This is a genomic window from Candidatus Blochmannia americanus (nom. nud.) (assembly GCF_059934915.1).
On record NZ_CP011792.1, the window covers coordinates 461,372 to 576,714 of the forward strand.

84 protein-coding genes, 7 tRNA genes and 3 pseudogenes (2 of these 94 running past the window's edge) are annotated in these 115,343 nt (G+C 28.6%); 51 read left to right on the forward strand and 43 right to left on the reverse strand.

Annotated features, from left to right (window positions below; genetic code table 11):
* The 4 genes from serC to Bamer462_RS01990 all read right to left on the reverse strand — a co-directional run.
* Positions 1 to 808 carry the 5' portion of a 3-phosphoserine/phosphohydroxythreonine transaminase gene (serC, locus tag Bamer462_RS01975; RefSeq protein ID WP_500837456.1) on the reverse strand. 281 nt of this gene lie to the left of the window's left edge, so the window shows 808 of its 1,089 coding nt (coding positions 1–808); it begins with the start codon at positions 806 to 808; the stop codon falls past the left edge of the window.
* Between the two features lie 297 nt (positions 809 to 1,105).
* Positions 1,106 to 2,392: a serine--tRNA ligase gene (gene serS / locus Bamer462_RS01980; RefSeq protein WP_500837457.1), complete on the reverse strand. Its 1,287-nt coding sequence runs from the start codon at positions 2,390 to 2,392 to the stop codon at positions 1,106 to 1,108.
* 1,214 nt (positions 2,393 to 3,606) lie between these two features.
* Positions 3,607 to 4,251, reverse strand: coding sequence for an outer membrane lipoprotein periplasmic chaperone LolA (gene lolA / locus Bamer462_RS01985; RefSeq protein ID WP_500837458.1), 645 nt, complete (start codon positions 4,249 to 4,251; stop codon positions 3,607 to 3,609).
* A gap of 78 nt (positions 4,252 to 4,329) precedes the next feature.
* Complete coding sequence (locus Bamer462_RS01990; protein ID WP_500837459.1) at positions 4,330 to 6,558, reverse strand: DNA translocase FtsK; 2,229 nt, start codon at positions 6,556 to 6,558, stop codon at positions 4,330 to 4,332.
* Positions 6,559 to 7,218: 660 nt separating this feature from the next.
* Here Bamer462_RS01990 and trxB point away from each other — a divergent pair.
* Complete coding sequence (gene trxB, locus Bamer462_RS01995; RefSeq protein WP_500837460.1) at positions 7,219 to 8,169, forward strand: thioredoxin-disulfide reductase; 951 nt, start codon at positions 7,219 to 7,221, stop codon at positions 8,167 to 8,169.
* A 232-nt stretch (positions 8,170 to 8,401) separates the two neighbouring features.
* Complete coding sequence (infA, locus tag Bamer462_RS02000) at positions 8,402 to 8,620, forward strand: translation initiation factor IF-1 (protein WP_500837461.1); 219 nt, start codon at positions 8,402 to 8,404, stop codon at positions 8,618 to 8,620.
* A gap of 178 nt (positions 8,621 to 8,798) precedes the next feature.
* On the opposite strand, the gene Bamer462_RS02005 is transcribed toward infA, so the two are convergent.
* Complete coding sequence (locus tag Bamer462_RS02005; RefSeq protein ID WP_500837462.1) at positions 8,799 to 10,847, reverse strand: TonB-dependent copper receptor; 2,049 nt, start codon at positions 10,845 to 10,847, stop codon at positions 8,799 to 8,801.
* 741 nt (positions 10,848 to 11,588) lie between these two features.
* Here Bamer462_RS02005 and Bamer462_RS02010 point away from each other — a divergent pair.
* Positions 11,589 to 12,224 carry a winged helix-turn-helix domain-containing protein gene (locus Bamer462_RS02010; protein WP_500837463.1) on the forward strand — a complete coding sequence of 212 codons (636 nt, stop codon included), beginning with the start codon at positions 11,589 to 11,591 and terminating at the stop codon, positions 12,222 to 12,224.
* 922 nt (positions 12,225 to 13,146) lie between these two features.
* Here Bamer462_RS02010 and Bamer462_RS02015 read toward each other — a convergent pair.
* On the reverse strand, positions 13,147 to 13,791 hold the full coding sequence (locus Bamer462_RS02015) for a transglycosylase SLT domain-containing protein (protein ID WP_500837993.1): 645 nt from the start codon (positions 13,789 to 13,791) through the stop codon (positions 13,147 to 13,149).
* 340 nt (positions 13,792 to 14,131) lie between these two features.
* The gene (gene mntR / locus Bamer462_RS02020) at positions 14,132 to 14,596 is read right to left on the reverse strand and encodes a manganese-binding transcriptional regulator MntR (RefSeq protein ID WP_500837464.1); all 465 of its coding nucleotides are present in this window, start codon (positions 14,594 to 14,596) and stop codon (positions 14,132 to 14,134) included.
* A 636-nt stretch (positions 14,597 to 15,232) separates the two neighbouring features.
* Between mntR and mnmA the strand changes: the two genes are divergently transcribed.
* Both mnmA and purB read left to right on the forward strand, forming a co-directional pair.
* Complete coding sequence (gene mnmA / locus Bamer462_RS02025) at positions 15,233 to 16,345, forward strand: tRNA 2-thiouridine(34) synthase MnmA (RefSeq protein WP_500837465.1); 1,113 nt, start codon at positions 15,233 to 15,235, stop codon at positions 16,343 to 16,345.
* 444 nt (positions 16,346 to 16,789) lie between these two features.
* On the forward strand, positions 16,790 to 18,172 hold the full coding sequence (gene purB / locus Bamer462_RS02030; RefSeq protein WP_500837466.1) for an adenylosuccinate lyase: 1,383 nt from the start codon (positions 16,790 to 16,792) through the stop codon (positions 18,170 to 18,172).
* Between the two features lie 466 nt (positions 18,173 to 18,638).
* Here purB and lolE read toward each other — a convergent pair whose 3' ends face one another.
* The 16 genes from lolE to rluC all read right to left on the reverse strand — a co-directional run bounded on the left by lolE (position 18,639) and on the right by rluC (position 33,672).
* A complete protein-coding gene (gene lolE, locus Bamer462_RS02035; RefSeq protein WP_500837467.1) occupies positions 18,639 to 19,874 on the reverse strand; it encodes a lipoprotein-releasing ABC transporter permease subunit LolE in 1,236 nt (411 codons plus the stop codon).
* A gap of 28 nt (positions 19,875 to 19,902) precedes the next feature.
* The gene (gene lolD / locus Bamer462_RS02040; protein WP_500837468.1) at positions 19,903 to 20,586 is read right to left on the reverse strand and encodes a lipoprotein-releasing ABC transporter ATP-binding protein LolD; all 684 of its coding nucleotides are present in this window, start codon (positions 20,584 to 20,586) and stop codon (positions 19,903 to 19,905) included.
* The gene (lolC, locus tag Bamer462_RS02045) at positions 20,579 to 21,787 is read right to left on the reverse strand and encodes a lipoprotein-releasing ABC transporter permease subunit LolC (protein ID WP_500837469.1); all 1,209 of its coding nucleotides are present in this window, start codon (positions 21,785 to 21,787) and stop codon (positions 20,579 to 20,581) included. The genes lolD and lolC overlap by 8 nt, the downstream gene beginning before the upstream one ends.
* Before the next feature lie 245 nt (positions 21,788 to 22,032).
* Positions 22,033 to 22,551: an LpoB-related protein gene (locus tag Bamer462_RS02050; RefSeq protein ID WP_500837470.1), complete on the reverse strand. Its 519-nt coding sequence runs from the start codon at positions 22,549 to 22,551 to the stop codon at positions 22,033 to 22,035.
* 21 nt (positions 22,552 to 22,572) lie between these two features.
* Positions 22,573 to 22,920, reverse strand: coding sequence for an HIT domain-containing protein (locus Bamer462_RS02055; RefSeq protein WP_500837471.1), 348 nt, complete (start codon positions 22,918 to 22,920; stop codon positions 22,573 to 22,575).
* A 279-nt stretch (positions 22,921 to 23,199) separates the two neighbouring features.
* Positions 23,200 to 23,985, reverse strand: coding sequence for a YchF/TatD family DNA exonuclease (locus Bamer462_RS02060; RefSeq protein ID WP_500837472.1), 786 nt, complete (start codon positions 23,983 to 23,985; stop codon positions 23,200 to 23,202).
* A 4-nt stretch (positions 23,986 to 23,989) separates the two neighbouring features.
* A complete protein-coding gene (locus tag Bamer462_RS02065) occupies positions 23,990 to 25,006 on the reverse strand; it encodes a DNA polymerase III delta subunit-related protein (protein ID WP_500837473.1) in 1,017 nt (338 codons plus the stop codon).
* 12 nt (positions 25,007 to 25,018) lie between these two features.
* Positions 25,019 to 25,651, reverse strand: coding sequence for a dTMP kinase (gene tmk, locus Bamer462_RS02070; protein ID WP_500837474.1), 633 nt, complete (start codon positions 25,649 to 25,651; stop codon positions 25,019 to 25,021).
* A 393-nt stretch (positions 25,652 to 26,044) separates the two neighbouring features.
* Positions 26,045 to 26,869 carry an aminodeoxychorismate lyase gene (gene pabC, locus Bamer462_RS02075; protein ID WP_500837475.1) on the reverse strand — a complete coding sequence of 275 codons (825 nt, stop codon included), beginning with the start codon at positions 26,867 to 26,869 and terminating at the stop codon, positions 26,045 to 26,047.
* Positions 26,870 to 27,505: 636 nt separating this feature from the next.
* Positions 27,506 to 27,742 carry an acyl carrier protein gene (gene acpP / locus Bamer462_RS02080; protein WP_500837476.1) on the reverse strand — a complete coding sequence of 79 codons (237 nt, stop codon included), beginning with the start codon at positions 27,740 to 27,742 and terminating at the stop codon, positions 27,506 to 27,508.
* A 126-nt stretch (positions 27,743 to 27,868) separates the two neighbouring features.
* On the reverse strand, positions 27,869 to 28,603 hold the full coding sequence (gene fabG / locus Bamer462_RS02085; protein WP_500837477.1) for a 3-oxoacyl-ACP reductase FabG: 735 nt from the start codon (positions 28,601 to 28,603) through the stop codon (positions 27,869 to 27,871).
* A gap of 26 nt (positions 28,604 to 28,629) precedes the next feature.
* On the reverse strand, positions 28,630 to 29,568 hold the full coding sequence (gene fabD, locus Bamer462_RS02090) for an ACP S-malonyltransferase (protein WP_500837478.1): 939 nt from the start codon (positions 29,566 to 29,568) through the stop codon (positions 28,630 to 28,632).
* A gap of 27 nt (positions 29,569 to 29,595) precedes the next feature.
* Positions 29,596 to 30,549: a beta-ketoacyl-ACP synthase III gene (locus tag Bamer462_RS02095; protein WP_500837479.1), complete on the reverse strand. Its 954-nt coding sequence runs from the start codon at positions 30,547 to 30,549 to the stop codon at positions 29,596 to 29,598.
* Between the two features lie 6 nt (positions 30,550 to 30,555).
* On the reverse strand, positions 30,556 to 31,599 hold the full coding sequence (plsX, locus tag Bamer462_RS02100; protein ID WP_500837994.1) for a phosphate acyltransferase PlsX: 1,044 nt from the start codon (positions 31,597 to 31,599) through the stop codon (positions 30,556 to 30,558).
* 21 nt (positions 31,600 to 31,620) lie between these two features.
* Positions 31,621 to 31,791: a 50S ribosomal protein L32 gene (gene rpmF, locus Bamer462_RS02105; RefSeq protein WP_500837480.1), complete on the reverse strand. Its 171-nt coding sequence runs from the start codon at positions 31,789 to 31,791 to the stop codon at positions 31,621 to 31,623.
* A gap of 900 nt (positions 31,792 to 32,691) precedes the next feature.
* Positions 32,692 to 33,672: a 23S rRNA pseudouridine(955/2504/2580) synthase RluC gene (rluC, locus tag Bamer462_RS02110; protein WP_500837481.1), complete on the reverse strand. Its 981-nt coding sequence runs from the start codon at positions 33,670 to 33,672 to the stop codon at positions 32,692 to 32,694.
* 526 nt (positions 33,673 to 34,198) lie between these two features.
* On the opposite strand from rluC, the gene rne reads away from it, so the two are divergent.
* The 4 genes and pseudogenes from rne (at position 34,199) to Bamer462_RS02130 (ending at position 39,561) form a co-directional block, all read left to right on the forward strand.
* Complete coding sequence (rne, locus tag Bamer462_RS02115; RefSeq protein ID WP_500837482.1) at positions 34,199 to 36,334, forward strand: ribonuclease E; 2,136 nt, start codon at positions 34,199 to 34,201, stop codon at positions 36,332 to 36,334.
* Between the two features lie 109 nt (positions 36,335 to 36,443).
* Positions 36,444 to 36,575, forward strand: coding sequence for a hypothetical protein (locus Bamer462_RS02120; protein ID WP_500837483.1), 132 nt, complete (start codon positions 36,444 to 36,446; stop codon positions 36,573 to 36,575).
* 630 nt (positions 36,576 to 37,205) lie between these two features.
* Positions 37,206 to 38,129 carry an LpxL/LpxP family Kdo(2)-lipid IV(A) lauroyl/palmitoleoyl acyltransferase gene (gene lpxL / locus Bamer462_RS02125; protein ID WP_500837484.1) on the forward strand — a complete coding sequence of 308 codons (924 nt, stop codon included), beginning with the start codon at positions 37,206 to 37,208 and terminating at the stop codon, positions 38,127 to 38,129.
* A gap of 492 nt (positions 38,130 to 38,621) precedes the next feature.
* Positions 38,622 to 39,561 (forward strand): annotated as a pseudogene (locus tag Bamer462_RS02130) (L,D-transpeptidase family protein).
* Positions 39,562 to 39,711: 150 nt separating this feature from the next.
* On the opposite strand, the gene Bamer462_RS02135 reads toward Bamer462_RS02130, so the two are convergent.
* The 3 genes from Bamer462_RS02135 to pgsA form a co-directional block, all read right to left on the reverse strand.
* Positions 39,712 to 39,793, reverse strand: a tRNA-Leu gene (locus Bamer462_RS02135).
* An 18-nt stretch (positions 39,794 to 39,811) separates the two neighbouring features.
* Positions 39,812 to 39,882 (reverse strand) — tRNA-Cys (locus Bamer462_RS02140).
* A gap of 448 nt (positions 39,883 to 40,330) precedes the next feature.
* Positions 40,331 to 40,882 carry a CDP-diacylglycerol--glycerol-3-phosphate 3-phosphatidyltransferase gene (gene pgsA, locus Bamer462_RS02145; protein ID WP_500837485.1) on the reverse strand — a complete coding sequence of 184 codons (552 nt, stop codon included), beginning with the start codon at positions 40,880 to 40,882 and terminating at the stop codon, positions 40,331 to 40,333.
* Between the two features lie 440 nt (positions 40,883 to 41,322).
* On the opposite strand from pgsA, the gene Bamer462_RS02150 reads away from it, so the two are divergent.
* Positions 41,323 to 41,396: transfer RNA gene (locus tag Bamer462_RS02150), tRNA-Lys, on the forward strand.
* A gap of 337 nt (positions 41,397 to 41,733) precedes the next feature.
* Here the strand turns inward: Bamer462_RS02150 and Bamer462_RS02155 are convergent.
* Positions 41,734 to 41,817, reverse strand: a tRNA-Ser gene (locus Bamer462_RS02155).
* A 385-nt stretch (positions 41,818 to 42,202) separates the two neighbouring features.
* Between Bamer462_RS02155 and Bamer462_RS02160 the strand changes: the two genes are divergently transcribed.
* The 5 genes from Bamer462_RS02160 (at position 42,203) to Bamer462_RS02180 (ending at position 47,459) form a co-directional block, all read left to right on the forward strand.
* Positions 42,203 to 42,532 carry a TusE/DsrC/DsvC family sulfur relay protein gene (locus Bamer462_RS02160; protein WP_500837486.1) on the forward strand — a complete coding sequence of 110 codons (330 nt, stop codon included), beginning with the start codon at positions 42,203 to 42,205 and terminating at the stop codon, positions 42,530 to 42,532.
* Between the two features lie 206 nt (positions 42,533 to 42,738).
* Complete coding sequence (gene hspQ / locus Bamer462_RS02165; protein ID WP_500837487.1) at positions 42,739 to 43,056, forward strand: heat shock protein HspQ; 318 nt, start codon at positions 42,739 to 42,741, stop codon at positions 43,054 to 43,056.
* An 831-nt stretch (positions 43,057 to 43,887) separates the two neighbouring features.
* Complete coding sequence (gene fabA / locus Bamer462_RS02170; protein ID WP_500837488.1) at positions 43,888 to 44,406, forward strand: bifunctional 3-hydroxydecanoyl-ACP dehydratase/trans-2-decenoyl-ACP isomerase; 519 nt, start codon at positions 43,888 to 43,890, stop codon at positions 44,404 to 44,406.
* Between the two features lie 258 nt (positions 44,407 to 44,664).
* A complete protein-coding gene (gene asnS / locus Bamer462_RS02175; protein WP_500837489.1) occupies positions 44,665 to 46,083 on the forward strand; it encodes an asparagine--tRNA ligase in 1,419 nt (472 codons plus the stop codon).
* A gap of 170 nt (positions 46,084 to 46,253) precedes the next feature.
* A complete protein-coding gene (locus tag Bamer462_RS02180; protein ID WP_500837490.1) occupies positions 46,254 to 47,459 on the forward strand; it encodes an amino acid aminotransferase in 1,206 nt (401 codons plus the stop codon).
* 256 nt (positions 47,460 to 47,715) lie between these two features.
* On the opposite strand, the gene Bamer462_RS02185 is transcribed toward Bamer462_RS02180, so the two are convergent.
* Positions 47,716 to 48,357: an MBL fold metallo-hydrolase gene (locus Bamer462_RS02185; RefSeq protein ID WP_500837491.1), complete on the reverse strand. Its 642-nt coding sequence runs from the start codon at positions 48,355 to 48,357 to the stop codon at positions 47,716 to 47,718.
* Between the two features lie 299 nt (positions 48,358 to 48,656).
* Positions 48,657 to 49,442 carry an enoyl-ACP reductase FabI gene (locus Bamer462_RS02190; protein WP_500837492.1) on the reverse strand — a complete coding sequence of 262 codons (786 nt, stop codon included), beginning with the start codon at positions 49,440 to 49,442 and terminating at the stop codon, positions 48,657 to 48,659.
* A gap of 1,826 nt (positions 49,443 to 51,268) precedes the next feature.
* Here Bamer462_RS02190 and ribA point away from each other — a divergent pair.
* The 8 genes from ribA (at position 51,269) to Bamer462_RS02230 (ending at position 62,644) form a co-directional block, all read left to right on the forward strand.
* Positions 51,269 to 51,886, forward strand: coding sequence for a GTP cyclohydrolase II (gene ribA / locus Bamer462_RS02195; protein WP_500837493.1), 618 nt, complete (start codon positions 51,269 to 51,271; stop codon positions 51,884 to 51,886).
* A gap of 3,164 nt (positions 51,887 to 55,050) precedes the next feature.
* Positions 55,051 to 56,613, forward strand: a complete 1,563-nt coding sequence (locus Bamer462_RS02200) for an anthranilate synthase component 1 (protein WP_500837494.1) — start codon at positions 55,051 to 55,053, stop codon at positions 56,611 to 56,613.
* A gap of 2 nt (positions 56,614 to 56,615) precedes the next feature.
* Positions 56,616 to 57,215, forward strand: a complete 600-nt coding sequence (locus Bamer462_RS02205) for an aminodeoxychorismate/anthranilate synthase component II (RefSeq protein ID WP_500837495.1) — start codon at positions 56,616 to 56,618, stop codon at positions 57,213 to 57,215.
* Position 57,216: 1 nt separating this feature from the next.
* The gene (trpD, locus tag Bamer462_RS02210) at positions 57,217 to 58,218 is read left to right on the forward strand and encodes an anthranilate phosphoribosyltransferase (RefSeq protein ID WP_500837496.1); all 1,002 of its coding nucleotides are present in this window, start codon (positions 57,217 to 57,219) and stop codon (positions 58,216 to 58,218) included.
* A 5-nt stretch (positions 58,219 to 58,223) separates the two neighbouring features.
* Entirely contained in the window at positions 58,224 to 59,597 is a 1,374-nt protein-coding gene (gene trpCF / locus Bamer462_RS02215) for a bifunctional indole-3-glycerol-phosphate synthase TrpC/phosphoribosylanthranilate isomerase TrpF (protein WP_500837497.1), read from the forward strand.
* Between the two features lie 37 nt (positions 59,598 to 59,634).
* A complete protein-coding gene (gene trpB, locus Bamer462_RS02220) occupies positions 59,635 to 60,825 on the forward strand; it encodes a tryptophan synthase subunit beta (protein WP_500837498.1) in 1,191 nt (396 codons plus the stop codon).
* Between the two features lies 1 nt (position 60,826).
* Positions 60,827 to 61,669 carry a tryptophan synthase subunit alpha gene (gene trpA / locus Bamer462_RS02225; RefSeq protein WP_500837499.1) on the forward strand — a complete coding sequence of 281 codons (843 nt, stop codon included), beginning with the start codon at positions 60,827 to 60,829 and terminating at the stop codon, positions 61,667 to 61,669.
* Between the two features lie 816 nt (positions 61,670 to 62,485).
* Positions 62,486 to 62,644: a hypothetical protein gene (locus Bamer462_RS02230; RefSeq protein ID WP_500837500.1), complete on the forward strand. Its 159-nt coding sequence runs from the start codon at positions 62,486 to 62,488 to the stop codon at positions 62,642 to 62,644.
* Positions 62,645 to 63,036: 392 nt separating this feature from the next.
* Here the strand turns inward: Bamer462_RS02230 and Bamer462_RS02235 are convergent, their stop codons facing one another.
* Entirely contained in the window at positions 63,037 to 63,693 is a 657-nt protein-coding gene (locus Bamer462_RS02235; RefSeq protein WP_500837501.1) for a TonB family protein, read from the reverse strand.
* Positions 63,694 to 64,497: 804 nt separating this feature from the next.
* Between Bamer462_RS02235 and cls the strand changes: the two genes are divergently transcribed.
* Positions 64,498 to 65,970, forward strand: coding sequence for a cardiolipin synthase (gene cls / locus Bamer462_RS02240; RefSeq protein WP_500837502.1), 1,473 nt, complete (start codon positions 64,498 to 64,500; stop codon positions 65,968 to 65,970).
* A 460-nt stretch (positions 65,971 to 66,430) separates the two neighbouring features.
* Here the strand turns inward: cls and Bamer462_RS02245 are convergent, their stop codons facing one another.
* Positions 66,431 to 67,039 (reverse strand): thymidine kinase, encoded by a 609-nt coding sequence (locus Bamer462_RS02245; RefSeq protein ID WP_500837503.1) that lies wholly within the window; start codon positions 67,037 to 67,039, stop codon positions 66,431 to 66,433.
* A gap of 611 nt (positions 67,040 to 67,650) precedes the next feature.
* Here Bamer462_RS02245 and hns point away from each other — a divergent pair.
* The 8 genes from hns to minE all read left to right on the forward strand — a co-directional run bounded on the left by hns (position 67,651) and on the right by minE (position 77,734).
* Positions 67,651 to 68,061, forward strand: coding sequence for a histone-like nucleoid-structuring protein H-NS (gene hns / locus Bamer462_RS02250; RefSeq protein ID WP_500837504.1), 411 nt, complete (start codon positions 67,651 to 67,653; stop codon positions 68,059 to 68,061).
* Positions 68,062 to 69,934: 1,873 nt separating this feature from the next.
* Positions 69,935 to 70,741 carry an exodeoxyribonuclease III gene (gene xthA, locus Bamer462_RS02255; RefSeq protein WP_500837505.1) on the forward strand — a complete coding sequence of 269 codons (807 nt, stop codon included), beginning with the start codon at positions 69,935 to 69,937 and terminating at the stop codon, positions 70,739 to 70,741.
* A gap of 220 nt (positions 70,742 to 70,961) precedes the next feature.
* Positions 70,962 to 72,830: a signal peptide peptidase SppA gene (gene sppA, locus Bamer462_RS02260; RefSeq protein ID WP_500837506.1), complete on the forward strand. Its 1,869-nt coding sequence runs from the start codon at positions 70,962 to 70,964 to the stop codon at positions 72,828 to 72,830.
* A 394-nt stretch (positions 72,831 to 73,224) separates the two neighbouring features.
* A complete protein-coding gene (gene gap, locus Bamer462_RS02265; RefSeq protein WP_500837507.1) occupies positions 73,225 to 74,226 on the forward strand; it encodes a type I glyceraldehyde-3-phosphate dehydrogenase in 1,002 nt (333 codons plus the stop codon).
* Positions 74,227 to 74,705: 479 nt separating this feature from the next.
* Positions 74,706 to 75,233: a disulfide bond formation protein DsbB gene (gene dsbB / locus Bamer462_RS02270; RefSeq protein WP_500837508.1), complete on the forward strand. Its 528-nt coding sequence runs from the start codon at positions 74,706 to 74,708 to the stop codon at positions 75,231 to 75,233.
* Positions 75,234 to 75,939: 706 nt separating this feature from the next.
* On the forward strand, positions 75,940 to 76,620 hold the full coding sequence (gene minC, locus Bamer462_RS02275; protein WP_500837509.1) for a septum site-determining protein MinC: 681 nt from the start codon (positions 75,940 to 75,942) through the stop codon (positions 76,618 to 76,620).
* A gap of 30 nt (positions 76,621 to 76,650) precedes the next feature.
* Entirely contained in the window at positions 76,651 to 77,463 is an 813-nt protein-coding gene (minD, locus tag Bamer462_RS02280; RefSeq protein ID WP_500837510.1) for a septum site-determining protein MinD, read from the forward strand.
* 7 nt (positions 77,464 to 77,470) lie between these two features.
* Positions 77,471 to 77,734: a cell division topological specificity factor MinE gene (gene minE, locus Bamer462_RS02285; RefSeq protein WP_500837511.1), complete on the forward strand. Its 264-nt coding sequence runs from the start codon at positions 77,471 to 77,473 to the stop codon at positions 77,732 to 77,734.
* A gap of 360 nt (positions 77,735 to 78,094) precedes the next feature.
* Here the strand turns inward: minE and tsaB are convergent, their stop codons facing one another.
* Positions 78,095 to 78,826 carry a tRNA (adenosine(37)-N6)-threonylcarbamoyltransferase complex dimerization subunit type 1 TsaB gene (tsaB, locus tag Bamer462_RS02290; protein ID WP_500837512.1) on the reverse strand — a complete coding sequence of 244 codons (732 nt, stop codon included), beginning with the start codon at positions 78,824 to 78,826 and terminating at the stop codon, positions 78,095 to 78,097.
* 403 nt (positions 78,827 to 79,229) lie between these two features.
* Between tsaB and pabB the strand changes: the two genes are divergently transcribed.
* Positions 79,230 to 80,621, forward strand: coding sequence for an aminodeoxychorismate synthase component I (gene pabB / locus Bamer462_RS02295; protein ID WP_500837995.1), 1,392 nt, complete (start codon positions 79,230 to 79,232; stop codon positions 80,619 to 80,621).
* Positions 80,622 to 80,675: 54 nt separating this feature from the next.
* Here pabB and Bamer462_RS02300 read toward each other — a convergent pair whose 3' ends face one another.
* The gene (locus tag Bamer462_RS02300) at positions 80,676 to 82,235 is read right to left on the reverse strand and encodes a TerC family protein (RefSeq protein WP_500837513.1); all 1,560 of its coding nucleotides are present in this window, start codon (positions 82,233 to 82,235) and stop codon (positions 80,676 to 80,678) included.
* Between the two features lie 568 nt (positions 82,236 to 82,803).
* Here Bamer462_RS02300 and manX point away from each other — a divergent pair.
* The 3 genes from manX (at position 82,804) to Bamer462_RS02315 (ending at position 85,559) form a co-directional block, all read left to right on the forward strand.
* Positions 82,804 to 83,781 (forward strand): PTS mannose transporter subunit IIAB, encoded by a 978-nt coding sequence (manX, locus tag Bamer462_RS02305; protein ID WP_500837514.1) that lies wholly within the window; start codon positions 82,804 to 82,806, stop codon positions 83,779 to 83,781.
* Between the two features lie 89 nt (positions 83,782 to 83,870).
* A complete protein-coding gene (locus tag Bamer462_RS02310) occupies positions 83,871 to 84,680 on the forward strand; it encodes a PTS mannose/fructose/sorbose transporter subunit IIC (RefSeq protein ID WP_500837515.1) in 810 nt (269 codons plus the stop codon).
* Positions 84,681 to 84,692: 12 nt separating this feature from the next.
* A complete protein-coding gene (locus tag Bamer462_RS02315) occupies positions 84,693 to 85,559 on the forward strand; it encodes a PTS mannose transporter subunit IID (protein WP_500837516.1) in 867 nt (288 codons plus the stop codon).
* Between the two features lie 302 nt (positions 85,560 to 85,861).
* Here Bamer462_RS02315 and cspE read toward each other — a convergent pair whose 3' ends face one another.
* From cspE to zwf, 3 genes are all read right to left on the reverse strand, one after another.
* Complete coding sequence (gene cspE, locus Bamer462_RS02320; protein WP_011282991.1) at positions 85,862 to 86,071, reverse strand: transcription antiterminator/RNA stability regulator CspE; 210 nt, start codon at positions 86,069 to 86,071, stop codon at positions 85,862 to 85,864.
* 613 nt (positions 86,072 to 86,684) lie between these two features.
* Positions 86,685 to 87,620, reverse strand: a complete 936-nt coding sequence (htpX, locus tag Bamer462_RS02325) for a protease HtpX (RefSeq protein WP_500837517.1) — start codon at positions 87,618 to 87,620, stop codon at positions 86,685 to 86,687.
* Between the two features lie 236 nt (positions 87,621 to 87,856).
* Positions 87,857 to 89,341, reverse strand: coding sequence for a glucose-6-phosphate dehydrogenase (zwf, locus tag Bamer462_RS02330; protein ID WP_500837518.1), 1,485 nt, complete (start codon positions 89,339 to 89,341; stop codon positions 87,857 to 87,859).
* A gap of 659 nt (positions 89,342 to 90,000) precedes the next feature.
* Here zwf and pyk point away from each other — a divergent pair.
* Positions 90,001 to 91,452: a pyruvate kinase gene (gene pyk, locus Bamer462_RS02335; RefSeq protein ID WP_500837519.1), complete on the forward strand. Its 1,452-nt coding sequence runs from the start codon at positions 90,001 to 90,003 to the stop codon at positions 91,450 to 91,452.
* 187 nt (positions 91,453 to 91,639) lie between these two features.
* On the opposite strand, the gene mepM is transcribed toward pyk, so the two are convergent.
* The gene (mepM, locus tag Bamer462_RS02340; RefSeq protein ID WP_500837996.1) at positions 91,640 to 92,974 is read right to left on the reverse strand and encodes a murein DD-endopeptidase MepM; all 1,335 of its coding nucleotides are present in this window, start codon (positions 92,972 to 92,974) and stop codon (positions 91,640 to 91,642) included.
* Positions 92,975 to 93,287: 313 nt separating this feature from the next.
* Positions 93,288 to 95,012, reverse strand: coding sequence for an aspartate--tRNA ligase (gene aspS / locus Bamer462_RS02345; protein WP_500837520.1), 1,725 nt, complete (start codon positions 95,010 to 95,012; stop codon positions 93,288 to 93,290).
* A gap of 624 nt (positions 95,013 to 95,636) precedes the next feature.
* Between aspS and argS the strand changes: the two genes are divergently transcribed.
* On the forward strand, positions 95,637 to 97,382 hold the full coding sequence (gene argS / locus Bamer462_RS02350; protein ID WP_500837521.1) for an arginine--tRNA ligase: 1,746 nt from the start codon (positions 95,637 to 95,639) through the stop codon (positions 97,380 to 97,382).
* Between the two features lie 22 nt (positions 97,383 to 97,404).
* Here argS and murJ read toward each other — a convergent pair whose 3' ends face one another.
* Positions 97,405 to 98,952, reverse strand: a complete 1,548-nt coding sequence (gene murJ / locus Bamer462_RS02355; protein WP_500837522.1) for a murein biosynthesis integral membrane protein MurJ — start codon at positions 98,950 to 98,952, stop codon at positions 97,405 to 97,407.
* 626 nt (positions 98,953 to 99,578) lie between these two features.
* Between murJ and mdtH the strand changes: the two genes are divergently transcribed.
* Complete coding sequence (gene mdtH / locus Bamer462_RS02360; RefSeq protein ID WP_500837523.1) at positions 99,579 to 100,802, forward strand: multidrug efflux MFS transporter MdtH; 1,224 nt, start codon at positions 99,579 to 99,581, stop codon at positions 100,800 to 100,802.
* Between the two features lie 190 nt (positions 100,803 to 100,992).
* Positions 100,993 to 101,082: transfer RNA gene (locus Bamer462_RS02365), tRNA-Ser, on the forward strand.
* A 244-nt stretch (positions 101,083 to 101,326) separates the two neighbouring features.
* Here the strand turns inward: Bamer462_RS02365 and Bamer462_RS02370 are convergent.
* Positions 101,327 to 101,416 (reverse strand) — tRNA-Ser (locus Bamer462_RS02370).
* A gap of 295 nt (positions 101,417 to 101,711) precedes the next feature.
* Here Bamer462_RS02370 and Bamer462_RS02375 point away from each other — a divergent pair.
* A tRNA-Asn gene (locus tag Bamer462_RS02375) sits at positions 101,712 to 101,784 on the forward strand.
* An 83-nt stretch (positions 101,785 to 101,867) separates the two neighbouring features.
* Here the strand turns inward: Bamer462_RS02375 and gutQ are convergent.
* Together gutQ and tmaR are read right to left on the reverse strand one after the other, a co-directional pair.
* Complete coding sequence (gutQ, locus tag Bamer462_RS02380; RefSeq protein ID WP_500837524.1) at positions 101,868 to 102,845, reverse strand: arabinose-5-phosphate isomerase GutQ; 978 nt, start codon at positions 102,843 to 102,845, stop codon at positions 101,868 to 101,870.
* A gap of 565 nt (positions 102,846 to 103,410) precedes the next feature.
* The gene (gene tmaR, locus Bamer462_RS02385) at positions 103,411 to 103,734 is read right to left on the reverse strand and encodes a PTS system regulator TmaR (RefSeq protein WP_500837525.1); all 324 of its coding nucleotides are present in this window, start codon (positions 103,732 to 103,734) and stop codon (positions 103,411 to 103,413) included.
* 294 nt (positions 103,735 to 104,028) lie between these two features.
* Here tmaR and sbcB point away from each other — a divergent pair, with 294 nt between their 5' ends.
* From sbcB to hisIE, 9 genes and pseudogenes are all read left to right on the forward strand, one after another.
* Positions 104,029 to 105,531: an exodeoxyribonuclease I gene (gene sbcB, locus Bamer462_RS02390; protein ID WP_500837526.1), complete on the forward strand. Its 1,503-nt coding sequence runs from the start codon at positions 104,029 to 104,031 to the stop codon at positions 105,529 to 105,531.
* A 511-nt stretch (positions 105,532 to 106,042) separates the two neighbouring features.
* Positions 106,043 to 106,942, forward strand: coding sequence for an ATP phosphoribosyltransferase (gene hisG / locus Bamer462_RS02395; RefSeq protein ID WP_500837527.1), 900 nt, complete (start codon positions 106,043 to 106,045; stop codon positions 106,940 to 106,942).
* A 4-nt stretch (positions 106,943 to 106,946) separates the two neighbouring features.
* The gene (hisD, locus tag Bamer462_RS02400) at positions 106,947 to 108,278 is read left to right on the forward strand and encodes a histidinol dehydrogenase (RefSeq protein WP_500837528.1); all 1,332 of its coding nucleotides are present in this window, start codon (positions 106,947 to 106,949) and stop codon (positions 108,276 to 108,278) included.
* The gene (gene hisC, locus Bamer462_RS02405; protein WP_500837529.1) at positions 108,256 to 109,323 is read left to right on the forward strand and encodes a histidinol-phosphate transaminase; all 1,068 of its coding nucleotides are present in this window, start codon (positions 108,256 to 108,258) and stop codon (positions 109,321 to 109,323) included. Before hisD ends, hisC begins: the two co-directional genes overlap by 23 nt.
* Before the next feature lie 25 nt (positions 109,324 to 109,348).
* Positions 109,349 to 110,419, forward strand: coding sequence for a bifunctional histidinol-phosphatase/imidazoleglycerol-phosphate dehydratase HisB (gene hisB, locus Bamer462_RS02410; protein ID WP_500837997.1), 1,071 nt, complete (start codon positions 109,349 to 109,351; stop codon positions 110,417 to 110,419).
* Positions 110,416 to 111,005, forward strand: a pseudogene (gene hisH, locus Bamer462_RS02415) (imidazole glycerol phosphate synthase subunit HisH). Before hisB ends, hisH begins: the two are co-directional and overlap by 4 nt.
* A gap of 3 nt (positions 111,006 to 111,008) precedes the next feature.
* Entirely contained in the window at positions 111,009 to 111,749 is a 741-nt protein-coding gene (locus Bamer462_RS02420) for a HisA/HisF-related TIM barrel protein (protein ID WP_500837530.1), read from the forward strand.
* Positions 111,731 to 112,507, forward strand: coding sequence for an imidazole glycerol phosphate synthase subunit HisF (gene hisF, locus Bamer462_RS02425; RefSeq protein WP_500837531.1), 777 nt, complete (start codon positions 111,731 to 111,733; stop codon positions 112,505 to 112,507). The genes Bamer462_RS02420 and hisF overlap by 19 nt, the downstream gene beginning before the upstream one ends.
* A complete protein-coding gene (hisIE, locus tag Bamer462_RS02430; protein WP_500837532.1) occupies positions 112,501 to 113,151 on the forward strand; it encodes a bifunctional phosphoribosyl-AMP cyclohydrolase/phosphoribosyl-ATP diphosphatase HisIE in 651 nt (216 codons plus the stop codon). The genes hisF and hisIE overlap by 7 nt, the downstream gene beginning before the upstream one ends.
* 321 nt (positions 113,152 to 113,472) lie before the next feature.
* Here the strand turns inward: hisIE and gnd are convergent, their stop codons facing one another.
* Positions 113,473 to 114,885, reverse strand: coding sequence for an NADP-dependent phosphogluconate dehydrogenase (gene gnd / locus Bamer462_RS02435; RefSeq protein WP_500837533.1), 1,413 nt, complete (start codon positions 114,883 to 114,885; stop codon positions 113,473 to 113,475).
* Between the two features lie 182 nt (positions 114,886 to 115,067).
* Between gnd and metG the strand changes: the two are divergent.
* Positions 115,068 to 115,343, forward strand: a pseudogene (metG, locus tag Bamer462_RS02440) (methionine--tRNA ligase); its annotated part runs 1,359 nt beyond the window's last position; the annotation flags it as partial.

Sequence of the window (115,343 nt, forward strand, 5' to 3'; positions counted from 1 at the left end):
TATTACGTTTATTAATTTCTTTTAATCCTCCTTGTTTTTTTAACCATTTAAACATTAAACCAGCAACATACCAAGACATAGTAGCAGGAGTATTAAACATTGAGCAATTATCAGATAAAATTTTATAATTTAAAATAGAAGGAACTGCTCTACGAGGTTCTTGTAATAAATCTTTTCGAATAATTATTACAGTTAAACCAGATATACCAATATTTTTTTGAGCTGCGGCATAAATTATTCCAAAACGGCTTATATTGATCGGACGTGATAATAAAGTTGAAGAACAATCTGCTATTACTATTTTTTCAGAAAAGTTTGGGGTTTCATACACAGCTATTCCATCAATAGTTTCATTAGGACAATAATGAATATACGAACTACTTGTAGAAATATCCCATTGAGACATCGGCTGAATGCTGTATAGTCCGTTTTTTTTACTGATCACATTAATTACGCGTGGATCACAATATTTTTTTGCTTCTATTGCTGCATTATACGACCAATACCCAGTATTTACATAATCAACGCTGTCTGAAGATGTTTTTAGTAAATTCATAGGAACCGCAGAAAATTGAGCTCTGCCCCCTCCATGACAAAATAAAACTTCATAATTTTTTGGAATATCAAGAAGATCACGCATATCTTGTTTCGCATCTTGCATTAACTGCAAAAATTCTTTACTACGATGACTTATTTCTATTACAGAAATACCCATGTGATTCCAATTATATAATTCTTCTTGAAATTGCCTTAATACTTCTCTTGGCAACATCGCTGGACCCGCGCTGAAATTAAATATTTTATTCATATAATAAACGATCAAAAACACTTAAATTAATCAAAAGTCATATCCATTTGTAATTAACTATTACTAAAAAATAACAAGCAAACATATACAACACAAAAAGCTTGATTTAATCTCATATTAAACAACACATTTTATCTATATTTTCACTCAATGTAATATGAACACATGCGTTGCTATTGCTGTAATTAAATAACCTATTTACTCATAACAAATATATAAGGCAATGCATATTTTTTTGCTGTAATAAAAAATAATTAAAACATTCAATAAACTAATACTATGTTAAAAAACTAGTATTTAATTAATATGTGTTATTCCGTTCATATAAGGGTATAATACCGCAGGGATCGCTACACGCCCATCTTCTAATTGATAATTTTCAAGTACCGCTGCTAACGCACGACCCACTGCTACTCCAGAAGCATTTAAAGTATGCAATAATTTCGTTTTTTTATGCACTTTTCCTTTATAACGTGCTCTTATACGACGTGCCTGAAAATCTCCAACATTTGAACAAGAAGAAACCTCACAATAGGTGTTATACGCTGGAAGCCATACTTCTAAATCATATGTTTTACAAGAAGAAAATCCAATATTTCCTGCACATAATAATATTTTTCGATATGGTAATTTAAGTAATTGCAATACTTGTTCTGCATGACCAGTTATTTCTTCTAATGTTTGCATGGATTTATTTGGATGTACTATTTGAACCATTTCAACTTTATCAAATTGATGCATTCTAATCAATCCACGGGTGTGATGACCATACGATCCGGCTTCATAACGAAAACACGGGGTATGAGCAACCATTTTAATGGGCAATTCTTTTTCATCAAGAATTACATCACGAACCAAATTGATTAATGGCACTTCAGCAGTAGGTATTAATGTATAAGGATTAGTTTCAGTTTTTGAGTGCTGAATATGAAATAAATCTTCATAAAATTTTGGCAATTGACCAGAACCATACAAAGATTCTTTATTGACCAAATATGGTAAATAATATTCCTCATACCCATGATGTTTGATATGTAAGTCTATCATAAATTGCGATAAAGCACGATGCAAATGCGCTATTTGTCCTTTCATTACAATAAAACGTGATCCGGTTAATTTTGTTGCATTAGAAAAATTTAAACCATTAATTAATGCGCCTAATGCTACATGATCCCGCACCGGAAAATTATATTGATTCGGCTTACCCCAACGCATAATTTCTAAATTATCTTGATCTCTAAATCCATAAGGCACTTGATCATCTGGAATATTTGGTAAGGATAATTCATATTGTCTAATTCTGTCGTGTAATGCTTTATTTTCAGATTTAAGTGAAGTTAATTTTTTACCTAATATATATGCTTCTTGACATAAAGATTCTACGTTCTCTCCACGTGACTTAGCCATTCCTATGATTTTTGATTTAGATTTACGTTCATTCTGTAAAATTTCAGTTTTTTTTTGTAAAATTTTACGTAAACTCTCTTGTTGACGAAACTTATTAGTATTTAGTATAAACTTTCTGCGAGCAAGTTTTTTGGCGACCAAGTCAAGATTAGTTCGCAATAAATTGGGGTCAAGCATATCTAACCTATACTATATTATCTGTTTCATAATGTACTAATTTACTGATAATACATCTTAATAATTATAACAAATTGTAACAAATTATAATAATTTATATTATATTTATAATCTCTGATGTTACCATATTATTCATTCTACCAAATACAAAATCGCATTCTCTGTTATATATATATGCTATAGAATTCCTATCATTATGATATATGTATAATGATGATAACTCATGCTCTTTATAGTCAATAATTTGATTTCTTTTATACAGAAAAACATTAGATATATTTTTTAAACATAAGAACATGTATCATATATCTTATTCCTTATATAATTTTTTGTTAAATACGTATACAAATTAAATACAAAAAATAAAATATATTATTATTGCATTACGTCTATTTACTCCTATTATAGATCTAATTTAATTTTTTTAAAAAACATCGAAAAAAAATTATTTATATAAAAAAATAAATCAATACAATCAATTTATTCTATATTTATAAAAATTATCGTATGACAAAGTATTTAAATACAAAATATTTAAATAAAAATAAATTTTTCTTATATATACATCAATACATAAAATATATCTAGTAACCTATCTTCAACAAAGATTAATGTCATAAAATAAATTATGAAAACAGAATATTGATACGATACTAACGTTATAGTATTATTTTTTTGTTACCTTTGTAAAAAAATAATGCCTCATTCATATACAGAAATACCCATATATGAAAACCCATAATTATTTACAAAGAATCCAAATTATTTTTCTTCGTCTTCATTAAATAATCAATGTATTTTAACTAAAAAGAACTGTAATAAAAATCATATATTTTAAATATATAACACAATTATCATTTTTTATTGATATAATACAACATGTATTTCATAAATTTTTACTTTTTAAAAATCTTATATTTATATGATTACTAATCAAACAAGTCTTGATATATACAATATCAAATTCAAACATTTTCTAATATTTTCTTTATTATAGAAATAATATCTTAACTTGCTATTAATGAACAAATCAATAAATTTATTAAATATGATATTTATATGGGTGATGGGTGATGGGTGATGGGTGATGTATTCCAAACACCTATAACATATGAATAAAACTTATTTAACATATTTTATATAACTTTTATATTTCGTATAACACAAATATTTTCATGCTCGTTTAATAAAATACAAAAATCACCTAACAAATATCATTTTCGTTGCTCGTCTAATTGAATATCTTCGGAAAGAGTGAAATAAAACTTACTTATATCTATATCATTATTATTGTGATTCAATAAATAGTAATCTACTCGTTGCCCTTTTTCTTCAAAAATACTCAATCTTTCAATTATACCACAATTAGTTATTTTGATTTTACATGCTTTTAAATTAAAATTACTACTTATTGGTATTAAAGAAAAACAATCCCTTTGTTGAAATATATTATAATCATTCCATTTATACATGTTATTGTCACAAAAAAACGTAAACAAAATATTATCAGAAAAACTCTTCAACCAATATGCAGTAACTTGTTGAATAGAAGGAATATAAAACCAAAACGTTTTCCCATCAGATATTAAAAAATTTTCTTCAGGAAATATCATATGCCAATTAAACAGATTAGGACGTTTTACCCATAATTCTCCATGTCCCTCTGACAACAGATTACCATCATGATCAATAACTTTTTGAGTAAAATGTGCATAAAAATTATTTATTTTTTTAAGACGATTTTGTAACTCAACAATAGACATATCATCAGCTACTACTACGATAATCATCGTAATACTTAAAAAGCCAGCATATATTACCTTCTTGATTATTTTTAATGAATTATTGTTAATAATCATATATTTTATTCAAACACATAATGATATTATAATATTGCTGTATATATAATAACTCTATACGAACCATAGCAATGTTTATTATTCAGAAGGATTATAAACTAACTCTTTAGTTTTCCAGAAATTAACTACCGCACGTATTTCTTTATCTTCTATGAATGCTCCATGAACTCTAGTGTATATAGGAGAATTAGGACCTAAATATAACATATCACCCATACCTAATAAAGATTCTGCTCCAGATTGCCCAAGAATAGTACGAGAATCTATTTTACTTGATACAGTAAAAGCTATACGTGCTGGAATATTTGCTTTAATTACTCCAGTAATCACATCTACTGATGGTCTTTGAGTTGCTAATATTACATGAATCCCAGCAGCACGAGCCTTCTGTGTTAAACGAATAACTAATTCTTCCACTTGTTTTGTTGTAGTGATCATCAAATCTGAAAATTCATCTATAACAATTATAATATAAGGTAATTTTTTTGATGTATCAGAAAAAAATATAGTGCTATTTTTAGCACATTCATTGATAATAGTGTTTGTTGTATATTTATTAGAAGAATAAAGTTGTTCTATATGACTATTATAATTTTCTAGATTCCGAACACCAAGCATAGCCATGAGGTTATAACGACGCTCCATTTCATTTATACACCATTGTAATACTTCATGCACTTCTTTCATATCAGTAATAACTTGTTTTAAAAGATGAGGAATACCTGAATATATTGACAATTCTAAAATTTTAGGATCTATCATAATAAAACGCACTTCTTCCGGTGTAGCCTTATATAAAATGCTAATAATCATAGCATTAATGCCCATAGATTTACCTGATCCAGTAGTTCCAGCAACTAATAAATGTGGCATAGATCTAAGATCTGCAACTAACGGTTGGCCAGATATATCCTGGCCTAAAACTAATGCTAACGGGGTATCGATATTCCTAAATTTATCTGAACTAACTATATCTCCTAAATATACTGTACTGCGTTTTTTATTTGGAATTTCTAATCCAACATATGGCGTGCCAGGAATTACATCTACCACTTTAACAGAGGTTGTATATAAAACCCGAGCCAAATCACGTGATAAATTAGAAATAGTTGACGATTTTATGCCTGGTGATAAATTTAGTTCAAATCGAGTAATTACCGGACCAGGGACAATATTAACTACGTTTGCTATAATATGGTATTCTGATAGTTTCATTTCTAATAGTTTAGAAATTTGCTTTAGTTCTAAATAATCCGTTATGTTTTCCGAATCAGATCTAGTTAATAAATTTATATCTGGAAAAACAACAGATCGATTATCATAATTTTCAGTCTGATGTATCATAGGAATTTGTTTATATTTAAATAAAGATACACGTCTTTTTATGTTTTTTTTTACAAATATAGGCGTTTTCTGCTTATGATTGTAGTTATCAATAGACGCTGTATTTAAATTTTGTAACAGTGATACATTATGTTGTTGTTCTTTTTTTTCAAGACCACATATATTATAACAGTTACAAACTCTTTCATTATGTTTATTAGTTTTTATAAAATAATTTTTTTCATTAAAAAATTCACTATTCATACGTTTTTTTTGATAAAAATCATAATTTTCCTTGCTTATATATAGTTTAACACGAGATAATAGCTTCTTAATAACGTTAAAATCTTGTACAGAAAAAACTAATGGACACATATATCGTTCAACACATAATTTTTGATGATTAAATTGACGTCGCCATTTTTTATTATAAAAAAACAATCTGTTCAAATAGTATAAATAACTATATAATTGCCTCTTAATAATTTTTAAAATCACCAAAAAAAACCTGTTAAAAAATATCGCTATATCAATGATTACGATCAACAAAAATACAATTATACTGATATTATAAGTTGTATTTTCATAAGATGAAATAAAATCATACAATATGCTTCCTGCTATACCCCCAGAAGAAAAATAAAAAAAATCATTAATTGTTAAATGGGCTAATCCACAGCATGCGAATAATAATATTAATATACCTATTAATTTAAATAGAAAAATTAAAACAGTAACACGTATATTCTGCACATAAACCCGCCAAAGATAAAATAATATAAATAATGGAATGATATAAGCTGGAGCACCAAAAATAAAAAATAGAAAATCAGAAAGTTTCGCCCCTAATATACCTCCAATATTATGAATTGATCCATGCCATATAGTCTGTAACCATCCAGGATCTGCAGGATTAAAAGTAATTAATGTAACAAATAAATACAATACAGTTATACTTACACCAATTAATATAAAATTAATCACCAAAGATATCCTTTAATTAAGTATTTGATAAAAATTTTTTATTTGATATATATATATATCAAAAATATTTCTATTTAATTTAAATAATAATACTTTTAATTTGCATGAATAATTATGTAGTGATATAATTATAGTATACATTTAATAGTCATAATATATATGCTTTAATTTACATAAATTATAAATAAGCAATATATTTAAAGAATAATTCAACACCATGTATACATATTTAATACACATTAACATCCTAGTAAAAAAAACTAAAAGCACTTTTAATTTTTCTAAAAAACTTGTTGATACATATTATAAATACAGCTTACAACACGTCGCATTTCGTATCGACCAGGGTTCTTACAGTAATTTATTGCATAATAAAAATCTGTAGTGTTTATTATGATCTTTATACTCAACAACACAAAAAGTTAAATATCTGATCACACATTAATATCATTAAAAATATATTTCTATGTTATTTTAAAATTGATGTAGAAAGATAAGTTTATAGGTATAATAAAATATGAATAACATTTTTTTAATTATACATACTACATTTGTTTTTTTATTAATGTTAAATAACATTAATAAGTTTAGTTAATTCAACATGAGAAAACAATGCTTGCGTTTTACTTGGGCAGTATATAAAAAAAGGAGTAAGAGATCATGGCAATAAAAAAACATTGCAAATTACTTATATTAGGATCAGGCCCGGCCGGGTATACTGCGGCTATTTATGCTGCACGAGCCAATTTAAATCCTGTTCTAATCACCGGATTAGAAATAGGAGGTCAACTAAATACTACCACAGATATAGAAAATTGGCCTGGAGACCCAACAAATCTCACCGGTCCCGTGTTAATGAATCGAATGAATACACATGCCACTTATTTGCATACAGAGATTATTTCCGATTATATCTTTAAAGTAAATTTTAAACAACGCCCTTTTTATTTATATGGTAATACGTATGAATATACATGTGACGCCTTAATCATAAGCACAGGAGGATACGCTCGTAATCTTGGCATACCTTCTGAAGAAAAATACAGAGGAAAAGGAGTATCTTCATGCGCTACTTGTGATGGATTTTTTTTTAATAAACAAATTGTTGCTGTTGTTGGAGGAGGTAATACAGCAGTAGAAGAAAGTTTGTATTTATCTAATATTGCTTCTACAGTCCATCTTATTCATCGTCGTGATAAATTTAGTGCAGAAAAAATATTAATCAACAGGCTTATGCATAAAGTACAAAACGATAATATTATTTTACATACTAACTATATTGTTAAAGAAATATTAGGAAATGAAACAAATGTGACCGGTTTATGCATCAAAGACATAACACAACATACAGAACACATAATCACTATTCAAGGTATATTTATTGCCATTGGATACAATCCGAATACTTCTATATTTAATGATCAGCTCATGTTAAAGAATGGATATATTTGCGTATCCAGTATAAATGGCAATGCAACAGCAACCTCCATTCCGGGTATATTTGCAGCAGGAGATGTTATGGATCATAATTATCGTCAAGCAATTACCGCAGCTGGATCAGGTTGTATGGCTGCAATAGATGCCGAACGATATTTATCTGCTATGTATTAATACATGTGCACATGTATTAATACAACAAATAATAATTTGTAACAATAAGAGTATATGTCTTTGTTGTGTTTTATTTTAATAACTGTATTTTATAAAGAAAAAAATAAACATTTTTTTATAAATTTTGTTAGAATTAAAACGTTCAATTATCGTAAGCATACAATCAATACTTGATTAGCTTACATCTTACGATAAAATTCTAATCCATTATTATACTTTACTAGAGACCACGATGACAAAAGAAGACAATTTCGAAATGCACGGTGTAGTATTAGATACTTTACCTAATACTATGTTCCGTGTAAAGTTAGAAAACGGACACGTCGTTGTAGCCCATATTTCTGGAAAAATAAGAAAAAACTATATTAGAATATTAACAGGAGATAAAGTAACTGTTGAACTTACACCGTATGATTTAAGCAAAGGAAGAATTATTTTCCGTACTCGATAATAATCAAAATTTTAGATATATATATATATTATATATATCCTTTAAGAAACACTACCACATAAACCTATGCTTTTAAATTTAAAGTAACACTGATTGGTCATCTTATCTATATTTTCATCTAATTACATGATTATATATATAATATATAATGTCACCAATATTTTTATTTACTTTTTATTTACAATACTACCCCTACTTTAACCCACCAAGTACGCCCTGGTTCGTAAATTAATGTACCATCAGGATATCCAAGTCGTTTATGGACATATGAATTTAAGGATTCTCTATAACTATGATTGAAAATATTGTCTATACCAACACTAAATTTATAAAATTGAGATTTTGTCCATGCTAAATGCGTAGATAATATTCCAAATCCTGGGTTATAGTTCACATCTGTATGTAACAGCATACATCTAGGAGAAACAGAAGACAGTGGTGACGTCACCGGTATCATCGACAATGCATTATTGGTAGACTGAGCCAATACAAATCTCCACAAAGCAACTATACTATAGTATCCTTGTGTCCATTGACATGTAATTTTACCCTCTAATGGAGGAATTTTAGGTAAAATACAATTATCATCGATATTAAATCCCCAAGCCCATGCGACATTACTTTCAGTACGCCAATGGTCATTAAATTGGTAATTTAATCCTACTTCAGCTCCGCATATTTTAGCATGAATATTCTCTGTGTCACTAATGCCATCTTGTGTCATGCCATCATTATTATAATTACATAAAATAAAATCTTTAACATACCCAGCATAAGACGATATCCATCCGTTTATCTGTGAATACTGAAAATGCGCTCCTATATCTATTTGTACGGATTTTTCAGGTTTCAATTGAAAAATATCGTCTTCTATATTAATGTTTTTATTAGTTCCAGTATAAAATAATTCCCAATAATCAGGAAAACGAAAACTTGTGCCAACACCAACATAATACGACAAACCCGGATCAACATTATCTTCATAACGTATAAATCCGGCAGGATATGCTGTACTATGTATTTTATATTTAGAACATTTATTAAAATTAATTACACTGTATTCTAACCGTGTGCCTCCAATTAATCTTCTATTTGATAATATATCAACAATCAATTCGGTAAATATACCAGTATCTTGAGAACCAACATCTGTTTTCCAATTAGAATAGGATTGCGCGTGTTCTCTATGTTTATTGATTTGTATATCTGCACCACTATAACATTTGATATTATCCCATTGAGATACAGTAATACCGCGGACACCCCATATTAACCGATCAACATTGTTATTAACATTATCATTAAAACTACAACATTTTTTAATAGATGATTTTGCAATATAAGATATGATATTATCTACCATAATATGGTTTACATAATTATACCAAGCTTGTAATTCAATTTTTTCTAATGTTTTGCTGATATCTGTGGTTTCTATTTTCATTCCATAACTTTCTCTAGCAAAACATAACCCATCCATGAATCGCGCAGCATAATTTGCATTACCATTTCCCTGTCCCAAACTGATTTCTAAATATGTATCTGTATTAAGGTTGAATGATAAAATCGCATCAGCGTTCCATTTATACCATGCAGAATATACCTGGTGTTTATTGCCATCATAATAATCATCAGAACAGGAAATGTTTCCTATTAATCTAAGATAGCCATATTCATTCCCTGCAATGCTGTCTATATTTCTTTCTGTTTTATTATTTGAACCGATTGTTAGATTACTACGTAATTTAATTTTTGATCGATCAAAACGAGGATGATACCTTTCAAATTGTAATGTTCCTACAGATGTTACAGGACCCCATAATACTGTCTGAGGACCTTTAATAATATTTAAAATATCAAAATTACCCGGAGAAATATAAGCACTAACAGGATCCATATGAGAAAAACACGCACCAAGTATTTCACCGTTATCCATCAAAATACGTATCCGGGATCCAAACATTCCTCGAAACACTGGTTCGCTATTTACTCCTCCATTGCGAATAGCAGTAAACCCAGTAATATCTTTTAAATAATCAGAAATATCAGCTGCATACAATGACTGCAAAGATATTACCGGAGAATCAGTAAAAATCAATGGGGAATTTTTTTCGGAAATAACAGTTATCACGTCATTATGTGATGTGTTTTGAAATAATACAGATAATTTTTCTGTCTCACTAAATATAGATATCGAGGTATCGTTAGGTTTATTACTATCAGACACGTCATCTGAATTAGCTTGAGAGTTGTTAAAAATGCATACAATTAATACAAAACATGTTAAAAACAACAGTATCTGCACTAACACTCTAAAATTATTAAAAAATATACTATATGCCATATGTATGCTCGTGACTATTAAATTTTTTTCACAATACTTATATCACAACCACTATATATATACTAGAAACTGATTTATTTTTAGAAATAAATCAGATACATAGATAACACTAACAATATCAAGCGCAACTGCACATCATTAACCAATGAAATACACAGTTTTAAATGATTTATTTTTATCATGATGCTTAATATATATATATATATTAGACTAAAAATACTTATTCTAAAAATTAACAAATCGAAATACTTGTTGTCCTATGTTTCACTAAAGTTTAATTAAAACATCTGATTTAATTTAGTATCAAAATAAATTGACAATTGACATATCATCGGCATATTAATATATAATAATAATATTATTATTGTTATATTACTTCGAGCAATATGCAATACTAATATGCTAGATTTTTAGGGTGTGTTATTATACTATCTAAAAATAAATTGTAGAATTATCGCAGTCTAGAATAGTAGAATTAAAAAATTACAGTAATATAGTCTCCATAATAACAATATTTTTATAATATTTATATATTTTAATTAAAAAATTATATTATTTAGATCTTATATAGACAACTAGCACGAATGTTACTGTGTCCATGTATAGTTCATATAGAGTAACTCAATGAAATATGTCATTCAATCAACTATAATATTTGATACTACAGAATATATTCTGACATCACTAAGTGATTCTAATACATCAGTAAAATTATCTAATTCCGCTGGACGTGTATTAGAGGAGCTTATTAAACGACGTAATGTTGATATTTTTGCGCTAGTCACTCGAGAACATTTGTTTTCAATTGTCTGGAGGGCTTATGGTCTTGAGCCATCTAACGGCAACTTAAATCAACAAATTAGTTTAATACGAAAAACTTTTACTTCTTTTGGATTAGATGCGTCATCCATTATAACTATTCCTAAACGTGGATTAAAACTAAATGATCAATTGACTATAGAAAAAATAAACGAAGATAAACCATGTGTATCCTCTCTCTTGCACAAAACAACAGATCAAAACAATAACTTATCATCTCCTATCCTGCTAAATATAAAAGCTTACATAAAATATATGATTACTTTAACAATAATGGCTGTAATATTACTCAGTATCGGTTTTGTATACTTATATACTAAAAAAGATCATATTAAATTATATTGTTGCAAAGAAATAAATTCATGCAACATTTGCGCTTTTCATTCAGAATTAGGAATTGAATGCAATAACTGTACTATACAATGTACCGAAATCACATAATAAAAACCATATAAAAAATCCACTTAGATAAAATTTCACACTATCACAGCTCAACTCTAAGATAATAATTGTTATGCTATTATGCGTTAAAAACTATGTTTTGCTTTAATGATACCTCATTATCATGCTGTATTATCAAATAATTACTAATAACTCATTCAAAGAAATCAAATATAATCTCTTCATATTTTATTGAAACTAGAAACACTCTTGTAATTAAAGAACTTATTTATAAATTTTTTAAAGAAATCAATCAAACTGATTTGACCTTATTTTTATCAAAATTTAAAAAAAACATCAATATATAGTCCACAACCATTCATTAGGCAATATTACATTTTTTATTTAATACCATTAAATCATTTACAACGCTTACAGTCTTAATAAGTACTAGCTCTATAAAACAGCTTTTACAAAATTAACAATTGTTATCTTTAATTTAGTATCAATATGATAATACCTATTCATAATTTCTATTAACAATATAGAATCACTATATAAAAATAGCTAGTTCATAAATAAATATTTTTAATATGTATCTATGCATAATAATTCAATTTAAATCATTAGATTTATATATTATCTAGAACATTTAATACACAGTTTACTCACAAAAAATAATGAGTTTTTTCAATCATAACTCAGAAATATAATTATATTTTCAATACTATCACAATCAATTAGACACAGCTAAATTAAACAGTTCGCAATACTCCAATATCATACTAATACTTTTTATTATTTATTGTAATAATAATTGCGCGAAATATATTACTTACTCATTTTAAAATTACGTAAAAATTACACACTATAAAAAATTATACTAATAATATTTTTTATCAAATCACAACCATCGTGAGATAAACCTCATATAACTTTTGTTAAAAATAAAGCATTAATATAAATGTACGTTATACTATAACTAATTCTGAGCAACGTACACAGCATTAACTTTAGATAAATAACGTTGCGCCTGTTTAGATGGATGATGAGATTGTATGTATTGGTAAAATTGTTCTGAATTAAGTTGGTTTATTTTTTTAAAAGCATAATTACGATCAATAGCAAATGTTTTTAATAACGCATTTAAACCGTTCACATAAGCAACAATCATAGCATAACGTTTAGTTTTCAAATCAATAATTCCTTCTAATTGTTTTTGCAATATAGATAAATAAGCAGTACCAAGATCAATGTTAATAACAGCATTTTTTAATTCGTGAATACTAGGTTGTCCTTCCCATCCTTTTAAGCGATAAGCATCCCTTCCTGCAGTGTCCGCTTTAAGCTGCATTAATCCAACAGCATTAGATTTACTGATCACAGCAGGATCGTAATTAGATTCTACTTGGATAATAGCTTTAATCAAAGCAGCATCGACTCCATAATTTGTAGCACAACGATGGATATAATCATTGTATATAGATGGTGTAATTCGTTTAGGAGAATAAATCATCTTGTATTTTGAATTAACACATAATGTCTGAGTAGTATTTTCTTCAATATTTTTTTGCGCACAAGTTGTTAAAAACAAAATTGCAATTAAATATATTATACATATCTTCATAAACTCCTGATTTTTATGATCAAATGTATATTTATTCATAAAATTATTATACAAAAATGATACTGTTTTAGATGAAAAATTAATTTTTTATAATAGAAACAATTGAGATATACGGACATATTTATATATGCACGCATATATAAATAAATGAACAATGACTCATGTTTACATTTATTATTACAATAAATAATATGTATTTCAAATTTATGTTAAAAATATTAAAAATGTTGACTTTGCTATATACAACAAAATATTTTATTCATTACATAGATACCGCTAACATAAGTTTTTATATATATTTATTTTAATAAAATAAAAACCCAAGTTAATTCAGTGCCAGTTATCTATTGCAACGCTTAGAAAATTGACTGAATGCTAATAATGTTTCATGGCTAACATGATGCTCAATGCCTTCTGCATCCCTTTGAGCAATTTTCCTATTTATACCTAGAGCTATTAAAAAAGTTTTTACAATTTTATGTCGTATATGATTTTCATTAGCCAAGCGTCTCCCTCGTTCTGTCAATGATACTCCACGATAACGTTTATGCTCGATTAATGAAGAAGCAATCAATTTTTTTAACATTTTTGCTACTGTTGGTTGAGTGACTCCAAGTCTTAACGCTAACTCTACCTGACGTGCTTCTCCAAATTCTTGAATTAAATCTGAAATTAATTCGATATAATCATCAATAAGTTCACGACGATGCGCCGCTCTTACTTGAATAAATCCTTGTAAATTATCTGTTTTTTTTATAAACCGCGCTAAATTGCTAGACAATACTTCTATATTATTTTTAGTCATAATAAAATCTCATTTTTTTACATTATAAATAACAATACTTTCTATCAATATATATAAGTAGATATGCATTCAAAAAAAAATAATACCATTATATACTATTTTTATGTGTAAATATTAAATCAAGTTTATACGGTGATACTCTATATCAATACAATACGATATAATAAATAATTTATGCATATTAATAAGAACAGTAAGCATTATCAATTTACGTTGATAACGTAAAAATAAATTTAAATATTTTATTATAGAGCTAGGGATTTTAAATAAGAAGGACATCATCTAAATATTAAATATGATTTTTTAATACGTATGTATATATAAAACAAATCAACTGATAATATATTAATTTCAACATATATTCCCATTTAAAACTACTGAAATAAGTATTATGATGATAACATCATTTATAAACAAATATATTATTATCTGCATACATCAAATAAATATTTTTAATATTCATATTTTATATAAATTTAAAAATCAAATCATCAATGATATAAATTACTTAATATATTATCATTTCTACATACATTTATATAATCGAGTCTTTTAAAATATAAAACTTGATATATTAATCATGATATAATATCATTTATCGTATGAATAATTTTATATTTTCATCTTATATAAATTGTGTCACATAACCGTACAAAAAAAGTGGTTGTTGGAATGTCTGGTGGCGTAGATTCTTCTGTATCTGCATGGTTATTACAACAACAAGGGTACAAAGTAGAAGGATTATTCATGAAAAATTGGGAAGATGACGATGATACAGAACACTGTGCGTCAACATTTGACCTATTAGATACTTATTCTGTCTGCAACAACTTAGGTATATATTTACATACCATAAACTTTTCTAAAGAATATTGGGACAATGTATTTCAAGTATTTTTAAAAGAATATAGCATCGGGCGCACTCCTAATCCTGATGTACTTTGCAATAAAGAGATTAAATTTAAATATTTTCTAGAATTTGCACTTAAAGACTTAGGCGCAGATTTCATTGCAACCGGCCATTATGTACGCCGTATTAATGTAAATCAAGAAACTTATCTGATACGTGGTGCAGACCTAAATAAAGATCAAAGTTATTTTTTATATACACTTAGTGATCAACAACTTAAACAATGTTTATTTCCTGTCGGAACGCTAAACAAATTACAAGTTAGAAATATTGCTAAAAAATTAAATTTAATTACAGCAAACAAAAAAGACTCAACCGGTATTTGTTTTATTGGTAAACGAAAATTCAAGGATTTTATTAGCAATTATATACCAATACGTCCAGGAGTGATCATGAATACCAATGGAGATAAAATTGGGACACACCATGGCGTATCATTTTATACTTTAGGACAAAGAAAAGGGTTAAACATAGGTGGAGTAAAGCAAGGAAACGGACAACCGTGGTATGTAATAGATAAAAACATAATAAATAATACATTAATTGTGGCACAGGGACGTAATCATCCGTGTCTCATGTCTATCGCATTCATCACCGAACAAACACAATGGATAAAACGACACACGCTTAAATCACCTTTATATTGTACAGTGAAAACTAGATATAGACACCCAGATATCCAGTGTCAAATATATCCTCTTTTTAATAACACTCTTAAAGTTATTTTAAAAACTCCGGTATCAGCAATTACACCAGGACAATCAGCAGTGTTTTATTTAAAAGAACGTTGTTTGGGCGGAGGAATTATTATGAAAAGGTTTCCTATCTTAGCTTCTTAACGTTAAGATAACATCTTTAACATAAATATTAAAAAATTGTAAAACTCTTTAATATTATTGATGACAATGTCAAATATACCATAACCAGATATAATAAATCATTTATTACATTTAATATATACTTGAGTAATAAACAAATATTCTCATTTTTTTTAAAGATTTATTTAAAACTAAAACTACTTAACCCTCCCCAGCAAATTAATCGCATAAATATTCCAAAAAAAATCATTCCCACAATTATAATCAATAATTATTGATTATAATTGTGTTATATGCCTCTATATGCATGCTAATATTTATTGAATATCCCATGATCATAAAAAATAAAATTTCTCATCATAAAAAATATATAAAAATCTATAAAATAGATATATTGTATTTTAGATAAACTCAATCTTTAAATTTTATATATAAAGTATCTAATTAATTGTAAAAGGAAAAAAAGTGATAAAATTATCGTCTTTAACCGCAATATCTCCTATCGATGGTCGTTACTATAAACAAACTGATTCTTTACGTAATATTTTTAGTGAATTTAGTCTATTAAAATTTCGCGTTCAAATAGAAATCCATTGGTTAAAAAAATTAGCTAATACCATTGCCATTAAAGAAATACCACCTTTTACACAAATCGAATGTGATTTTTTAAACAAATTGATAATTAACTTTAATATTAAAGATGCAAAACGTATTAAAGAAATAGAAAAAATTACTAATCATGATCTCAAATCAGTAGAATATTTTTTAAAAGAAAAGATAAAAACGTTACCCACTTTAAAAAAAATAAAAGAATTTATTCATTTTGCTTGTACTTCAGATGATATTAATAACCTTGCATATGGATTAATGCTAACTAACACTAAAAAAAATATCTTATTACCTATTTGGAAACAAATTATTAACGAAATAAAAAAAATGAGTATTAATTATAAAAATATTCCCGTGTTATCTAGAACTCATGGGCAACCTGCGTCTCCTTCTACTATCGGAAAAGAAATGGCTAATATTGCATACCGATTAATACGCCAATATCACCAATTAGAATCAATAAAAATATTAGGTAAAATTAATGGCGCTGTAGGAAATTACAACGCTCACGTGATATCGTATCCAGAAATAAATTGGCGCAGATTCAGTGAAGAATTTGTTATATCTTTAGGTATTGAATGGAATCCTTATACAACACAAATAGAACCTCATGATTATATCGCCGAACTATCCAATTGTATTGCACGATTTAATACCATCTTAATAAATTTTAATAGAGACATATGGGGTTATATTGCTCTCAATTATTTTAAACAAAACCATAACCATGCTTCAATTGGATCCTCTACTATGCCGCATAAAGTAAACCCGATAGACTTTGAAAATTCTGAAGGAAATTTAGGATTAGCAAATGCTATATTGAACCATTTTTCCGCTAAATTACCAATATCACGTTGGCAACGTGATTTAAGCGATTCTACCGTTCTAAGAAATATAGGGATGGCCATGGGGTATGCTTTAATCTCCTATCATGGTGTATTAAAAGGCATAAAAAAATTAACAGTTAATAACGAAAATGTGTTGAATGAATTAAATAAACATTGGTTAGTATTAAGCGAAGCCATTCAAACGGTAATGCGAAAACATAATATTCATGAATCTTATGAATGTACGAAAAAATTTTTTAATAATACAAACATTAATTCTGAAAAAATAAAGATTTTTATTGAATCACTACCACTACCAAAAATAGAAAAAATACGATTACAACAAATAACTCCAGCTGATTACATAGGTTTAGCGGCAGATATGGCAAATGATATCACCGAGGTCATTTAACAATATGACCTAATTATCTATTGTAATTAATTATTAATTGATCACAATAGACTCATACTAATATATAAATATTAAAAAAAATAACAAAACATCAGTTGTCTTATTCATTAATACGCTACAATTGTTATTATAAAAGTAACAAATTAGATATTAATATTATAATTTATACATATAAACAGACTAAATCCCCATATTAGAATATATAGAAATATATTCTAATATAATAATCACATAAACTTCTGGAATGAATAATATAAATATATCAATATTATTGTATTTTATTAATTTGTTAATCAATTAGATATTGAAAATGGTATATATAAATCTCAAAATTTTCATATTATAAATATATAATATTTATACTTGCATGGTGCTCACATGAATAGCTCGTTTGATGACATGATGCATCATGTCATCAAACGAGCTATTCAAAACTTTATCTTCTAGAAACAATCACAATTGTATATTATTTTAAGATTTTAAACAAATAAATTTTTCTTGTTTTTGAAGCTACATACCAACTAGTTAATGACCCAAGTAATAATGTTGTACTTAATACCGATAATATATCCCACTTATTTAATTTAACAGGTAAAAAATCAACAAAATAAGTTCCTTCTGGTAAAATTTTATTTCCTAACACATCATTACACAGCGTAATTAAACTTGTTAAATTAAAAGATATAAAAATACCTAGCCCAGTTCCTATAATACTAGAAATAATATAAATAATTAATCCATACCAAAAAAATACACATTGAATTGAAATATTTTTTGCGCCTAATGCACGAATTATCGCAATATCATAATTTTTATTTTTTATTGATAAAATTAACGTGGCAACTACATTAAAACAAGAAATACCTATGATTAATATCATTGATAAATATATAATCATGCGAACCATTTGAATATCTTTGTAAATATACCCATAAGTATCCATCCAACTTTTCACCCAAACCTGATGATTCGATATTCTTTCAATTTTATGTATTATTCTATCAATACAAAAAATATCATTAGTTTTAATAGCTATTCCTGCAATATCTGATGTTTTATCACAATAATATTGCGCATCTGATAAAGACATCACAGCAATATTATAGTCTAATTGACTATTCAGATTTAATATTCCAGCCACTTGTAAACGAATTTTTTTAGATGATAATAATTTATTATTTGAACAAAGATCATGCACAATTAAAACAGTAATCCAATCGCCTACTGTAACTCCTAAAACATCTGACATTCCTTTTCCTAAAATAATTTGTTCCTTTTTTTCACAAAAACATTTCCAAGAGTCTTTCTCTATAAAATTAAGCAATGCATTTTCATGTATGTTTTGCGTTAAATCTATGCTTCTAATATAAGCTACATGCCATTTATTATTATATTCGACAACTCCAGAAAAATTAATATAAGGACTTGCTTGAATAATATCTGGTATCTTACGAACATACGTTAATACTGTTTGCCAATCAATAAAAGGAGCGCTTATTGGCTCGATTTCTCCATGCGGAATAACTGCTAAAATACGATTACTTAATTCATATTTAAAACCATTCATTGTACTTAATGCGATTATAGATATAGCTATTCCTATAGTAATACTAATAACAGAAATCAATGACATTAAAGATATTAAAATATTACTTCTAGAACCCCGATGAAATTTTAATGCAATTTGTAATGATAATATCATTTTTAAATAATTACCTAAACGAATCATCCTATATCAGTGTTATTTTACCATCAGATATCGTTAATATTTTATGACATTGTTTAGCTAAACCTAAATCATGCGTTGCGATTACAAAAGCTGTACCATAATGTATATTTAATGTCTTTAATAATTGAAAAATAATATTTGAATTTCTTCGGTCTAAATTACCAGTGGGTTCGTCAGCTAATACTAAAGCTGGGTTATTTACTATAGCTCGGGCTATAGTAACTCGCTGGCTTTCTCCTCCAGATAATTCTTGTGGAAAAGAATAAATATGATTTTTTAATCCAACTGACTCTAATATACGTTCCGCCTTACTTTTTGCTTGATTAAACTTAACACCTCCGATCAACAAAGGCATAGCCACATTTTCTAAAACATTAAAATCTAATAATAAATGATGAAATTGATAAATAAAACCTAAACGTCTATTACGTATCATAGCTCGCATATTATCAGATAACTTATGTAACGCATGACCCTCAAAAAATATTTCTCCTTCACTTGGTTTATCTAATCCTCCAAGCAAATGTAACAATGTGCTTTTACCAGATCCAGATGCCCCCACGACAGCAATAACTTCATTAGGTTTTATACCTAAATTAATACAATCTAGTACTTTAATTAAAAAATGAGCACGTTGATAATATTTCGTTAATCTAATACAATGCAATAATGGAATATCAACCATGACGTAAAATTTTTGCAGGATGGAAATAAGTTGCACGCCAAGATGGGTACAACGTAGCTAGTAAGATTATAATAAACGTTGTAAACATTATAATTAATATTTGAGAACATTTTATTTCTACAGGTAACCAGATCGTGTCTGGAAATATTTTTAAAAATAATAATATTTCATTCAATTTATTAGACAACAACACTCCTAATCCTGTTCCTAATATAATACCAAAAATACCATTACTAACTCCCTGAATCATAAAAAGCAATACAATTTGTAGACGAGTCACACCATATGTTTGTAGTATCGCAATTTCTGTTTTTTTTTCCAATATTAATAACACTAAAAAAGAAATAATATTAAAACCTGCAGCTATTATAATTAAACCTAATAGCAAAGACATTACATTTTTTTCCATTTGCATCGCTTGAAACAAAGATCCCTTATATTCTCTCCAATCCCTCCAAATCCAATCTTTATATAACCGTAATTGTTGTTGATTGTGATTATTAAGTGTAAAAGGCTCCCGCAGCCATAACCGCCACCCGGTAACACATTGTGATGGATAGCGCATTAACGCAGAAGCATCTGATTGATGCACTAATACTTGATAAGAATCAATTTCACTGCTAGTACAGTAAATATCTAATACTGTAAACAATCGTTGACTCGGAATATGACCAATAGGAGTAATCTGCATAACAGAAGGAATAATCAAACGAATTTTATCATTTATATGTACTCTAAGTTGTTTCGCTAATTCTGATCCAAGAATTATATAATATTTTCCCAAAACCAATTGATTTGCATTTTTATTTATTAAATAACCATATGATAGATCAAAACAATTTGGGTCGATTCCTAACATAACTCCAAATGACACCTTTTTAGAACTTTGTAATATTATGTTAGAAAGAACCAACGGCTGCACATACATTACATTGCTTAATTTATGTAATACTGCGTTTGGTTTATTCTTAATGTGTACATATCCTTTTGAAGTAGTAAGCAGCGCATGAGGTATAAAATTAAGAAGATTGTCTTTTAACTCACGCTCTAAACCATTCATAACTGATAATACAATTATTATGGCCATTACACCTAGCATAATTGCAAAACTTGAGATCCAATAAATATACCTCCCAAATTGATCTCTCGATTTTCCCAAAATATAACGCAGCGCAATAAACAATATAGCTGATCGATACATTAATATTTGTTTAGATTACCTCATAAATATCTAAATAACACCCGTTTTTAATTTGCCTACATATAATATTAATTAAAATATAATTCAGTTTATACAAAAAAATGCAACACGGTAGCATTAGACAATGATTACTTTATTGAAGTTTAATAATTTCGTAATTTTTTAAAACATCATACTTTTAAATCTTTCAAAAAAAAATCTTTAAATCATCACTATTTTAGTAATTATTAAAAAGTATTTACATCTTATACAGAACCACTGACAACACGCAAAATTTCACCAGTTTTAACTGATATTAATTGTAATTCTAAATTTGGTTTTTCTGAATCCCCATATGCAATACTATATAAAACGTAATTCGCTTTTAAATAATTTGCAATTTTCATAGAAAAATTATAAGAATTTCTATTACCTTCCGGAAACACACCTAACTTTCTATATACAGAATGCAATGTTCTTATATCGATAACATTATATTTGCTGATATTCTCTGAAATACAGCAAATCAAAATATTTGTAATATTATTAGCCTGCAAAATACCATTGGTATTATTCTTTACCATATTTACCAATAATAAACTGTCTCGTTCGATGGTATCAAAAAAAAATACATTCTGCAGCATTTTAAATAAAACTGGTTTCCAATTAATTAAATTAATTTCTGATGGCGCTAATAATACAGGTTCTGTATTTAAAACAGGCATAGCCCCTACGCCACACGAATAAATTATACTAAGAACCAGGGTTATTATCTTTTTATTCATAAAAACAACATCTATTTTTTTTTATTGTAACAAAGGACCCAAAGGTTTTCCTCCTAATAAATGCATATGAAGATGATAAATTTCTTGACCAGAATGCTCGTTACAATTAATTATTAAACGATAACCTGAAGAGTGTATATTCTTTTTTTTAGCAATCTTTGCCGCCACTATAAATAATCTGCCTAATGTTATTTCATCATGAGTTGTTGCATGATTAACAGTAGGAATTAAAATATTAGGCACAATTAATACATGAATAGGCGCTTTAGGATTTAAATCGCAAAATGCAGTAACTAACTCATCTTGATACAAAAGATCAACTTTCACTTTCTTTGCAATAATATCTGTAAAAATATTGTTTTTTTTCATAACTTATCCTATTTCTAAAAATCACGTAAATCCTACAATATTTTTTTAAATACATCAATCAACATCTTACTCTTAAAACAACAAAATATAAACACTACAATCTATATATATCTTCAGATACTCTCTCTTATATTTATTTTATAATTATTTACAAATTAATTCCAATATTATATTGAATTATAATTCAATATAATATTAATAGTACACTATTAACCTTCGACAGAATACAAAAAAAAATAATTTATCTATACATATGTGTATACATATGTAATTATATTTTTATTCTAAATGAAACAAAGTACGAAAATTCGACGTAGTGATGCGAGCTAATTCATCGATATTTATATTTTTTACAAGCGCTACATATGCGGCAATCTCATGTATATAAGCAGGTTGATTCTCTTTTCCTCTATGCGGAACTGGAGTTAAATAAGGAGAATCAGTCTCTAATAAGATTCGGTCGGAAGGCACATATTTTATTATTTCTTTCATCATAAAAGAGCTAGTAAACGTTATCATTCCAGAAAAAGATATATAAAAATTAAGATCTAATAGCAATCTTGCGGTATCTATATCTTCGCTAAAGCAATGTAATACACCACCGCACTCCCCTGCTTTTTCTGAACATAAAAGACTGACAGTATCCTTACAAGAAACACGACTGTGTACAATAATCGGTTTTTTTGCAGCTCTAGCAACACTAATATGTGCTTGAAATACTTCTTTTTGTCTTTTTTTACCATCCAATTCTAATCGATGATAATAATCTAATCCAGTTTCTCCTATAGCCACTACATTCTTTTTAGTAGACAAAACGTATAATTTCTCGCTATCGAAATTTTCAATATTACATACGTATGTGGGATGTACTCCGCAAGAAAACACTACATCATTTCTATATCCAATTAATTCGACCATATCATTGTAATCTGACATAGTCAGACTAACCGATAAAACTAATCGAATACCTTTTTTTTTAGCCTTTTTCAACACATCCGAAACGTTTTTATGAACATTTTGATAATTCAATTTATGCAGATGACAATGAGAGTCCACCAAAAACATAATATTATATACTCCATGCGTGGAAACAAGATTCAACAATATTTTGTTCCCAATTTAATAATCGATAAGTTAATAATAATTCACGATCTATGTTAATAAATTCTTGAAAATAACGTAATAATACTAACCATTGTTGTAACTGACGACCTAAAGATAAAATACTCCAATGAGCTGTAATAACAGTAATTAATTCTATTTGATCTAAATTTATTATAAATCTTTTTTTTACTCCTTGTTTCCATTTTAATGCATCTACAAGAATAGTAATAAACCAATATAAGTATATATTATTCTGACAAGAATTTGAAAATAATGGTACAAGTTTTAAAAAATCTCCATTTGTGATTGCATAATTTACAGATTTAAATAATTCTAATCGTTGAGCCCATAAACCTAACTTAAACATTGCCTCTGCTTCTATAGGAGCTCCGTCGCATAAACGTAATGCACATTTTGCCGAAAAAATATCATTTACCCCTCCTTGTTGTTGCAATAACCACTCTAACCCAATCGATTCTTTTGGTGATATAATAGGCCATCGCATACATCGACTTAGCAATGTTAGTGGTATTCTTATATAATCGCGAGTTTTAAAAAAAAAATAAGTATTTATTGGGGGTTCATCAAGTGTTGTTAATAACGCATTAATAGCCTGATTAGTTAATTGTTCTACAAATTTTATATATATAATTTTTACTTTGTTTCGACAAGAATGCTGATATATAGAATTAATACAAACACGCACCATATCTACACCTATAGTTTGAGTATCATTTTCAAAATCTATTTGATAATAATCAGGATGATGCCCTATGTTCATTAATCTACAATCATAACAAACATTACAGTGATGAGTTTCATCGGGATTAGAACAAATTAACCAACGCACAATAGCATTAATTAAAGCATCTTCACCATTATCCCGATTACTATTTAAAAGTAATGAATGATGTCCTCTATCTTTGCGATAAGAATTTAATATTTGATTATAAGTAACATCTAACCAAGGATACCATCTCATTATAACTTATTCCTACGAACGTAAGAACCAATAATTTAAATGTTTATAAATAGATACAGAAACTTCTTCTAAACTTTGGGTAGCATCAATTGCTATAATATTCGCTTTTTCAGAAGCTAATTTTTTATAACAAGCACGTACGCGATCAAAAAAACTCAGAGATTCCTGTTCAATACGATCTAATTTTTTTCTGTTATTTATACGAGATACGCTTAATTCTGGAGAAATATCAAGATAAAATGTCAAATCTGGAGATAAATTATTTATGATCTTATCTGATAAAATATGCAGTAATAAAGCATCGGTGCCTCTTCCTCCCCCTTGATATGCCTGAGAAGATAAATCATATCTATCACCAATAACCCAATAACCTTTCGACAAAGCTGGTTTAATAACATTCTCTATCAATTGCAGTCTCGCGGCATATATCATTAATAACTCTGATATGTTATTAATAGGTTCGCCAGTAGGTCCACCATATTTGATTAAAGCACGCAATACATCTGAAACTGGTGTTCCCCCCGGCTCATGCGTAGTCAATATATTGGTGACACCATACTGATATAAGTACTTACTTATTTTATAAGTAATAGTAGTTTTTCCCGCGCCATCTAACCCTTCTATTGTAATAAACTTATTGTCCATCTCGTGCCTTATACACGGTATTGTGTATCATTCATTTACTTATTTTAAAAAAAATATATTAAAGTCACTTAAAATTTGCGTATTTATACAAACAGTTAATAACTGAAATATATATATATGTATTAATATACTGGATTATATTTTTTAAAATATATAGATTCATACATCCAAAATAATCAAATCTAATCAATCCTAAAAAATAATTATTATTATTTATGTAAAATTGGAATGAAATATCGTTTTTAACACTATAAATAGTGATATCTATTAATAATAATCAATTTCAAAAAACTAAGTAATTATTTTTTAATAAACTATATAAAACATGATTATGATCAACAAAAAATCATAAATATTTTGTACATATTATTTTACGTAACATTAAAAATGTTATTAAATGAATCTATTTACAATATGAAAACGTAATAAATGAAATAATGTTCTATCCGAATAAAGATAATCATCAATTGAGTTAACTGACGCTAACGGCAATAAAGAATTTGTAACAAAAACTTCATTTGCATTTTTTAAATGTTCAGGTCCAACCATCACCTCTCGTATACAATATCCTAATTCCGGTAATAATTTTAACACCAACTGACGCATAATTCCATTAACACCAGCATAACGTAAAGACGGAGTAAATACTTGGTGTTTATATCGCCAAAAAATATTAGCGCTACAACATTCTACAACATTTCCATCAGTATCTAAAACTAATGCTTCATCAGTTGCTTTATTTTTAACTATCCAAATCGCAATCATAACCTGTTCTAATCTATTAAGATGCTTTATTCCTGCTAAATAAGTATTACGCGCTAACCGTACAACGCTTGTTCTTAAACGGATTCCAGAACTAATCCAGCGCATGTAATATTTTGGTAATTGACTAACATGAATTATACGTAACGGTTCAATATCACTATTGCATTGATATCCATACAACCTATGACTGCTGTTTCTACTTATTATTACCTTAATAACACTGTACATGTTGCTATATGTAGCTGCATGTAGCATCTCTTTATGGACAAGATTAAAATCAAAATTATCAAACATCAACCTTTTTGCTGATATCATTAGTCTGCTCATATGCCAATCTAAAAAATCTATTTTCCCATTTTGTAATTTAGCAGTCGTAAAAAACCCGTCACCAAAATGTAAAGCACGATTATTTAATGATATTTTTTTTTTTGAAATTCCATTCACCCAATACATTTTCGTCTCAATTTATCAATATTTAATAATATTGCCTGATTATAATTCAATCAACACAAAAATTTTTCATCAGTACATATAAATAATATAACAAGCATTATTTTATTTATATGTACTGCACGGTGCGCGCTGCAATCAACTCAATCATTTATTGCTACATTCAATATTAACATATACATAATTAATATCTTTTAACCCTATATTCCATAGATACAAATTTTGCTTTAATTTTATCATCATTTAACTTTTACGGTATTCCCAATTTTATAATTCAACAAAACGATCATATCAATCCTAACAATTTTATTCATAAACTAAAGGTTCATAGTTATAGCATTTTATTATCCATATCTCTTAATACTATTTATTAAATTATTGTTCACTTTTTTATAAGAATTATTCATCAATATATATTGATATCACAATGTGAATACTAAAATTATTAATATATAAATAATCAATTTTTAACTAAATAAAACCAGTACTCGATCGTATTATTAAACAATTGCGTGAACAACAGTAACTCTTGCAAATTAAATTCGATGTATATTATCGTTATAAATATAACTTACTATAAAATTATTTTTATGCCCTAATATGAGTAAGAGAATCAACTGATAGTGCATTGTTCTTATTTTATTTACGACTATTGCTAATAAAATCTATTGCCGCCTGAACAGTTGTAATTTTTTCAGCTTCTTCATCTGGAATTTCAGTATCAAACTCTTCCTCCAACGCCATAACTAATTCAACAGTATCAAGAGAATCAGCTCCAAGATCATCAACAAATGAAGCATGATTTACAACTTCTTCTTTCTTGACTCCTAATTGTTCAGCAATAATTGTTTTTACTTTTTCTTCTATAGTATTCATATTCTCGTTTTTCCTATTAAGACATGCTTATACGATAGTTTCAAAATTTGAATACACTACATTTAGCAGTGATAAAAAATTATATTTCATTTTATTACATTTTTAAGATATTTCACATAAAATATATTATCCCATATACATTCCTCCATTAATATGTATCGTCTGCCCGGTAATATACGTTGAATAATCAGAAGCTAAAAAAATTACCGCATGAGCCACATCTTTTGGATCTCCAAAACGATTAACTGGTATTTGTGATAAAATATCATTTTTTTGTTTATCGGTTAATTTTTTAACCATATCTGTGCAAATAAATCCTGGCGTTACTAAATTAACCGTAATGCCTCTAGAAGCAACTTCACGAGCTAAAGACTTAGTAAACCCAATCAATCCTGATTTAGCAGCTGAATAATTTGATTGCCCAGCATTACCTGTAATACCAACCACAGAACCAATATTAATAATTCTACCATAATGTTTTTTTATCATCGATTTTATTACCGCTTTAGACATACGGTATGCAGCGGTTAAATTTACATCAATAACAGATTGCCATTCATCATCCTTCATATGTAACAAAATATTATCTTGAACGATACCAGCATTATTTACCAATATATCAACATTGCCAAATTCTTGGCGCATCTTTTTCAAAAAAATATCAATAGAACATTTATCATTGACATTTAATTTCATCCCTTTTCCCTGTTTACCCACATACATATCAATATCTTTAACACCTAACTCACTGGTTGCTGTACCTATTACAGTCGCTCCACACATTGCAAACATTTCTATAATAGCACGGCCGATCCCGCGTCGAGCACCAGTAACTAAAACAATTTTTTCATTAAAATTCATCCTAAATATACTCCTATACAAATATATTAATTCCAATTAATTTTAATTGCTTTCGATAAAGAAATAGGATCATTTACTGATAAACTAAACACATTACTAACAGTACTACATATCAACCCGGTTAATATTTTTCCGGGACCCATTTCTAAAAATCTATTAATTTTTTGATGAATACAATATTGCACAATTTCATGCCAACGCACCGGAGTATACAATTGCCGTATTAATGCGCCACGAATAGCTCTTGCATCCCATTCAACATACACATCAGTATTATTTACCACTGGAATACTAGGAGTAGTAATCACCACTTGTTCTAATTCTTTTCTGAATTTTTCAACTACTGGTTTCATTAACGCACAATGCGATGGAACACTAATAGGCAACATAAATATATGTTTTGCTCCTGCATTTTTACAACATAAATTAACACGATCCACTGCTTCTTTATGTCCAGAAATAACTATATTTTCAGGTGCATTAAAACCAGCGGGAGAAACAATTTGATCTTGTTGCGCTACTTTACATAATTCTAAAACAATATCATCATGTAGCCCTATAATTACAGACATAGCTCCACGTCCATAAGGCACTGCTTCTTGCATTAACATACCACGTATCATTACTAACCTAGCGGCAGAATATAAATCCATAGCTCCTGCGCATACTAAAGCAGTATACTCTCCTAAACTATGACCTGCCATTATCTTTGGTATATAACCTCCCTGCTGTTTCCATATTCTCCAAATAGCCACTGAGGCTGTTAAAATAGCTGGTTGTGCTCGATAAGTTTTATTTAATTCTGTGACGGGTCCATACCGTACCAATTTCCATAGATCATACTTCAAAACTTCCGATACTTCAGAAAAAGTCTTCTCTACTAATGGATAATGTGCTGCAAGATTTCTAATCATTCCAACTCGCTGAGCTGCTTGCCCTGGAAATACTACAGCTAATGTATTCATAATAATTGATATTCCTCTTATTTATTTTTAAAATCGCAATAACGCTGAGCCCCAGGTAAATCCGGCTCCAAATGCCTCTAGTAATACCAATTGACCCGATTTAATACGACCATCGCGTACCGCTTCATCTAACGCTAAAGGAACAGAAGCGGCAGATGTATTTCCATGCCTATCGAGCGTAATTACTACTTTTCTCATATCCATATCTAACCGTTTAGCAATAGCAGAAATAATACGTAAATTAGCTTGATGAGGTACTAACCAATCCAATTCATCTTGATGTAAATTGTTAACATTGAGAGTTTCATCGATAACACGCGATAAAACAGACACGGCTATTTTAAATACTTTGTTTCCAGACATGGTTAAATAATTAGATACAGCCGGATGTTTCCTATTACAATTAGGAAGAGTTAATAAATGCCCATGATGCCCATCTGCATGTAAATGAGTAGAAATAATACCTGGTGTTTTTGAGCGACCAAGTATCACTGCACCTGCTCCATCTCCAAACAAAATCAACGTTCCACGATCTCTGGGATCTAGAGTATGACTTAAAGTATCCGATCCTATAACTAAAGCATAATCTACACTTCCATTTTTAACATATTGATCTGCCACACCTAATGCATAAACAAACCCAGAACAAGCTGCTGATAAGTCAAAAGCAATAGTATCTCGTATACGTAAATCGCGCTGAATTTGACACGCTGAACTAGGAAATGCATGACTAGAAGATGTAGTTGCAACAATAATAATACCTACTTTATCAGCATGCACGCAAGACATATCTAAAGCTCGTTTAGCAGCAAAATAACCCATTCTAGCAACAGTTTCATCAGAACTAGAAATGCGCCGTTCTTGAATACCAGTACGGGCAACAATCCATTCATGCGATGTATTTACCATTTTTTCCAAAACAACGTTAGATCTAATGCGTTGAGGCAAATAACTCCCTGTTCCAAGAATTCTAGTAAACATGTATATTTAATTATTATTTTTAGATAACACTGCGCTTAATCGATTAGAAATTTTTTCTGGAATTTTTCGTTCTACGGCATGAATTGCTTGTGTAATCGCGGAAATAAACGCGCGTTGATTGGCTGCTCCATGGCTTTTTATCACTGTACCTCTTAAACCTACTAAATGAGCGCCATTATACCAATCAGGATTAAATTGATTAAGTTGATTAAATAAATACTTACTTACCCAAAAATTAATGCTTTTCATAAACCAACTTAGGTGATTTTTTTTTCTTGACCCTGATGATTGCAATGTTGATAAAATAACTCTTATGACTCCTTCCATAGTCTTTAAAGTAATATTACCAATAAATCCATCACAAACTAAAACATCTGTTTTTCCCATTAATAAATCATTTGCCTCGATATAACCAACATAATGTATTGATGAAACGGTATGCAATATCTCTGAAGCGTGACGAATATTATCTAAGCCTTTAGTTTCTTCTGATCCAATATTTAATAAGGCTACTCTTGGATTACTAATACCTAAAATTTGTTCTGATAATACCGAACCCATAATTGCAAACTGCACTAACATTGCGCCATCACATGATATATTAGCACCTAAATCTAAAATAACAGTTTTTCCTTGTTTTTGATGCGGCAGCAACGTTGTTAAAGCCGGGCGTTCAATACCATTTAAAGACTTAAGTACTAACTTCGATAAACCCATAAGGGCGCCTGTATTTCCTGCGCTAACACAAGCCTGAGCACGACCTACTTTGATAAGCTCTAAAGCTATACGCATCGAAGTATCCTTGCTCACTCTGATAGCCTGAGCAATCCTAATATCTCCACCAATTACCGATTTTGCTGGAATAACAGTTAACCTATCAAGACTTATAGATCGTGATACCGATAAGATAGGTAAAATTTCATCAGGATTCCCAACAAGCAACAATTTGAGCCGTGGATATAAAGACAACGCTTGTAAGGAAGCAGGTACCGTCATAACAGGTCCAAAATCACCACCCATTGCATCTAATGCAATAACTAAATGTTGCAATTGCATATCGTTTTTCAAAAATTATTTCTCAATCATTTTTCGTCCACGATAAAAACCATCAAAAGTAAGACAATGACGTCGATGTACTTCTCCTGATACCCGATCTATTGATATAGTAACCGAGCGCAATGCATGATGAGAACGACGCATTCCTCTTGTAGAACGAGTAGATTTATTTTGCTGTACAGCCATACTATACCTCCTGTTGATATATTTTTATATTATTGTCATCAAAGTAGTAGTAATCAGTTTAATGCTAATTAATCTTATTAAACAATTAAAATTCACGTTTGTTTAATTACATACAACATAGTTTTTCAAATTAATAATATTTTGTTTATTTTAGTTGAAAATATTATTCTTCTAAAAATATAGTAGATTAATTGTCTATCACTCTGCAAATATATTTTTTTATTTATTTAAACTCTTCTTTTACATTATCACAAAACGCTCTATAACTTTTGTTCAAAACAATAATAATCTTTATATCATCACTGTATTCATACATATGAATATATATTTTCAAATTACATATAATATCAATATCTTATATTAAGCTACCAATATTAGCATATTACTGTATTTTCACTGTCTTAATTTTATAAACTTATTGATTTTTCTTGACAAAAACACTATCTAAAAATCATCAAAAAAATCTTTTTAACATTACTTATTTTTATATCGCTTAATATAACACTAAACGATATGCTGAAAAATTCAACTAACTTAAATGTATACAATCTTCATCTCTTGCATTGTATATGTATATGCTGAATATTAAACTCTTACTTACAATAAACACTATTACACACATAAATACATGTACTACATAGTACATAAAAATAATTAATTAATTTTTACTATTGAAGATAAAATTACCTAAATGCTATAAAGCTAGTATTAAATTGATAGTATAATCGATTGTATAGTAAATTTAAAAATCCCACTATTTGAAATAGCATTCATTTTTAATAAAACAATAAAAAACACCAAAATTATTTTGAAAATAAAACTAAATATATCATATTTTCAACATAATATTAATTATTATAATTTTTATGATTTTATATTATCTATATTTTCTTACATTTTTTAATGAAAAACATAACTGTTGATAATTAAATCTCTTAAAAAAAATAAGCAATTGCGAAATGATTGGTCTAATGGTGCATATATATAGAAAATTTTTTTTGTGTTTGGATGTATCACACGTAACATAGAAGCGTGTAAAAATAATCTATTACATCCAAATTGTTGAAATCGAGTATTAGATTTATAATCTCCATATATATTATCCCCCACAATAGGATGACCGACGTGTTGAGTATGCGCTCTGATCTGATGTGTACGTCCAGTGATCGGCTTAATTATCAGTAAAGTTGCTACACTAGCAAAATGTTCTTTAATTCGAAAATAAGTCTTAGAAAATTTTCCCTTTTCCGAATCTATGTAAACAACCCTGTTATCATTAAATAAAATATTTTTTTTGCACAATGGTTCAGATACTATTTGTACAGTTTCATCCCATCTGCCATGCACCAAAGCTAAATATTCTTTTTTTATATTTTGTAGGCGTAACTGTTCATGTAAATACACTAAAGCAGTACGTTTTTTAGCCACTAACAATACACCAGAAGTTTCCCGATCTAAACGATGAACTAATTCTAGAAACTGTGCGTTAGGACGCAGCGCCCGTAATCCCTCAATAACACCAAATTTAATACCACTTCCTCCATGTACAGCAATACCAGTTGGTTTATTCAGCGCTAATAAATAATCATCTTCATAGATTATGATATTCTGTAAAAATGTAATTTCTTCCATATATTTCGTATTCAATCTATTTATTTTTATTCCTCTTACTGGAGGAATTCTTAACACATCTCCTATTTTCAATTTATATTGAAATTTAATCCTTTTTTTATTAACACGTATGGCACCAGTGCGTATAATTCTATAAATCATAGATTTAGGCGCAACTTTTAAATAAGTATATAAAAAATTGTCAATCCTTTGACCGGAAGAATTTTCAGAAATCTTAATAAAATGTATATGAATATCATGTTCTTTCATAAGAAACCATAGTAATTACATAATTGTTTTAATATAATAACAAAGATAATAAAAAGGTCATAATTTTAGCAAATTCAACTAAACCAAATGATTAATGCTATACAATTGGTATGTTTGATGTTTTCTATTTAAAACTAGCAATTTTAAATTGAAAACATGTAATTTCATACTCATATATTTATATAAATTATTATGTTTTATCCGATATAAAGTATATATAATTATTAATTTATATAATTACAACAAAGTTTTATTTATAGCCAATATATTCTACAAATAAAAAATGATAAAAATCATTCAAGATAATGTTATGTAATACAATAGTCCATCGATAACTAATATTATTAGTATATCAATACGTAGTTATTAACAATTCCAGGGACCTTCTAAATAAAAAAATAATTATATATTTAGGCTGTAAATGCAAATCTATTAAATGTCAAATTACAAAAATACTGAAAATAATTAGATATCTAAATCAAAAATATCTACATTTCAATATGTTAAATGCTGAGTAAAAATTATAATGAAAAGAATGTTAATTAACGCTACTCAACTAGAAGAATTACGAGTAGCATTAGTAGATGGGCAACGATTATATGATCTAGATATTGAAACAATAGGTCATGAACAAAAAAAGTCAAATATTTATAAAGGCAAAATTATCCGAATTGAACCCAGTTTAGAAGCGGTATTCGTAGATTATGGAGTTGAACGACACGGGTTTCTTCCTATAAGAGAAATTTCACATGAATATTTTCTTGCATCATCATCTTGTTATAATAAATTTAATATTAAGGAAATTTTATGTGAAGGACAAGAACTAATTGTACAAATAGATAAAGAAGAAAGAGGAAACAAAGGCGCCGCATTAACTACTTTTATCAGTTTAGCAGGTAGCTACTTGGTACTTATGCCAAATAATCCAAAAGCTGGCGGTATCTCAAGACGCATCGAGGGCAACGATCGTATAGAATTAAAAGAAATTCTATCTACCTTAGAATTACCTGCAGGAATGAGCTTAATCGTCCGTACTGCTGGCGTAGGAAAATCCATCGAAGCATTAGAATGGGATCTCACTTCTCGTCTACAACATTGGCAATCTATCAAAAATACTGCAGAAAAACAACTCGCTCCTTTTTTAATTCATCAAGACAGCAATGTTATTGTACGTGCATTTCGCGATTATTTACGACCAGATATAGGAGAGATTCTGATTGATAATCCCAAAATTTTAAATTTAGCCAAAGAACATATAACTTCTTTAGGTCGTCCAGATTTTGCTAAAAAAATTAAACCATACAATGGAGATGTTCCTTTATTTAGCCACTATCAGATAGAATCTCAAATAGAGTCCGCATTTCAGAGAGAAGTACGATTACCATCTGGAGGATCCATTATTATCGACACTACCGAAGCTCTAACAGCAATCGATATTAATTCTGCACGCTCTACTAAAGGATTGGACATTGAAGATACAGCTTTTAATACCAATTTAGAAGCAACTGATGAAATAGCGCGCCAATTACGTCTTCGTGATGTAGGTGGATTAATTGTTATAGATTTTATAGATATGACTCCAATTCGGAATCAACGCGAAATTGAAAATAACTTAAAAACAGCAGTGTATCAAGATCGCGCTCGTATTCAGATGGGCCATATTTCTAAATTTGGTTTATTAGAATTATCTAGACAACGACTCAGTACATCTCTAGGAGAATTAAGTCATCATATTTGTCCGCGCTGTAATGGCACAGGAAGTATTCGTGACAATGAATCTCTTTCTTTATCTATTTTACGTTTAATTGAAGAAGAAGCATTAAAAGATAATACTCATGAAGTGCATGCTATTGTTCCAGTAGCTATCGCTTCATATTTGCTTAACGAAAAGCGCAAAGCTATTAGCGATATAGAACAACGACAAAAAGGAGTACGTACTATCATAGTGCCGTATGAACAAATGAAAACTCCAAATTACAAAGTACGCCGTATACGCAAAGGAGAAACCAACAATAAACCAAGCTACTTATTAGCAACAAATCAAAACCGAGAAACAATTCAATCATCAGGAGAAATAACTTATTCAAATTACACTAATACTTCAGAACAACTACAATCAACAACAACCATCTTATCAGATTTAATACATACCCTCGCTAACGTTTTATATCACTTAAATCGCAAATTTAAATATCAATCAAAGATAAAAATTTCATGGCTTGATAACATCACAAACTATTGGTTTAAAATTCTTAATTTTTACATTAACCATTATAAACACTTCAAACAAAAATTGTTAAAAATAACCAACATATACATTACCTGGATACATGCCAAAATTGTACACCAGCACAAATTGTCTCAACGAGAGAGTCATAATTTCAAGTCATATCAAAATTTTTGTTCAAAACATAACGGTGACGATATTAACAATCATATCCATAACATACACAATACAACTAATTTAAATAATCCTAAGATTGAAACAGGTTTTTTTAATAGAGATAATAATAAAACTACGTCTTTATCAAAATTTATTAAAAATGCTGACAAATCTACATTTAATCCCTATAATACGAACCATACACAGTCTTTTGAAAAAAGAACAAAAAAAAATCTATGCAACAACAAAGATATAAAAAAGACATCAATACAATGCTAAATTCAAGTATCCCCACAAAACACGTTACTCAAAATCTTGGATATGGTCTAACACTTACTTATCTAAGCACACCTTGTATGCAAAATCAAATAAAGAATCAGTAATACCTATGAATATCAATCCTTATAGAGCGCATAATAAATCAGATTATCACTTTTTTGAAAAACAAACTACCGTCCTTACTGAAGTGGGCTCTAATGTTATTAATAATTTTAAAAATATTAACGGCTCTAATTATTAGCAATAAAATTGTATACATATTTCCAAAAACATTAGCAATGCTATTGCAAATTATCCACGTTTTGATAATAATGCTATTAAACATAACAACAGTATATGTTCAGAAGATACCAATAGTGATCGTACATAACTCATACACCATTTAATCCGATTTTCTTCTCATTTTCGTATAAGTTCTAAATACCGATCGCAACAACAGCGGCAAAAATTACCCTAAAGAAAATATAATAATATTTATTAGGTACATGTAATATAACGTCTGAAATCACTTTCAACATTCATCACATATAGGCGACTTTCACGCATCCGTATATAATTGAAAACAAAAAATCAGTTCTTTGATCTTTAATAAAATAAACTTATAATACATATTTATGATTAAGTTTTGTTGTCCCTAAAACAATATAATCTTCACAAATGCGTTTTGTATATAAATGGACCTATGCTCTATTTTGATGTTTTATTAACTGAAAAATTATATAAATGACTCAAAATGTGGTACACTTAATGTATATATATACAATATTATGAAAATAGGTTCCTAAAATACTGTAGTGGTTGCAATTTATCTGTAAATGTAAATATACGTTGATACACTTTTATATATCATTTTATATAATATAAATTACACATGAAGAAACTTCCAGTGTTTAATTACTCTTTTTTATATCCACGATTTTGGTTAATCTGGTTAGGTATAGGGGTATTGTATATTTTAGTTTTACTTCCTTATCCCATCATACACTATCTTGGCATTAGAATCGGTCGCGCTGCAAAATATTTTATGCTAAACCGAATGCGTATTATTCGCAGAAATTTAGAACTCTGTTTCCCTAATTTACCAAATCAAGAACAACAAGATTTGTTCAACAAAAATTGTGAATCAATAGGTATGGGAATATTTGAAACTGGCATGGCTTGGTTTTGGTCAGAACATAGAATTAAACGGTGGTTTACAATTAATGGATTAAAAAATATAACCCAAGCACAAAAAAAGAATAAAGGCATATTGCTGATTGGAATGCATTTTTTTACTTTAGAATTAGGTGCTCGAATTTTAGGGATGCTAAATCCAGGTATTGGCGTCTATCGTCCTAACAACAATCCATTATTAGACTGGTTACAAACTAAGGGGCGACTGAGATCTAACAAAACAATGTTAAATCGTGCTAATATCAAAGGAATGATTAAAGCTTTACAACAAGGTGAAATTGTCTGGTACGCACCAGATCATGATTATGGGTACAAGAACAGTGTATTTGTTCCTTTATTCGCAGTATCGAACGCAGCAAGCACCATAGGCACCTACATACTCACAAAAATCGCTAACCCTGCGATTGTTCCTTTTGTAGCACGCAGGTTACCCAATGTTCTTGGATATGAGTTACTAATTTTACCAAACAAACAAGATGAAATACCATTAGAAACAAATATCGATATGATAAAACATATCAATAAAGTGATCGAACAAGTAATCCTACTAGCTCCTGATCAATATATGTGGTTACATCGTCGATTTAAAACCCGTCCTCCCGGAGAATCTTCTTTATATTAATCCAAAACAAACAAAACCATCTATATAAGACAATTAGATAAAAAAAATTACTGGTCTTCAACATCAATCAGCATTAAAAAGACATATAACTAAAATTTATTATATAATTCATTTATCTCATTTTACAATTATATATGCATAATAAACTTACAAAAATAAATAGATAGTGATATCACAAAGATTTCATAACATGCAATCGTATCGAGAAAAACAAAAATAATACAGATATATATTATAAACTACATATTGAAATAACATATTGTTTTTAAAAATCTCCTATACCAATCTAAAAATTATTTTAAAATTAGTCAAAATAAATTATTTTATGTTATCGTAACGTTGTTATACTCTTAAAATATAACAATTAGATTATATTGATTTGTTATAAGTGAAAATTAAACATTCTGAAAATGTTTTAAATACCTTTTAAAATGCTACTAACCACATATAAAAAATAATAAAAACAAAAATTTTTTAAATAATGAAAACACTATGAATATAAAAATATATATTTATAATATAATGTGTATTGTTGTAGGTTCATATCATTATTTTTCTTTTGCTACTATTTATACATTACCTAATAACAATAATAGATTAATAGGAGAAAACATAGAGATAGTCACACCTGTAAATAATACACACTCTCTTGAATATTTTTCTGAAAAATTTAAAGTTGGAATTAGCAATATGTTAGAGGCTAATCCCGATATTGATGTATATCTTCCAAATTCAGAAAAAAGACTTTTAATTCCACATCAATTAATTCTACCAAATACAATTCATTCAGGTATTGTAATTAACACTGCTGAAATGCGATTATATTATTATCCTAAAAAAAACAATACCGTCATTGTATTACCAATAGCTATCGGAACAGTTAAAAATGCAACACCATCTCATTGGGTCACTTCAATAAAACATAAAAAAAAACCCCATTTGGATCCCTACCAAAAGTATGCGTGATGAATACCTTAAACAAGGAAAATTCCTTCCCACAATATTTCCAGCAGGACCTAATAATCCGATGGGACTGTATGCTTTATACTTAGAAAAAAATTATGCGATCCATGGAACTAATTGTAACTTTGGCATCGGTCTTAGAATAACTCGTGGTTGTATCAGATTACGCCCTCAGGATATTGAATATCTTTTTCATACTGTCCCCGTCGGTACTAGAGTGCAATTTATAAATGAACCTATAAAAACTACTGTTGAAACAAATGGAATGCGATATTTAGAAATCCATAATCCATTATCTTGTAGCACAGAAGAAATCCAATCAGACGCATCAGTAATAGCACATCTGAAAGAACAAGTACAATCTATATTAAAAGACGATTGTGATATAGATCATCAAATAATTAATAAAGCATTACAAGATCGTTCTGGTATACCAATCAACATTACACATAACGCATTAAAAAATTAAAAGTAAACAACTATTACCTTAACATCTATACTGCATTAGATAGATATTGAAACTCACCAACACACTTACAACGAACACCCGGTCATTTTTTTTAAATAAAAACAGTGATTATTAATAATATCTCAAAAATTTTATCAAACTATTTCAAACTACCCGGGACGAGATTTGAACTCGTACAGCCAAAGCCGAGGGATTTTAAGTCCCTTGTGTCTACCAATTCCACCACCCGGGCTGTTCATATAATACTACAAGACGCGTCTCGGAATTGAACCGAGCTATACGGATTTGCAATCCGCTGCATAACCACTCTGCCAACGCGCCTCATAAACAATATCAACCAAATATATAATATTTAATACACAACTAAATCAACATAACTACATTTTTAATTATATATCCTATAATGATAATTTCAATTATCATTGACTAACTTAACAATATCAAGATTTTTAACATAATAGATCTAAAGTAACCCAAACTATTTCTTTATTTTTTAAAAATGAAATATAGCTTTCCATTATCTGATAAGTATCAGAGCCAATATTACCATCATTAAACGAAGATAATTTATTACTTTTAAAAATTGTAATTTTTATCTTAACTCAACACGTTTATTAATGTGGGATACACACTTACGCATTAACCATCACATAACACCTATATATGAACATACAGTTCTGTTATATATTTATTATTTAACAGATTTGCATGTATGTACACAGATGCACGCATCTAATTGCGTGTTGATAAATGTTATAATTATATAAAATCAATAATTAAACAGATCATAACGCACAGTATATAAATAAAGACACATAGACCAAAACGTTAGTAAAACCGAGATATATAATGCAATAACACCTACCATTATTATCCATTCATCAGGGCTCCATAACAATGCGGTTAACGATAACATTTGTACAAATGTTTTAATCTTACTAACCCAAGACACCCCGATGCTATTGCGACTACCAATTTTAGCTATCCATTCACGTAACGCTAATATAATCACTTCACGAACAATCATGCTAGACGCTGGTAATGTGATCCACCACACATGAAAATGATCAGCTATTAAAATAAGAGCAGCAACTATCATCACTTTATCCGCTACCGGATCTAAAAATTTACCAAAACTAGTAGTTTGTTTCCAACGACGCGCTAAAAATCCATCGAACCAATCTGTAATAGCCGCCATAAAAAATATCACAGTACACACCATTGGCGCCCAATTTATAGGTAGATAAAACACCACTATAAAAAATGGTACCATTATAACACGAAATAAGGTAAGATATGTTGGTATATTAATAAGATCCATAATAACAAAAAATTAATCTAACACAGCTATAATAGTACACCTATGAAATATCATAAGTTCAGGATCAGATATTAGATTAATTACTCATTTAATTTACAATTAATGTTCTTATAACATAAGACTATGATGTATTTAAGTTATTTAAACTCACTACATTATTGTACATTTTATGTTATAAATATTTACAGCATACATAACTATCAATTATTTTGATAATTATGTTGTAACAGAAATAAAATAAAACTGTTAAATTATAATAATTATCGACATAAATATAATATCTGAAATAAGCTATTATAAACATATACATATATAAATTAAATTGCCTTTATAACCGAATCAATAATTCATATGTATATAAATTATTGTAGTAATAAACAATAAATAGTCAAAAATGCAGTTTTAATACTAATATGTTAATATTTCTTAAAAACGTAATTGGGTCGTTAGCTCAATATGGCAGAGCAGTTGACTCTTAATCAATTGGTTGTAGGTTCAAATCCTACACGACCCAATCAATTAACACTTCATTAATTACTAAAAATTTTTAATAGTTCAATCTTAGTTAAATCTTTTAAAATTTTAAAATAAACTTATCTCTATCAAATAACTGATATAATATTCGTATATTATATATAATACCTCTTCATACATATTTTTGAAAATGGTATAAAATAAAATTAACTATGCATTAGTTACTATCACATGCCCAATTTAAAAAATATATTCTTATGTACAATTCGAAAAAAAACGATAAAAATATCAGTTTTATTATACGTCTCATTATACTTAACCAATACACAAAAAGCGTTCATCATACTTAATCATTATAATTGATGATCAAAAAATTTCGGAGGAGTAGAGATTCGAACTCTAGAATGTTTTTCATTACCGATTTTCAAGACCGGCGCCTTCAACCACTCGGCCACTCCTCCAAAACATTTCAAATAACAAAATTAATTTTTTCATTTTAATATATACAAAACGTATATAATTATATATACATCAAAAACTAACATTAAAAATTGTTCATCTCATACTTAATTTTCCATGAAATGCAAAAATAATCCTATAGATAAAAGCTGTATTTAGTTTTGTACCCTCTGTATGATAAGTATAGCATATACTTATCATACAGAGGGTACAAAACATATTCAATAATAAACTTTTACATAAATTTACCATTATCTAGAGAACAGATGCTTATACTTGATATACATAATTACTTAAACGTAGACATTACTTGTATTCTCTATACATTGTTATCAAATAATAATAATCATTATTATGATAAAACCATAAAACATTAAGGATCAAATCATGACATACAATCAAATAAACGTTAATATTGATGCGCAAGGGTATTTAATTCATATTAACGATTGGAATGAAGAAATTGCAGTTAATATCGCTAAATTAGAAGGTATTACTCTGAATAAAATACATTGGGAAATCATATATTTTGTACGAAAATTTTATATGGAATTTAATGCACTACCAAAAATTAGAATATTAATTAATGCTATAGCACTGAAACATGGAAAAGAAAAAGGAAATAGTCAATATCTTGCTCGATTATTTCCAAAAGGATCTGTTGCTCAAAAAATCGCAAAAATTTCTGGCCTTCCTAAACCCATTAGATGTTTATAATATAGCAAAAACAATTTTTAAACTTATAATAAATTATTTTACTAAACATTTTTAATATTTAAATTAAAACCTTTTAAACGTATTTACATTAAAAAAATAATATTTTTTATATCAAATATACTTAATAATAATTTACCCTTGATTTTATCATCTTATCCCATACTTACTTTATTATTTTCAGTAAATAATATTTCTTAGGAGTTTTTATGATAGCCAGCAAATTTGGAATAGGACAACAAGTACGACATAAACTATTGGGATACTTAGGAGTGATAATAGATATAGATCCAGAATATTCTCTTGCAAAACCTACATTAGATGAAATTACAAAAAACGACGCTCTACGAAAATCCCCATGGTATCATGTTGTGATGGAAGATGAGGAAGGAAAACCCATGCATACTTATTTAGCAGAAGTACAATTAGGATATGAAAATATTCTAACCCATCCAGAACAAACCACTTTAGATGAACTTTCCGAATCCATTCGTTTACAACTCCAAACACCAAAATTAAGAAACTAATATTCATATCACAAAACTTATACAGAAAATATTATTATATATAATAGTCCATATCATTTTGTGGGCTATACTCACCACTTATAAGTGGTTATATTTTTTTAAAAAAATATAACCACTTATTCAACAACCTTCAGAATTTTTAGGAACGTCTGTTTATTTGATAGCACACCTAATAAATATACGACGATAATCATCTATAATACTTATTTATATACGATCAAATATGCTTAACTCTATAATATACTGACCTGGCTCATGCTGCAAATATATTACTTAATGGCTCAGTTCTACATTGCGCTATGTATCATACAAATACAATGTTGATCAACATCATTTGATGTTACCTACGCTCATAAATAATACTGGATATAAAGCTATTTTTTTATAAACATTATTTTTTGCACGTAATACATTAATTATTTTTACATAAATATATTTTATATAAACATATATATTTATAAAATTATTATACTGTCAAAGTATGTTTAATACCACAAATAAAATTTGTTATACAGATAAATAATACAATCAAACACAATCACGCATATTTAAACAAATTGACATTTATACAATAAATAATGATATTTTCATAATAAAACAAACACAACAAAATAATACATAAATATTTATATACAATTTAAGTTACATTAAAAAAAATAATAACTCAACTTTTTTGTTAAAGTAAAAAACTTTTTCATCTAATAAAATAACTACGTATATAACGCAACAATCATTTTACATCATGTACATATATAAAATATGATCGCATTTAATAGTCATTAAATTTATCATATTAACATAAGCCAATATAATCATAGGATGAGATACGTTATGCTCAATAGACGTGAATGTTATACAAAAGAAGATCTATTAGCTTCTAGTAGAGGTGAACTGTTTGGAAAAAACGGACCTACACTTCCAGCTCCTAATATGCTTATGATAGACCGAGTAATAAAAATGACTAAAAATGGGGGAAATTATAATAAAGGATTCATAGAAGCAGAATTAGATATCCGATCAGATATGTGGTTTTTTAATTGTCATTTTATAAAAGACCCGGTTATGCCAGGATGTTTAGGATTAGATGCTATGTGGCAACTGGTAGGATTTTACCTGGGTTGGATCGGAGGAAAAGGAAAAGGACGCGCTTTAGGAGTAAAAGAAGTTAAATTTACTGGTCAAATTTTACCAACATCTAAAAAAGTTACTTATTTTATTCATTTTAGGAGAATTATTAACAGAAAGCTAACCATGGGTATGGCTGACGGAGAAGTTCTATGCGATGGAAAAATAATTTACACTGCGGCTGATTTAAAAGTTGGATTATTTAAAAATACTACGGTATTCTAAAATAATTAGATCAAATATTTTTTCGTGTTAACTGCCAACTTTTAAATTATATACATATCATATTTTATGATTAAATATTGCATTCTAATTGTAATAACCATCTAAATCTGAATTACAGATATATTCAAATAAATAAAATTATAAATTGTGCATCGTATAACTATATTCATTCGAATACAATCGTTAATATATCATGTTTACATTTAAAATATCACCAAAATAGAATATTATGGGTTTAAAAAATTAGGGGGCTATAATATGGATGTAGTATCAGTAGCGGATATATTATGTGGTTGTGTATCAAAGAATACTGAAATTATCGTACAAGGGTGGATTCGCACCCGACGCGATTCTAAAGCTAAAATTTCCTTCCTTGATCTATATGATGGGTCTTGTATAGCTCCGTTACAAATAATTGCATGTAATAATTTACATAATTATAAAAACGAAATATTACGCTTAACTAGTGGTTGTTCAGTTGTAATTGTAGGAATAGTAACCAAATCTATCGGCATGAAACAAAACGTTGAGGTAATCGCAAAAAATATTAAAATATTAGGATGGATAGAAGATCCTAGCACTTACCCGATACCTGCTAAAAAACACACCATGGAATATCTTCGTGAAGTTTCTCATTTGCGACCACGCACTAATATAATTGGCGCTGTTGCTCGTATTAGACATACGTTATCACAAGCTATTCATAGTTTTATGCACAAGCAAGGATTTATATGGATCCCTACTCCTATAATTACCGCATATGATACTGAAGGAAGCAGCAAAATGTTTCATGTGTCTACTTCAGAAAATCAACATATTTTAGATAACCCAAAAGCAAAATTGAACCATCTTCATCATAATGATGCCCATGATTTTTTTGGGAAAAAAGCTTTTTTAACAGTATCTGGTCAATTAAACGCAGAAGCTTATGCTTGCGCGTTGTCAAAAGTGTATACTTTTGGTCCAACTTTTAGAGCAGAATATTCTAATACTAGTCGTCATTTAGCTGAATTCTGGATGATTGAACCAGAAGCAGCATTTATGACTTTAGATAATATTATTGATTTAGCAGAATCTTTACTGAAAAATATCATCAGAACGCTCCTTAAGGAGCGTTCTGATGATATAAAATATTTTGTTAATAAAACAACAAACAAAAATATTCTCATTCGCCTAGAAAACTTCTCTAACATTAAATTTAATCATATTGAATATACCGAAGCGATAAAATTATTAAAAATATGCAATAAAAAATTCAATAACCCAATACATTGGGGAACAGATTTGTTTTCTGAACATGAAAAATACTTATCAGAAGAATATTTTAAATCCCCTGTAATAATAAAAAATTATCCAAAACACATCAAAGCTTTTTACATGCGTTTAAACGATGATAATCACACTGTAGCATCTATGGATATTTTAGTACCTGGAATTGGTGAAATAATTGGAGGTTCACAGCGAGAAGAAAGACTGTCAAAATTAGATCAAAGATTACAAGAAAATAATCTAACACAAGAAAATTATTGGTGGTATCGTGATCTGAGACGTTATGGGACAGTTCCTCATTCAGGTTTTGGATTAGGTTTTGAAAGACTCATGATGTATGTAACAGGAATAAAAAATATTAGAGATGTAATGCCTTTTCCTAGGGTCTCAAAAAATATTAATTTTTAATAACATTAATGCAAATATAAATGTATATAAATAAAATCAATATAATTGCGATACCAAAAATAATCTATTCATATCTAAATTAAAAATTTTAATATAAATAGTTGGCAAAAAATAATACTTTTGATATAAATAAAAGATTCTGCATATTATAACCAATACGGACGTATGTTATGTTTGAATCTATTAGAATGGCACCTGCTGATCCCATCCTTGGTTTATCAGAAATTTATGAGACTGATGAACGAAAAAATAAAATTAATCTCGGAATAGGTGTATATATCGATAAAACGAAAAATACTCCTGTCTTAACCAGCGTCAAACAAGCTGAAGAATGGCTGTTAAAACATGAAACCAGTAAAAATTATCTTAACATAGAGGGTATGTCTTCCTTTAATACTGCTACCCAGCATTTATTATTTGGGCCAGATGATGATTCCATTATTCCAAAAAAACACATGCGAACCGTCCAAGCTCCCGGAGGCACTGGCGCATTACGTATTGCAGCTGAATTCATAATACAAAATACTAAGTCTAAACGAATATGGATTAGTGCTCCTAGCTGGATAAATCATAGAAATATTTTTTTAGCTGCAGGACTAGAAATATATACTTATCCTTATTATAATAATATAACCCATTCACTAAATTTTGACGAATTATATTCAAGTTTAAAAAACGTTAAACCTAATGATGTCGTGTTATTCCATTGTTGTTGCCATAATCCTACTGGCATTGATCCTAATACTGAACAATGGAATATTCTATCGGAATTATCAGAAAAAAAACAATGGTTACCTTTGTTTGATCTAGCTTATCAAGGATTTTCTCGGGGGTTAAGCGAAGATCTTGAAGGATTATATATTTTCTGCAAAAAAAATTCAGAATTGATAGTATGCAATTCTTATTCAAAAAACTTTGGATTATACAACGAACGGATAGGAGCATGCACTGTAATCACCAATAATAATGATGATGCGGAACGAGCATTAAGTCAATTACGTGTTATTATTCGTAGTAATTACTCCAACCCGCCAGCTCATGGCGCATCTATTGTTTCCCTAATATTGAACAACAAAATTTTGCGATCTGTATGGAAAACAGAACTAAGAAATATGAAAGATAATATTAATCATATGAGGAAATTATTTGCAAATACTTTGCGTACTAATAGTAAAAATACAGATTTCAGTTTTATTGAAAAACAATGCGGCATGTTTGCTTTTATGGGATTAAACGAAAATCAGGTAATTAAATTAAGAGAGCAATTTGGTGTTTACCTAGTAGGCGCTGGTAGAATTAATTTAGCTGGATTATCAAATGATAATATCGAATATGTAAGTAAAGCTATAATTAAAACTTTAGGAGATCGAGAATAGTTCTAAAAACCAGATGATTAATATCACATATAATTTAACCAAAATTTTTAGAGAGACATAATCAAACATTAAATAATATTATTAGAACAATACAACTTAGATCATATGATCTAAGTTGTATTGTTCTTCCTTCCAGGTTTAATAAACTTAACTTTTAATAAAAAAGTCTAACATCGAAAATTAAAAAATAATACTAAAAACACGTACTGTATCTTAATCAAATACAGTGCAGTGATTCTAATGGATTAATCACAAATTATATAACATATATGTTATATATACGCTCATTACCAATCGTTGATATTTTACCATGACCAGGTAAAAAATGAACATCATCTCCTAACGGAAACAGTTTAGTCTTAATAGAATGAATTAATGCTGTAATGCTTCCTCCCGGTAGATCTGTTCGACCAATACTATTTTTGAACAACACATCCCCCATCACTATAAATTTTCTCACTTTATTCCAACCCACTACATGCCCCGGGGAATGCCCTGGGCAATGTAATATATTGAAAATTTCATGGCCCACTTGCACTGTATCCCCCTCGTTTAGCCAAACATCTGGAATAACTGCAGTAGCACTACTACTAGGAATATCTATCCCTAACATGCTACATTGAATAGCTAAATTATCTAGCAATGATCGATCGGCTTTATTTGGTCCTATTATTGGAATTCTATAATATTGCTTTAATTCCATTGCGCTACCAACATGATCAAAATGACCATGAGTTAATAAAATTTTATTTAGTTGGACTCCTAATTTATCTATTGTTGATCGTAATTTATCACTTTCTCCTCCAGGATCTACTAACATTGCTTCATGTGTTATTTCACACCAAATTATTGAACAATTTTGATAAAAAGGAGTAACCGGTATGATATGGTATCGCATATTTTATTATCATCAATGTTTATTCATAAAGTTATGAAAAGAGTTAAATATTTCTAATATTATTCCTCAGAACCTAAATACATAATTTAATCATATCGTTGATATAACTATAGTGTTTTAAAAACTTAATATTAATTGTACAACAAGAAGTAATTATAAATAAATCATATTCATCATAATTTAGAATTTTTTAAAACCACACAAACAACCTTAAAATACACTTTGCAAATACATAATTATTTATAACGCTTCAAATATCGAAATATAATAACTACATCTTATATTACTCATTATACTAGTCATAATACATCATCTATATTAGCAGTAATATTAAATCCTCCATCAACATAAATTGTCTCTCCGGTAATTCCAGATGATAAATCAGAACATAAAAATGCAGCGACATTCCCAATTTCTGCAGTAGAAATATTACGACGCAGCGGTGATTGTCTTTGATAATGCAACAACATTTTTTTAAAATTTTTAATCCCAGAAGACGCCAAGGTACGAACAGGGCCACAAGAAATTGCATTAACACGAATCCCTTCTGGCCCCATGGCATTAGCCATATAACGAGTATTAGCTTCCAATGAAGCTTTAGCTAATCCCATTACATTATAATAAGGCACAGCACGCAGAGCACCTAAATACGTTAATGTAACTAAAGATGCATTATTATTGAGCATATTTCTACAGGCTTTAGCTATTCCTACAAAGCTATAAGAACTAATAACATGAGATAATTGGAACCCTTCACGGGTAACAGTATCTACATAATCACCTGTTAACTGATCAGTAGGAGCAAATGCTATTGCATGAACAAATCCATCAAAATTTAACCACCTTTTTCTCAATTCAACAAATAATTGACCTATGCAAGAATCTTCAGATACATCACATGGCAATGTGATCTCAGAGTCAAAATCTTTAGATAAATTTTGTACTCTTAATTTCAATTTATCTGTATGGTAGGTAAAAGCTAATTCGGCGCCTTCTCTATATAGAGCCTGAGCTACACCATAAGCTATAGATCGATTATTAATCATGCCGGTAACTAAAATTCGCTTATTACTAAGCAATGCCATCCTTGTATCTCTCCAAAACATAATGTTGATTATAAACAACTTTACACATCAATCGTTTCAAAATCAGCTATAATAGTTATTATTATATTTTCATAAATCTTATTCATTATTGAATGATGACAGCACCTATACTTTATATAAAGTATAAATATAAGTGAATTTTAAAAAAATAATTTTTTTATAGTTTATAAAAAATTACCACTGCCATTATTGTAATATCCCAAATTGTAATTTTCATTGTATATTGCAATCTACAATTATGATATCGTATCATACCAATAGCAATTAAAATATCTCATAAATTATCACATTATAATCATCTAAATTCTACTTTACAATAAATGATGATTATCATGAAGTATCAAAATTTACTCATTACATCACGATACATATATCATACGCGATTCACTATCGACGAATCACCCCAATTTATAAAATATTTACTAAAACTTATGTTGATATAATAAAATTCATCAAAATATCAGTGCAAACAGTTAACATGAAAAAATTTTAAAAATACTTTATTTCTATTATTGATATATTTAACCTCAATTTAGTTTAATTAAATTATTAGTCCTTTTTAAATTAATTCTTAAATTTATATGATATCTTTATACATCTCTCACTGAAATAACTACATCTTTATACTATACTACACCGCACATGCACCAATTCATATATGTATTATATTGTATAGTACATCTATATCTATTAGTTATAGATGATAATTTTTCACAATCATTGTGTAATACTCAGTTTGAAACTGCCATATATCATTTTGATATATGGCAGTTCTTCTTTTATTCATCTCTAAACAAAATTAACAATAAATTATCTAAAATTAAACACATAATGTTGCTATTATTTTATTGTGCCGAACAAAAATATACATTTAATTTTTCTACTGAAATTGTTTTCAGCTTTTATATTATTACAGGTATAAATGTTAATTTATAAAATAAAAATAAATAAACACAGCAATAAAATCCATAACATTGAAATCAAAAAATTTTACAAATCAATCATTTTAATAACAAATAATATAAAAATCAATCAACACTGCTCTTTTTATATTAATTAGTATAGATAAATATAAAACACGTCCCGATTATTTTAATAATTAATTATTAAAATAATCGGTGCAACTAAATATCCATCCTTCATACAGACATCAGCTATAATTACCAATTACTGTGCTAGTTTTATATCAAAACAATATTAAAAATCATATAATACTTTACCTATCTATATACTATTTTCTCATTATAATCAAATATAATTAAATAAACAGAATGTTTATTCTCATTAATAATTATTAATTATAACTAAAAAATCAATACCAACTACCTGTATCATTCTTACAGGTTTCAAAAAAAATTTACCCTCAATCAATAATCTATAATAGATATTCATAAATTCTGTTAAGTATATTATACTATTAAAACTTTAAAAGTTATAAAAGATATTGATATTTAAAACTCGTATTGTACGAGTTTTAAATATCAAATTAATATCGCCTTTTATATATAGTTTTTAAATAAACTCACGAAACATAAAAACACCAATCAACATGATATGTATTGCATTGCAATACATATCATGTTGATTGAAATAAACTTTAATGATTATATACCATAATATATATATATATATATATATTGAATACTTTAATATTAATTAACAAAGTGATTACACCGCAAACACCATAACGCGAATATCATATGCATATAACACATTTCGTACTGCGATACGATTATCGAGAATCTATCAATTCTTTTGTAAAAATAGCGAGACATTCTTGATAACATCTTTAGAGAGGCAATAACATGCGACTTAGGCGTGTGGCAGAAGCAAGATTACCAACGTTTTGGGGTAATTTTTTGGTAGTAGGATTCGAGGAAAATTTCACTGGACATAATCATGTTGCATTGATATACGGAAATATCACTGGATCTGATCCAGTATTAACGCGCATACATTCTGAATGTTTAACAGGAGATGCTTTATTTAGCTCACGCTGTGATTGTGGATTTCAATTAAAAACAGCATTACATTGCATCACAGAAGAAAAACGCGGTATTTTAATTTATCATCGACAAGAAGGACGTAACATCGGGTTATTAAATAAAATTCGTGCTTATGCATTACAAGATACCGGAGCTGATACAGTAGAAGCAAACCAATGTTTAGGTTTTGCTCCCGATGAACGAGATTTCACTATTTGTGCGGATATTTTAAAATTACTATGTGTAAAAAAAATACGTATTTTAACTAATAATCCAAAAAAAGTAGAAATTTTAAATAAATCGTGTATTAATATCACAGAACGAGTACCGTTAATAGTAGGGAGAAACCCGGAAAACTCTAGATATTTAGACACCAAAGCATCTAAATTAGGACATTTATTTTATAACTGTAACAAAAAAAAATTATATGATATATAACTTTCCAAAAAAATTACACACACATTCTATTATATAAAATTTTTTTTTGATTATTGTTGTATACAAAAATAATAAAATGTTATACATATATATGTATAACATACCCCTACGTATTCATTATTTTGGTAAATACCAAATAACTATAAACATAACTTCCATATAAATACATGACTATCATCATATCAATAGTTGATCATAAAAAGACTATGCATACAATTTCTGATATTATTAAAATGCTAATTATAAAATATTTTTATATAAATTTTAAAAAAATAATAATTATCAATCCAAATCGATAATGAACATCTCATTACTTTGGCCAAAAATAATTAAAAAATAATAATTCATTATTTAAATATTCAATTTTATTTTTTTTAAGATATAACCTAATCCATTTAATATACATTAAATATCATCAAAAAAATTTTTTTTACAAGTTTTACAATTATTTAAAAAACATATTATTTATTATTTTTACAAACAAATTTCGACAATCTTAGTAATAACACTATACTTAACAAAAATCAATGAAAAAAATTTTTATGTATATTAATAATTGATCTCTGTAAATTTAATATATTTTACTATATACTAATTTTTGAAAATCTATACATAATCTAAAAATATAAATATATTTTTATAAAAATATATTTATTTCAACCTTAATAAAAGACTATTATCTTTAAAACCCATTAAAGATTTAGAATTAATATCATTAGATTTCATTTTTTTTAATCAAAAAAAGCAATTCTACTACAATATATTAATTAATGCACAATTGACCACATTAACCTAAAAAATCATATGTATATATATATGATATGGATCATCCTGCTTCTTATGATGTTTTACATACATAAAATTATTGTAATCATATACATAATTATATATATGTAATTATCAATTACCCATTATCATAAAAATAAATTTAACTCACTCCGTATCTACTATATACTAAAATTTTCGATAATTTTAAAAACCCGATTTAAAATATATTTAATTTAAAAATTACTATTTTTAATACAAAAATCAATTATCTAAATAAAAACAATGAAATTGTTTACAATTATTATAAAAAAATTCTTTTCTAGCTGCTTTTTTTTAAGGTTTAAAAATAATGATTAATTATTTAATAAAATATATTGTAAATATCTATGTTACATTTTCATTTATTTATATAAAAATATAAATAATATTTTATATATACAGTAAAACTATATTATTTCGATTCTAAAAATTCCTAATAATTTATTATTATTAATATTTTCGTTTATTAAAAATATATAATCGCAATTTATAAAAATTCTATAAACACATTTTTTTTAAATAACTAATTATCTTTATAATAATATACTTACTAATATTTTAGTATCGCAAAAATATATCAAACAAATTAATACTAACTGATAAATATCGCATTTTTATATAATGACAATTAGACTTTTAATACATTAACAGCTATTCTACACACACTTAATGCAACGTATCATTCATGCTAATTCACATTTTTTAAATTTTAATGATATACAATGTTTATATGCATAAATATAATTAAATCGACATATACAATACAACCATTACAAATGATATCACATTAAAGCTACATCACTGAACATAACTTCATCACTCAATTATCTATATGCATATGTAGAATACATTCATTTGAAATATACATATCTATTCAATACTACAGTTCTTGTCATAAACAAAATTTTTATATATATAGTTTAATATTATACAATAAACTGCTATTATCTAATTTTAATTTACTTTCCTACCCCGATAATGTTTACTTGTAAACAAAAATCATGAACTTAATTATTTTTTTTGTTGTATTCAATTGTATTCTGAATACAAATACAATTTGTATTCAGAATACAAACCATTACAGTATTATTAATAAAAATATTTTACAATTACAATATTCTAATAACCATATTCTATATAATATAAATAAATATATTATACCGTTCACGATTACACGCATCTATATTCAATCTATATTGAAATTAAATAAATTTAAAATATATCTATAATATGCTACTATTAATAATATTTAAAATAATCAATCAAAAATATTCATAATTTCTATAAATCACTACTCTACAGAATCAATTAAAGATTGAAGCACATTATTAATAATAATAAACTATATCTTAAGTATATCTTTAATATTTAAAAAAATAATTTTTAAAATACGGCAACAATTATTGTACTTCCAAAAACAATTAACTTTCCAAGTCATTTAAAAAACTTATGTACAAACAAACAATAAAATATAAAAAATAAATCATTTCATCTTTCTTATCATAACATAAATCGTATAAAAAACTATTTTTATATATCTAGTTCAAAAATTAACTATATAAATAGTTATCTATCTAGGAATTAATACATAATCCAAAACTTCAGATTACTACTTAAACAATCTAAAATTTTTTCATATACACCAACATAAAATAAAAAATAATAGTAATTAATTAAAATATTTTTATTACATGTTTAATTAATCATTTTTAAACTATTCTAGAATTAATTTAATATTGATTAACTTTAAACACATCTTTAACTAAAATAACAACATTAATAACATATTTAATATAATGTAATCTGAAATTATCAATTTCATTAATAAATCAACTAAACATAATAACAATCTATTACTTTATGATGCATAGATAATAAATCACATCACCATAAACATATTTTTTATATTTACTTCATATATTTATAACTTTATGAAGGTAAATTTATATAATTTTATTATAGTGGATTTTTGTAATAATACTTTTCACGTACCACTATTAAACAGTATAAAAATCAATAATATATATTATATGATTTTATATTTACCACAACAATTATGCTTTAGGTAAAACCATAGACAATAAGTTATTATTAAATAAAAATGTTTTTTACTATCTATACAATTAGAGCTATTTGACATTTTAAAAAAAAACTAGTATTACTAATATCATTGGTATTCATACATCTATACAAATAATACACAATCACATCTCAATAAAATTGAGTATTCTCTCGTTTAACCATTTCTAATAATTAAACGATTATTTAAAATGTTTAATAGCTTGAAAATATCCAATAAAACCATCAAATATCGATGAGATTTGTGAGTTAATAAATAACTAGGAAAAATTAAAATAATGGGATTTCAAAAAAATCAGATAGAATGTTTAAATATTCAAGTACGCTATCATTCTAATCCAACAGCAATTTTTAATCAATTATGTAATAAACGTGATTCAACATTGTTACTGGAATCAGCAGAAATTAATAAAAAACATAACATAGAAAGCATGATGATTATTGATAGTGCCTTACGTATTACCGCTTACGGCACAACCGTAATTGTACAAGCTTTAACTAAAAATGGTGCAAGTTTACTCCCAGTGCTAGAACATACGTTTCCTGTAACAGTACAAATTGATAAAACTTTTGACAAAATTAAATTTATATTTCCTACAACACAGACAATGATTGATGAAGATACTCGTTTGCGATCAATTTCAATATTTGATGGTTTACGCTCATTATTAAAAATAATACAAACCCCTAAAAATAGCCCCAAAGCTATATTTTTGGGGGGTTTATTTTCCTATGATTTAATATCTTGTTTTGAATATTTTCCGAAGTTAACCAATACTTATGAATGCCCGGACTACTGTTTCTATTTAGCTGAAACATTATTAGTTTTTGACCATCCAAAATATACTGCTTCGCTACAAAGCACTTTGTTTACTCCAAATGCCTTAGAAAAAGATCGATTAAAAACTAGAATGAATCAATTAAAAAATCAACTTAACCAAACACCTCAATCTATTCCTTATAAAAAAATACGCGATATGACTCTACACTGCGATCTAAATGATAAGCAATACGTACAGATTATACGTAAAATACAAAGAGCTATACGCCAAGGAGAAATTTTACAAGCTGTCCCTTCACGACGATTTTCACTGCCATGTCCTTCTCCATTAGCAGCATACCATGTATTAAAAACTAATAATCCTAGCCCCTACATGTTTTTTATGCAAGACACAACATTTACACTGTTCGGAGCTTCCCCAGAAAGTTCTCTAAAATATAATGCAGATACTCGACAAATTGAAATCTATCCCATCGCTGGTACACGAGCTAGAACTTACCATGCTGACGGATCATTAGATACAGATTCAGATAACCGCATAGAACTAGAAATGCGCCTTAATCATAAAGAATTATCAGAACATCTAATGTTAGTAGATTTAGCAAGAAATGATTTAGCGCGTGTCTGCAAAGCAGGTAGTCGTTATGTCGCTGATTTATTAAAAGTAGATAGATATTCTTTTGTTATGCATTTAGTATCCAGGGTAGTAGGAGAATTACGTCATGATCTTGATGCCCTACATGCCTATCGTGCGTGTATGAATATGGGTACATTAACTGGCGCTCCGAAAATGAGAGCTATGCAACTTATTTACGAAATAGAAGGTGCGCGGCGCAACACTTATGGAGGAGCTATTGGATATTTAACTGGCTCCGGGAATCTAGACACATGTATCATCATTCGATCGGCTTACGTCGCGAATCAAATGGCTACAGTACAAGCAGGAGCCGGTGTAGTAATAGATTCCATGCCTCAATCAGAAGCTGATGAAAGTCGCAATAAAGCGCGCGCCGTTTTACGCGCTATTGCGATAGCACATGGTTCTGAGGAGCTATTTTAATAATGGTTAACATAATATTATTAGATAACATTGATTCATTTACATATAATTTAGTAGATCAATTACGTAACAGCGGGCATCAAGTGCTGATATATACTAACCAGCTACCGATATCGATCATCATAAACACACTATCGAATATGATCGATCCCATTTTAATGTTATCGCCAGGCCCTGGATTCCCCAATACAGCTGGATGTATGACAAAATTAATAGCACAATTATACAGACAAATCCCAATTATTGGGATTTGTCTGGGGTACCAAGCCATTGTAGAATTTTATGGGGGACACATATCGCAATCAAAAAAAATTTTTCACGGCAAATCTTCTTTAATATACCACGACAATTTAGCTATGTTTTCTAACATACCCAACCCATTTTTAGTAGGACGATATCATTCCTTAATAGGCAGTTATATACCAAATAACTTAAAAGTTAATGCTTATTATAACAAACGCACAGCAATGGCAGTACGTAACGATTCTGATCGAATTTGCGGATTTCAATTTCATCCTGAATCTATCCTAACTACTCATGGAACACAACTCATCCAACAAACTATCACATGGGCAGCACACTTATATAAGGAAAAAAAATAACATGCAAGATATTCTCGATACTTTATATCAAGGCAAAAACCTTAATCAAAAACAAAGTAAAACATTATTATGCAATATAATAAAAAAAAAATTATCTTCTGTACAAATTGCATCGGCACTTATCAGTATGAAAATACGCGGAGAAACCTATGAAGAAATCATAGGAGCCGTAAATGTGTTATTGGCTCATGCTGAACCTTTTCCTCGTCCAAATAGTTTATTTTCAGACATTACAGGGACAGGAGGAGATAACAGTAACACTATTAATATTTCTACAATAAGCGCTATTGTCGCTGCAACTTGTGGCGCAAAAATTATTAAACACGGCAACTGCAGTATATCTAGTCTAATAGGATCAATGGATTTATTAAAAAATAATAATTTACATATAGATAACAGTGCACAACAAGCACGCAAAAAATTTGATGAATTAGGTATATGTTTTTTATATGCTCCGCAATACTATGCAGTATTACATCGTATAATGCCCATACGCAAGCAATTAAAAACCCCTACATTATTTAACATAGTAGGACCATTAATTAATCCATCTAAACCTCCATTAACTCTTATTGGTGTATACAAAAAAGAATTATTATCACCTATAATCCGAATATTAAAACTGCTCAAATATAATCGCGCAATAGTAGTACATTGCGGAGGAATAGATGAAGTGGGATTACACTCCCCTACTTATGTATCGGAATTACATAATAACAGCATAAATAATTATGTTTTAACAGCATCAGATTTTGGATTAAACTCTTACCCGATAAAAACACTATACTGTTATTCAAAAAAACAAGCTCACGAATGCATGATGAACATATTGCAAGGAACAGGAAAAGACGCCCATTCAGCTGTAATCGCAGCTAATGTAGCATTATTATTAAAATTGTTCGGACATAATAATCTACGTACTAGTGTACAATCAGCTTTAGAAACAATGCATCATGGTATGCCTTATAATAAATTGGTAGCTTTATCAGAAACCAGGACATAAAAACCATGCAATACACAATTCTTGATAAAATTTTATCATACAAAAAAATCTGGATAGCTGAACAAAAAAAACAACACCCGTTATATCTTTTAAAAACTAAAACACGAGTAAGCAATCGTAATTTTTATCACGCTGTATCTAAGAAAAAAAAACAAACAATATTTATACTAGAATGCAAAAGCGCATCTCCTTCTAAAGGTATTATCTGTGATAATTTCGATCCTATAAAAATAGCTCAGACCTATAAAAATTATTCCTCAGTTATTTCAGTATTAACTGATAATAAATATTTTCATGGAAATTTTAATATTCTATACCAAATAAGCAATATCGTAAAACAACCAATATTATGTAAAGACTTCTTTATTTCAGAATGGCAAATTTATTTTGCCCGTTTACACCAAGCTGATGCTATTTTACTAATGCTATCAATTTTAGACGATACATCTTATCAAAAATTAGTCAAAATAGCTCATACATTATGTATGGGTGTGCTAACAGAAATAGCAAACGAAAACGAATTAAACCGTGCGAAATATTTAGGAGCTCAAGTTATCGGTATAAACAATCGTAATCTACATGATCTGTCTATTGATTTAAATCGCACTATTACTCTCAGTAAACATATATCCCCTAAAATTACAATAATCAGCGAGTCCGGTATTAATAATTATTATCATATAAGAAAACTTAGACACTATGTCGATGGATTTTTAATAGGAACAACATTAATGTCTCAATCAAATCTTGATACAGCGATTAAAAAATTAATTTTAGGAGAAAATAAAATATGTGGTCTCACTCAAGTGAGAGATGCTTATATTGCATACAAATTAGGAGCAATATATGGAGGTTTAATTTTTGTTCCTACTTCACCGCGTCGCATAAATATCATAACCGCACAACATATCGTTTCTCATGTAAAACATTTAAGTTATGTTGGCGTATTTTGTAATGCTACAATTTCTCATATTGTTAATACGGCTAATATATTAAACCTATCAGCAGTTCAACTACATGGTACAGAAGATCAAGATTATATTAATATTTTACGCACACGATTACCGAACACATGTCGTATATGGAAAAGTATTAATATGAATCATAAACCACTACCAAAATGTAATATACTAAACGTAGACCTCTATTTGGTAGATAATGGAGAGGGAGGTAGTGGAAAAACTTTTGATTGGTCACTTCTTGCTAATATGCAATTAAATAAAATAATTTTAGCAGGAGGATTAACCGTAAATAATTGTAAGAAAGCAGCGCGTATAGGTTGTTTAGGTTTAGATTTTAACTCTGGAATTGAAATTAGACCAGGCATTAAAAATCATCAAAAAATTATTGAAATATTTCAATTACTTAGATCTTATTAAAAAATAAACATATTTTATAAAAATAAAAATAATTAATATGACAAAATTACAGTCCTATTTTGGCGAGTTTGGAGGTATGTATGTGCCACAAATTCTAATGCCAGCATTAACTCAATTAGAGGAAGCATTTATATCAGCTCAAAACGATCCTGTTTTCCAAAAAAAACTCAAAAATCTTTTAAAGCATTATGCTGGCCGACCTACCCCTTTAACATTGTGTAAAAATTTAACAAAAGGTACTCGTACTAAACTTTATTTGAAACGTGAAGACCTATTGCACGGAGGATCCCATAAAACCAATCAAGTATTAGGGCAGGCACTATTAGCAAAACGTATGTCTAAAAAAGAAATAATCGCTGAAACTGGGGCTGGACAACATGGGGTTGCTGTCTCCATTGCAGCCGCTCTGTTAGGATTAAAATGTCGTATTTATATGGGATCCAAAGATATAAAACGTCAAAAACTCAATGTTTTGAGAATGAAACTAATGGGCACACAAGTTATTCCAGTGCATCATGGATCTAAAACCTTAAAAGATGCTTGCAACGAAGCTATGCGAGAATGGTCTAAAACTTATGAACACACTCATTACATGCTTGGTACAGCCGCCGGACCTCATCCTTTTCCTACAATTGTTAAAGAATTTCAACGTGTTATTGGAACAGAAACATACAAACAAATACAAATATATGAACAACGTTTACCAGACATAATTATCGCTTGCGTAGGAGGAGGATCTAATGCTATTGGGATATTTTCAGATTTTATCGATATACCATCAGTACAGTTATGCGGGGTAGAAGCCGGGGGGTTAGGTGTTCATACTGAATATCATGGCTCTGCTCTACAACATGGAGAGATAGGAATTTATTTTGGGATGAAAACTTCAATCTTACAATCATCAGATGGACAAATAAAAAATTCCTATTCTATTTCTGCTGGTCTCGATTTCCCATCTGTCGGACCAGAACATGTTTATTTGAAAAACACTGGTCGAGTACAGTACGTATCTGTTAACGATGTAGAAGCCATAACAGCCTTTCAAGAACTATCTACATATGAAGGAATTATTCCAGCTCTAGAATCTGCACATGCTTTAGCTCATGCGCTTAAAATAATTCAAGAACAACCAAATAAAGCACAAATTTTAGTGGTAAATTTATCTGGCCGGGGAGATAAAGATATTTCTACAGTTTACCATGCATTACAGAAACAAAGAGATACATAAAATGGATCGTTATCAACAATTATTTACACATTTAAACCAAAAAAAAATAGGAGCATTCGTACCTTTTATCACTGTAGGGTATCCAAATCCCGTTTATTTTATGCATATCATAGACACGTTAATAGCCTCAGGTTCTGATGCATTAGAATTAGGCATACCATTTTCTGATCCTATATCAGATGGTCCTATAATACAAAAGAGTATGGAACAAGCCTTCAAATCAGGTATGAATTTTTCAAATTGCTTGATGATATTACACAATATTCGCAACAAATATCCAAATTTACCTATCGGGTTGCTAATCTATGCAAATTTAGTTTTTAAAAAAGGAATAAACAATTTCTATTCATGTTGCACAGAACTAGATATAGACTCCGTACTCGTTCCTGATCTTCCTATAGAAGAAAGTCTACCATTTTATAATACTGCTATACAACATAAAATAGCTCATATATTTATTTGCCCTCCTAATGCTACTAAAGAATTAATACATAATATCACTACTCAGGGACACGGATACATCTATTTATTATCCCGTCCTGGAGTTACAGGTATTGATATTAATAAAAAAACAATTAATCCAGCTGTATTACATAATTTAATTCAATGCATACAGAAACAAAACAAAACATTACCTATACTTCAAGGCTTTGGAATACATACACCGTTTCAAGCTCAAGAATCTGTTTTATTAGGCACTTCTGGGGTCATTTCCGGTTCTAAAATTGCACAGATTATTGAAGAAAATATATCTAACACAGAATTAGCACTGAAACAATTGGAAGAACTAGTACATATTATGAAAAGATCTATGTGTTTTAACGTAAATCAAAATCAATCATAATAATAATAATAAGCATGTTCAGTCCTTATTGAACATCAGGACCATATATTTATATATAGTATAATTAAAACTTGCCGTGCACTTTTTTACAAAAAACATTTAAATATGTTACAACAAAAATTGTATGTTAAATAACATATGTCATAAATAATTTTTGTACACAACAGAATAATACAGAAATATTCAGCTTATGATAAACTATCAGTGCTTCTAAAACATTAGAACATATCAATATCTTTAAAAAAAATAATGATGAATATTCACTATTTATAAATATTACATTATATACTATTAAAAAAAAATTAATATTTAATTACATTTCATAGATACAACTTTTTTTAAAAGTTATTTTCTTTATTTTAAAAAAATATTTTTTATAAAATTATAGCCATTATGATAATTAAACTATCTCAAGATGTATTATATTTTATTCACAATTATTACACTGATACCATAACCTTAATTTTGACTACAACATTCATTCAAACTGGCTTAGTTTATATTTTATTACTAAAAAAAAGAAGATCTTACATTTATGTATAATTTTATTGGTGTAATCTAATAGCAAATAATTAAAGATTTATCGATAGATCAACGGTATATTTTATTAAAATTATCTGATACTAATAGTATTTCTACACTCCTTGATAGTGCTTTCTGCCCGGAAATATACTAACCATGTTTGCATCTAGTATCTACTACTAGTAAAAATAACCAATATTTCAATATCAGCAACATTATTAAATTAGTAATACCAATGTTTTCAAAATTACTGTTACTAATTTTTACACTACATTATTTATACAATTAGATCTAATGATAGTAATTATTCCTGGTACTCTATTAGCTATCATTATCAGTTTAACTCCAATTATAATCATTACTGATAATATGTCTATTACAAACTCTATGTACCTTAGTATGACAATAAGTTATTGTAACATTTATTTAATTGAACCACTAATATTTTTATAGTTTCTAATAAAAAACTGTACCTATACTGATATAACTACACCATGTCCATTCTTAAGTCTCTATTACTAATATTTTAATAAATAATTTAAGCAATATTAATATATTATTTGTAATCATTGTAATTTACTTATATCGTTTATATGTCCTATTAGGACAGTATGGAATTATAAATTTTTTAAAAAACCTAATGTTTATATTTATATTTCAAACAGCTAATATAAATGTGAATATTTTTCATACATCAATACACAATCAATAATGATTCAATTTTATTAATTTTAATATAAAAGACCTATAATACACTTATACTTTTATACATGAGATAAATTAAAACCAAAGTTACATTCATATAAAAAATACATAAATCAATTTATTAAATAACTATGATACTATTAATTACGAAACATTTTTCCAGAATTCAAACAAAATTTAAAAGTAATAACCAAATTTTTTTCTGGTTTATTGTTCTCATATGCCCAACGACGCATAACTGATCTGATATTTTCCTCAAATATACCAGCAGGAACAGCTGATAATATAACTATATTATCAATTTTACCCTTAGTATTAACATCATATTGTACGGTAACTTTTCCTTCTATACCTAATACTTTCGCCCTATTAGGATATGCAGGATATATGCGGTTAATTATGCAAGCCGGCACGTAGGGCTTATCATGACACCTCTTAAATAAAGGTACGGAGTGTGTTGCAGATTCTGTAAAATTAACATTATTTTTTTTAACCAAAGGAAAAATTTTATCAGAATTTGATTTATTTTTAAAATAATCTAAATTTTTTTTTTCTGAACATACTGTAGATTGTAAATTTTGTTTTTTTTGAAATGTTTTTAATGTTTTCAACAACTGCTTTTTTTCTGATGATTCATAAAAAATCTGATTAGATTGCAGTAACGACAATGTAATTATTTTATATTTTTGCGCACAAATAGAAGACTGATTAATTAAATTATAAAAATGATGCAATAATGCATTCATCATAAATACGTGAATCACACATGATAAAAAAAAACAAAAATAAATTGACATATGCAGTTTCTTCCAAATACACTGGCATTTATGTACAATTGAGTTTTTCATTTTAAAAAAATATTTCATTATGAAATTGCATGTTTCATGCTTTTATAAAAAGAGTTATTTTATTACTCTCCTTAACGCTTTCATATACAATATAAAACTTTTTTATACACCTTAATTTTATATTTTATTGGATGTATTGAAAATATTAATACATTCAACACGCTATTTAAATTTATTTAATAAACTAATATCATTTATTCATGTAACTGTTCTATATAATTTCATACATAGATCAAAGACACAAAAGCATATGCTCATATAATATAAATAAAACATTTTTAAAATAATTTTTTCAATTAATTAAATAAATACATCGATTTTATCATCGATAAATATTAATCATTAAATCTAATTAAATAATAAAAAAATAAAAAATTTTAATTAAACACATACATTAAGTTTTTAGTTATCGCGCTATACACTCTTTAGCATGCACAACCGATTGTTTTCTGTTACACCACTACAATAACCCTAATTTCATAAAGAAATATATAAATTCATTTATTTAGTTAAAATGTAAGAAGTCTTTGCAATTAGCGTATACCATTTATAATTTATAAATATATAATGAAATTAATGTTATTAAACAATGATTAGCATTAACGAACATATTTACCGATTAATACCTAAACATTGTAAATATCTGTACCTTTTATGCGATTATAAAATATATCATGAAACAAATATTCAATAATAATCTATAGTCTTGATTAAAAATATTTCATAAACATCTGAATAGGACTTATTGTAATCATGATTGCGATTTATCCCATATTTAATTGTATTTTTTTATGCAGTTATTGGTTATTAATCGTGCTAGTTACATTTCGAGTTTTAATAAAACGTCGAGCGGTGCCTTCATCTATGGCATGGTTATTAGTAATTTATGTTTTACCGTTAATAGGTATAATTACATATCTATTATTTGGAGAATCTAATCTTGGTAAACAGCGATCTACTAGAAGTAAAATAGCATGGTCATCTATTATGCGTCGTATACAAATACTAAAAACTTACAAACATATATTTTCTACTGAACATAGCGTAATTGCCTCTTCATTATTTAAGCTTTGTGAACATCGTCAAGGAATAGGAGCTCTCAGAGGCAATCAAATACAGTTATTTAAAAAAACCAACGATACAATCGTATCATTAATTAAAGATATTGAATTAGCTCAACACAGTATTGATATGGTATTTTATATCTGGGAATCTGGGGGATTAATAGATCATGTTATAAAAAAATTAATTGTAGCTGCTAAAAAAGGCATCCGATGTCGCATTATATTAGATTCAGCTGGATGTACTAGTTTCTTTAGTAGTTCATGCCCTAATATAATGCGACAAGCTGGGGTTAGTATTGTGGAAGCGCTACATGTAAATCCATTGCGCGTCTTTCTGCGCCGCATGGATTTGCGGCAACACCGAAAAATGGTATTGATCGATGATCACGTTGCTTATACTGGTAGCATGAACATGGTAGATCCACAGTTATTTAAAAAAAACACAGGAATTGGGGAATGGATCGACATTATGGTACGTATAAACGGTCCTGCAGCCTCAGCCATGAGTATAATATTCTCTTCTGATTGGGAAATTGAAACAGGACAACATGTATTGTTCCCATTGTTACTAAATACTCACATAGTAACAGCTCATAAACTAACATCAACAGAGGGGCATACAATTCAAATTATTCCCTCTGGTCCAGGATGTCCAGAGGGAATAATTCATCAGGTATTATTAATATCTTTGTATGAGGCGCGTAAAAAAATTATCATCACTACTCCATACTTGGTTCCTAGCGATGATTTATTGCATGCTATTTGTACAGCAGCACAACGAGGGGTAGAAGTACATATCATCATTCCAAAAAATAATGACTCTATATTAGTAAACTGGGCTAGTAGAGCATTTTTTAGCGAATTATTGAAAGCAGGGGTTTTAATACATCAATTTCAAAATGGATTATTACACGTAAAAAGCGTATTAGTCGATCAGCAATTAAGTCTGATAGGAACTGTGAACTTAGATATACGCAGTTTGTGGTTAAACTTTGAAATTACCTTAGTGATTGATAGTAAAGATTTTAATAATGAGTTAGAAAAAACACAACAAAACTATATGGCTCATTCTAAGATAATCGATCCTAAAAAATGGGCTAATCGTCCTTATTGGGAACGCATTGTTGAACGTTTATTTTATTTCCTAAGTCCTTTATTATAAGAATTTTTTTGATTTTTTTAATTATATGATCTAAAATAGTTAGAGTAAATATGAAAATATGCACCACGGCCATTCAATGGAATGTTCTCAATTTCGATAAAAATCTACACAATCCCTTGATTATAATTCAATATACATGCTAATTAATCATTATTGATTAAAATAAATAATTAATTCAACGGTTGCGTCTAAGTTTATAATTATATTTTTGGAATATCTTACTATTATATATATGCAATGAATATATAACATATAAAATACGTATAAACTATATATTTTAATAAGTGATAGCATCACTAACTCAAATACATGTATATATATACAATCATAAAAATTGATAAAATAAAACCCTTTAAACTCACAATAATATCTATATGCATCAAAGCATTAATAACATTCTGTTATATAAAAAATCTATCTTATTCATATACACATAGAACCAATAGAATTTACATCTATTTTAAGAAACCCGTTGTATTAAAGATAATGGTGATTCTAATTGTTCTGCAAAATGTTTGCGGCACACTGAAACATAACGATTATTACCCCCAACTAATATTTGATTGCCATCTCGCACTACTAAACCTTGATCGTCAATTCTGAGAACTCTATTAGCTTTACGTCCACAATAACAAATAGTTTTCAATTCGATTAACTTATCCGCCCATGCTAATAGCCATAAACTTCCCGAAAATAAATCAGCTCTAAAATCAGTGCGTAATCCATAACACAATACCGGAATATTTAATACATCGACTATTTTGCTTAAATCAACTACTTGATCACGATTAAGAAAATGACACTCATCTACTAATACGCAATGTATTACATCCTTCTGACATATAGTAGTGATTTGATCAAAAAAATTAGTTTTAACATTAAATAATCTAGCAGAAGCAGTCAATCCAATACGAGATTTAATTTGTTCATATTTACTGTTTCGAGAATTCATTTTAGCAGTATATAACACAGTACGCATTCCTCGCTCCTGATAATTATAAGAAGATTGTAATAATGCAGTAGTTTTTCCTGCATTCATTGCAGAATAATAAAAATATAATTGCGCCATATAAATAACACCCTATCTAAGTCCACAGTATTTCTAGGTTTAACAAAACCATCATATAATTTAATTATAATAATTTTAAATTAAAAAATTATTTAATCTAAAAAAGATTAGAAAATATTTTCTATGTATAAGTAAATTTTTTATTTTTTTAAGATAACAATTTTACAATATCACATATTTATTTAAATAATATTCAATATTTTAAACTTAAAATAATGATTTAAGTGAATAAAACTCTCTATACTTCACACACCATTTATGTACCTTATAAAAATAATGAAACTAATAAAAAGTTATTATTTGTATTTTAAAAAATTTTAAGTAAAAAATTATCATAAATTAAATCAATAAAACTCAAACGACTAGATGATATTAAAATCTTATTATAAATAATACATAAGTCATTTAATTAAATTAATTCAATATTCTTAACGCAATCAAACAGTAACAATACTCACTGATATTTATGCAACTATATATATATAATTACCAATTAATACCAGATATAATAAGATTATTTATAAATTAAAACATCCTAGGTATTGCAGAAAATAAATTAGCGCTCTATCCTTGTAACAGATTTATTATTTATAATATTTGAGATTAAATCAATGAATGATGCACTAAAAATTCTTAATAACATACGTACTCTACGAGCGCAAGCTAGAGAATGCACCCTTGAAACTTTAGAAGAAATGTTAAAAAAATTAGAAATAATTGTAAATGAACGCCGAGAAGAGGATAATCAAGCTCAAGCTGAAATAGCAGAGCATTCCAAAAAATTACAACAATATCGTGATATGCTTATGGCTGATGGAATAGATCCTAATGAATTATTACAAAATGTCAGCACTAATACTAAATCACTTTATAAAAATAAACGGGCGATTCGCCCAGCGAAATATCAATATACTAATGAATACGGTGAAATTAAAACTTGGACAGGACAAGGCCGCACTCCCTCAATTATCAAAAAATCTATTGATGAAAAAAAGAAAACGCTAGAAGATTTCTTGTTGTAATGTGCAATATCATACATTCTATACGTTTCATGCAAACAGAGAGCCCTTAACTATATTGATTAACTTTTATTTCATATTAAATTAATTAATAAGTTAACATATATTATATTAATGATCAATACTTAAAACAACGACAAAATCATTATATAACATTCATAATTCCTTCTATAAAATAGAATATGTTTAACTAAGAAAATGCATTTCTGACAACTAATCTAGTGTATAAAAACTAAAACATTATTAACTACACTTTTAGATCATGATTGTCATCCAATTAAATATAAGCCGGCAACATCAATCAAATAAAAATATTTTTATTAATTAATAACATTAATATCAGCTCTCATATTAATTCTATTATTATCTAATACACTACCACTATATTAAATTATACAATATTTTATATGCATATAAATAAATTCTGTTTTATCCTTATATCAAGATATTCTCATGTATTTATATATAATATATATCTTAAACAAATCAAAAAATAATAATTCTAAGATCGATTATAACGATAATAACACTGACAATTAAAAATTTTAATTAACACCAATATTATTATTAAGCACAATTATAGATACAATTTTAATTGTTTTCCTTTTATAAGTTCATGCATAAATATTATATAACAATAACATATTTAATTTATTAAAAAATAATTTTTGGTATAACACCTGCATATCCGAAATATGCTATACAAATAAATATATATACTTACAATCTATAACGTTCTTCAGTATTATTAAAACGATTAAGAAGTGAATGATAATATAATCTATAATGTTGTTAATTTAATACAATATTACAGTGTTCTTTTCAACTTATATTTTATAAGCGTTGACTTATATGAAAATTATCGATATTAATAACTATTAAATATATATTAAATATCACATATATTAGTCAGTTTTATACATTGTGATTTATTTTAATAAAAATTAAATTTACAAATCATTACATTTACCGAAATCAGTGTAGCACTACTCAATACATTTTTCAATATTTACAATGAAAAATTCCGCTATCATACCTTAACACCAGGTATCAATAACATAATCAGTTTATTAAAATTATTGATCAGTACTATACTAGTATATGTTCAAAAAATTTAGACCTGCGCATATTATATACAATTATAAATTTTTAGTTATTTTCAAGTGATGCTGAATTACTCTAAAAATCTAATTTACATGCAAATCATTTATTTTACATATAACATTAATTGATAATTAGCTTTATATAAAAAATTGTGTATTAAAAAAATATATTTATTTAAAAACACCATAAACCTATCGTATTGGAAACACCGCACTGAATACGTATTGAAAAATAATTTCAATCATTTTTAACAATTTTAATAAAAAGGCAATAAATTGGTTCCAATCAACATTTATTTTTGATTTTTTTTACTGACAGCGATACATGCATATGTATCGCATAAATTTATAATATAACTATAGATTATTTATATATATACTTTATCTATAGTAATAATATATAATATAAATTATAATAATAATAATTGATTTCAATAAATTTAATTATCTTCCCACTCCGTGCTCACATACTCCGGAAAGTAATAACATATCTAAAAAATACAAGCAATATTTTTAATTCATTATTCGTTGTATTATATCAGAAGATTCATATATAATAACTGCTGTTTCGAGCTATTAACTGTTACGTAAATTAAATCATATATACTAAGTTAATTAACGATTAATTAGAGCAACAAACGATGTCTATCGAATGCACTGTTATGTACTTATAAAACATAATAATGCATTATGATTAATATTTTTTATTTTTTCATTATAAAATAACACCTATATTTCTACAGCATAGAAATAATTTGAAGGATCATCATTATATGAAATTTGTTTCTTTCAATATTAATGGACTGCGCGCTCGCATGCATCAATTACATGCGATTATATTGCAACTTCAACCCGACGTAATCGGATTACAAGAAACAAAAGTACATGATGATTTTTTTCCTATAAAAGAAATATTACAATATGGTTATCACGTATATTATTATGGACAAAAAAAATATCATGGTGTTGCTTTATTTCTACGTCAAATTCCTTTAACTGTTATTCGTGGATTTACTAATGACGATAATTTATCTCAAAAACGTATTATCATGGCTGATATTACAACATCAATAGGTACAGTAACTATTATTAATGGTTATTTTCCTCAAGGAGAAAATAAAAATCATCCAGAAAAATTTATGTACAAAAAAAATTTTTACAAAAATTTGCAAAACTACATAGAATACACGTATGAAAATAATTCATTATTAATGATAATGGGTGATATGAACATTAGTCCTACAGATTTTGATGTCGGTATTAGTGAAAAAAATAAAAAAATTTGGCTTGCATCAGGAAAATGCTCTTTCTTGCCAGAAGAAAGAGCATGGTTCAGTCGTTTGACGAGCTGGGGGTTAATAGATGTATATCGCAATATGCATCCCTACAATAACAAACGTTATTCTTGGTTTAGCTATAGATCTCACGGATTTGACAAAAACATTGGTTTGCGTATTGATTTAATATTAGCAACACGCTCTCTGGTAAATCGTTGTAAAAGTAGTGATATTAGTTATGATATTCGTGGTATGCAACGACCTTCAGATCATGCCCCAGTATGGGTAGATTTTGATATTTAATATGTATTATGTTGTGCATTAAAATAAAAAGAGAAAATCATATTATTTAAACCTTAACTGCGACCATAGCGTAATATGCTTAAAAAAATTAAATTTATATATCAAAAATTAATAGAATCATGAAAATTTAGTAATTTTTATTTAATTTATACGTCATATCTAATACCTAAATTAAATATGACGATATGAAGTTTATTTGGATTATCATATAATGTCTTTAATGATTAAAACGTACATACAGAACACATGGAAAATTATCTGTAAGGTGCTTAAATATAGTATACACACACTATATCTGATACGCACCATAATAATAAATATATTTTTTATAATCTTAGTCATTATTAGCGTGGGAATATATTTAAATTTACGTAATACTTCTACTGTATCTTTATCAAAACATACTGCATTAATTCTAGATCTTTCTGGTATTATTGTAGATAAACCTGTCACATGTAGTAAATTTCAAAAATTTAGTCAACAGTTACTCAATACAAATAAACTAAACACTAAAGAAAACTCACTATTTGATATCATTAATATATTACGTCAAGCTAAAAATGATCCATGTATAACTGGATTGGTATTGTCATTAAAAAACTTTTCCGGAAGTAATCTAGCATCATTAGAATATATTGGTAAAGCATTACGTGAATTTAAAGATTCTGGTAAATTAATTTATGCTATTTCTGATTATTACGATCAATCGCAATATTTTTTAGCAAGTTACGCCAACACAATTTATCTTACACCTCACGGTTTTGTAGATTTGAGAGGCATCTCTATCAGCAAATTATATTATAAATCTCTATTAAATAATTTAAAAATTAACACTCACATTTTTAGAGTAGGTTCATATAAATCTGCCGTCGAACCATTTATTCAGGATCAAATGTCTGATCATGTACGACATGAAGAAAAAAAAATAGTAAATTGTTTATGGAATCAATATTTAAAAATAATATCTGTTAATCGCAATATAACAACACAAGAAATTTTTCCAGGAATTAATAATATTCTCAATGGATTACATCAAATGCAAGGTGATACCGCGGCATATGCGCTCAAAAACAAATGGATCGATGAAATTGCATCTCATTATACGATAGAAAATACAATGAAAAAAATATTCGGATCCAATAAACAAGGTACATCATTCAACGCAATTAGTATGTATGATTATAATCCTGTAACACCAATAGAACAAAAAGACAACCAAATAGCAATAATATGTGTCAATGGACCCATTGTGGACGGATCTGATATACCAGGTTCCATTGGTGGAGATACTATAGCCCATAAAATTCGTAGTGCCCGATTTAATCCTAAAGTAAAAGCAGTAGTACTGCGTGTGAATAGTCCGGGTGGCAGCGTACATGCTTCTGAATTAATTAGATTAGAATTAATGGCTATTAGAAATTCTGGAAAACCAGTTGTGGTTTCCATGGGGGGGGTGGCAGCATCTGGCGGATATTGGATATCAACTCCAGCTAATACTATTATCGCAAGTAATAGTACGATTACAGGTTCTATAGGTATATTCGGTATTATTAATACATTTGAAAAATCTCTTGACGCTATCGGCATTCATAAAGATGGGGTGAATACGTCTCCTATGGCAAATATTTCCATAACTGCACCACTACCTACTGAATATATCAATATGATGCAACTTTACGTAAACACTAGCTATCATTATTTTGTTAATACTGTAGCAAATTCTCGCTGTAAGACTATAGAAGACATTCAAAAAATTGCCCAAGGCCATGTATGGCTTGGTCATGATGCAATAAAAAATGGATTGATTGATAAGATTGGAGATTTAGATGACGCAATAAACAAAGCGATTGAACTAGCTCACTTAACAAAATATCAACTTAATTGGTATGAAGATAAAGTAAATTGGATTAATGTGTTTCTACAACAAACTCATCACACTATTTGCGCTATAATGATAAACTTGTTGAATCATTATGTTTCCTTAACTAATTTTAACAACAACATAAAAATAAACAACTCTAATATCCTACAATTCTCATGGAACGATCCAAAGCATTGCTATGCTCTTGATTTAAACTATTTCACGTAACTATTCTTATATAATAAGAACTACACCTATATATTTTATATAAGCCTAAATGCATGCACAGATAAAATATTATATGATAAATATATTTAATTTTTTTAATATCTATAAAACAAAAAATAAAATATATAACAATATTCAATATTGAATATTGTTATATCGGCCTAAGTCATAAAATACATATAACTAGTTATATTACATATGTTATATGTTAGTAATATGATAATATTTAATCAAACCAAAATGGTTGTATATGCGGTATCAAAAACACATTAATTTTTAATTATTAACATAATTATTATGAAAATATAATATGTAAAAACTATATACAATTTATTTTCAATTGATATTTACTAATATAACATTTAATTAGGATTAATACAGGAGCGTATAATATATGGCTATTAAAATAGGTATTAATGGATTTGGTAGAATTGGCCGCGTTATTTTTAGAGCTGCACAAGAACGCAAAGACGCGGATATTGTCGCCATTAATGATTTGTTAGATATTCAACATATTGCATATATGTTGAAGTATGATTCGACTCATGGACGATTTAAAGGTACAATTAATGTACATGAAGATCATTTGATCGTTAATAATAAAGTTGTTCACTATACCTCCAAAAAAGATCCAAAAAACTTATATTGGAGAAATTTCAATATCGATGTTGTTGCTGAATCTACGGGAATGTTTTTGACCCAAGAAAAAGCTCATGGGCATATATTTGCTGGAGCTCCTAAAGTAATATTAACGGCTCCAGCAAAAGATGACACTCCAATGTTTGTTATGGGAGTGAACAATCACCTCTATAAAGGAGAAAAAATAATATCTAATGCATCTTGCACTACTAATTGTTTAGCTCCACTCGCCAAGGTTATTAATGATAACTTTGAAATTATTGAGGGCATGATGACTACCGTCCATGCTGCCACTGCTACACAAAAAACAGTTGATTCCCCAATACACAATGATTGGAGAAGCGGCCGTGGTGCTTATCAAAATATAATTCCATCGTCTACTGGAGCAACACAGGCATTAGGAAAGGTAATTAAAGAATTAGACGGTAAATTAACTGGAATATCATTCCGAATTCCCACTCCAAATGTTTCTGTTATTGATTTCACCGTTCGTTTGAAACAATCCGTTTCTTATAAGAATATTTGTGATGTTATTAAAAACGCTGCTTGTGGAAATTTAAAAGGAATTATAGGATATACTGATGAAAAAGTAGTATCTAGTGATTTTAATGGAGAAAAATTAATTTCCATATTCGATGCACAAGCTAGTATTTTATTAAATAAGCATTTTGCCAAACTGATATCTTGGTATGATAATGAAACAGGTTATTCCGATAAAGTAATTGACTTAAGCGTGTATATTGCGCAATACAAATAAAATCAATTAAAAATAATTCCATATAACTTACATAAGGATGCTATTTTAGTAATTTATTTAAACAACATCCTCATCAATATCAATGTTTAAATATTGATATTGATGAGGATTATTAAAATTTAAAAATTTAAGTTAATCATATCAACCCAAATTATATGCAATACAACCCTATAATTTTCATACTTTATACAGTAAATTATTCCCAATCTTAATTTATAAGATCATAAGCACGGTAATATTTATCTAATTTACTGGTACACCAGTGATTTAGATTTAATTTTTAAAATTAAATTCTTACGCTTGTATCATTGTTTTTGATTTGATAGTCTTAAAGAAAATATAAATATAAATGCAATCACATTACATATCATATATGTACAGTATTGCTGCATAATAAATTTGATTTAATCAAATATTTTATTTTTTAAAAAAAATTACCGCAGATCAGACTGAATTATTTTAATTTTAAATAATTATTTATGTTACACTTTTTGAATATTTGCTCCAAAACTAGAAAATATTGGGTTTTACTAATATTTACCGTTGTGAGCTTAGAATTAACAGCCTTATATTTACAACACATTGTTCTCATAAAACCATGCGTGTTATGTATTTACCAAAGATGCGCTTTATGTGGGATAGGAATTGCTGGGTTGATTGCAACAATTGCTCCATCTTCTCCACTAAGATTATGTGCTATCTCAATTTGGATATACAGCGCATGGAAAGGATTGTTATTAGCTAAAGAATATACCGATATTCAATTATATCCTTCCCCGTTTCTTATGTGTGATTTATTTGTCAAATTTCCCCATTGGCTACCTTTAAATAAGTGGTTGCCTGCCATATTTGATGCGGATGGAAATTGTACTGAATATAAATGGTACTTTTTATCACTTGAAATATCTCAATGGATGCTTATAATTTTTGTTAATTACTTAATCATAGCAATACTAGTTTGCCTATCTCAAATTATTGATCTTCGTAGGAACAACGACAAATTGTAATATAAATATAAAATAAATACCACCTATTTGTATTGAAGACCCATATTGTTTATACATAAACAAACATATAAATTAAAACCATTAGTCCGTACTAAAATAAACTATTATTTTGATATATAGACATGGAAATTAATGTAAAATGATGATCAGTTATAACAATATATATTGTGTTACAATATATATTGTGTAATAAAAACAATACAAATTGTGTATTACATTTTATAATAAAACCTGATAAATAACATTTTTTAGCAGCGCTTCTTATTATTTTGTAATTTTTATTAAAATATATATATCACAATGCATTAACATCTAAAACCTTTAAAACTTAAAAAATTAAACTACTAATATTCCAAATTACAACATTTTGAACGCTATCCAATATCAATAAAGAACATAATCATTACTGATAATTTATAAAAATAAAAAATCATTAATAAAAAATTTTTTATATATCATATTTACTACAACACTAAAAGAAAATATAATATGATATTTTCCTTAATGATGTATTATCATTATCTCTTTTTTTTGATTAAATATCGCTATTACTTATTTTACCTAAGTAATAATAATACCCCTAATTTTAGAATAAAATAATTATATATAAATTATATAAACAAATAATAAATAAATGTACACTCATATAAATAATAATATTCCATGAAAATTGTTTTTTTGTATTTAAATTGTGAAAAAAATCAATGTGGCTATTAGTATAAAAGGAAGTAATTTTACATTATTAGTAGTGCATGTTCATAATACATGCTTGGAAACCATTCGTCGATCATTAAAAGAAAAAATAGAAAAAGCTCCTTTCTTTTTGTTAAAAAATACTCCAGTTATTGTAAATGTTGGAAAACTTAATTATTGTGATAATTGGAATGATTTATATCAAACAATATCTGATACTGGATTATTTGTAGTTGGAGTATGTTGTTGTTATGATAATAAATTAAAAGAAATAATCATTCGTAGTGGAATACCTATCCTCACACAAGGCACCACTATCAAACATAAAGATTCTTCAGCATACTTACATAAAAACATTGCAGTAGCCTCTAAAACACAATTAATCAAAACACCAATACGTTCTGGTCAAAAAATATATGCTCATAACAGAGATTTAATTATCATTGCAAATGTCAGCGCTGGGGCTGAAATTATTGCCGACGGCAATATCCATATTTATGGTACAATGCGAGGACGTGTATTAGCTGGGGCATCTGGCAATAAAGAATCTCAAATTTTTTGTACTCATTTATCTCCTGAACTGGTATCTATTGGAGGGCGTTATTGGCTAAGAGACCAAATTCCAAAAGAATTTTCAGGTAAAGCGGTAAGACTTAGTTTAAAGAACAATACTCTTATCATTCAAAACTTATAATTGTATCCTGCAGTAAGGATTTATTTATTTATGACACGCATAATAGTTATTACCTCAGGAAAGGGAGGGGTAGGCAAAACAACATCAAGCGCAGCTCTTGCTACCGGACTAGCACGTAAAGGTAAAAAAACTGCTGTCATTGATTTTGATATTGGCTTACGTAATCTTGATTTAGTTATGGGATGTGAACGCAGAGTAGTATATGACTTTATTAATGTCATCCAAGGCGAAGCTACGTTGCGTCAAGCGTTAATAAAAGATAAACGCACTGATTGCCTATATATTCTACCTGCTTCACAAACACGTGATAAAAATTATTTAACTCATATCGGAGTAGAAAACATATTAAACAATCTTAACAAAATGGATTTTGAGTTTATAATATGTGACTCTCCCGCAGGTATTGATAGCGGAGCTTTGGCGGCTCTATACTTTGCAGATGAAGCCATTGTCACTACTAATCCAGAAGTGTCATCAGTGCATGACTCAGATCGCATTCTAGGTATTTTAGCGTCTAAATCTAAGCGTTCCGAAAATGGCATAGAAACTATCAAAGAACATCTATTACTCACTCGATATAATCCTAGCCGTGTTCGCCAAGGAGATATGCTTAGTTTAGAAGACGTAATGGAAATATTACAAATTCCTTTATTAGGTGTTATACCAGAAGACAAATCCGTATTAAGAGCATCTAATCAAGGCGAACCAATTATTTTAAATACAAAATCTCATGCAGGACAGGCTTATTCAGATACAGTAGATCGTCTATTAGGCAATTCATGCCCTTTTCGATTTACTGAAGAAAAAAAACTTAATTTTTTAAAACGATTTTTCAAGAGATAATACTACTATGGTATTAGTAAATTTCTTTTTTTTAAGAAAGAAAACACCAGCTGAAATCGCTAAAAAAAGACTACAAGAAATTATTTCTGAACATAAAATCAGAGATAACTTCACCCCGCCATATTATCTATCTCAATTAAAAAAAGATTTGATCCAAGCTATAAGCAAACATACGCATGAGCCACACATACTTTCAATCCAATTAGAAAAAAAAGATAACAATACATCTATATTAAAATGTAAAATAATTTTTTTTAATGAAAAAACATGAAAAATAGTATGATTGACACTTTTTAATCAAAAATTTTCATCAATACTATGAAATTTAGTTCTTACTTTATAAAGAAAATCAGATCATACTAATAATATAACATGCAAAAATTACTAAAACTTTACTCATATCCCTGACAGATATTTAAACAATATCCTAATCAATACCTAATTTTACAATTAAATTTCAGTAACACCATATAAAAATACTACATATGACTTTTATTGAAAACAATTCTACATATAACTATCTTACAATATATAAAAAACATAATACAAAAATATATATAACACTTTATATAAAAATTACCAAAAAATATTCAGACCTACAAATATCGTTTCACGCATACAATTAATAACATCAAAAATCAGAAACATATGTCTTCTTTGCAGCTACTGCATTTCTCAAATAAACAGGTTGTACCTGATTTAGATTAATAAATTTCTTACTTCTCCAACTACGCATTCCCAATGGTAACATATCCTGTGCTTCAGGTGACATCACACTCTTCCTTAAAACAATCATATTATTTACTTTCATACGTGCTAACACTGGATAATTATTCCAACCTGTACCTACAAGCGCCCAATCATCCTGTAGCAGGGTACTACAACAACACGTTAACTCTGTTATCGCAATTGTTTCCGCGGCCGTAACACACTCGTTATCACCGCATATCCAACAACTATCGTCACTCATCCGATAGTAAGGAGCCCAATACAACTCACCCATACGCGCATCAATAGTAGAGATAACTTGTTTAACAGAAAAAACACGCCAAGCTCCTTGAGCCAATACTTCTAAAGAAGATACCTCTACTAATGGTACATCAGCTCCTAACGCTAATCCTTGCGCAACACTTATTCCGATACGTACCCCCACAAAACTACCTGGTCCTCTATCAAATACGATACAATCAAGAGATTGCAAAGTAACACCTGCTTCTGTTAATAATTGATTAATCATAGGTAATATCCTTTCCGAATGACTCCTTGATGCAATGATTTTATCCTCATACATATAATGATCAACCATTAAAGCAACGGAACATAATTCAGTGGTAGTGTCAAAAGCCAAAATTCGAATAGACATATTTACATAAATAAAAACGAACTATACATAATTTTATAACATAAACTATAGTAACATTATCTATTTATATATTTATTATAAATATATAAATATTTATTAAAATCAGCCAAATTTCTAAAACCAAAAATTATTTTAATATTTTATACTATACTGATAGTATAATATGTACTATTGTAACACATAATACATACATACCAATTATTATGATCCTAGAAATATTCTGCAACAAAAATACAATATAAAATAATTAAATTTGGTACCTATATACATAGTATTTTAAATATCTTTTATTTTTTTATTAAAAACCACTAAATATTACATAAATGAACATATGATTTATTTTCACATAAATTACTAAATGAGCAATACGTATTTTCAAAATCATAAAAGGGCATCTATTTCAATGGGAATACATCTTATAGAATTATCTTATCATCCTTACACTATATTGGATCTTTTTGAATCTTTATCTAATAATCCATGGTCTATGTTACTGTATTCTGGTCATGATAATAAACATCCAGATAGTCGTTTTGATATATTAGTTACTAATCCAATATTAACATTAATTACTAAAAATAATACAAACACAGTTTACTATAAAAAAAATTATCAAATTAATAACACGGACCCATTCATCTTATTAAATGAACATATTCGTATTGCTAATATGGAAGCACACAGTAATTATCAAATACCATTTCAAGGTGGATTTTTAGGTGTATTTGGATATGATCTCGCAAGATATATTGAATCATTACCACAATTCGCAAAAAAAGACCTCTCATTTCCAGACATGGCAATGGGTTTATATCGTTGGGCAATTATTGCAGACCATAAACTTTGTAAAAATTATCTTGTTACTCACGATGATCCCGACCAAATATTACCCTGGATATATAAACAACAACATATAATATACAATAATCATGTTGATGATACATCATTTCGCCTCATACAACCATGGAGGAGCAATATTAGTCGATCTGAATATTCACAAAAATTCCATATTATCAAACAACATATAACTTCAGGAAATTGTTATCAAGTATGTCTTTCTCAACGTTTTTACGCCCCATTCATAGGGAATGAATGGATGGCGTTCCGTTATCTATTACGTTATAATCACGCGCCTTTTTCAGCTTTTATTCGGCTACCAAATAAATTAAGCATACTTAGCTTATCTCCGGAACGTTTCTTACAATTACATAACACAAAAATTAAAACTCAACCCATTAAAGGCACATTACCCAAATTAAAGAATGCAGCAGATGATTATCGTCAAATTATTAAGCTATCTAAATCTACAAAAAATCGATCAGAAAATTTAATGATCGTCGATCTATTAAGGAATGATATTGGGAAAGTAGCTGTTCCAGGTAGTATTCGTGTACCTAAATTATTTGATATCCAATCATTTCCAGGAGTACATCATATGATCAGCACAATTACAGGAAAACTCTCTAAAAATTTTTCTGCCTGTGATTTATTAAGAGCATGTTTTCCTGGGGGATCTATAACTGGAGCCCCGAAAGTGCAAGTAATGAAATTGATTGAACAACTGGAGCCACAACGTCGTAGCATTTGGTCTGGTAGTATTGGATACTTAAGTTGTTGTGGTAACATGGATATTAGCATTGCTATTAGAACTCTATTAGCTGAAAAGCAACACCTTTTTTGTCCAGTAGGAAGTGGTATTGTTTTTGATAGCGATGAAAATATAGAATATCAGGAAATGAAAGATAAAGTATCTACTTTATTATTACCGTTATTAAAAAAATTTTATTTAAAATAATTGATAAAACTCACCAACGTATAATATTATTTATGTATTTATATACACACAACACTATTGCTGGCGTATATCATCAGAAAAAGCAAGATGTTCTATTTCTACTGATTCAATACGATACTCTATCATTTTTCTAATTATAAAACGCCATCTATTAATTGTTAGTATATCACCTTCTTTTGGTATACGATCGCAACGAGATAATAATAACCCAGCTAAAGAAGCAACATGATCACATTCATGTACTAAATCATAAGCCTGTAATGCCTGTTGTAACGCATGCAAATCCATACTACCTTTTGCTAGCCAACCTGATCCGTTATTAATTTGCTCAATTTCTGGTGTTTCATCTTCGTCAGGAAACTCACCAGCTATAGCTTCTAAAACGTCCAGAGGAGTTATTAACCCCTGAATAATACCAAATTCATTAGAAACAACAACCATACTCCCTTTCGCACGACGCAATTCTTTCAATAAATTTAAAACATCCAAAGTTTCTGGGACCACAACGGGTAAATTTTCTGCAGCATACGCTTCTAATTGTTCCCCCTTAGCAACGGCCACCATTAAGTCTTTAGCTCGAACAATTCCTATTAATTGATCTAATTCACCGTTACATACTGGAAACATATTATGAGGAGTATTCATTAACGTAGAATATAACTCTTGTACTGGCTTTTGAGAATCTAACCACGAAATCTCATTTCTTGGAGTCATTATACTACGCAAGGTACGTGAGGCTAACGATAACACTCCAGTAATCATATGACGCTCTTCTTCAGCAAAATGTGTTTTTTCCAAAGAAACCGAAGAACTTTTCTCTATCGTGGAATTCCACTGTGCAGCATTACCCATTAATCTCATAATTGCTTCTGCAGTGCGTTCGCGCATTGATTTAGTTGATTGACCCTTCATGGAGTTACAGTGAGCAATTTGATTAAATAATTCGATTAACACTGAAAATCCAATCGCAACATATAAATAACCTTTTGGTATATAAAATCCAATTCCTTCTGCAATTAAACTTAAACCAATAATTAATAAAAAACTCAAACATAAAACTACTACAGTCTGATGGCTACTAATGAAATTAGTCAATAAACGAGATAACAACGACATCATTACTACCGCTATAACAACTGCTATTATCATTATTGTTAAATTTTCTACTGTACCAACAGCCGTTATTACTGCGTCAAGAGAAAAAATAGCATCAAAAACTACAATTTGTATTACTACAACCCAAAAACTAGCATATCCACGATTAGTGTGGTTATGTACTTTATGTTCTAATTGTTGATGTAATTCAGTAGTTGCTTTAAATAAAAGAAAAATACCACCAAATAGTAAAATTAAATCTCTACCAGAAAATGAAAAATTAGCAACCTTACATAAGGGTTTTGTAAGAGTAGCAAACCAAGAAACTAAAGATAACAATGTTATGCGCATTATTAATGCTAATGTTAAACCAATAATACATGCCCGTTTACGCTGCTTTTTTGGAAGTTTCTCTGCTAAAATGGTAATAAAAACTAAATTATCAACGCCGAGTACAATTTCTAAAATCACTAAAGTTAATAAACCTATCCACGTTGATATATCCGTTAAAAATTCCATGATAATCTCCATTGAATATTATATAACAAATCATCTCATGGCATATTTATATAAACATATTAAAATATTTGATTACATAATGAAGTTGTAAACAATAAATTAAACATGATCAAAATATAAGCTTGTGTAGGGAAGGTTTAGATAAAAATCAATACATATCGCTTAAAATTATGTAGATATCTCTTACTACAATAAGACTATTATTGTAGTTGGCAGAAAATATCTCTTACAGTTTATTAAAAATAAATATTTTAACTTTAAAGATAACGTATCATTATGATAAAAAAACAGTATAATATAGTTGATTATTTTTTTGCAGTATCTTAATAATTATTTTGATCTATACTGATTGCAATAAAACCAAGGAATAATCAAAATATTCTATACATATAGTTTTATTATTATATATCAAAGATATATTAGTTTATATACCAGATATAACATAAAAATAAATCATAAATAATACGATAAACAACTAAAGATATTCACTTCTTATTTTAAGGATTGTAACAATCTTTAAAATAAGAAGTGAATATCTTGAAAATACGTCAAAGAAGAGGAAAAAGTAGTGACTATTGCTATTATATTAGGGGCTCATGGTTCTGTTTCTAAACAATTACTCGAAACTACTGAAATGATTGTAGGAAAACAAGAAAATGTTGCATGGGTTGATTTACTCCCAGAAGAAAATGCTGAAATATTAACGGAAAAATATAATGCACATATATCTAATCTTAATACGAACACAGGTGTATTATTCCTAGTGGATGTTTGGGGCGGAAGTCCTTTTAATGCCGCTCATAGCATCGTGTTAAGCAAAGAAAAATATGATATCGTTACAGGTATGAACATCCCTATGTTAATTGAAGTTTTCATGACGCGAAACGATGTCCATACTTTTCCAGAACTAGTACAGATTGCATTAAAATCTGGTAATGAAAGCATAAAATCAGTTAAATACCCATTAACTCATCATTGTTTTTTGACCAACCAAAAAGATACCACTACAAACACCGCCACACCATCATTATTAAATAAAAATAATAAAAACCACATGATAATTTGTTTAGCACGTGTTGATGATAGATTAATTCATGGGCAAGTAGTAACTCGTTGGGCTAAAGAATATAATATCAAACGTATCATAGTAGTAAATGATGAGGTATCTAAAGATATGATCCGAAAAACATTACTAACTCAAGTAACACCCCCGGGAATAACTGCTCACGTTTTAAATATCAATAAGACTATACGTGTATATAATAATCCTAAATACGCTGGAGATAAAGTTATCATGTTGTTCACTAATCCTACAGATGTTTTGCGTCTTGTTGAAGGCGGGGTTCCTATCAATTCAGTAAACGTTGGAGGCATGGCTTTTTATAAAGATAAAAAACAAATAAATAATGCTATATCAGTAAATAATAAAGATATTGAAGCTTTTAAAAAACTTGATCAATATGGCATTGAGTTAGAAGCACGTAAAGTACCATCAGATCCATCATTACAAATGATGCAATTAATAAAAAAAATAAATAATTCCTAATGAATTTACATATGTATATTTTTATTTAATTACTCATGTGACACTACACTAATAAAGTATTTTTATTTTCATATATTTAGGAAAATGAAATGGAAATTAACACGCTTCAGATTGTTTTGTTATTCATTATGTCTTGTATTATCGGAATGGGTTCAATACTTGACGAATTTCAATGTCATCGACCATTAATAGCATGTACGCTAATCGGGTTAATTCTGGGAGATGTAAAAACTGGGATCATCATCGGAGGCACATTAGAAATGATAGCGTTAGGATGGATGAATATAGGAGCCGCTGTAGCACCCGATACTGCTTTAGCTTCAATTATTTCTACCATTTTAGTCATCATAGGGCAACAACCGATTGGAGCAGGCATCGCTTTAGCAATTCCATTAGCTGCCGCAGGACAAGTATTAACTATTATTGTACGTACTATTACTGTAGCATTTCAACATGCCGCTGATACAGCAGCAGAACGCTGCAATATCACAATTTTAAATTGGCTTCATATTACAGCTCTTATGTTACAAGCTATGCGTGTTGCAATTCCAGCCACTATTGTTGGAATTTCTGTTGGCACTGAAACTGTACACCGTATGCTCCACGCAATTCCAGAAGTGATAACTAATGGTTTAAATATCGCTGGTGGTATTATTGTGGTAGTTGGTTATGCCATGGTTATCAACATGATGCGGACCGGATATTTAATGCCTTTTTTTTATCTGGGATTTGTCATTACAGCATTCACTAATTTCAATTTAGTTGCTTTAGGTGTTATTGGTGTAGTTATGGCTATTCTATACATCCAATTATCTCCACGATATAATCAAAGTATAAAACAAAATGTTTCTAATCCAACTGTTCAATCCTCAAATAAATTCGATGATGAATTAGATTAATAGGTAACTATCATGATTAATAAGCCTCAAAAAGTATATAACACAAAAAAAACAATAAAACTAAAAAATAATGATATACGTGCAGTTTTTATTCGTTCTAACATCTTTCAAGGATCTTGGAACTTTGAGCGAATGCAAGCATTAGGATTTTGTTTTTCTATGATTCCAGTAATCCGACGTCTATATCCAAAAAAAGGCGAGGATCAAAAAGAAGCAATTAAACGCCATTTAGAATTTTTCAATACTCACCCTTATGCCGCCGCCCCTATATTAGGTGTAACTATGGCCATGGAGGAACAAAAAGCTAATGGCGCTACCACTATAGATAATGCTTCTATTAATGGCCTAAAAGTAGGACTAATGGGACCTCTTGCTGGGGTAGGTGATCCAATATTTTGGGGAACAATTAGACCGGTATTCGCTGCTCTAGGAGCAGGAATCGCTATAAGCGGAAATTTATTAGGTCCATGTTTATTTTTTGTTTTATTTAACACAGCTAGATTAACCATTCGTTATTATGGCATTACGTATGGTTATAAAAAAGGAATTAGCATTGTTAGCGATATGGGGGGAGGAGTGTTACAAAAACTAACAGAAGGTTCTTCCATTTTAGGTTTATTTGTTATGGGGGCATTAGTTAATAAGTGGACACATGTAAATGTGCCATGTGTACTTTCTAAAATTACTGACAATGATGGAAATACTGTAGTCACAACTGTACAAAATATTTTAGATCAACTCATGCCCGGATTTATTCCTTTATTATTAACATTTGGTTGTATGTGGTTACTAAATAATAAAATAAATGCCCTATGGATTATTGTGGGATTTTTCGGGATTGGGATTTTAGGATATTATACAGGACTATTAAGTCTTTAGTATAAAAAAGAGAAAGATACAAAAAATAAGAGAACCTAAAAATAAAAACAAAATCATTAATTAGGTTCTCTTATTTTTTGTATCAACAGCACCAGTACAGTAGTAACCATCATCCGTTATTTCTGATCTTACCAAAATTACTAAATTAACACATTAGTACCCCATTTGTATCTTATAATCATATCCGTATATATTCTTAAACCCTCAAAAGTACTATGCATTTCATATCAACAGTAAATTTGTACCATGATACTCGCTGTTTATTTTAAAAATACCCTTTTAATTATATTAATTTGCATACATCATAAAGCCGTCACGTTCACAGCAGAAGGACCTTTGTGTCCATCTTGAATTTCAAATTCTACGCTTTGGCCCTCAGATAAAGTCTTAAACCCATTTCCTTGAATAGCAGAAAAATGTACAAATACATCCTTACTACCATCTGACGGCGTAATAAAACCAAAACCTTTAGACTCATTAAACCATTTTACTTGACCTTTAATCTTTGCCATCTTACATATTTCCTTTAGAGTGTTTACATTTGCCGTAACAGCGATTAAAAGACAAACCAGAGTTATTATTCTCGTGAAACATTCAAATAAGAGGAAATTATATTATTCACACATAACACTTTCTTTACTGAAGTTATCAAAATACTACTTATATACGGAAGCATATCTCGGTTTACCTGACGTTTCATCACATAATTATATAATTATGTGATCCTACTAACAACATATAAAAAATTTTAATTTATTTTTCATAATACTATTATACACAATAAAAACCCAATAAAAACTCCATAAATATACTGAAATAACAATATAATACACATACTTTCATACAAACTAATTCATTCAATTAATAACTGAGTCTAAATTAGACATAAATAAAAAATACTCCATAATCATTACTTCTACCATATACAAATTAAAAATAAAACAAATTTTTCTTTATTTTTGGTAATGTGATTAAATGCAAATAAATATTTCTGAAAAAAAATTAAACCTACAATAAATGTCACTTATAATGTAGCATTTATTTTTTATTTTGTAAATCATATGACATAATCATTTATAAAAACTTACAAAACAATCACTTTTATCTTTAATCAAAACTATTTATTTATAAGAAATAAGATGACTTATTTAAATAAGTGCCATGTCGTAACGCTTCTATCCTCTTATCTAAAGAAGGATGCGATGCAAATAAATCACTTAATACATTTTTTTTTACGCTATTGATATATAATGTAGCAATACTATTAGACATTTTAGGTTCATAACTATTCTGCAATTCTTGTAAAGCAAAAATCATACTTCTACATCCTACTAATTTAGCAGCTCCAGCGTCCGCATAAAATTCACGATGACGCGAAAACCAAAATACGATGATACTAGCAAGTACACCAAATAAAATCTCCAAAAACGCTGAAACTATAATATACACTGCAGAACCACTATTTATCTCGCCGCGATGATCACAAGAGGTATCGAATTCTGAATCATCTTGATCATGCATAAACGAAGCCCAATAAGCGACCAACTTAGCAAAACTGCGCGATATAAAAATCACAAAAGTATTAATTACACCTTGAATAAGAGTCATGGTAATCATATCGCCGGATGCGATATGATTCATTTCATGAGCAATAACAGCTTTAAGTGATTCTTGATTCATATTTTTTAAAAGACCAGTGCTAACAGCTATTAATGCCGCATTTCTTCTTACTCCCGTAGCAAAAGCATTCATATCTACAGAATTATAAACAGCTAACTGTGGCGCTACAATATCTAATTTATTGGCTTGATCACATATAATTTTTAACAATAAATGTTCTATATCATTAGATGCTTTATTAATGATCACGCCATTAACTGCAGATAAAGCTATAGATTTAGATAAAAATAAAGAAATAAGAGCTCCTCCACAACCAAATATCCCGGCTATTCTCATCAATTCAAACGTAGTAGATGACCAACATCCTAATAAACTCAGTATACTACCAAATAGTATCATTACTAATAAATTAGTAACAGAAAATAATATAATACGTATCATAAAAAAATCATTTGCCTCTTTAGTAAAGATACCTAAGTATTTAGGCAATTATTTAATCATATTCATAATTCTCAAATAGAAAGAATTTTTATATGATATAGAAAAATTCTTTCTATGAATGTTAAAAAAAACCAACACCCATTGGAATAAATATCTTTTTACAAAACAACAATAGTCTCAAAATTTTATCAATTAACAATATTAAAAATTAATAATCACTATAATTCAAAAAACTATTACGTATGAAATTTATATTCATTCCAATAACGACCATCTTTAGCAATCATTGTCATAGAATCTACAGGCCCCCAAGTGCCGGCTTGATATAACTTTGGAGCATTATTTTCCAATTCCCAAGCTTGTATGATAGAATCAACCCATTTCCAAGCACCTTCTATTTCATCGTGACGAACAAATAACGCTTGAATCCCACGCATCGTTTCTAATAATAAACGCTCATATGCATCAACTATATGTTCTGAGCACAAAGCCTCGTAAAAACTTAAATTTAATTTAGTAGCTTGTAACCGATGCTGATAACCCAACCCAGGTACTTTATTCAAAATTTGAATATCTATACCCTCATCTGGTTGCAATCGAATGGTCAACTTATTGTTAGGCAAATCTTTATACAAATCAGCAAATAAATTGACCATTGGTTTTTTAAAAAAAATTACAACTTCAGAACATTTAGTCGGTAACCTCTTTCCGGTGCGTAAATAAAACGGAACGCCAGCCCAACGCCAATCATCTATATTGACACAAATAGATACAAACGTCTCAGTATTACTACTTTTATTAGCTCCCTTTTCTTCCAAATACCCTAAAACTGGTTTTCCTTGAATAAAACCAGACGTATACTGTCCACGCACTGTAACGTCATGTATGTTACTACAATCAATTCTCCTCAACGAACGAAGCACTTTAACTTTTTCATCTCGAATACAATCGGCACTTAAATTAGCAGGAGGCGACATAGCTATAATAGTCAAAATCTGTAACAAATGACTCTGTATCATATCACGCATCTGTCCTATCGAATCAAAATATTTCCAACGCCCTTCAATGCCTACTTCTTCTGCCACAGTAATTTGGACGTGATCAACAGTATTATTATCCCAATTTGCGGAAAATAAATAATTCGCAAAACGTAACACCAACAAATTTAAAACTGTTTCTTTCCCCAAATAATGATCAATACGATAAATTTGTTTTTCCTCAAAATATTCTGATATCTGCGCATTAATAATACGAGCAGAAGCTAAATTAGTGCCCAATGGTTTTTCCACAACTACCCGATTTGATTTTTTATTTAATCCAATAGTACTTAATCCTTTACATATAACCCCAAAAGTATCAGGAGGCATAGCAAGATAATTTACTGTTACCATATCTATACTTTTTAATTTATCTAATAAAAAAACAAATCGCTCAGTTTGGTGAACATCTAAATTGCAAAAATCAAGTCGTGCTCTAAAAATACACCATAACGACTCATCAATAGGTTCTTGCATAAATGTTTGCAAAGCAGTATACACAACTTCAATATACATAATTAAACTCCATTCTGCACGACCCACTCCTATAATACGAGTGTCAGGATGAATAGCACCTATTTTTTCTAATTGATATAACGATGGCAACAATTTTCTACGCGTTAAATCACCTTTTGCTCCAAAAATAATTAAATTACATGCTTGAGTAATAGATCTGGATCGCATATTTATTCTCTAATATATTAGTTATATGAATATAAATTTTAATATCTATCATATATAGGCAGGCTAATAAATATTAACTATAATAGTTAATCAAAATATAAACATAAGTATCTTAATTAAATTTGAATTTATCAAAGTCATCACCTGTATGATCAGATATCATATATAATATTGATACTAATCATATTTGTATTTTTAGTATTTTTAGCATACTTTTTATAATTTTTGAAGATATATGATTAAACTACATATCAAAAATTTTATATATTCTCATCGAGAGAATATATAAAATACATATCTTATAATAACTAAATTGAAATGTAATAGAATGGTTACAATTAAATCATTTATTTATATTGAAGCACAACAAATATCCATCTACAACGTAATCGCCTATATATTTCTCTGATTAATAAACAACTATTTAAATATATAATATTAAATTTTATTACATTAAAACTACTAATATTTCCAAAATATATCACTAATTATTTTGCAGATATCTAGAACGAATATTCTATATATAATCATATATTATCATATAATATATTAAGATTTAATCTAAAATAATATAGATTACAATATTTTAACAATATGATTAATGATCACTATTCTTTTAATTATTTCTTATTTATATTTAAACCATATAAGGAACTATTATGTTACAACAATTAAGAAGAACTAAAATTATCGCTACTTTAGGCCCTGCTACAGATAAAGATGATAACCTTGAAAAAATAATTGTCTCAGGAACAAATATAGTACGACTAAATTTTTCTCATGGAGAACCAAAAGAACATTTTGTCCGAGCAAAAAAAGTACGCAAAATCGCTTCTAAACTAAATAAACATATTGCTATTCTCGGAGATTTACAAGGCCCTAAAATCCGTATCTCAACTTTTCAAGGTAACAAAATATATTTAAAATCTGGAGACAACTTTTTACTTGATACTATGATGGCAAAAAACACAGGCAATCATCAATGCGTAGGTGTTGATTACAAAGAACTTGCCCAAGACGTACACCCAGGGGATTTGCTTTTATTAGACGATGGAAGAATTCGGTTAAAAGTTATAACAATCCATAATACTAAAATACATACCCAAGTAATTATTGGAGGTATATTATCGAATCACAAAGGACTAAATAAATTAGGAGGAGGACTCTCGGCAAAAGTATTAACGAATAAGGATAAAATTGATATTATTACCGCAGCTCAAATTGGAGTTGACTATCTAGCCATATCATTTCCACGTAGTAGCATAGATTTAAATTATGCACGAAAGTTAATCACCAATGCTGGTAGTCATGCGAAAATTATTTCTAAAATAGAACGCGCAGAAGTAGTTGCATCAGACGCAACAATGGACGATATTATTTGCGCATCAGATGCAGTTATGGTAGCCCGAGGAGATTTAGGAGTAGAAATTGGAGAAACAGAGCTAGTAGGTATACAAAAAAAAATAATACAAAGAGCGCTCGCTCTTAATCGCGCAGTCATTACTGCAACTCAAATGATGGAATCTATGATTCACAATCCCATGCCTACTCGCGCAGAGGTAATGGACGTGGCTAACGCGGTATTAGATGGCACTGACGCAGTTATGTTATCTGCTGAAACTGCTACAGGTCAATATCCATCTGAAACTGTATCAACTATGGCTAATGTATGTTTAGGTGCCGAAAAAATTTCAAACATCAGTTTTTTAACACCGCCATATATTAGTCAAAAAAAAAAATTTAACAATATCGAAGAAGCTATCGCCATATCGGCAATGTATACCGCGAACCACCTAAAAAAAGTAAGCGCTGTTGTTGCTTTGATTGAATGCGAGAATACTACGTTATTAATGTCTCGCATTAGTTCAAAATTACCTATTTTTGCACTGTCCCAACACAAACACATTTTAAATATAGTTACTCTTTATAAAGGTGTGATTCCTATTTATTTTAAACGAACAGATAACAATGTAGCAGACGCTAAATATGTCAGCAATTTATTACGTGACAAAGGATTTCTACTATCTGGAGATTTAGTAGTTATAATACAAACTGATATACACAACACGTGTGATGTAATCAATGTGAGTCATATTTTACAAGTAGAATAATTATTTATGACAAAAATATCTTTTAAAAAATTAAATAAAAACACATATAGCATTGCACATAATATGCATAATATTTGCTCTAAATAAAACTTATACTATATTTTGCTTGTAAAGCATCGTAAAAATTACAAATTAATTTAAATAAATTTGTATATATTAGTATAAAAATTATAAAACTAAAATATATCTAATTAAAACATAATCGAGGAATCACCTCCTTTACTTGATTTAAATATGTTGTTCGTTCACCTCCCAATAGCTTCTCAACATTTAATACTTGAGTTGTCAATGGATTTACGGGACGATGATTCATCCATATTTCAAAATGTAAATGAGGGCCTGTCGATCGACCTGTATTTCCAGATAACGCTATTTTATCACCTAATTTAACTTTTTGTCCAGATTTAACTAACAACTTTTTCAAATGCATATACCGAGTTATACAATGACGATTGTGTCTAATTGCTATGTAATTACCAGCAATTTTACTATATGCACTTACAATAACTTCCCCGTCTCCCACAGACAAAACAGGAGTGCCAATTGGAACAGCAAAATCAACTCCAGCATGAGGAGATACTTGTCCAGTTACAGGGTTTAATCTGTTTAAATTAAAATTAGAAGATATACGAAATGGTTTTAATGTAGGAAGTCGTATAAAATTTCTTCCTAACCTTACAGCTTCCCGATCATAAAATTTACCGTTATTTGCACGAAATACATAATAATCTTGACCAGAAGTAAATAATCTCGCGCCAATTAATTTGCTGCTAATGCTATGATCATCATTCACCATCATGGATGTTAATACAGAAAATCTATCTCCCTGATGCAATTTATGAAAATCTAATTGATGTTTGAATGCATTCACCATATCTATGATGCAATTTTCTTCTATGCCTAAAGAACGAGCGCTATCAATAAATGTTCCACTTAATTCACCTATAAACAAAATTTCATAAAATAATCCATCATTCAATTGATTTAAAATTCTAATAATACCTTCTGTAAAACTAGTATGAATACGATTATACACACGAGTTTCTTGCGGAAAAATATCCCAAATTAAACATTGTAATTTTTTTTTTGTGATTATTGCCCAAGAAAGTATTTGACCTGTTCTTACTTGTCTTAATATTGGATACTGTTGTAGTAAAAGAACAATATCAGATACATCGATCCCTTGACTACTATATTCTATTAAAATTTTACTCAATACATCATTCTGAGATACTATGTAATTATATACATTTGTTTCTTTAGATAATTTATCAAAATATGAGTGTTTTTTCAAAATATTAGAAATTACCATTACACTATCAAAAAATTTTCCATTTTTTATAATTTCACATAGATAGGGCTCGCGTTGCTGCATAAGCAATATCTTATTAAAATTTTTTTTATTTTTATTCAAAATACACGGAATAAAAATCTCCCAAATCGCCATAACCATAATCATTAACAGAAATACCGATAACATTATAAAATAATGATTATAAAAATAACGATACAATAACTTCATAGAACGAACTATAATACTACGCACTAATCAATAGCCTATATTACACAATCTCTAAGAAGAGAAAGTTATTATCGATAAAAATTAAAATAAAATATTACAGAAAATAATAAAAATGACTTCAATGTCAATACCATTCATCAATAAAACATCATATTACTTATATAGTTTCTAATAAATAAGCACGAATACAAGAATCCATGCATTATTTTTATATTTCAAAATATCTGAAACAATCTTTTTAAATAATTTACCAACGTAACTAATATATATAAAGTGGTATAATAGCAAATATCGATACTTGATGACATATTGATTAATCAGGTGTATTAACCATCAAATCTACTGCTGCTGTAGTTTTAGGAAAAGCGATAACTTCTCTAATACTCTGAGCCCCAGTCAACAACATAGCTAATCGATCTAATCCAAACGCTAAACCAGCATGCGGAGGCGCCCCATATTTTAATGCATCCATTAAATACCCAAATTTTTCTTGCTGCTCATTTTTAGTAATACCTAAAATATTGAATACTAATTGTTGTACATCAAATGAATGAATACGAGCCGATCCGCTACCAATCTCACAACCATTCATCACTATATCATAAGCTTCTGATGTCGCTAACAACGGATCTTTCTGTAAAGTTTGAATATCACAATGTTTTGGAGAAGTAAACATATGATGTTTTGATACAAGTTCACCATGACTGTTTTTTTCAAACATAGGAAAATTTATTATCCACAATGGAGCCCAAAAATCCTTTTTGATTAAACAAAGATCATTACCTAATTTAAGTCTTAAAGGACTTAATATTTTCGTAATAGATTGATTATTATCATCACTCAACCCAAAAAACAAAATATCATTATTTGTAACATTGGTTTTTGTTAAAATAGTATCTAATGTAAACTTATCTAACAAACTAATAATTGATCCTTGAATCTCTTTTTTAGTCATGTCATTTTTACTAAACTGAATCTTAGCCCACATTAATTCCTGCAAACCACATTTTTTAGAATAATCAATATATTCATCAATCTGTTTTTGTGTTAGTTTTATACCTCCAGGGACTTTCATAGCTACTACCTGAATATCAGTATTATTTGTTCTCACAAATGAGAACCTATTTTGAATAGGCTTAAATAAATACGATACATCAATCATTTCTATTGGATTTCTTAAATCTGGAGCATCAGAGCCAAAACGTTGCATTACTTCAGAATATGTCAACTGCGGAAATATTCCTAATTCTACGTTTAAAATTTCACGCCAAATAATACGAATAAAAATTTCCATAAGTTCTCGTATTTTTTGTGTTGTCATAAAAGAAGTCTCAATATCTATTTGAGTAAACTCTGGTTGACGATCTGCACGTAAATCTTCATCTCGAAAACATTTAGTAATTTGATAATATCTATCAAAACCAGAAACCATTAATAATTGCTTAAATATTTGCGGTGATTGAGGTAAAGCATAATTTTTACCCGTATGTAATCTACTTGGAACAATATAATCACGTGCCCCTTCTGGAGTAACTTTTGTTAGAATTGGTGTTTCAATGTTTAAAAATCCCTCTAATTCCATAAAACGATGAACAATTGATATAATACGTGATCGAGTTTTTATACGGTGCAACATAATTGGACGTCTTAAATCAAGATAACGATACTTTAATCTATTTTCTTCAATATTATTTTGATTAATATCTAATGGTAACGGATCAGCAGTATTGAGAATAATGAAAGTTTTCGCTACTATTTCAATAGCCCCAGTAGGGATATCATAATTAACTTGGTTTTTAGGTCTTATACGAACTGTACCTATTAATTGTATACAAAATTCTTGTTTCAATTTAGTAGCGGATATACATGTTTCTCTGTTTTGATGTCGGTCAAAACATACCTGTATACATCCTTCTCTATCACGTAAATCAACAAAAATTAACCCGCCAAAATTACGATATCTATTAATCCAACCACATAACGTAACTTCTAAACCCACATGAGATAAATTCAATTGACCACAATACGCAGTACGCATATATATGTGTAACCTCTGCTCACAAATATTTAATTACATAAGATCTTTTTTTATAAAAAATACTAATAAACATATATACATTGTAATAAACATGAAATACATATGATTTTTTTATAATAATTCATATAAAAAACTCATATTGCTAATATTATATTAATTATTTGATTAAATATTATTAAATACTTTTCTTGCATTATACTTAAATTTATTTAAATTAATCTTGGTAACTTATATTATTTATTTTGTAAAAAATATTTTGATGTAAACAAATAAATCAAAACTTATAAAAATTTTTTAATAATATTTATTTAATACACGATATATTCATATGACAAATAAAAATTGGATCATTTAACTATATATAAACATAAATATATTGTTCTTATAATAATTATTACTATTTCATTTTTTTTACAAAAAATTTCATATAATATAACTATACCATTATTAATAATGATTCAATAATTTAAATCTTATTAAATATAATATAAGTATATCGCATAAATACAAATACCACTTAAAAATATCTATACAATTACAAAATATAATTATATTTATATCACAGAAAAAATATATTTTCTGATACTATCAGATATATATATATATATATATTAAAACATTTATATGAACATTCAAAAATTTTTGATAAAAAAAATTCATCGCGCTTTATTTTCAATTACGAATCAATCTTTTTATCACTTGATACAAGTAAAACAATCAACAAAAAAAATATTTGGAAACTACCAAATCAATGGATTAATAACTATCTCTAAAAAATTAAATATGCCTGTCGAAGAACTCTCTAAAAAAATTATAAAATTTATCGATTTAAGTGATATTGCGCAAATAATAAAAACTGAAAAACCAGGATTTATTAACATATTTTTAAGTCCAAAATGGATATCTAATCAAATTAATAGTGTTTTTTCTGTATCTCGTTTAGGCATTACCCCAGTTATACCCAAAACCATTGTTATTGACTATTCTAGTCCAAATATTGCAAAAGAAATGCATGTTGGGCATTTACGTTCAACCGTGATCGGAGATAGCATTGCACGTATCTTATCTTTTTTAGGGCATAATGTCATACGAGTCAATCACATAGGAGATTGGGGTACCCAATTTGGTATGCTTATCGCTTACATAGAGAAAAATACACAGCCTGGATATTTAATAAATAGAACTATTCAATTATCTTCTCTAGAACATTTTTATCAAAAAGCTAAAAAAATTTACGATATTAACCCCACTTTTGCAGAATTATCTAGAAGTTACGTTCTAAAATTACAACAAGGTGATAAATATCACCGTCAAATATGGCAACGCTTGGTAGATATTTCTATATCAAATAATCAAAACATATATGCACGATTAAATATTACTTTAAAAAAAAGCGACATTATAGGAGAAAGTTTTTATAATGACATGCTCCCTAATATTGTGTCGGATTTAAAAAATAAAGGCTTAGCAGTCATAAGTAATGGAGCCACAGTAGTATTTCTAGAAAATTATAATAACAAACACGGCGATCCTTTTGGAGTAATTATTCAAAAAAAAGATGGAGCTTATTTATATAGCACTACCGATATTGCTTGCATAAAATATCGATGTAAAATATTACATGCCGATAGAATTATTTACTATACTGATAGTCGTCAAAAACAACATCTCATACAAGCATGGGAAATTGCTAACAAAGCAGGATATATAGGAAAATCAATATTATTAGAACATCATATATGTGGTATGATACTGGGAAAAGATGGTAAACCATTGAAAACACGATCCGGCAATGCATTAAAATTAAAAATATTATTAGATGAAGCCTTAGAACGCGCTCGTTGTCTAATATCAAGTAAAAATCCTCATTTAAAATATACTGAAATTAATAAACTAGCGCATGTTATTAGTATCGGTGCCATTAAATATTCTGAGCTATCAAAAAATCGTATTACAGATTATATATTTAATTGGAATAATATATTAAATTTCGAAGGAAATACAGCCCCTTATATACAATACGCATACACTAGAATCATTTCTATTTTTAAACGATTTGAACAACCTAGTGCTCAATTAGAACAACACAACATTCAATTAGAAACTGAAGAAGAAATATCATTAGCAACGTGTTTGCTTCAATTTGACGAAACGATTAGCGCAGTTGCAGATCAAGGCTCTCCTCACATGTTATGCTCTTATTTGTATAAAGTATCTATGCTATTTTCCTCGTTTTATGAAAACTGTCCCATTATTAAAATAAACAATACGTGCATAAAATATAGTAGATTAAAATTAGCATCGTTTACTGCTCGTATTTTAAAGAAAGGATTAAATTTATTAGGAATCAAAACAGTAAGATCGATGTGATAATTAATATATCTTTCTTACATTAAGAAAAATCTTTACTTAAAAAAATAAAATCTTTTAAACGAATACCTACACACCACAACGTTACACAATAACTACTACTAACCAATATCAAAATTCCTATTATTTTAATTAATCGGTAAATAATATTGCCTTGATCCCAATGAGATACACACGTTAATAATCCCACGCAAACTATATACATTACAAAAAGAGCAACAAACACTTGACAACAAAAAAATAACCATCCAGGTTGTAATTGGAATAAGTATTTTTTTTTAAATTTCCAATACAATAGCCCTGAATTTAACCATGCGCCCAAAGTGACAGAAAAAGAAAAAACAACATGTTTCAATGAATTAATACATACTAAATTTACAAATTGAGTGAAAATAAGTACAATAACAACTATATATACGGGAGTTATAATATCATGGCGCGCATAAAAACCAGACGTTAATACCTTAGTAAAAATTAAACCAGGTAATCCTATTGCGTACGCAATTACAGAATACTGTGTCATTAATACATCAAATTCTAAAAATTTTCCATACTTAAACAAGGTTGTGATTAAAGGTTCAGAAAAAACCCCTAAAATAATAGCACTAGGAAAACTTAATACAAAACATAATCTCATCCCCCAATTCATCAAATAAAAATAATCTTCATAATTTTTATTTGAGATAAAACGAGATAAATATGGCACTAAAATGGTAGTTAACGTTACACCAAACACTCCAATAGGTAATTCCATCAATCTATCAGCATAATACATCCAAGAAATAGAACCATCTCTCAAAAAAGAAGCGAGAATAGTATTAATAATTAATGATATCTGACTACTTGATACAGCGATTACAGCAGGAACCATTGATCTACATATCCTATAAACCCTATTATCATAAAATTGCATTGTTGGAATAATTAACATATTAATTTTTTTCAAAAATAGCAAACAATATACACACTGCAATACCCCTCCCACAATCACTGACCAAGCCACTCCCATAATAGGAGTATTACAATATAAATATTCTGCAAACAACATAAAACCTATTATGCTAACATTTAAAAAAATAGGAGCAAACGATGGTACTAAAAAAAAATTACAAGCATTTAAAATAGCCCCCATTAATGATGTCAATGACACTAACAAAATATAAGGAAACATCACTCTAAACATTTCAATAGTCATAAAAAACTTTTCTGTAGAACTATCAAAACCAGGTGCGATAATCATAATAATCCAAGGCGCTATTAATAATCCAATGCACACTATAATCGTTACAGTAACGATTAACAAACCAGATACTCTAGAAATAAATACTCGTATTTCTTCTTTACTTTTACAACATTGATATTCTGATAATATAGGCAGGAAAACCTGATAAAATGCTCCTTCCGCAAAAATGCGTCTTAATAAATTAGGCAATTTAAAGGCAATGAAAAACGCATCTGTCACAACACTCACTCCAAATATTCGGGCTATGATAGTATCTCTCATAAAACCCAGAATACGAGACAAAACAGTTACACAACTCATTGCAGTTAAAGATTTTAACAAATTCATTACATTTCAAAAATTTTTAGAAATTTACTGTAAGTAGTGTAACATACAAACAGGATATTTTCTTAAAACTATGAAAAATTCATGCTAATTTTATATATGATTTTTTTTTAAAATTAGTCTATAAATAAAATTTTATCGAAATGTTTCTTCAAAAAAAATACACGCAAAATACTAATACAGTGCGCATATCATTACAATTATTACATATCTCTGGTATAATTTATCTACAATAATAGATATACAACATGGTGCTCTTTAACAACAACTAATGATAAACAATCATATTCCTTACCGCGCATATTTAAAAAAATGACCGCTTAAAATGCTTTCTTTAATTTGACTAAAAATAGTTAGGTATGTTCACAGAAATATTTAAGTATAATTTTTAATCCTTAATAAATATAATCGCTCCTATTTTAAAATATTATGCTTGAAGTAATATATATATACAATAAATAAACATGTAAAAAATATCAATATTATTAAATTCAAATATCTCACAAAAAATAAAAGATACATATTAATTTACACTGTGCTTAAAAACAAAAATATATAATTATTTTTTTTAAATACTTTTAACGCACGTAGTAAGCAATAATGTATACAAAATACACAAACGGTGACTCATGTATACAATATCTAAAGCCAGAAGATTCGGTAAATATTTTTTAATTATAGATAATATGTTTGTAGTTATAGGGTTTTATGTTGTTTTTCCACTTATCTCAATATATTTTGTTGAACAACTAGGATGGGGAGCTTTTTTAGTAGGATTTGCTTTAGGATTAAGACAATTTATTCAACAAGGACTAGGAATTTTTAGCGGTGCCTTTGCTGATAAATTAGGAGCTAAACCCATGATTGTTTCTGGATTATTCATACGAACCCTAGGATTCATCATAATGAGTATTGCAAACACTCCTATGCTATTGTGTTTGTCATGTGTATTATCTGCTCTAGGTGGAACATTATTCGATCCACCACGAACTGCATTAGTAATTAAATTAGTGCGTCCATGGGAATTAGGAAGATTTTATTCTGTATTAATGCTAGAAGATAGTATGTGTGCCATTATAGGGATCGTACTAGGTACATGGTTATTACAATATAACTTTAGATTAGTATGCTTGACTGGGGCAACATTATTTTTTATTGCTGGAGTTTTTAACGCCTGGCGATTGCCTGCATATAAAATTTCCAGTTCCCGTGCTTCATTGTCAGAAGGAATAAAAAAAGTGCTCAATAATCAACGATTTGTGATTTATGTTTTTACTTTAACTGGTTATTATATTTTATCCGCTCAAGTTATGTTAATGTTGCCCATTCGAATTCATGAAATATCTGGGCAATTATCATATATAAAATGGATGTATATCATGGAAGCAATCTTATCATTATTATTAATTATTCCTATAACTTGGTGGAGCGAAAAATATTTTAAATTAGAAACACGATTGATGGTGGGATTAATAACTATGATAACTAGTTTATTTCCCATTGGATTCGTTAAAAACTTACATACATTATTAATTTTAATTAGTTTATTTTATATCGGATCTATTATTGCTGAACCTGCAAGAGAAACTTTAGGAGCTCTACTAACAGACTATAAAGCACGTAGTAGCTATATAGGTTTTAGTAAACTAAGTTTAGCTTTAGGGGGTACTGTAGGATATAGTGGCAGTGGATGGTTATACGACATTGGAAAAAAACAAAATTTTATTCAATTACCTTGGATCGTGCTAAGCATAATAGGGCTGATTACTTTATTAGGATTATATTATCAATTCAAATACTACTCTTTTCAATCTCTACTTAATAATAATCACAATAAGAAACGTAAACTGTAACTAATAACACAAATGATAATATAAACATATTACTACCCAATTACTTAAATCCTCAAGACCACGATAATAGTTTTCATACCTAAACTAGGATATAAATACGTAATTAATATTACCCAATAAAAAATTTAACTAATCATACTTGACCTAAAATAAGTAAAATTTTATATTGTTTCGGTATTCCCGTGAACAAGGTGAGATGTCCGAGTGGTTTAAGGAGCGTGCCTGGAAAGCATGTATGCATATAATTTATGTATCAAGGGTTCGAATCCCTTTCTCACCGATGTTACTACTAATATAGTAGTAACAAAGAAAAATTTGAACCACAATAAAAACATTAAAATCTATATAATATCGATTACAACACTATTTTCAGCTATTTTACAATGTAAATTGTACATAAATAATTACGTTGCAACAAAGATCACACAAAATCCTAAAAATTCTAATTTTTTCATAATCATTACTATAATTACGAATTTAAAAAAAATTATTCAACATCAATATCCCATTGTACTCAAAAACGACGGAGAGAAAGGGATTCGAACCCTTGAAAGATATTATTTCTTTAAAACGGTTTTCGAAACCGCTCCGTTCAACCACTCCGGCATCTCTCCCTTTCTTCTATTTAAAAAATTAAAAAAATATCATGTAATTTGCTGTTCAGCAAATCCCTCTCTTAACACATCCGTTAGATTAAATTACAATCATGAAAGTTCTTTATTTTATCCCTTTTCTTAAAAAGAAAAATAGATTTTTAATCTAATTATAACAATGCTTAACATATTTTATATATAAAATATCAAAACTATCTTCATACATTGCAATTTCTTATTAAATTACTACAGTAATCATTATTAAACACTTGTATTATTATGTATATTTCTATAACATAGAGTGCAGAATATTGGTTCCTCTGTAGTTCAGTTGGTAGAACAGCGGACTGTTAATCCGTATGTCACTGGTTCGATCCCAGTCAGGGGAGTCAAATAATGAAAAAATTAATGTTTTTTTTAATTTGTAATACATAATTGCAATTAATTCTCTACTATAAATGAATTTAAATATTCACTCTATTCCAGCTTGATGTAAATCATGCATATTAATTGAACCCACTAATATTCCCAATTCATCCACCACCGGTGCTGCAGTAATTTTTCGTTGATGCAAAGCTTTTAACGCCACGCTTGCACGCCATTCTTTGGGAATACGATATCCAGGTTTAGTCATAGCTATGTTCACCGGATCATCCAGAGATTTACCCTGAACTATCCAACGTCTTAAATCTCCGTCAGTAAACACCCCTGCGACACGATTATGCTCATCGCACACAGCAGTTAATCCAAGTCCAGTACGACTTAATTCAAACATAGCATCCATTACTGTAACCTGCCAAAAAACTTTTGAAATATATTCTTCAGTACGCATCAAATGATGTACGCAATTTAATAGTTGCGCTCCTAATCTACCTCCTGGATGAGATCGTGCAAATTGCTCTAAACTAAAACCTCTGTGTCTCATAAGTGCCATCGTTAATGCATCACCCATCATCAAAGTATTAACTGCGCTAGAAGTAGGAGAGAGTTCCATTGGACAGGCTTCTCTTCGTATTTTGACATTAAGAACACATGTAGCTCCCTTGGCCAAGGGAGACCCCACATCGCCAGTGAATGCGATTACAGGAATACCGCTATCTACTAACAATGGCATTAAAGTGATTATTTCACCAGCACGGCCTGAATAAGAAATAAACATAACTACATCTTGCGCTCCAATCATACCTAAATCACCATGTAAGGCTTCTGCAGGATGAACAAAAAAAGCCGGGGTACCTGTACTCGATAAAGAAGCAGCAATTTTTTTCCCAATATGACCTGACTTACCTATACCAGAAACTGCAACCTTTCCTGTGCAATTCAATAATATACGACAAGCAAATACAATACTTTCATCTAACCTATTTAACATTCTTTGGGCTTCGTTAATTTCTATCTCCAAAGTTTCTTTGGCATATTCCAATAACAATGCATCATCAATTATTACCATAATTATCAAAATGATAAATTTAAAAACTTTAATACCACAAAAAACTTATATTTTAATACAAGTTACATTCTCCATCTAATATTGAAATATGTATATTTGTGGGTATAACATGAATAATAAGCGCTTTACAATATACTTTACACTAATCAACATAAATCTACTAAAATAGATCATAATATTTTCGTTCAAAATAATAACAATATATAAATACTTTAATCAATACTGAATATATCCCAGTATAGGGCATATATTAAAAACAAAGATCCCCGTTACTACATTTTTATATAATCACAATAATATAAGGGATATAATACATAATAACAAATTTTAGATATTATATAATCGTTTTTGATTTTTCATAAATTATTTAAAATTATTTATATTATATATATAACGTTTCACGTTTCTTATCTTAAATAAGAATAATGTATTTTACGTTAAAAAACACATTATCTCTGATATTTCATATATATAAACACAATATCTTCTTTTGTACACATTCAAATAATAAACAATTGCAATTAATAAAATAAATATTTCTAAGATTAATCAACGATTGTTAAACCTAATCAATTGTAGATTCTTTAAAATGTTTAATTTTTTTTGATAATTCACGACGTTCTTTTGATAACTCAGCGTTCTTTATTATATATTCATCCACTCGGTCTTCATAATCGTGGCGCATATTAGTAATAATAACTTGTATCCCTTCTACGGATGTCTCAGACTTAATATAATCACTTAAGTTACCCAGCAATAACGCTCTTTTTTGATTGTCTCGAATTTTTTTTTCATTATCAATAATTTCTCGTTGCAATTTATTTTTACGACGAAATATACGCACAAATTCTAACACATCATAAAATGATTGATTAACATCATTGCTCATGATCATACCCTATTTTATATTTGCTTCAAAAAAGCTTACATTATATAGTTCCTAATTTCAATAAAATAAAAATAAAACATTGATGCAATCATATTTTCAATCCATATAATGTCCTTGTATTTGTAAACATTTACATTTAGATTATTGACAATAATAATAAATTAAAATACTCATATATATAACACATACAAATACCTGAGATATATTGCAATAAAACCTAATGAAATTATCTACAATATTAAATATATATAATATAATTTACATCTTATTTAGTTAAAAGTGCTCATATAACCTATGATAATACATTTTAATACTACAAAACCCAGTTTTTTTATTTATGATTACGAAACTTTTGGTATAAACCCGGCATCAGACAGACCAGCGCAATTTGCCGGAATTCGTACTAATAATATTTTTCAACCCATAGAAAAAGAAAAAGTTTTTTTCTGTCGCTTACCAAATGATTATATTCCTGATCCCCAATCTGTACTTATTACAGGAATTACTCCTCAATATACCTTACATAATGGATTGATAGAATCTGAATTTGCCAGCCGTATTTATCAAACATTCTGCATTCCTAAAACTTGTATACTCGGATACAATAACATCCATTTTGATGATGAATTTAGTAGAAACATTTTTTATAGAAACTTTCATGACCCTTACTTATGGGCTTATCAGCAAGGCAACTCCCGATGGGACTTGTTGCATGTGCTACGCGCTTGTTATTCATTATGTCCAAATGGCATCGAATGGCCATTAAACGCTCAAAATAAACCTAGTTTTCGTTTAGAAGATTTAACACAAGCGAACTCTATAAAACACTTGAGCGCACATAATGCTATGTCAGATGTATATGCTACTTTAGAATTAACAAAATTAATAAAAAAAAAACAACCACAATTATTTCAGTTTTTATTTGATCATCGCACCAAATATCAATTAAAAAAAATAATCGATTTAGACTCTATACATCCACTAATATTCATAACAAACAGAATTAATAATAAATACAAAAATTTTATAGCTTATATAGCACCAATTTCTCAACATCCCATAAATCCTAATATTTTAATAGCATGTGATTTAAATGGGAATATAGATACTTTAATTAATTTAAATATAGATACGGTATATCAAAAATTACACTCCGGACACATAACAATATATGATATCTTAACAAAAATGCCACTAAAATTGATCAGATTAAATGCATGTCCTACTTTAATACCGATAAGTTTTTTTGACAAAAACAATATTAATACCAATTATTCCATACAACCTTCCACTGACTATCAATATTTTTCAAAAAATTTAAATTTTCTTAGAATATATGAAAATAGCGTGCATTTACGAAAAAAAATAAACACACTATATACCATCATAGAATCTTATATACATCAAAAAACTCTATATAATTCTGCCCACGTAGACAATCAATTATATTACAGATTTTTTAACAATTCTGATCGTAAAATAATTGAAAATATCCGCAGAACTCATTCAAAAGAATTGAAAAATTTACACATTGAACACGCCGATTCTCGATTAGAGCCACTTTTATTTTACTATAGAGCTCGCAATTTTCCCAATACTTTAAATCACCAAGAACAAAAAAAATGGTTAGACTATATAAGAAACAAATTATTTGATAAAAATCAATCAAAATTTTATAATGACCAACTAAATACGCTCCTTTCAACTTATAAATACAATAAACAAAAAATTGAACTTCTACGTTCATTACAGACATATTATCAGTATCTTTATAAGACCTGCTTTAATTTCCATTAAAAAAATCAGTTTTTAATTTTTTATATATATGCAAATACTACATGCTTCACTCAAAATTAAAATAAATAAAAAATTTATAACAAAATAACATCTGTATTGTTATAATAATATGTATTTACTATAATAATTTTATACAAATATATTAAGCATTATAAAAATTTAATTTTTTACCTATTATTCTACAATAGAATACATTAATATTTTAAAATACTTTAAATTTAATTAAAATATTAATTATATACGTATAAAATAAAATAACTTTACAAAATTTAACCCTATACAAATTTAATTATATTCGCTAAAATATTAAATTAATGAAAAATGTTTTAACGAGAACATTGTGCTTCATGTATTAATTTTTCATCATGACCCTGACTAATCCTTCAAATAAATTAAAAATAGAAACAATTTTTCATTTTTTGTGCGTTAACAACATCAAAAAATACTACTATTTCAAAAATTTTTTAAAGCATCGAGTTATGGCAAATTATTTACATAAGGTAAAAATATCATGCTAGATAGATCACGATTACGAATAGCAATGCAAAAATCAGGAAGGTTAAGCAAAGAATCCCAACAACTTCTTGAACAATGTGGAATTAAGATTAATTTACAACAACAACGTCTACTAGCATTTGCGGAAAACATGCCCATCGATATCATGAGAGTTCGAGATGATGATATCCCCGGTTTAGTTATGGATGGTATAGTAGATTTAGGTATTATAGGCGAAAACGTATTAGAAGAAGCGTTGTTATCAAGACGATCGCAAGGAGATAATCCTCGTTATGTTATGTTACGCCGATTAGATTTTGGAGATTGTCGATTATCTATGGCCTTACCCATAGACGAACCATGGCTTGGTCCAAAATGCTTGCAAGGCAAACGAATCGCCACTTCATATCCCCATCTGCTGAAACAATATTTAGACAAATTAGGTATTAACTTTAAATCTTGTCTACTAAATGGCTCGGTAGAAGTAGCGCCACGCGCCGGGTTATCAGACGCGATTTGTGATCTAGTTTCCACTGGAGCTACATTAGAAGCTAACGGATTACATGAAGTAGAAGTGATTTATCGATCTAGAGCATGTCTGATTCAACGATCTGGACAATTATCCAGCACAAAACAATCGCTAATAAATAAATTGATGATCCGCATTCAAGGAGTAATCCAAGCCAGAGGATCTAAATATATCATGCTGCACGCTCCGGCTGAACAACTAGAGGAAATTATTAATTTACTACCTGGCGCAGAAAGTCCCACAGTATTGCCATTGGCGGGTAATCAACATCGTGTTGCGATATACATGGTAAGCAATGAAACATTATTTTGGGAAACAATGGAAAATTTAAAAAATCTTGGAGCCAGTTCTATTTTAGTATTACCAATAGAAAAAATGATGGAATAATATTATGATTAATCATGAATATCCTATATCTATTTACTGGAATAATTATTCCAAATCTGAACAAAAAAAACTTCTTATTCGCCCAATAAACAACAAATTAAGTGATATTTGTATAAATGTTAAAAATATACTCAGACAAGTTTATAACGAAGGAGATCGTGCTTTATTTAGATTTAATCGTGATTATGACAATGTACAAACTAAACAATTGAAAATTCCATCTGAAACTATCATAAAGTCAGGTTATAACTTATCTAATGAAATAAAACAAGCAATACAAATCGCAATGGCTAATATTACACGGTTTCATCAAACACAATATTGTTCAGAAGTAAATTTGGAAACTTTTCCAGGTGTATATTGTCAACAAATTATTCGTCCATTAAATATTATCGGATTATATATACCAGGAGGAACCGCCCCGTTATTGTCAACAGTAATGATGTTAGGCATTCCAGCACGTATTGCGAAATGTAAACGTGTGATATTATGTTCACCTCCACCAATTCCAGATGTAATTATATATGTTGCACAACTTTGTGGTATCAACGAAATTTACCAAGTAGGAGGTAGTCAAGCTATAGCTGCTATGGGATTTGGTACTAAGTCTATTCCAAAAGTAGACAAAATATTCGGACCAGGTAATGCTTGGGTTACAGAAGCAAAACGGCAAATTAACCTTGCTCCAAATGGAGCAGCTATTGATATGTTAGCTGGACCCTCCGAAGTATTAATCATTGCAGATAATACAGCTAATCCTATTTTTATCGCAGCAGATCTTTTATCACAAGCAGAACATGGATCTGATTCGCACGTAGTACTTATAACACCCAATGCGAACATTGCAGAACAAACAAGATTAGAGCTACATAAACAATTAAAAATACTACCACGTAACAATATAATTAATAATGCATTGATGAATAGCCGCATGATTATTACTAATAATTTAATGGAGTGTTTTTCTATAAGTAATAGTTACGCTCCAGAACATTTGATCATTCAAATTGAAAATGCACCAAATTATTTACATCACATCATTAATGCTGGATCAATATTTCTTGGAAATTGGTCTCCAGAAACTGCTGGAGATTATGCAAGCGGACCTAACCATGTCTTACCTACATATGGGCGTGCAACTACCACATCTGGTTTAGGAGTTATAGATTTTCAAAAAAGAATATCAGTACAACAATTAACTCAAAATGGATTGTTACAACTATCGTCAACAATTATCACATTAACACAAATTGAACAATTAAAAGCCCACGAATACGCCATAACACATCGTATAAATTATCTGAAGGAATACAATGAACGTTCGTTACTTGGCTAGAAATAATGTACTAACTCTTAAACCTTACCAAGCTGCCAGAAAATTAACCCATTCGGGTAACATATGGCTTAACGCTAATGAATTCCCAAACGCTCCCGATTATCAATTACGTTATAAAAAAATTCATAGATATCCCTCTTGTCAGCCACAAGAATTAATAAACAATTATGCCTATTATGCTAGGGTACGATCCGATCAAATTTTAGTATCGAGAGGAGCTGATGAAAGTATTGAATTATTAATGAAAGTTTTTTGTAATCCTGGAAAAGACGTTATTGTATTTTGTCCGCCAACATATGGTATGTACAAAACCACTGCAGAAATTTTAGGAATTAATTATCGAATTATACCTAAAAAAAAGAACTGGCAACTTGATTTATTATCTATTAAATCACAACTAAACAATGTCAAATTAATTTATATTTGTAACCCAAATAACCCTACTGGTAATATTATCCATTTAAATAGTTTAAAAAAATTATTAGACATTATTCAAAATCGAGCCTTATTAGTCGCTGACGAAGCATATATTGACTTTTGCCCTGATGCAAGCTTAGTACGCTGGCTATCAATATATCCTCATTTGGTTATCTTAAGGACTTTATCTAAAGCTTTCGCATTAGCAGGATTACGATGTGGGTTCACTTTAGCTAATCCAGAAATTATTAAATTGCTAGGAAAAGTAATCACACCGTATCCATTATCTATTCCAGTCATTGACATTGCAGAACAAGCTTTAACTCCTACAAGCATACAAGATACCCAAAACAGAATAGCTCTCATTAATACAAACCGAGCCATATTAATTACGGGATTAAATCAATGCTCTTGTGTTCAAAAAGTATTTAACAGTAATGCTAATTACGTATTAGTTAAATTCAATCCAAAATATCAAGTTTTCAATACATTATTACGTCAAGGTATAGTTTTAAGAGATCAAAGTAACCAACCAGGATTAATTAATTGCTTACGTATCACTGTGGGTACATATAATGAATGTAAACACGTAGTTTCTGTTTTAAAAAAACTACATGTTTCATCGTGATCGACATAGACAAATAGGAGCGCTCATGAATCATAAAATTTTATTTATAGATCGAGACGGAACTCTAATTAATGAACCAAAAGATAATTTTCAAATCGATTCTTTAGATAAATTTTCACTAGAACCATACGTTATTCCTGCTCTCATAGCTTTGAAAGATATAGGTTTTGAATTTGTTATAGTTACCAATCAAAATGGATTAGGAAGTCATTCATTTCCTAAAGAAAAATTTGATAAACCACATCATTTAATGATTCAAATATTTCAGTCTCAGGGTATTAAATTTAATCAAATACTAATTTGCCCTCATATTCCTGAAGAAGAATGCAATTGTCGAAAACCAAAAACTGCATTAGTAAGTTACTGGCTCATCGATAACAAACTAAATAAACTTAATAGTTATGTTATCGGGGATCGAGATACCGATATGATGTTAGCAACTAATATGGGTATTCAAGGAATACAATATCATCGTGCTAATTTTGGTTGGGAAAAAATTAAGGACCATTTAACACAATATCATAGATCAGCGCATATTCATCGTATCACTAAAGAAACTAATATAGACATCAAGATATGGTTAAATCAAAATGATGAAAGCTATATTAATACTGGAATTAATTTTTTTAATCATATGTTACAGCAAATAGCTGTTCATGCTGGATTACGTATGAATATTGTAGCAAAAGGCGATTTATATGTAGATGATCATCATACTGTTGAAGATACCGCTTTAACATTAGGAGAAGCATTAAATGTTGCATTAGGTAATAAATTCGGTATTGGAAGATTTGGATTTATATTACCTATGGATGAAAGTATTGCGCAATGTGTATTAGATCTTTCTGGGCGCACATACTTTCATTATGAAGCTAAATATACTTTTCAAAAAATAGGAGATCTTAGCACTGAAATGATAGAACATTTTTTTCGATCATTATCTTCAAAAATGGGTTGCGCTTTGCATTTACAAACAATTGGTAGCAATGATCACCATAAAGCAGAAAGTTTATTTAAATCTTTCGGTCGATCATTACGCCAAGCCATTTATGTAGAAAATAATAATATACCAAGCTCTAAAGGAGCTTTGCTATGAATATAGTGATTATAAACACCAACTGCTCTAATTTATTCTCTGTAAAAACCATGTTACATAAATTAGGATTCTCTCCAATAATAAGTGACAGAGCTGATATTATATCTCAAGCTGACAAACTATTTTTACCAGGAGTAGGTACTGCTTCAGCTGCAATGAAACAATTAAAAAAAAAAATCTGGTTTCATTGATACAAAACTGTACCAAACCGATATTAGGTATTTGTTTAGGAATGCAATTATTTAGCTCTATAAGCGCTGAAAATAATGGTATTAAAACTTTAAATATCATTGATGTACCTGTTAAACGTATACAATACTGTGGTTTTCCACTACCACACATGGGATGGAATACTATTACTATCCCAAAAAGACATTATTTATTTTACGGTATAAAAGAAAATAGTTATTTTTATTTTGCACATAGTTATTTTATAGAAATATGTCATGTGACGATTTCTCAAACAAATTACGGACAATTATTCAGTTCAGTTATAGAATATAAAAATTTTTTTGGTGTACAATTTCATCCGGAAAAATCAGGAATGCCTGGGCAACAATTAGTAAAAAATTTCTTGGAGATATAATTTATGATTATTCCTGCACTAGATATTATTAACGGTAATATAGTTAGGCTCTATCAAGGATCTTATCATATGCAAACTAATTACGGTAAACCTATATCATTCTTAAAAAGATATATACATCAAGGAGCAAAAATGATACATCTAGTCGATTTAGATGGAGCGCAAAATCCAATAAAAAGACAAAGTTTATTAATTAATCAATTAATCAAAGAAGCTGCTCCTCTATCAAAAATACAAACAGGAGGAGGAATACGTAACGCTACAGATATAGAAATTCTTCTAGAGTCAGGTGCAACACGTATAGTATTGGGTTCTATAGCGGTTACACAACCAAAAATGGTAAAAAAATGGTTTGAATATTTCGATCCAAATACCTTAGTTTTAGCAATAGATATACGTATTTCTTCTGAAGAAGATCGGAAAATTGCTATTTACGGATGGCAAAAAGAAACTAATTTACAACTAGAACAAATAATTGAAGAATATTATGCGGTTGGCTTAAAACACGTGCTTTGTACGGATATTTCTAAAGATGGAACGCTATTAGGTAGCAATATATCATTATATCGATCAATATGTCATTCTTGGCCAAAAATATTGTTTCAATCGTCTGGAGGTGTTAATAAATTAATAGAAATACCCAAATTGCGTTCTTCTGGAGTTAAAGGAATCATCATTGGTCGTGCTTTTTTAGAAAATAAATTTACTGTCGATGAGGCTATATCATGTTGGCAAAACGAATAATCCCTTGTCTTGATGTGGCTAATAATAAAGTAATAAAAGGAATACAATTTAAAGATCATAAAATTGTAGGAGATATCCTAGATTTAGCAAATCGATATGCAAAAGAAGGAGCTGATGAATTAGTATTTTACGACATCATAGCATCACCCAATAATCAAGTAGTAAATAAACAATGGATTTCTCAGATTGCTGAAATAATAAATATACCATTTTGTGTCGCTGGAGGTATAAGTACATTAAAACAAGCTAAACAAATTCTTGCATCTGGTGCAGATAAAATTTCAATTAATTCTCCCGCTTTAATCAACCCCATGCTAATCCGAGAACTAGCTGACCATTTAGGCACACAATGTGTTGTAGTTAGTATTGACACCTGGCATAATCCTAAAAAAAAAATTTACCAAGTTCAATGCTATACTGGAGACAGTGCCCGCACAAAAGTTACAACATGGCAAACATTAGATTGGGTTAAAAAAGTACAAGAATATGGAGCTGGAGAAATAGTATTAAACATGATGAATCAAGACGGCATGAAAAATGGTTACGATTTGGATCAGTTACGACATATTAGAAAACATTGTAAAGTCCCGCTTATAGCTTCCGGTGGAGCTGGTACTGCTCAACATTTCCTGGAAGCTTTTCGCGATACTGACATAGACGGGGCGTTGGCAGCTTCAGTATTTCATAAAAAAATCATTGATATTCATAAATTAAAACAATTCTTACACAAAAAAGGAATAAAAGTTAGATTATGCTAATTAAAAATACGCATCAACAATTAAATTGGACCAAAAATTATGGTTTAATACCTGCTATTATACAACATGCTCAGTCAGGGGAAATATTAATGCTAGGACATATGAGTCAAGAATCAATGATAAAAACAGAACAAACTCAGCATGTTACCTTTTTTTCACGTAGCAAAAATAGATTATGGACTAAAGGAGAAAAATCCGGAAATATATTAAAATTAGTCAAATGGTATTCAGATTGTGATCATGATGCACTACTAATTTTTGTTTTACCTTATGGGCCTACTTGCCACAACAACACTAGCAGTTGTTTTCATCCGGGGATAGCAGAATTAAGTTTCCTACACCAATTAGAAAACATTATATCTTCCAAAAAAAATATACCATCCCATTCCTCTACTGCTAATGTATCTTATACATCTCGTTTGTATGCCAGTGGTATTAAACGTATTGCCCAAAAAGTTGGAGAAGAAGGTCTAGAAACAGCCCTAGCAGCAATTTCTTGTGGCAATACAAAAGAGCTCATTAATGAAGCATCAGATCTAATTTATCATTTATTAGTTCTGTTGCAACATAAATCATTAACTTTTAACGCAATCATCCAAGAATTACAAATTCGAAACAATAATAAAAAAAACAGCAGACAATAATATTATTAATCACAAACAAAATAATATGACAAAAACAAAAAATTACCAATCCCATTTCCATCACTTGTTATGATGCTTGTGTGCAAGCATCATAACAAGTGATGGAAATATCAATCAAATTACTAAGTGCTTAATAATTTTCATCTACAGATGAAAACCTTTCAAACTATGTAGATATGTACCTTGTAATAACAAACAATACACAAAAATCTACAACATACAACAACCAATAATACCCCCCCCCCCATTATTATAATAATGGGGGGGGGGTATTATTGGTTGTAAATATCTAACTAATATAAAAAATATTTTTTTCTATATTTATCTTAACCAATTAGTATGGAACATACCTGATTTATCAACACATGCATAGGTGTGTGCTCCAAAACAATCTCGTTGCGCTTGAATAAGATTTGCAGGTAATACATCACTACGATAACTATCATAATACGCTATAGCAGCAGACAATGCTGGCATTGGAATGCCGTATTTAACACCACAAACCACCACATCTCGTAGCATCTGTTGATAACCATTTGCGATAGCCACACAATATGGAGATAAAAGCAAATTAGCTATTTCTGGAGTTTGAGAATAAATATCAATAATTTTTTGTAAAAATTTCGATCTGATTATACATCCTGCACGAAAAATTTGAGCAATTTGTTTATAATTTAAATCCCAATGATACTTATCAGATGCAGTTTTCAATTGATAAAAACCTTGTGCATATAAAATAATCTTACTCAAATACAATGCTTTCCGAGCTTTTTCCAAATACAGACATTTACTCTCAAAATAATTTATCCTGCTAGAAGGTCCTAATAACATTTTTGATGCTTTAATACGTTGTTTTTTAATCGCGGATATATAACGGGCAAACACTGATTCAGTAATCATATTTAACGGTATTTCTAAGTCAATTGCATCTTGAGTAGCCCACGCTCCGGTACCCTTATTTCCTGCTACATCTAATACAGATTCAATAACATATCTATGATTAGTATCTTGTTTAACAAAGATACGACTTGTTATTTCAATAAGATAACTATTTAATTCGCCTTGATTCCATTGTTTAAAAACTTCTCCTAACTCCTCATGGGTTAAATGAAATATATTTTTCAGAAAAAAATATATTTCAGCAATTATCTGCATATCTCCATATTCTATACCGTTGTGTATCATCTTTACATAATGACCAGATCCATTTGGTCCTATGTACGCAACGCAAGTTTCATCATCAATACGAGCAGCAATTTTTTTTAAAATCGACTCGACCATTTTGTATGCATCTATTTGACCTCCAGGCATAAGAGATGGACCTGTTAATGCTCCTTCCTCTCCTCCAGAAATTCCAGTGCCAATAAAATTTATCCCCTTTTTTGATAGTTCAAGATTACGACGCATAGTGTCTTTATAAAATGAATTGCCACCATCAATTAAAATATCCCCTGGATTGATATATAAAGATAATATTTTGATGATATCATCAATATTTGTTCCTGATGTAATCATTAAAAATATAAAACGCGGCCTACTTAAGGATAGTACAAATTCCTCTATTGAATAACATGGGGTAATATTCTTTTTTGGATTATTAGTAATAACTAAGTCGGTTTTATCTTTAGAACGATTATAAATAGAAACACAATATCCTCTACTTTCAATATTTAATGCTAAATTCCGACCCATAACACCCATACCAATAATGCCAATCTTCTGTTGTTCGAACATGTCTGCTCCTATATGGTATAAGTATGTTTTATATTTTAACAAAAATTAACATTTCGATCTTTTTTATTTATCTTGCAGTATAAAAATACTATACGTAAACATATCAATAAAAAATAAAACATTTTAAATAATCTACATTATATGCTATCATACGACACATTTAAATCTATAAATTAGTTATTATGATTACAAAAACAATGTTAGTTACTTGTGCCTTACCCTATGCTAACGGTTCTCTTCATGTTGGACATATGTTAGAACATATACAAGCAGATATCTGGGTTCGTTATCAACGTATGAAAGGTAATCGTGTATATTTTATTTGCGCAGATGACGCACATGGCACCGCCATTATGTTAAAATCACAACAACTGAATATAACACCAGAAAAAATGATTACTCAAATACAACAAGAACATCAACAAGATTGCCAAAAATTTGGGATTAGTTATGATAAC

Bases quoted from the DNA above. Each gene is read 5' to 3' on its own strand.
- serS (WP_500837457.1), bottom strand. From the start codon at position 2,392: ATGCTTGACCCCAATTTATTGCGAACTAATCTTGACTTGGTCGCCAAA.
- lolA (WP_500837458.1), bottom strand. From the start codon at position 4,251: ATGATTATTAACAATAATTCATTAAAAATAATCAAGAAGGTAATATAT.
- trxB (WP_500837460.1), top strand. From the start codon at position 7,219: ATGGCAATAAAAAAACATTGCAAATTACTTATATTAGGATCAGGCCCG.
- infA (WP_500837461.1), top strand. From the start codon at position 8,402: ATGACAAAAGAAGACAATTTCGAAATGCACGGTGTAGTATTAGATACT.
- Bamer462_RS02010 (WP_500837463.1), top strand. From the start codon at position 11,589: ATGAAATATGTCATTCAATCAACTATAATATTTGATACTACAGAATAT.
- Bamer462_RS02015 (WP_500837993.1), bottom strand. From the start codon at position 13,791: ATGAAGATATGTATAATATATTTAATTGCAATTTTGTTTTTAACAACT.
- mntR (WP_500837464.1), bottom strand. From the start codon at position 14,596: ATGACTAAAAATAATATAGAAGTATTGTCTAGCAATTTAGCGCGGTTT.
- lolE (WP_500837467.1), bottom strand. From the start codon at position 19,874: ATGATATTATCATTACAAATTGCATTAAAATTTCATCGGGGTTCTAGA.
- lolD (WP_500837468.1), bottom strand. From the start codon at position 20,586: ATGGTTGATATTCCATTATTGCATTGTATTAGATTAACGAAATATTAT.
- lolC (WP_500837469.1), bottom strand. From the start codon at position 21,787: ATGTATCGATCAGCTATATTGTTTATTGCGCTGCGTTATATTTTGGGA.
- Bamer462_RS02050 (WP_500837470.1), bottom strand. From the start codon at position 22,551: ATGAATAAAAAGATAATAACCCTGGTTCTTAGTATAATTTATTCGTGT.
- Bamer462_RS02055 (WP_500837471.1), bottom strand. From the start codon at position 22,920: ATGAAAAAAAACAATATTTTTACAGATATTATTGCAAAGAAAGTGAAA.
- Bamer462_RS02060 (WP_500837472.1), bottom strand. From the start codon at position 23,985: ATGTTTTTGGTGGACTCTCATTGTCATCTGCATAAATTGAATTATCAA.
- Bamer462_RS02065 (WP_500837473.1), bottom strand. From the start codon at position 25,006: ATGAGATGGTATCCTTGGTTAGATGTTACTTATAATCAAATATTAAAT.
- tmk (WP_500837474.1), bottom strand. From the start codon at position 25,651: ATGGACAATAAGTTTATTACAATAGAAGGGTTAGATGGCGCGGGAAAA.
- pabC (WP_500837475.1), bottom strand. From the start codon at position 26,869: ATGTATTGGGTGAATGGAATTTCAAAAAAAAAAATATCATTAAATAAT.
- acpP (WP_500837476.1), bottom strand. From the start codon at position 27,742: ATGAATACTATAGAAGAAAAAGTAAAAACAATTATTGCTGAACAATTA.
- fabG (WP_500837477.1), bottom strand. From the start codon at position 28,603: ATGAATTTTAATGAAAAAATTGTTTTAGTTACTGGTGCTCGACGCGGG.
- fabD (WP_500837478.1), bottom strand. From the start codon at position 29,568: ATGAATACATTAGCTGTAGTATTTCCAGGGCAAGCAGCTCAGCGAGTT.
- Bamer462_RS02095 (WP_500837479.1), bottom strand. From the start codon at position 30,549: ATGTTTACTAGAATTCTTGGAACAGGGAGTTATTTGCCTCAACGCATT.
- rpmF (WP_500837480.1), bottom strand. From the start codon at position 31,791: ATGGCTGTACAGCAAAATAAATCTACTCGTTCTACAAGAGGAATGCGT.
- rluC (WP_500837481.1), bottom strand. From the start codon at position 33,672: ATGAAAGAACATGATATTCATATACATTTTATTAAGATTTCTGAAAAT.
- rne (WP_500837482.1), top strand. From the start codon at position 34,199: ATGAAAAGAATGTTAATTAACGCTACTCAACTAGAAGAATTACGAGTA.
- Bamer462_RS02120 (WP_500837483.1), top strand. From the start codon at position 36,444: ATGAATATCAATCCTTATAGAGCGCATAATAAATCAGATTATCACTTT.
- lpxL (WP_500837484.1), top strand. From the start codon at position 37,206: ATGAAGAAACTTCCAGTGTTTAATTACTCTTTTTTATATCCACGATTT.
- pgsA (WP_500837485.1), bottom strand. From the start codon at position 40,882: ATGGATCTTATTAATATACCAACATATCTTACCTTATTTCGTGTTATA.
- Bamer462_RS02160 (WP_500837486.1), top strand. From the start codon at position 42,203: ATGACATACAATCAAATAAACGTTAATATTGATGCGCAAGGGTATTTA.
- hspQ (WP_500837487.1), top strand. From the start codon at position 42,739: ATGATAGCCAGCAAATTTGGAATAGGACAACAAGTACGACATAAACTA.
- fabA (WP_500837488.1), top strand. From the start codon at position 43,888: ATGCTCAATAGACGTGAATGTTATACAAAAGAAGATCTATTAGCTTCT.
- asnS (WP_500837489.1), top strand. From the start codon at position 44,665: ATGGATGTAGTATCAGTAGCGGATATATTATGTGGTTGTGTATCAAAG.
- Bamer462_RS02180 (WP_500837490.1), top strand. From the start codon at position 46,254: ATGTTTGAATCTATTAGAATGGCACCTGCTGATCCCATCCTTGGTTTA.
- Bamer462_RS02185 (WP_500837491.1), bottom strand. From the start codon at position 48,357: ATGCGATACCATATCATACCGGTTACTCCTTTTTATCAAAATTGTTCA.
- Bamer462_RS02190 (WP_500837492.1), bottom strand. From the start codon at position 49,442: ATGGCATTGCTTAGTAATAAGCGAATTTTAGTTACCGGCATGATTAAT.
- ribA (WP_500837493.1), top strand. From the start codon at position 51,269: ATGCGACTTAGGCGTGTGGCAGAAGCAAGATTACCAACGTTTTGGGGT.
- Bamer462_RS02200 (WP_500837494.1), top strand. From the start codon at position 55,051: ATGGGATTTCAAAAAAATCAGATAGAATGTTTAAATATTCAAGTACGC.
- Bamer462_RS02205 (WP_500837495.1), top strand. From the start codon at position 56,616: ATGGTTAACATAATATTATTAGATAACATTGATTCATTTACATATAAT.
- trpD (WP_500837496.1), top strand. From the start codon at position 57,217: ATGCAAGATATTCTCGATACTTTATATCAAGGCAAAAACCTTAATCAA.
- trpCF (WP_500837497.1), top strand. From the start codon at position 58,224: ATGCAATACACAATTCTTGATAAAATTTTATCATACAAAAAAATCTGG.
- trpB (WP_500837498.1), top strand. From the start codon at position 59,635: ATGACAAAATTACAGTCCTATTTTGGCGAGTTTGGAGGTATGTATGTG.
- trpA (WP_500837499.1), top strand. From the start codon at position 60,827: ATGGATCGTTATCAACAATTATTTACACATTTAAACCAAAAAAAAATA.
- Bamer462_RS02230 (WP_500837500.1), top strand. From the start codon at position 62,486: ATGATAGTAATTATTCCTGGTACTCTATTAGCTATCATTATCAGTTTA.
- Bamer462_RS02235 (WP_500837501.1), bottom strand. From the start codon at position 63,693: ATGTCAATTTATTTTTGTTTTTTTTTATCATGTGTGATTCACGTATTT.
- cls (WP_500837502.1), top strand. From the start codon at position 64,498: ATGATTGCGATTTATCCCATATTTAATTGTATTTTTTTATGCAGTTAT.
- Bamer462_RS02245 (WP_500837503.1), bottom strand. From the start codon at position 67,039: ATGGCGCAATTATATTTTTATTATTCTGCAATGAATGCAGGAAAAACT.
- hns (WP_500837504.1), top strand. From the start codon at position 67,651: ATGAATGATGCACTAAAAATTCTTAATAACATACGTACTCTACGAGCG.
- xthA (WP_500837505.1), top strand. From the start codon at position 69,935: ATGAAATTTGTTTCTTTCAATATTAATGGACTGCGCGCTCGCATGCAT.
- sppA (WP_500837506.1), top strand. From the start codon at position 70,962: ATGATTAAAACGTACATACAGAACACATGGAAAATTATCTGTAAGGTG.
- gap (WP_500837507.1), top strand. From the start codon at position 73,225: ATGGCTATTAAAATAGGTATTAATGGATTTGGTAGAATTGGCCGCGTT.
- dsbB (WP_500837508.1), top strand. From the start codon at position 74,706: ATGTTACACTTTTTGAATATTTGCTCCAAAACTAGAAAATATTGGGTT.
- minD (WP_500837510.1), top strand. From the start codon at position 76,651: ATGACACGCATAATAGTTATTACCTCAGGAAAGGGAGGGGTAGGCAAA.
- minE (WP_500837511.1), top strand. From the start codon at position 77,471: ATGGTATTAGTAAATTTCTTTTTTTTAAGAAAGAAAACACCAGCTGAA.
- tsaB (WP_500837512.1), bottom strand. From the start codon at position 78,826: ATGTCTATTCGAATTTTGGCTTTTGACACTACCACTGAATTATGTTCC.
- pabB (WP_500837995.1), top strand. From the start codon at position 79,230: ATGGGAATACATCTTATAGAATTATCTTATCATCCTTACACTATATTG.
- Bamer462_RS02300 (WP_500837513.1), bottom strand. From the start codon at position 82,235: ATGGAATTTTTAACGGATATATCAACGTGGATAGGTTTATTAACTTTA.
- Bamer462_RS02310 (WP_500837515.1), top strand. From the start codon at position 83,871: ATGGAAATTAACACGCTTCAGATTGTTTTGTTATTCATTATGTCTTGT.
- Bamer462_RS02315 (WP_500837516.1), top strand. From the start codon at position 84,693: ATGATTAATAAGCCTCAAAAAGTATATAACACAAAAAAAACAATAAAA.
- cspE (WP_011282991.1), bottom strand. From the start codon at position 86,071: ATGGCAAAGATTAAAGGTCAAGTAAAATGGTTTAATGAGTCTAAAGGT.
- htpX (WP_500837517.1), bottom strand. From the start codon at position 87,620: ATGATACGTATTATATTATTTTCTGTTACTAATTTATTAGTAATGATA.
- zwf (WP_500837518.1), bottom strand. From the start codon at position 89,341: ATGCGATCCAGATCTATTACTCAAGCATGTAATTTAATTATTTTTGGA.
- pyk (WP_500837519.1), top strand. From the start codon at position 90,001: ATGTTACAACAATTAAGAAGAACTAAAATTATCGCTACTTTAGGCCCT.
- mepM (WP_500837996.1), bottom strand. From the start codon at position 92,974: ATGAAGTTATTGTATCGTTATTTTTATAATCATTATTTTATAATGTTA.
- aspS (WP_500837520.1), bottom strand. From the start codon at position 95,012: ATGCGTACTGCGTATTGTGGTCAATTGAATTTATCTCATGTGGGTTTA.
- argS (WP_500837521.1), top strand. From the start codon at position 95,637: ATGAACATTCAAAAATTTTTGATAAAAAAAATTCATCGCGCTTTATTT.
- murJ (WP_500837522.1), bottom strand. From the start codon at position 98,952: ATGAATTTGTTAAAATCTTTAACTGCAATGAGTTGTGTAACTGTTTTG.
- mdtH (WP_500837523.1), top strand. From the start codon at position 99,579: ATGTATACAATATCTAAAGCCAGAAGATTCGGTAAATATTTTTTAATT.
- gutQ (WP_500837524.1), bottom strand. From the start codon at position 102,845: ATGGTAATAATTGATGATGCATTGTTATTGGAATATGCCAAAGAAACT.
- tmaR (WP_500837525.1), bottom strand. From the start codon at position 103,734: ATGAGCAATGATGTTAATCAATCATTTTATGATGTGTTAGAATTTGTG.
- sbcB (WP_500837526.1), top strand. From the start codon at position 104,029: ATGATAATACATTTTAATACTACAAAACCCAGTTTTTTTATTTATGAT.
- hisG (WP_500837527.1), top strand. From the start codon at position 106,043: ATGCTAGATAGATCACGATTACGAATAGCAATGCAAAAATCAGGAAGG.
- hisD (WP_500837528.1), top strand. From the start codon at position 106,947: ATGATTAATCATGAATATCCTATATCTATTTACTGGAATAATTATTCC.
- hisC (WP_500837529.1), top strand. From the start codon at position 108,256: ATGAACGTTCGTTACTTGGCTAGAAATAATGTACTAACTCTTAAACCT.
- hisB (WP_500837997.1), top strand. From the start codon at position 109,349: ATGAATCATAAAATTTTATTTATAGATCGAGACGGAACTCTAATTAAT.
- Bamer462_RS02420 (WP_500837530.1), top strand. From the start codon at position 111,009: ATGATTATTCCTGCACTAGATATTATTAACGGTAATATAGTTAGGCTC.
- hisF (WP_500837531.1), top strand. From the start codon at position 111,731: ATGTTGGCAAAACGAATAATCCCTTGTCTTGATGTGGCTAATAATAAA.
- hisIE (WP_500837532.1), top strand. From the start codon at position 112,501: ATGCTAATTAAAAATACGCATCAACAATTAAATTGGACCAAAAATTAT.
- gnd (WP_500837533.1), bottom strand. From the start codon at position 114,885: ATGTTCGAACAACAGAAGATTGGCATTATTGGTATGGGTGTTATGGGT.